Source organism: Streptococcus mitis subsp. hohhotensis (assembly GCF_000722775.1).
Taxonomy (GTDB): Bacteria; Bacillota; Bacilli; order Lactobacillales; family Streptococcaceae; genus Streptococcus; species Streptococcus carlssonii.
The window spans coordinates 57672-173014 of the sequence record NZ_JPFZ01000010.1; the positions used below are offsets into that span (position 1 = coordinate 57672).

A 115343-nucleotide genomic window follows, 5' to 3' on the forward strand; every position below is an offset into this window, starting at 1 on the left:
GGTCCGAAATAAAGACCTCCATCTTTTTTGACCTGACGAGTGATAATCAAACGAGGATAGCGTTCATTGGTGATTTTGATGAAAGGATAAGACTTATCATCCTTGAGCATGATATTGTACTTGGGCTTGTTTTCCTTAATCAGGTTGATTTCTAGGAGAAGTGCCTCAATATTGGACTCCGTAACAATAAATTCAAAATCCACAATTTCAGATACCAAGGCCTCTGTCTTGGTATCGTGACTCCCTCGGAAATAGGACCTCACGCGGTTACGCAGATTTTTAGCCTTTCCTACATAGATAATGGTGCCGTTTTTATCCTTGTGAATGTAGCAACCAGGGCTGGTCGGCAAGAGCTCTAGTTTTGATTTAATCAAGTTGTTCATAGTTCCATTATAGCAAAAAAGTAGGGAAAGATAATCCCCTACTCATTGGTCTCATATATTTTTCGAAGTCTTTCAACATCCTCTTCCTGGATACCATAAAATGAACCCGCAGGTTGCATGACAGACTTCTCATCTGTATGGTCCAAGCCAATCGCATGACCCAACTCATGTTCTGCAGTATGGACAATGCGCTCATAGGAATAGCCATAGTTAGGATTGGACAGATAATAGTGATTCAACCGTACCGTGACAGACAAGAATTGTCCTGTTAAGAGATTGGTCTGACTTTCCGCTTCTCCTGCCACAGGAGTGCCTCCGTCATTCATCTCCGTAGCCAAGATATCTGCCTTGCTGGACTCGGTGACAATTTCAAAGTTAAAAGCACCCGTTTGATTCCAATTCTGAATCGCTTCTACATAAGCTTCTTGAAAGTGTGAATCCATCTGGGGATCCAAGTAAATACGAGCAGAGGCCTGTGGCCACCTTCCTTCAGAGTGTTGATGACTATCTGTCTGGCTTAACTTAGGCAGTTGCCCTGTTCTTTCCCATTGGTCGATACTTTGTTGACCAATCTTTACTGACCGCTCTGCTTGCTTCAGCGCTCCTTGAAAATCCCCGTTCAGATACCAGAGAAATCCAAAAGCAAGAGTGCTTAAAAGCAAAACAATCCAAACCAGGCGCCAAAACAAACGCCACACAAAAGAAAAGAAAACCCCTATCAAACGAAAAAGCCAGCGCATGTCCCTCCACCTTTCTAGAAAATAAAGACTATTTTACTAAAACAAGCTGAAAGAAAACTAAATACTGGTTTTTTCATCTTAACGTCCTACTATTTTTTTGAGTAACTGAATAGCTTTGTATTTTAAAGGTGATGGATGGTAACGGAAAGTACCCGCTTTGCGTACAATATAGCCATTAAAATTTTGTTTAAAACGCAAAACACCATCACTACCATCAAAAATCCCTTGAATCCCTAGGAAGTTGTATTTAGGTATTCCACGTTTTATGCTTTCCAACATAATATATTTTTGAAGTAGCGCAGGGGCATAGAACTTATTAAATTCAGTGTAGGAACCACTAAAGAGGTAAGTCGTTTCCTGAGGCATATAAACAAACAAACTCCCGGCTAAAACAATATCTTCTTCTCCATATTTTTCAATCAAGTCTCTCGCTTCTGCTTTTCGAACTTCAAACGTTTCAAATTGACTAGAATATTCTCTCAGTTGATTTTGTTTTTTCTCAGAATGAGGATTTTTACTCAAATCAAGTCGCAACTTGTCCAAGACTTCTTCTAGTTTACTTTGTTCACCTTGCAATTTGCTCATATACTCCGAAAAATTTAAGCTTGCTATGAGAAACTCAGCTTGTTCTCCAAAAGCATCATAAAAATGCTCATAGTATTCTAAACTTTTATCACTATATTCTCTACGTTCAGAGGTTTCTTTTGTTATATTCTTAAAAATTGATAGCTCTTCACGTTTTAACTTTTTCAACCGAATGCCAAACGTTTCAGCCTTTTTCACCAAGGGTTTACCCTTTTTGCTAAAACTTTTAAGCAAATTCTTTTCAGTTAATTCAGTCAAATCTTTATAGTATAACCAATCTGGTTCTCCACCTGGATAACCTGTTGTCAAGCCATCAAATTGATAACCTAAATCAGTTAAACCTTGAATGATACTTTTTTTCTCAGTATCTATTGGATTACCTTCACTATCAAAAGTTTGATAAGTTTCATAAGGTTTTACAAGCAACTCTAATACACCATTTTGCTTGGCATATTCTTTTAACTCCGCATAAAAAACTGGAAGAGCATCTTGTTGGGTATAAATCGGCCCCGAATTGATCTCCATATGCAGACCACCCAGCATGGGCAAGCTATAAACCAGAGCTGCAACTTGAATTTCTCCTTCTTGTTTCAAAGCTAGATAAACAATTCGAGCCCCTCTTTTTTCTAACAAGTCCCCCATCTGAACAGATTGCATAAAGGAACGAGAAGAAACCTGATCAGAATAAGCCTGAAACTCTTCTTTCGTGAGTGTAATTAGTGCCATATACTTACTTTCTATGTTTTTTCTTAATGTTTTACGGAAATCAAGAGCAAGTCTTAACAGAGGATAGAGAGGATGGGTAGGCATTGTAAATTCTCCCAAATATTCTTCAATCGTTGGATTAAATTTTTCCTTAAAATGATAAAGTCCACCATTGAGAGAGTTTTCAACACCACCTAAATTTTGCCACAACATACCTCGCTCAAAGGCATAGCGAGCCGTTTCATACCAAGTTAAAATTGGTGCATTGTAACGTTTAAAATCATCATCCATACCAGCATATAGATTGACAGAGGTATTACCAAATTCCAAACTCAAAGTAGCCGCTAAGGGAATGTTTGATTTTCCCATATTCATATATCCCTGCAAGAAATCTATTTCCTCTACCAAACGCTCTTTTTCCTTCTTCTGTGCCTCTACTTTTGAAGTTCGAGTCGACTTAGTAATCGCCTCTTCCAACGCTTTGTTTTTAGCTAACTGTTCTTCTAATTCTCTTAAACGCTTAGAAACATCCAAACTCGTTAGCGTGATATAAGAATCTTCTTTGAAGTTATCTAATAATTTTTTATAATAGGCTTCGTTTCTTAAATGAATCTCTTTTCGCTTCTCAGTTTTTTTCATCAACTCCGAAAATGAATCTAATAGTTCCAGTCCACCATATTGAATCTCAAGCCCTTTGTTTCGTGCTGTTCGGATAGCTTGCCTCGTTGATTTAGAAAGTTTATCTTCTTCAAAATTTTCCTTGTATATTTTCGCCTGAATACGAGGCTGAATGGTGTCATCCATCTCGGTTGTCCGCCCAGACCATTTCACTCCTAATTGCCCTAAAATCTCAACAATAGCAAGATTTTCAGGATATTCTATCTTATCTTGATTGACCAAATATTGAGATAGACAAATACTTGGATCGAAAGTCACAAAAACCGCTCTCTTACTGCGAGCATAAGACTTAATAGACTGCAGGACAAACTTTAAAAGTTCTATATCCCTGTAATCCAATATAGGTCCTCTTGGAATATAAAACATTTTATAGCCTAAAGGCAGAGATTTTATGAGAATACTAGCCACAGCCAGTAACTTCCCCTCTTCATAGACACCAAATTTCTCATGATTCCAATCAGATTTCACTTTTTCCCAAGCACTGCTTTGTAATACATTAGCTAATTCATGTTCTTTGACAAACTGATCATATTCTAATGTGGGAATGCCAATTTGATAACGGTACATTTCCTACTCTCTTTCCTCCAGTATCTTATTACTATTCTACTACTTTCGTTTGAAAAGTCTAGTGAAAACAGACTTCCAGCATTGTTTTAAATCCAAGAATAACTATAAATAGTGGTTCATTTATAAAAAACTAACTCAATCTCTCTTCTAATTTGAAATCAATTGGCAGAGTTCCTAGAAACCGTTCCAATTGTTTTTCCCAATAGTACCATTCGTGAGTTCCAGCGCTATGGCTATAGGTCACATCAAATCCCAGCTTTTTGAGGTTTTTCACTGCGAGATTATTGGCTTCATACAAGAAATCCTGCTCACCACACCAAGCCCACAGCTTGGTCTTTTTGTCCGATTTTTTAGCCAGACTTTCAAGAGAATAGGGGCTAGCTGTCCAATCTTTAATCTCCCCAAACACACCTCTCCAGTAAGCTGGTGTCCCCAGATTTTGGCTTTCAGGAGAAAACTCTTGAAAGCTAAGGGCACCCGAAAAACTAGCTGCACGAGAGAAACGATTTGTAGCAAGAGCCAGTTTAAAACAGCCGTAACCTCCCATAGAGAGACCAGCGATAAAGGTCTTTTCACGCTTGCTAGTCATATTAGGGAAGAAGCGTTTTAAAACCTCTGGCAATTCCTCTGCCAGAGCTGTGTAATAATCAAAACCATACTGAGTATCAGTGTACCAACCATTGCTAGTATTGGGCATAACGACAATGAGATTAGTCCCCCGAAGTAAGCGTTCTACATTAGTCCGCTTGAGCCAACTATTATGATTGCCAGACATCCCGTGCAAGAGGTACAAGACAGGGATATCTTTACACTCTGGTTCTTCCACTCGATTGGCATCAGGGTAGAGGACATTCACCCCCCACTCCATATCCAAGACTTGTGAGTAATACTCGATTTTCATTACTGCCATAATTTTTCCTCTATTTTTCTATAAGAAAAAGCCGAAATTCGACTTTCTCTCCGTTTATTTCAACAATTATTTCGCTTCCATGACTACTGGTAAAATAGCTGGACGACGTTTGGTTTGGTCAAAGAGGTACTTGGTCAGATTATCACGAACCTTCCCTTTGAGATCTGCCCAGTCAAAGTCATCTCCTTGAAGATAGTCTTCTACCGTTTGGTTAATCAATTCTGAACTTTCACGGAGAATATCGCGACTCTTCTTGAGATAAACAAATCCGCGCGTATGAACACGAGCCTTGGCTACAATTTTCTTCTCACGACGGTTAACGGTAATTGCGACGATGAAAATACCATCCTCTGACAAAACCTTACGGTCACGAAGAACCACATTGCCAACATCACCAATGGCATTCCCGTCAATCAAGACATCCCCTGCCGAAACCGCTCCAGCTGGGACAAAGTCTCCATTCTCATAAGCCATGCTGGTTCCCTTTTTAGGAATGAAAATGCGTTCTGGCAACATCCCAACTGCCATAGCAGCCTTAGCGTGGGCATCCAACTCGCGGTATTCCCCTTGAATTGGGAAGAGATACTTAGGTTGCAAGAGATTAATCATCAACTGCAAGTCACGCGCATTCCCATGTCCTGACACACGCAAGCTTTGAGTGATCAGTTTGACCACTCCACCAGCTTGGTAAATCATATTTTCCACACGCGCCATGACCGCTTCTTTGGCGATAGATGGAGTCGTTACGATATAGACCAGGTCACCGTCCTTGATTTCCACATAACGATGGCGCCCAATCGACATCTTGCGAAGACCGTTGATAGGCTCACCCATACGACCTGTCTCAAGGATAATCAACTCATGGTCTTCAAAACGAGACATATCTTTTGGCTTAATCAAAAGACTCTCATTAGCTAGAGACAATTTCTTAAGGCGAATAGCAGTGCGGACGATATTTTCAATATCAAATCCTGTCAAGACCACACGACGACCTGTTGCATCCGCAGCGTCAAACACCTGCTGGATACGAGAGAGGTTGCTGGCTACTGCTGCAACAATGATACGACCATCCCAGTCCGAAATGGTTTGAGTGATCTCGTCCCCAACTTCACTTTCGCTAGCCACTTGGATATTGCTATCTGCATTGGCTGAATCGCTAAGAAGAGCTAGAACTCCATCACGACCGATTTCTGCCAAACGAGCGAAGTCTGTCGCATAAGATTCACTAGCTGTCTGGTCAAATTTGAAGTCACCTGTATAAACGATACTACCTTCAGCTGTCTTCAAGACAACACCCAGACTTTCTGGGATAGAGTGGGTCGTACGGAAGAAGGACACCACAGTTCCTCCAAAATCAATCTCCGTATCCTCATCGATAACATGGAAATCATTGAATTTCTTAACTGTGTCATTTCCTTTGACAAAGAGTTTGGCCAACTCAATGGTCAGCTCAGACCCAAATACAGGCACCTTAGCTTCAGCCAAGAGATAAGGCAGCGCACCAATGGCATCCGCATGGCCGTGGGTCAAGAAGACCCCTGCGATACGGTCGCTATTTTCAAAAAGGTAGTCCATATTAGGAATAACCACATCCACCCCTAGTTGTTCATTTTCAGGGTACTTTAGACCTGCATCCAAAACGAAAATAGACCCATCGATTTCAGCGATATACATATTTTTCCCATTTTCACGCACACCACCAAGTGTTGTTAAACTGATATTACTCATTTTTCCTCCGAAAGCTTAGTTTATCTTGATTATAGGGTTACTTGCCCTCTTATTCTAAAAGCACTATTACTTTTAGCCGAATCTTTTCCTACCATTATACCATTTTTTTGATGATTTTCAAAATGAAGATTTGTTTTCAAAAAAGAGCTAGTTGCCCAACTCTTTCCTATCTGCTATTCTTTTTCCATTAAAAAGTTATAAATTTCTTGCACGGTACCCAGCGCCATCATTTCTTGGTCTTTAACGGTTTGTTTGAGATTTTGGTAAATCTGACTTTCTCCGATCTCTCGCTTCGGTGCCTCTTTATTCACTGTCATGACACCATCTTTGATGGTCACAAAGCCTAGTTCTTCAAATACTTGAATCATCTTGACCAGCAAGATTTGTTGAATATTGAGATAAGCCGCCAAATCCTTCAGTTTGTAGCGAATATCAAACTCTGGGAACTTGTAGATGGTCTTGTACAATTTGGCAAACTGCTCTCTAGTCCCATAGCCTGTCAGATAGTAGGCCTTGTCAATATCATTTTTGAAATAGACAACAGAGAAATTCTGTTCCTGAAAAATGGTCTTCAGCTGAGTAATATCCTCAGGAACGTTTTTTACGATAACAGCTTCACTATCCGCCAGATTCGGCAATTCTCCAGCAAAATCCAAGACCGGAACTCCTTCTGGCAAGACTGCATTCTTCCCACGGATGTTAAAGAGTTGAACACCCTCTACACGCGCATCCACCATCATCAACTGGAGGGCAGTTTGACCATTCCATTGGTTGACAGACAATTTAACTGCCAACTCTAGATTCTTGGTTTGGGCAAATTCTGTTGCCAATCTGCCTTGACCGAAGGCTACCACTTCAAAACTCGCCTCACCTTTGGAAATTTTCAACTTGAGATGGGCATTGCCTGCCCCCATAGTACGGGCACTTTCGACCTGAAAATCCTTGATATAAAAGACAGGTTTCTGATTGTTCATTCCAAAGGGAGCTAAACGTTCAAAACTTTTGACCGTTTCCAAGCTAAGTGTCTCCAAGTCTAGCTCTTCATCTAAGTTTAACTTGTTCTTGCCAGCAGCATCTGTACCTTTTTCACGGACATAATCTTCCAAAACCTGAGATAAATCTGAGAGTTTCTCCACTTCCAGCGTCATTCCTGCTGCGCCAGCATGGCCACCAAAGGCTATGAAGAGGTCTCTATGAGGATCCAGAGCCTCAAAAATATCGACCGCTTCCACGCTACGAGCACTACCCTTGGCACGACCGTCCTCTATATTGAGAACGATGACTGTCTGCCCTAGTTCTTCCAACAAACGACCAGCCACGATACCTAGAACCCCAGGATTCCAGCCTTCCTTGGCCAAGACCTGGACCTTCTTCTCAGGATCCACCATGGTCTTAGCTTCTTCATAGATAGACTGGACGATTTCCTTGCGCTCTTCGTTTTTCTGATGAATCATAAGGGCAATCTCATGCGCCTCCTCGTCGTCAAATCCAGTCAGCAAATCAATGGCAGGATTAGGATCATCCAAGCGACCCAAGGCATTCAAACGAGGGGCAATCTGGAAACCAACTGTCTCTTCTGTCACTTCATTGGCAGCAATCCCAGCCATATCCATCATTTCTTGTAGACCAATGCGCTGAGTGTGTCCCAACATTTCCAACCCATACTGAACCAAGATACGGTTCTCATCTGTCAAACTCACCATATCAGCAATGGTACCAATAGCAACCAAATCAAGCAATTCCACTTGTACTTCTTCCAAAAGTGCACAAGCCAACTTGAAAGCAACTCCACAACCAGCCAAATATTTAAAAGGATAATCCGCATCAGGGTGTTCAGGGTGAACGATGGCATAGGCATCAGGCAGGGTTTCAGGCATAGAATGATGGTCGGTCACAATGACATCTACTCCCATAGACTGGGCCAATTCAATAGCCTCATGACCAGCAACCCCATTGTCAACCGTCACAATCAAGGAAATTCCTTCTTGCTCGATAAAGTATTTATAGACACTAGCATTTGGACCATAGCCATCAGTAAAACGATTGGGCAAGTAAACACGGCACTCAGCGCCAAGCTGTTCCAAACTTTCCTTCACAATAGAAGCCGAAGTCATTCCATCCGCATCGTAATCTCCATAAATGAGAATATTTTCCCCTTCTTCAATGGCCTGACGAATCCGTTCCACTGCCTTATCCATATCATGGAGTAGATAAGGATCGTGCAAGTCCTCCAAGGAAGGTTCTAAAAACTTCTTCAGACTTTCTTGGTCCTGAATTCCTCTTTCAAATAATAACCGAGCCACCTCAGGACCCAGTCCAGCCTTCTTGGCTATCTTTGTAAAATCCGCATCTTCTACCTGCGGGGCAAACTGCCATTCATAAGTAGGTGTTATCAAAAAGACATCCACTCTTTCTAAGAATTCTATTGCTTCATTATAACATGATTTAGACGTTTTCTCTATCCAGATTGCTTTTTTATAAAATTTTAGTGAATTTTTTCAGATATGATTTGACAAGGCAATTCTTTTGGTGTAGAATCGTGTTATAAAATCTAACACAAAGGAGATTCCTTATGGCTTTAGTAGAATTTGAACACGTCGAAAAATATTACGGAGACTACCACGCACTCCGCGACATCAATCTCCGTTTTGAAAAAGGACAAGTCGTTGTCCTACTCGGACCATCTGGTTCTGGTAAGTCCACTCTTATCCGCACCATCAATGGTTTGGAGGCTGTTGACAAGGGAAGTCTCCTAGTAAATGGTCACCAAGTTGCTGGTGCCAGCCAGAAAGATTTGGTACCTCTTCGCAAGGAAGTAGGCATGGTTTTCCAACATTTTAACCTCTATCCGCATAAAACAGTGTTAGAAAACGTAACACTAGCACCCATAAAAGTTCTAGGAATTGATAAAAAAGAAGCTGAAAAAACAGCCCAAAAATATCTGGAATTTGTAAATATGTGGGACAAGAAAGATTCTTATCCAGCCATGCTATCTGGTGGACAAAAACAACGGATTGCCATCGCACGTGGACTCGCTATGCATCCTGAACTCCTTCTCTTTGATGAGCCAACATCTGCTCTTGACCCTGAAACCATCGGCGATGTTCTAGCAGTTATGCAAAAATTGGCCCACGATGGTATGAATATGATTGTCGTGACCCATGAAATGGGCTTCGCCCGTGAAGTTGCTGACCGCATTATCTTTATGGCTGATGGAGAAGTTTTGGTGGATACGACAGATGTCGATGACTTTTTCGACAATCCAAGCGAACCTCGTGCCCAACAATTCCTCAGCAAAATCATCAACCACGAAAGTGACAAAGTCAAATAAGGAGGCGCCTATGAAAAAGAAATTCTTTTTATCCGCATTATTGATTAGCCTTTTCGGCCTTGCTGCTACAAAACCAGTACAGGCTGATACCAGTGTCGCAGATATTCAAAAAAGAGGCGAGCTAGTTGTCGGTGTCAAACAAGACGTTCCCAATTTCGGTTACAAGGATCCCAAGACAGGGACCTTTTCTGGTATCGAAACTGACCTGGCCAAGATGGTAGCTGATGAGCTCAAGGTCAAGGTTCGTTATGTGCCTGTTACAGCGCAAACTCGTGGACCGCTCCTAGACAATGAACAGGTCGATATGGATATCGCAACCTTCACCATTACAGACGAACGCAAAAAACTCTACAACTTTACCAGTCCCTACTACACGGACGCATCTGGATTTTTGGTCAATAAATCTGCCAAAATCAAAAAGATTGAGGACCTAAACGGCAAAACCATCGGAGTCGCCCAAGGTTCCATCACCCAACGCCTGATTACTGAACTGGGTAAAAAGAAAGGTCTGAAGTTTAAATTCGTCGAACTTGGTTCCTACCCAGAATTGATTACTTCCCTGCACGCTCATCGTATCGATGCCTTTTCCGTTGACCGCTCGATTCTGTCTGGCTACATCAGCAAACGCACAGTACTACTAGATGATAGTTTCAAGCCATCTGACTACGGTATCGTTACCAAGAAATCAAATACCGAGCTCAACGACTATCTTGATAACTTGGTTACTAAATGGAGCAAGGATGGTAGTTTGCAGAAACTTTATGACCGTTACAAGCTCAAACCATCTAGCCATACCGCAGATTAAGGAGGATACCCTATGACAGATTTATCATCTTGGACTGCCTATTTTCAGGATTTTGGACAATTTTTCAATGGTTTCCTCTTCACTCTTGCCCTAGCGATTGGATCCTTTATCCTAGCCATGGTTTTGGGTATCTTCTTCGGAGCTATGTCGACCAGTAAACGTCCAATTTTGAGAATTTTGGCTCGTATCTTTGTCGAATTTTACCAAAATACTCCCCTCTTGGTGCAGTTTGTTATCGTTTTTTATGGCCTACCTCTTATCAGTGACCATATCATCATGATTCCGATTTATTGGACAGCTGTACTCTGCGTAGGACTCTATCACGGCGCCTATATCGCTGAGGTGATTCGCTCAGGTATTCAGTCTATTCCTAGCGGTCAGATGGAAGCCGCCTTGTCTCAAGGTTTTACCTATATCAGCGCCATGCGCTTGATTATCTTACCTCAGGCTTTCCGTATCATCCTCCCTCCTTTGACCAACCAAATCGTCAACCTCATCAAGAATACCTCCACAGTCGCTATCATTTCTGGTGTAGACTTGATGTTTGTGACCAAGTCTTGGTCGGCTCTTAACGGAAACTATATCCCAGCCTTTCTAGGAGCTGCCCTTCTCTACTTTTCTCTTTGCTTTCCTGTTGCCCAGTTTGGTCGCAAGATGGAGCAAGCAAACAAAAAAGCCTATTCACTTTAGGAGGTTACTATGGAATCCATTTTAGAAGTTTTGACCCCAGATAACCTAGTCTTTATCTTTAAAGGATTTGGCTTGACCCTCTATATTTCTCTGATTGCTATCGTCCTCTCTACCCTTATCGGTACAGTGCTAGCCGTCATGAGAAATGGGAAAAATCCTGTCTTACGTATCATCTCCAGTATTTACATCGAGTTTGTGCGTAACGTTCCCAACCTCCTCTGGATTTTCACTATCTTTTTGGTGTTCAAAATGAAATCCACACCAGCAGGAATCACTGCCTTTACTCTCTTTACCTCAGCAGCCTTAGCTGAGATTATCCGTGGTGGCCTCAATGCCGTGGACAAGGGGCAGTACGAAGCAGGAATGTCACAAGGATTTACATCAGCCCAAATCCTCTACCACATCATTCTCCCACAAGCTATTCGCAAAATGCTGCCAGCTATCATTTCCCAGTTTGTAACTGTGATTAAGGATACCAGTCTTCTCTACTCTGTTATCGCCCTACAAGAACTCTTTGGAGCCAGCCAAATTCTCATGGGCCGTTATTTCGAACCAGAGCAGGTCTTCAGTCTGTACATCCTGATTGCCCTCATCTACTTCAGCTTCAACCTATCCATTTCTAGCCTGTCTCATATTCTAGCAAAACGTTGGCAACAAGCAGCAGAATAAACAGCCACTCTCCAGTTCGTTGGAGAGTTTTTTTGATGAGAGTAGATATTTATAGAACTCAATTTGACACCATACTTTTTCTATGATAAAATGTAACAAATTTATTTACAACAAATCAAAATCTAAATGAAATGGAATTTTCTATGAAATCAATCAAAGGACTACTCTTTATCATAGCTAGTTTTATCTTGACTATTTTGACTTGGATGAACACTTCTCCCCAATTCATGATTCCAGGACTAGCTTTTACAAGCTTATCTCTGACCTTTATCCTCGCCACTCGTCTCCCCCTACTAGAAAGCTGGTTTCACGGTTTGGAGAAAGTCTACACCGTCCACAAATTCACAGCCTTTCTCTCCATCATCCTACTAATCTTTCATAACTTTAGTATGGGCGGTTTGTGGGGCTCTCGTTTAGCTGCTCAGTTTGGCAATCTTGCCATCTATATCTTTATCAGTATTATCCTTGTCGCCTATTTAGGCAAATACATCCAATACGAAGCTTGGCGATGGATTCACCGCCTGGTTTACCTAGCCTATATTTTCGGACTGTTTCATGTCTACATGATGATGGGCAATCGCCTCCTCACATTTAATCTTCTAAGTTTTCTTGTTGGTAGCTATGCCCTTTTAGGCTTACTATCTGGTTTTTATATCATTTTTCTATATCAAAAGATTGGCTTCCCCTATCTAGGGAAAATTACCAATCTCAAACGCTTAAATCACGATACTAGAGAAATTCAAATCCATCTTAGCAGACCTTTCAACTATCAATCAGGACAATTTGCCTTCCTAAAGATTTTCCAAGAGGGCTTTGAAAGTGCTCCGCATCCCTTTTCTATCTCAGGAGGTCATGGTCAAACCCTTTACTTTACTGTTAAAAATTCAGGTGACCATACCAAGAATATCTATGACAATCTTCAAGTCGGCAGCAAAGTAAGCGTAGATAGAGCTTACGGACACATGATCATAGAAGAAGGACGAAAAAATCAGGTTTGGATTGCTGGAGGTATTGGGATCACCCCCTTCATCTCTTACATCCGTGAACATACTATTTTAGATAAACAGGTTCACTTCTACTATAGCTTCCGTGGAGAGGAAAATGCAGTTTATATAGATTTGCTCCTTGACTATGCTCAGAAAAATCCTAATCTTGAACTCCATCTAGTAGACAGTAGGAAAGATGGCTATCTTAATTTTGAACAAAAAGAAGTGCCCGAACATGCAAGCGTCTATATGTGTGGTCCTCTTTCTATGGTGAAGTCACTTGCCAAACAGATTAAGAAACAAAATCCAAAAACAGAGCTTATTTACGAAGGATTCAAGTTCAAATAACCACTTATACTCTCCTGAAATTTTCCAGGAGTTTTTTTCTACGCAATCGCTAAAAAACACTGCCAGATTTCTCTAGCAGTGTTTTGACATTTCATTTGCTTAGTAGACTGTTTTTTCAGTTTCTACATCGAAGAAGTGTGCTTTGTTCAAGTCAAATCCAAGTTCAACTGTTGCGCCTGTTTGCAAGTAGTCACGAGCATCAACTTTGGCAACAAATTCATCTTTACCAACTTGGCAGTAAAGGTGAGATTCTGAACCAAGCAATTCTGATACAGAGATAGTTGCTTTGACAACTGATTCTGGGAATGTTTCAAGGAAAGCAGGTTCTGCATTCACATCTTCTGGACGGATACCGAAGATCAATTCTTTACCTTCGTAGCCTTTTTCACGAAGAACTTTCAATGCTCCTTCTGGAACTTTCAAACGGAAACCGTCAGAAACAATTTCGCTACCAACCAATTGCACGTTGATGAAGTTCATAGCTGGGCTTCCGATGAATCCTGCTACGAATTTGTTAACTGGGTTTTTGTAAACTTCTTGAGGAGTACCGATTTGTTCCACACGTCCGATAGTACCTGTACCAGCAGGGTTCTTAGTTGCTGACATGATAACGATACGGTCTGCAAGTGTCATCGCTTCTGTTTGGTCGTGAGTTACGTAGATAGTTGTAGCTCCGATACGACGGTGGATTTTAGCGATTTCAGCACGCATTGATACACGAAGTTTGGCATCCAAGTTTGACAAAGGCTCGTCCATCAAGAACACTTTTGCATCACGGACGATGGCACGCCCCATGGCAACACGTTGACGTTGACCACCTGAAAGGTCAGCTGGTTTACGTTCCAAGAATTCTTTCAATCCAAGGATTTCAGCTGCTTCTTGCACACGTTTGTCGATGTCTTCCTTGCTGTATTTACGCAATTTCAAACCGAAAGCCATGTTATCATAAACAGTCATGTGTGGGTAAAGAGCGTAGTTTTGGAATACCATGGCGATGTCACGGTCTTTTGGAGCTACGTCGTTGACAACCACGCCATCGATAGATGCAGTACCTTCTGTGATGTCTTCAAGACCAGCAATCATACGAAGAGTTGTTGATTTACCACATCCTGAAGGACCTACGAAAACGATAAATTCTTTGTCTTTGATGTCCAAGTTGAAGTCTTCAACTGAGTAGTGTTCGCTGTTTGGATATTTTTTGTAAATATTTTTAAGATTCAATTCTACCATGAGGTGAACTCCTTTTGTCTTTTGATAGTTTTATTATAGATGAAAACGCTTTACATTTCTATGGCAAGGTGACCAAAAAAATAAAAAAGTTCTGTGCAACTTGCACAAAACTTTAGAGAATATCTGGTAAAATCAATTGATAACACAGGGTGAGATCTGTCAACTCCTTCAACTGTAGCCCTGTCAATTCTTCCCATTTATCAATCTTGTATTGGAGAGAATTGCGGTGCAGATAGAGTTGCTGGGCTGTTTTAGTTAAGACAGCACTATTTTCCCAAAGAGAAAGAATGATTTCCTGAATCTGATCCTGGTCCACAATCATCTGGTGTAGACATTCCTTGATTGCCTTCAAGTCCACGAGTCTTTCTCCCATACTCCAAAGATAGAGCTGAGAAAAAGTATGAACACCTTGGTGACCCTGACGCCACCAAGTCTTGAACAAATCGCGCTCAGCTTTGATCAAATCGGATAGGGCTTGGTGACCCGTCTGAGACCAAACCTGGCCTAACATGATAGAGAGACGCAGTCCAAAGTCATACTCAACCGCTTCAATCGTATCACTTAAAATAGCTCGTACAGAAGTGTATTTGTCTTGTTGAAGCACGAAAACATAATCCTGAGCTCCGACCTGAAGCACCGTCTGACAGTTGGGAAAAAGAGTCCGCATCATATCTAGCCAAGAAACTAGATTTTCCTGCTGAAAATAGGAAAGATGACAGTAAACCAGCTGAATCTTTTTAAAAGCTTGTGGTGCCTGTCCCTTCCCCTCAATCAAAAAAGAATACCAAGGATTGAGCGAACGAGCCTGCTCCTGCTGGGTCAAAAGAGAAATCAACTGCTTTTCACGCTCGCTGAGCCCAGCTTCCTCCAGCAAAATCCACTGCTGAGAAGCTAAAGGGAGAGTGAGATACCCCTCTTTCTCTACTGGTTGGTCTGAAATCTGAGCTTCAGGAAACCAGTCTTGTAATGCCTTTGCAATCATGTCCTAGTCCTCCACTTTTTGGATGCACCACAAAATCAAGCTCTCAAGACGTTCCAAATTTTCTGTCATATGGAGATAGCCCATCACGGCTTCAAAACCTGTGGACATACGGTAAGTCACCACATCAGCATTTTTGGCCTTGGTATGGCTATTGGTATTGCGACCACGTTTGTAGATTTCCTCTTCTTTTTCCGTCAGGACTTGCTCCTCTAACATAAGGGAAATCAGGCGGGCCTGAGCTTTGGCCGACACATACTTGGTCGCTTCTTGGTGGAGTTTATTGGGTTTTGTCATGCCTTTAAGAATGAGGTGGCGGCGAATATACATAGAATACACCGCGTCCCCCTCAAAAGCTAGCGCAATCCCGTTAATGAGATTGACATCAATCACGTGTCCACCTCACTCCATCCTTGGTGTCAAGGAGCTTAATCCCTTGAGCAGCCAATTGGTCACGGATTTGATCCGCTGTCGCAAAGTCACGATTAGCACGCGCTTCTTGACGTTTTTGAATCAAGACTTCAATCTCTGCATCCAAAACTTCCTCAACAAAGACAATTCCAAAGACTTCTAACATATCCGCAAGAGCTTGCTTAACACTTGCATCATAGTTGCCTGAGTTGATCCATTTGGCCATTTCAAAGACTACTGTGATTCCATTTGCCGCGTTAAAATCTTCATCCATAGCTGCTACAAACTTGTCTTTAAAAGCCTGTAACTCTTGAGCATCTACAGTTCCAGTAAATGGTTGTTCGTAAGTGTTCTTTAGATACTTGAGATTAGTCTCTGCATCACGCACTGCCTTTTCTGTAAAGTTGATAGGCTTGCGGTAGTGTTGAGTCGCAAAGAAGAAACGAAGTACTTGCCCATCAAGAGTTTTAAGGGCATCATGGACTGTGACAAAGTTGCCCAAGGACTTAGACATCTTGACATTGTCAATATTGACAAAACCATTGTGCATCCAGTAGTTAGCAAAAGTCTTGCCTGTTTTGGCTTCTGACTGGGCAATTTCATTGGTATGATGAGGAAACTCAAGGTCAGCTCCACCACCGTGGATATCAATAGTATCACCCAAAATCTCTGTCGACATGACTGAACACTCGATGTGCCAGCCTGGACGACCAGGTCCCCAAGGACTGTCCCAAGAAATCTCGCCTGGTTTAGCAGCTTTCCAGAGGGCAAAGTCTACAGGATTTTCCTTACGAGCCGTTTCTTCATCGGTACGACCTGAAGCACCCAGCTCCAAATCTTCCAAGGTTTTATTGGCCAACTTAGCATAGTTGTGGGATTTTTCCACACGGAAGTAAACATCCCCTTGACTCTCGTAAGCAAAGCCTTTTCCAATCAAGTCTTCCACAAAGCGGATGATGTCAGCCATAAACTCCACCACACGCGGATGGCGAGTCGCAGGTTTGACGCCCAAGGCCGTCACATCCTCACGAAAGGCATCGATGTACTTGTCCGCAACCTCCTGAGGCGTGATGCCTTCTTCCTTGGCACGGTTGATAATCTTATCATCCACATCCGTAAAATTGGAAATATAGGCAACCTCATACCCACGGTACTCAAAATAGCGACGAACCGTATCAAAAGCCACTGTTGAGCGGGCATTCCCCACGTGGATATAGTTGTACACGGTTGGCCCACAAACATACATCTTGACCTTGCCGTCCTCGATTGGGACAAATTCTCGCAAATCACGAGACATGGTGTCATAGATTTTAATCATAAAATAATAGTCAGGAAAACCAAAATCAAAGAACACTTAGTTTCATCACTAAGAGTTCAATTGAATTTCAGTCCGAATGTCTCTACACTTCGGAATCCCTTGCTCCTTTCTCATTCAGATAAACCACCTGAGTCTGTTTGACAAAGCCAATTTTTTCATACAAACGTTTGGCACCTACATTGCTATCTTCCACGGCAATCTGAAATTCCTTATCATTTTGCTCAATTAGTTGGTTGACAAGGGATTTTGCTAAATAGCTTCCATAGCCTTTTCCACGTTCAGGTTCCGATATTGCTAAACCGTAGAAGTAATTCGTATCGCTCGATAAATCAATCGTGCAAGTTCCAATAACCTGATCGTTTTTTAACAAAATATATAAGCGACTTTCTGGATCCTTCAGAGCTTCAGCGACATATCTATCCACAATCTCTCTAGACTCATGTTCCTCTGAAAATGCCTGAAATTTTAACTGACTAATTTGATCCTGATACGAACTATCTGCTAACAAAACTTCAAGATTAGAAACATTTGCTAACGGATAAGGTCTTCTATCCTTACCTAACCAAGTTTCTGTCTCTTCATCCTCGACCAATCCCCAGTTGCTAACAAAATCAGGATGGCGGTCTAGAAAAATACGTTCTGTCTGAAAAGTAACTGAACGAATAGGGAAAGAAGCCGTTTCTTTCTCAAAACTCATAAACAATGCACGCGCAATTCCCTGATGGCGATGATCCGGATGAACCAGTATCGTCACCTCTACATCTTGGTCATCTGCATAGACAGTTAATAAACCAACAAGTTCGCCTTTTTCATAATAAAGGAAAAAGGCGGGCATGTTTAGGTCAAAATTAAGCATGTTAGAGAGATAGGGATCACGATAGGTACTGTCATAGTTTTGGCAACAGTTAATTAGTTTTTTCGCCTCAGATAGCTCCTCTTGGCTTAACTTGTTTCTTGCTTGAATCATATAGGTACCCTCTACAACCCCGACGATCTGTGACTGGCTTCTTTAGCCTGCTCGAGTTTATTGACGTAGTACTCTCGTTTTTCTTCTACTTCGTGAATGACCGGCTCATCCTTTTTACCATGTACACGGACAATCTTAGCCGGAATACCGACAACTGTCACATCACTAGGTACGTCTGCCACGACAACTGCTGCAGCACCGACCTTAGCATTTTCACCAATTTCCACAGGTCCAATAACTTGGGCATGAGCGGATATCAGAGCCCCCTTTCGTACAGTCGGATGGCGTTTGCCAACATCCTTCCCTGTTCCACCAAGAGTCACCCCGTGATAAAGAAGAACACCTTTTTCAACGATCGCTGTTTCCCCAATCACCAGACCAGAACCATGGTCGATAAAGACCCCTGAATCGATCTGGGCACCTGGATGAATCTCAATCTGGGTCCAGAAGCGCCAAAACTGACTGTGCATACGAGCAAGAAGTTTGAAGCCGTGATTCCAGAGAAAATGCGAGAGACGGTGGGCCGCCAGTGCCTTGACACCTGGATAAGTCAGCAAAACCTCCAAAGTGGTGCGGGCCGCTGGATCATTTTCTTTTACGATATCAATGGTTTCGCGCCACCATCCCATACATTTCTCCTTTTCTTATTCTGAATCTTTTGGTGTTTCTGTAAATTCTTTCTTAGGTTTGTGGTCCTTGTGATGACGTGGGCGGTGAGGTCTCTCAGACTTTTCGCCTTTTTCATCACGTTCAGGTTTTGGAGGACGAGGAAGAAGGGCTTTCATAGAAGCATCCACACGTCCTTTTTCATCAATCTTGATAACCTTAACATCAACTTCATCCCCGATTGCTACCAAGTCTTCGACATTATTGGTACGCGTCCAAGCCATCTCAGAGATATGAACAAGGGCATCTGTCTTATCAAAGAGGTTGACAAAGGCACCAAATTTCTCGATACGAACGACTTTAGCACGGTAAACTTCGTCCACCTTAGCTTCACGGACCAAACCAGCAATAATTTCTTTAGCACGATTAATGGCATCTTGGTCGCTAGAGTAGATAGACACATTTCCTTCTTCGTCGATATCGATCTTAACGCCTGTTTCAGCGATGATTTTATCAATGGTTTCTCCACCCTTACCGATGACAATCTTGATCTTGTCCACATCAATCTTAATAGTATCAATTTTTGGAGCAGTTGGAGCCAATTCTGGACGAACTTCTGGAATGGTTGCTTCAATCACATCAAGGATTTCAAAACGCGCTTTCTTAGCTTGGGCAAGAGCCTCAGTCAAGATTTCTGCAGTAATCCCTTGGATTTTGATATCCATCTGAAGGGCTGTAATCCCGTCACGAGTACCTGCAACCTTAAAGTCCATGTCTCCAAAGTGGTCTTCCAAACCTTGGATATCTGTCAAGACTGTGTAGTTATTTCCATCTGAGATGAGACCCATGGCAATCCCTGCTACTGGCGCCTTGATTGGCACACCACCAGCCATAAGGGCAAGAGTTCCCGCACAGATAGAAGCCTGAGATGAAGAACCATTTGATTCCAAGACCTCAGCTACCAAGCGGATAGCATATGGGAATTCCTCCAAACTTGGCAATACTTGAGCAAGAGCACGCTCACCAAGAGCACCGTGACCAATTTCACGACGACCAGGTGCACCATAACGACCAGTTTCCCCAACAGAGTATTGTGGGAAGTTATAGTGGTGCATAAAGCGTTTCTTGTACTCTGGATCCAAACCATCAATGATTTGAGTTTCTCCCATCGGAGCCAAGGTCAAGACTGAAAGAGCCTGAGTTTGTCCACGAGTGAAGAGACCAGAACCGTGCACACGAGGAAGGAAGTCAACAACCGCATCCAAAGGACGGATTTCATCGACCTTACGACCGTCAGGACGCACCTTATCTTCTGTAATCAAACGGCGCACTTCAGCGTGTTCCATTTGTTCCAAAATTTCAGCCACATCACGCATGATACGGTCAAATTCTTCGTGGTCTGCATATTTTTCTTCGTAAACGGCAGTAACTTGGTCCTTAACTGCTTGAGTTGCAGCTTCACGAGCCAATTTTTCTTCTACTTGAACTGCCTTTTGGAGGTCACTGTTGTAGGCTGCGATGATTTCAGCCTGCAAGTCAGCGTCCACATGAAGCAATTCTACTTCTGCTTTTTCTTTACCAACTGCTGCAACGATTTCTTCTTGGAAGGCAATCAATTCTTTGACTGCTTCGTGCCCTTTAAGGAGCGCCTCCAACATGATTTCTTCTGACAATTCTTTAGCACCAGACTCTACCATGTTGATGGCGTGTTTGGTACCAGCTACTGTCAATTCAAGGAGAGACTGCTCCGCTTGTTCTTGCGTAGGGTTGATGATGATTTGACCATCCACATAACCCACTTGCACCCCAGCGATTGGTCCGTCAAATGGAATATCTGAAATGGAAAGTGCCAAGGATGAACCAAACATAGCTGCCATTGGAGCAGAGGCATTTTCATCATAAGAAAGCACTGTGTTGATAACTTGCACTTCATTACGGAAACCTTCCGCAAACATAGGACGGATTGGACGGTCAATCAAACGCGCTGTCAAAGTCGCATCTGTTGAAGGACGTCCTTCACGTTTCATAAAGCCACCAGGAAACTTCCCAGCTGCATACATTTTTTCTTCGTAGTTGACTTGAAGAGGGAAGAAATCTCCAGTTGCCATCTTCTTAGACATAACGGCAGCAGTCAAGACAGTTGACTCACCGTAACGTACGACAACTGCGCCATTCGCTTGCTTAGCAACCTGACCAGTCTCTACAATTAACTCACGACCCGCAAAAGTCGTTTGAAACACTTGTTTTGTCATTTTAATCCCCTTTGGATTGATGAAATTATACGCCTTGCCTACAAAAATCAGGATACAAAGGGCGTAAAGAATCCCGTATGAAAATAGGAGATTGACGCAGTGTGCGATGCACACCAGGAAATCTATCTTTTTCACTAGGGATTTAGCCCGTGTTCAACTATCTAAATACTTTGAAAAATTTAAAAATATTATTCTTTAGCATTTATACCCTCATCTTTGTATCAAGTACGTACAGAGTCTATTTTATCATATTTTTCTTAAAAAGTGCGGTCTTTACCATTAAAAAGGAACCATTCCCCTCACTTGAGAAGAATGGTTTGCTTTTTATTATCCTAGAGACTGGTGATTAAACAAGGCATGGGTTGCTTGGTGAATGTATTTCGCTGTTTCAGCATTGTTCATTGTGTAGAGATGCACACCTGCAACATCCTGAGTTACCAAGTCCACGATTTGGTCCACTGCATAGGCAAGTCCTGCTGCTCTGAGCGACTCAGGGTCATGCTCATACTTGTCTAAGATGGCTTTAAATTTGCGTGGAAGATGGATATTCTCACAGGTCTTCAAGAGACGGAGAGCCTGATTTCGATTCAGAATTGGCATAATCCCTGCATGAATAGGAACATCAATCCCAGCCAAGATGCACTTGTCTTGGAAATCATAGAAGCGCTCATTGTCAAAGAAAAGCTGAGTTACAAGGCTCGAACAGCCTGCATCCACTTTCTTCTTAAGATTTTGAATATCTGAAATCTGATTTGGTGAATCTGGATGACCTTCTGGATAACAAGCACCAACAATATCAAAGTGAGGAGCTTGCTCCTTGATGAACTCAATCAAGTCCGTTGCGTAGCGGAAATCCTTTTGTGGCTCCACATCTGGAATAATATCCCCACGAAGAGCCAAGATTTTCTGCACCCCAACCTTGTCCAAGTCTGCAATAGTTTCAGCAACCTTGTCCTTGGTCAAATAGATGGCTGGTAAGTGAGCAATAGTCGGAATCGCCAAGTCATTTTGGATAAAGTCAGCCAAACGAACCGTCGTTTCCTTGATATTAAATTTATTATTGCTGGCAGTTACACTGATAAAGTGGGGAGCCAACTCCTGCATATCTTGAAGAGCAGAAATAATGTTATCATTACCAACTGCTGGGTTTGGAGGGAACACTTCAAATGAGAGTGACGGTGTTTGGCGTGACATAGTCATTATCCTTTTCTAGTTGATTTTTTCGTTAGCTGGACTCCTAGAATCCGAGTGAAACAGGCAGATTGACTAAACAGCGCTTCTTGAGAAATCCTATCTTACAATTTCTCACGCGCAGCTTTAGCTGCTTCAACAAGGCGGATCAAGCTTTCTTTTGTTTCTGGAATACCACGTGTTTTCAAACCACAGTCAGGGTTGATCCAAACTTTCTTGCTTGGCACTTTAGCAAGGATGGCTTCGATTGTATTGTCGATTTCGCCTTCATTTGGCACACGAGGTGAGTGGATATCGTAAACCCCAGGTCCTACTTCTGTTTGGAAGTTTTTCGCTTTGAGTTCGTCCAAGATTTCAAGGTTTGAACGGCTAGCCTCAAATGAGATAACGTCCGCATCCAAGTTGTCAATAGCTGGGATGATATCTGTAAATTCTGAGTAACACATGTGAGTGTGGATTTGAGTATCTGGCGCTACTGTTGAGTGCACCAAGCGGAAGGCAGGAATTGCCCAGTCAAGGTAGTCTTCATACCAGTCGCTACGACGGAGTGGCAATTTTTCACGAAGAGCAGCCTCATCGATTTGGATGATTTTCACACCAGCAGCTTCAAGGTCAAGCACTTCATCCTTGATAGCAAGGGCGATTTGAAGAGTAGAATCCTTGATAGAGATGTCTTCACGTGGGAATGACCAGTTGAGAATAGTTACTGGTCCAGTCAACATACCTTTAACAGGTTTGTTTGTACGGCTTTGTGCATAGCTAGACCATTTAACAGTGATAGGGTTAAGACGAGTTACATCACCCCAGATGATTGGTGGTTTCACCCCACGCATACCGTATGATTGTACCCAACCATTTTTAGAGAAGAGGTAACCTGACAAGTTTTGACCGAAGTACTCAACCATGTCATTACGCTCGAACTCACCGTGAACAAGGACATCAAAGTCAATATCTTCTTGCCATTTGATCCATTCATCGATCGTTTCAGCAAGGAAAGCATCGTACTCTTCTTGAGACAATTCACCTTTACGGTAAGCCAAACGTTTAGCACGAACTTCTTTAGTTTGAGGGAATGAACCGATAGTTGTTGTTGGAAGAGCTGGAAGTTTGAAAGCTTCTTCTTGGATAGCTTCACGTTCTGCAAAGGCTGGCAAACGAGTGTAGTCTGCGTCTGTCAAGCCAGCGATACGCGCACGAAGTTCAGCATTTTCACCAACACGCTCAGTCGCAAAGAGTTCTTTGTTAGCTGCAAGTGCTTCTTCACCTTGACCATTGCGGATAGCATCCAAATCACGAATCTCATCCAATTTTTCAACTGCAAAGGCAAAGTGGTTCAAGATTGCTGGTTCAAATTCTTCATTAGCAGTTGTAAATGGCACATGAAGAAGTGAGCATGAGCTTGTCAAGACAATGTTTTCAGCTGGGATTTGCTCAAGAACAGCCAAGCTCTTTTCGTAGTTGTTGCGCCAGATGTTTTTACCATTGACAATACCTGCATAAAGAGTCTTGTCAGCTGGGAAGCCACCTTTAACGAGTTCAAGAGTTTTCTTACCTTCAACGAAGTCAAGACCGATGGCATCTACTGGCAAGTTCACAAGGTCAGCGTAGACGTCACGAACGTCTCCGAAGTAAGTTTGAAGCAAGACTTCAAGACCTTTTTTGTCAGCCAAAAGTTTGTTGTAGAGGTTCAAGAAGAGAGCTTTCTCTTCAGCTGTCAAGTCTTTTACAAGAGCCGCTTCGTCCAATTGGATACGAGTCGCACCAAGTTCTGCCAATTTAGCAAAAACTTCTTGGTAAGCAGCAACTAAACTGTCTACGAAGTCTTCTGCTTTTACACCTTCTTCAAAGTCTGACAATTGAAGGAAGGTGAATGGACCTACAAGAACAGGGCGAGTGTTCAATCCAAGTTCTTTTGCTTCTTGGAACTCATCGAAGATTTTGTGACCAGCCAATTTTACTTGAGTGTCTTTTTCAAACTTAGGAACGATGTAGTGGTAGTTGGTGTTGAACCATTTCTTCATTGGAAGGGCGCGAACATCCCCTTTTTCTCCTTGGTAACCACGTCCCAAAGCGAAGTAGCGCTCAAGGTCAGACAAGTCCAAGTTTTGAACTGAAGCAGGTACCACGTTGAAAAGGAAAGCTGCATCTAGGAAGTTGTCATAGTGAGAAAAGTCATTTGATGGAATTTCAGTGATGCCTTTTTCTTTGACGATATTCCAGTGTTTAGCACGCAATTCTTTTGCGGCTGCAAGGAGTTCTTCTTCTGAGATTTCTTTTCTAAAGTATTTTTCAGTTGTAAATTTTAATTCGCGGAATTCGCCCAAACGAGGGAAACCGATGATTGTAGTTGACATGATGTGTCCTCCAAAATTTGTTGTTGAAACTATCTTAACAGAAAAGAAAGCGTCTGTATAATTGTAAAAAATTAGGCTTTGATATAGTTTGAAACTATATCTCCGTTTTAGACAAAAGAAAAAGACTTGAGAAAAATGCCTCAAATCCTTTGTATAACTTGTTTTATAGCTTTATTTCAGTTAGACGGTTCAAACGCGTTATTAGTAATTCTTATAAGTGACTATGGCTTGTTATTAGAAAAGACTATAAGTTGATTCCCTTCTCTCGGAGATTGTCCAGACACTCCTCATAGTAGGCAGCATCGTGCTCCTTGTAAATAGGGCTCTTCAAAGTCTCCTCAGGTAAATCCTCATAAGAAGGACAAATCTTACCACGATAGTTTTTACCCAACCACTCTGGACTGACCTTATAGCCTCGGTTAGCCATCTCCTCCATGATCAAGCGATGATAGGCATAGAGACGATAGGGCGAGTGGGTAAAGACATAGTCCACCGTCGCATGCTTTCTGCCCCAGCCATTGCCACGCAGGGCGCAACACTCTCGATGTTGCCCCAAGAGTTGAGGACGAGGAAGCTGTGAAATCAAAGCCTCATGCCAAAGTCTCATGGGAGTCTTCTTTCAGTAAAGTCGAATGTTGCAAGTAGGTATTTGGATAGCGATTAAGCAAGTCTCGAGTCTTAGTGATCAAGTCTTCCTTAGAAGCCTGACCAAATCGGTAGCAATCCAACAAGAGCATATAGTCTTTGCGCTCAGTATCTGTCGCTTTCTTTTTAAAATAGCCCCAAATATGCTGAAAGGCATTGCAAACCTGACCTCTATGCTCAGGGATTTGACAGGCACGGTCAATCATCTCTTGAACCAGACTCACCTCCACCTCTTCATTCTTGAGATACTGACGAATCTCATTGTAAATATTGCTGGAATGACTCAAAACGAGGTATTTGTTTCTCGCCCAGAGTTGCTGGCAAAGGGCACGTTGGTTGTTATTTTCCATATTTCTCCTTACTTTCTACTAGTTCCCCGGAAATATGGAAACAAATTTATATCTTAAAAATGAGCGAATTATGAGCGAATTACGAGCGAATTATGAGCGAATTATGAGCGAATAAAGAGTGTTTTTTGTAGTTCCCGATTTTTCTAACAAACCTTGATTTACGAATATTTGGAGATAACGACGCATGGTTGCTGCACTCAAACCTGTTAGTTCTTGTGCAACTGCAGTTGTTATCTGATAATTCTCTACAAGATAAGACTCTATTTTTTCAAAAATAGCTAGCTCACGTGGTTTCAAAAGTAATTTAACCGACTTTTCCGTACTATCATTTTTTTGATGACTATAATCCAGCAAGGTTTCTAAAATCGCTTCAAGCATAAATTGGATGAATTTTGTAGAATCATTAGCCTCATTACTCTCTGTTAAAGCTTGATAATACCCTGACTGGTGTCGGTAAATAACAGACTCGACAGGAAGCCACTCAAATAAAGGATTCCATCTACTCAAAATTAGGCTCTGCCACATCCGCCCCATACGACCGTTCCCATCCTCAAAAGGGTGAATAATTTCTAGCTCAAAATGTACGATACAAGATTTGACAATATCAGATATCTGACTAGCTTTAGCCCAAGCAAATAAGTCCGATACCAGATTAGGAACAAATTGTGGTCTCGCTCCAAGATGAACAACTTTCCCTGTTCCATCAAAAACACCCACATCTCCTAATCGAAACTGACCTGGATGCTTAACCAAATCCTGGGTCAACAATCGATGAGCTAGCAAAAAATCATCTATACTATATGGATTCAATCGAAAGACCTTTTCATAAGCTTCATAAGCATTTTGGACTTCATGGATATCTTTAAGAGGGCCTAGAACTCTTTTCCCCTCTATGATATCAGTCACCTGCTCCAAAGAAAGGCTATTATTTTCAATGGCAAGAGAGGACTGAATAGAGCGAATCCGATTTTCCTTGCGTAGGTGTAATTCCCTCGTTTCGAAAGAAAGTTGAGTCGCCAACTCAGAAATCTTCTGCACGAGATTCAATATTTCTTCTGTTATTTTATAGTTGGGTGTCATCGTCTTCCTTTCTATGTAAATCTTCAAGTAAAATCTCCGCAACTTTTACATCGTAAGCATTCTGTAGATTGAGCCAGGTTTGCATGGAAACTCCGCTTAGCTTAGCTAACTTATGAGCCGTTTCTTTACTAATGGACTCCTCTGCATTAACTAGCTTGTTGACGGTCTTGGCGGAAACTCCTAAACGCTCCGCAAATTCTTTCTGCGTTAGGTTATAATCTTCAATCAACTCCTCAACATACTGACCTGGATGAAAAGCAATCAGGTCTTTGTATTCAACAATTTTATTAGTCATAGTGATTGCTAATCTCCTCTATTTTTAAGATTTCGATTTCTATAGGGATGGAAACAATCTTCCCCATCACCCTTCAAACTCTTTCAAAAACTCTTTAAGCTCAGCATCGGCTTCTGGTGTGGTTCCGTGTAGTTGACCGAGCATTTCGAGTAGGGAAGCGGTTTGGTTTTGGATTGCTTGATTTGTCGTGTTAATCTTGCTGACGATATCTGTCAGGGGCTCGACTTCTTCTTCCTCAAAGGTATCTACGTAGCGAGGGATATTGAGGTTATAGTCATTTTCGACGATTTCTTCATAGCTTGCTAGATGGGCAAACTTATCAATCTCCTCACGTGACTTGTAGGCTTCCAGAATCTTCTCGATATGAGCATTCGTCATGATATTCTGGTTTTTCCCCTTATCAAACTCCTTAGAAGCATCGATAAAGTAGACATCACGATTGATACGATTCTTTTTGAGAATGATAACCGTGGTCGGAATGCTGGTGTTAAAGAAGATATTAGCTGGTAAACCGATAACCGTATCAATAGCGCCTTCTTCTAACAAGGCCTTGCGAATGGTTCCTTCCGCATTGCCACGGAAAAGAACACCGTGGGGAAGAACGATAGCCATAACTCCATTATCCTGCTTGAGATGGTAGTAACCATGCAAAAGAAAGGCAAAATCAGCCTTGGACTGGGGTGCCAGTTTCCCAAAAGGAGAGAAACGAGGGTCCGCCATAAAGCCAGAGCTTGCAGACCACTTAGCAGAGTAGGGTGGGTTCATGAGAACACCGTCAAAGTTGGTCGGTTCCTGAGTCGGCCAGTCTTCGTCTAGTGTATCAGCATTGTGGAGGAATTGATTTTCAACAGGAACACCGTGTAGGATCATGTTCATCCGAGCTAGGTTATAGGTCGACGTATTGAGTTCCTGACCAAAGTAGACCACTGTCTGCGGTTTATGAGAGTATTTCTTGGCATTAAGCAAGAGAGAGCCAGAACCCATAGTCGCATCATAGATGGTAAAGCCTAGCTTATCCTCACGCCCCAAAAAGGCAATCTGAGTCATGAGTTTGGCAACAGGCTGAGGTGTATAGAACTCACCAGCCTTCTTACCCGAGTCAGTCGCAAACTGACCAATCAGATACTCATAAGCATCCCCCAGCATATCACCCGCATGACCAGCTACATCTAGCACAGCCAACTCTTTCATAACTGCCGCCACCGTTTGATTTTGCTTTTGCGGAGTCGCTCCTAGCTTTTTGGAATAGAGGTCAATATCTTCAAAGAGATTTTCATAGAGTTCATCACTCTGCTCAATATCTCGAAAACCCTGAGCCAAATCTTCCAACTGGAAAGACCTCTCATTGACACGTGCTACTAGAGCTGTAAAGGTCAACTCAGGCTTGATACTATAGTTGAGTTCGTCCTTCATAACTGCAAGAAGATCCTCGTGAGTGTCCGCATCCTCATAGTAGGAGCGATAGACCTCAAGGGCAGCCTCTAGACTCTCACTCCCCTCCTCCATAGTCTCCGCCACGAAAATGAGCATCTTGTCAGATAGGTACTTGTAAAAGACCATGCCCAAAAGATAGGACTTGTAGTCATTGGCATCCATCTTAGAGCGGAGAACATCCGCTGAGTTCCACAGAGCTTGGTAAAGCGACTGGGAAGTTTGTGTTGTTTCTTGTGTCATAGGTCACTTTCTAATTGTTTAGTCCAAATACTTAGGTTTGTATGTATCATCAATTTTTTCTTCAAAAATATAGCCTTCTCTTCTTAAAGTTTTCAATCTGGATTTAATTTTTCTAATAACAGTTTCCTTATAATCGATTAATTCACCATCAGACTCAGGATTATATCTTTGAATCCATACAATATAGTTTTTATTTTCTGGATAATAATCAAACTTGTTAAATATATTTTCCATTTGTTTTTCCCCAGAAATTATAGTCTGAAATATCCAAAAAGAAATAAACTGATGAGTATCTAGCAAGCTAATAGCTTGCCAGATAGTATCATTCCATTTTGGAAATTCCCTAGATAAGCCTTTACTATTAAGATAAGTTAATAAAATAAAATCTTTATGGCGAAACTCTGAAAATTTTTCATGGCTAATGTCTAATTCTGGGTATCTAATCCCTAATTCGTGAAAACTTAGAATGTGATGCTGTTGTAAAAATCGTATTTTTTCTGATAATTCCAAGTTCTCTTCATCTAAAATTTCATCCCAATTTGATACAATTTGCTGATTGTTTATTTCATCATTAGGATGCTCCTGATTATATTTTTGAATTATTTCATTTGTTCTTTCAATAATAATATAGCTCATTGAGGAGCTAATCGAAACTTTCATTGATTGATGGATAGCTAACGAAACTAAATAATTTTTACGTTCATTATCAAAATATTTATATTGGCTAGATAAATATTGAAAAAAGTCCGATGAATTAGTTGAATTACATAATTCATTAGTCAACTCATTACCTTTTTCATTAAAAATTTCCTCCAGCTCTTCTCCTCTTCTATTAGAAGAAGATTCATACAGATAATACCCTGTTCTATCCTGTGCAAAACAAATAGGATAATCTTGATTAGCGGTTGTTTGAATATTCTGTAAAAGTACTTTTATGAATCCCTGAACAAATCCTTTTTTAAATCCATCTCTTTCTTCGGATGAAACTTCAATTGTTCTAGCCTCCAAAAGCTCTTTATACAATTTTGAATGAAATAGATAAACATATATCACTATAAGTTGCTGCTCCGCTTGAACATATCCTAGTTTCCCTCGAGTAAAAAATTCTTGATTAACATAATCATTAAAATGCTCTCTATCTCTCAAATTTCTGTTTTCCCATTTTATACATTTTTTAAAATCATCAGAAAGATTTACATTAAACTTTTCTTCTAAAATTTTAAAATAAGTATCCCAAATATTGACTGGGTGCAAATCAAAAGGTAATTCAACTCTTCTGTCAATAATCTTAGATAGATAATTTTCTTTAACTACATGAATCAGGTCAATATCACCGACAAAAACAATAGGCAGGCGTCCTTTTAAAAGACTAAATAATTTATAGGCTTCTTCCTGTTGTTTTTCTGATAAGCGGTCAAAATCATCAATAACCAATATTGTGTTAGATAATGAAACATATTTATTAGTTAATAGCGAACTATAGAACCCATCTGTTTTGACTTTGAAAAATTGATAAACAGCAACAAATAGGGCTAAAATTCCAGCAAATTTAACTATCAAATTCGAAAAAATTTGACTCAAGCCAAGATTGACAACATTAGTCATCAAGATAGATATAGCAACTAGAAAGACCATTAAACATCTTATTCCCCAGTAGTAGTTAGGATGCAATTTAGCAAAGGCAATCTCTATTGTCGTTCGGCTATCATTCAATTTCCAGAAATCAACTATGACAAATTTCTTCTTTGTATATCGTTCAGCTTCTTTCAAAAACTCAGTTTTTCCTGACCCCCACTTTCCATTTAGAAAGTAAGTCTTATTCTCATCTAATAATTTCACAAAATTTTGCGAGGCCGCTGACGTCTCAATATGTTCTAACTTTATAAAATCGTTCTGTGACATTACAAATCTCCTATATAAACATATCCTGCAAGAGTTTCTTTTTCAGTGTTTCTAACTGAGAAATTTTTTCTTGGTAAGAGTTAATGAGGTTATCAAGGTTTGAGAAATAGGCGCCGATGGCTTGTTGTTCATCTTTTAAAGGAAAGTAAAACTTCATTCTTTTAAAGTTGCCTGTTGTAATTTGATTGATTGTTGAACCTAAGTTTCTATGTATTTCAGAGATAAACATTTTTGTGTCTAATAGAGCATTTATAAATTCAGGATTATCACATCTTACACCTGTCATAAATGCACCTATGACTGTATTTGGCATTTCTGATCTGATTAGTGCATGTTTACCAATCAAATCTCTTGAGCCATTCCTTACTACAACTACAATATCTCCAGATTTAACATTTTGGCAATTAACAATATTAGGATTAACAAATACATTGTCTATATATATTAATTCACCATCCCTTACATTAGATGACCGTAAAACTAGAGTACCACAAGAAAGTACATCACTTGGTTTATATGTTAATCCTGAGTAAAATTTCACAATATCACCTAATTCTTTCTCTTCCCACTCACCGTCAAATCCATTCAAACGAATCTCAGGAACTGTCTGTCCAGCTTTAGGAAACATCTTTGAGAGCATGGTCACCTTGAGAGATTGGTAGTTGGCGAGATTGTCCTTGTAGCTTGCCAGAAGGTCGTCAAGGGTGCGGAAGAGGGATCCGATAGCGGACTGTTCCTCTAATGATGTTGGCAAATAAACCTTGAGATTTGATAAAGATTTTTGACTAACTCCTTTTGCAGTTCCTCCACTAGATAAAGAAGTTAACTCATTAAATATTTTTGGACTACGCAATAAAGTTGCTAAAAAATCTTCTCGAATTGAATCACGTTTGACTTCAAAGGCAATCGTACGTTGGCTTAGAATATACAGAGCATCATTAGGAATTTGTGCAACATTTCCCATTGGTGCTTCCGTAGTAAAGACAACTTGCCCTTTATGAAGATGGTTATCTCCCATCCATCGATCATACAATTCTTGGTCTCCATAATTGGCATCAGCCTTGAAATCAATATAACCATTCTTTACATTTAAAGCTGATAAAGCTAAATAACCTGTACCGCTCCAACTTAGACCTAATTTTTTAGGTGTTCTCCCTCTATAATCTAATATTTTTTCTATATTAGATAACAAAGTTTTTTTAACCCAATCTTCCTTTCCTTCACTAAAAATAATTTTAGGTTTCATTCTTATCCTCGACTCTTATAACTCACTATCTAAAAATTGTTTTAACTTTTTACGCAATTCATTATCCAGAATTTCTTTTTGTATATCTTCATCAAAACTATTATATTTTTTATTCAAATCATATCTAAAAAGTAATGTAAAATAAATAGCTATTTGAATTGCAGATCCAATAAGTAATAGAAAAATAAAAAACAGGAACAGTATATAAATTTCACCTACCCAATTATAGATATTTTCATTTAAAAAAGAAAATATAACGATAATAAAACTAGATACAAATCCTCTATTAACTATTGAGACTAGTCTTTTATACTCTTTTAACTTAAGTTTTGATATAAGGGAATTTGTGTTTGAACTTAATAAAAACCCGTATAAAGAGAAATAAATACCGATAAAAACTGTTGAGATGGTCACTAAATTCGCATTATTTGTATAGGCATTTTTGTAAAACCAATCATATAACTCTAAATAATTTCCTAAAAAAAGAGACACTGCAACAATTAACACAATTATGATCGATAAACTCCACCAAAAATATTTGTCAATAAATTTAAGCATGACAACATCTCCTTTCTTGTTTTGGATTTTTATATGCTATTTTCAGTTACAATCTTAAATTCACTTTCATTAACAGATAACAAAGAACCAAATGAAGTATAGTAGAGATCTTTATTACTATTCTGGTCATCATAATAATGCTCTGTCATTAGATTAGCTAATTTATCAAAATTCTCGGTTTTTAAAGAAGTTTTTTCCAAAATATAAAAACCATCTTTCTTTAAATCCACTTCATCAAATCTATGTGTCTCTGGATTTAAAAATTCAACTTTTGCAGATATTAAATTTTTATCTGAAGAGTTTAATAACTTTAGTATGCCATCAACACGTTTTATATCCATTTCTCTTTTATACCGACTTTTCTTAAACACCACAGTAGTGGTATTTATATCTAATTCTTCAGATACTTCAATCATATTACCAAATAATTTTTCTAATAGTGTTTTGTTGCTATCGTTGATATTTGGAAACAAATTTGACAATTGAAAACCTTCATTTTTAATCTGAATCTCGATTGATTTGATACTCTCAGAAGCTTCTATCAAAGGTTTTAAACTATCTGTTTTCATAGGCTCAAATTTCACCGAATACTTTACATTAGGATCATTACTCTTTATAAAGCTTGATAAATACTCTCCTATTTGGTTAATTGAAGGTCCTAAAAACTTTCTCTCCATTAAAAAAAGATACGATGTAGGAATAATCAAACAAACACTAGGTTCGAAAAGGTCTCCATCAATTTGTTTAATTTCTTCTTCACCTATCTTTCCCTCATATGGTTTTTCACTTCGATACTTTCCAATCCAGACTGTCCTATTTCTAGGGAGATACTCTAAACCATCCAAAGAAGAACCATGTGTCCTACTACTTGAAGGGGTTCTACTATTATTCATAAACATAGTATGCTGACTCCCTAACTTTACAGTTCTTTCTACAGGAGAAGATACTCGAATTTTATCAATTAACTTAGATAAATCATAATTTGTCTTCTCACCATTACGACACAAAAAAGCATTGAAATATTGAATATTCATTATTATTCCTCCATTATCTTCTACTAAAATTATACCACGAAACCAAAAAAATCCCCCTTAGAAATCCGTTTCTAAGGGGTTGTCTTTATCCTGCTGCTTGGGCTGGTTCTGATGGTTTGGTCTTTTTATCTTTTTTGCTACTAGTGATGAGACGGCGTTTGCTATCTCGAATGCTATTGAGTTCCTTGAGGAGTTGAGTCAGGTGTTCCTTTTCAGGATAGGCTTCTGCACTGGCTGCGGTATAGCGCATAAAGAGGTCGTAGCTGGTTGAAAGTTCGGTACGGAGTTGTCTAGTCTTGCCAACTTCCTTGGCAGACTTAGAAGCACGCGCCTTACTATCCACTTGATCATATTCCTCTTGAGCGTTGATCACCGCCGTCAGCATGGGTGTCAGTCCTAGACTAGTAACTGCCTCATGATAAGGTGTTTCACTAAGCGTTTTGAGCAGGCTCTTGATTTCTGCCGTTTCCACATCATTGCTGTGCTTGGTGATGTCCTTATACTTAGCAAAGACTGGTTTCAAAGTCTCATGGGCTTCTTTGAGCTTGTCATCCTTAATCTTAGCAAATCCTCTATGAAGGGTAAAGAGACCGACCAAGGCACTATCACGATTGCGATCCACTTCTGTCAGATTACTAGACTCCTTCGTCTCCACCGCCGCAAGTTGAGCTTGAAAATCATCCAGCTTGGTCTTGAAGGGTTCCAAATGTTTGGCATACATAGCCTCATCCTTGTTTGCCTTAGAAAAAGTTGCCAAACTTTGATGAGTATCCATCATCAAGCTTTCAAACTCACGATTGGTAAAGTTGCTGTAACTAAGTGGGCGAATAGCGTATGTTTTTGTCATGATGATATCCTTTCTATTTAACGAATCATTTATTTTCTTCTTTATCAAACCAAGACTGGATTAGTTCTGGAAGATAGACCTGTTTTTGATCTGTTTTTACAATACTTCCGTGTCTAACAGGTTGAATCAAAGGTCTATCCATTCCTACATAAACTTGAAGCAATACGCAGAACAACAATGCAATTCCAATTACAAGAAGGGACCATAGTACACTCTCCTCATCATCTCTAACTTTCTTCATCAATTTTTCTCCTTTGAGTTGATACATCCATTCTAACAATTCTTCAATCCATTTCGACTCCCATCCGCTCAACTGTCATTATTTCCATCTAAAATGTACTTTTCAGGACAAATCAGACATTTCCAAAATAAAAAATCCCTATCTGACTGGAAATAAACTCCGTCCATCAGATAGAGACTCTTACTATTTTTAGATTTTAGCTTTTCTAGCTTTAGAATACATCTAAAATTTAGGAAAGACAACTATTCGAAAGCTCGAAAACCTCAAAACTTTCTCAGGTAGAGTATTCGAAGCTTAGAATACACATAAATTTATGTATTTCTTGTCATTCTAAGCTTAGAATACATATAAACTTTAGGATGTCTATCTCTTCGAAACTTCGAAGGACTATCTCCCCATTCTGAGTGGCTCAATGACTTCTTCGACAAGTTGCTTACAAGCTTCCTTGATTTGTTTTTTATAGAGGAGGGGATTGAGGGCATCTGCCACTTCTAGCTTATAGTCCTGATAGCGCTGGCTCTTGGTCAGCTGGCTCTCTCCCAGTTGTTTTTTGGCTCCCTTGCGGTAGTGCTCGACATAGTAACGGAGTTCATCCTCTCCGACATACCAACGTTTGCTAAAGACTTGGATATGTTGCTGGATGACCGCCTCTATCATCTGATCCAAGATATTTGCGATAGACTGACCACGATAGTTTTCTGGATTTGCTTGGACTTCTCTCCATAGTTCAGTGATGATCTGGGCAAGATTTGGATTGGTCTTCTCAAGACTCTGAATATAGTTATCCACGGCTTCCTTATCTTGGGCGCTTAGGTTCTTTTCTTGACTTTGACCTTGCTCGATCAGGCTTTGGATTAAGGTTAGGATATAGGCATAGTTGATCTCATCCACTTGGATAGACTCCAGTTCATAGTGAATATCAAGGGGCTCTCCACCGTCATCATCCTCTACTCGGCTTTTTAATTCTGCAAGGACATTGCGATAAAGGCCCAGATACCTTTCCAACTTTTCTCCATCAAGTCCTGTCTGACTGTAAACTTCTTCCTCATCATACTCTTTGTACACTCGGATAGAGGCTAGGTATTTATCAAGGGCTTGATAGGTTTTAGCTAGTTTCCTCAACTCAGGCGTAGAGACTTGCTCGAGTTGAAGACCTTCTATATAGTCATCAGTGGCAAGGTTTTTAAAATCACTGCAACTCCGCAAAAAGTTTCTCTTTTCCTCTTCCCAGCTCGGAGCTAGGACATCATTTTCACCACCATTTGAGTAAAGCTTGAGGGCATTATCCACCGCTTCCTTAAAGGCTAGAGGCTTTTGGAAGGTGATGATATGACCGTAGGTCTTACTGCTTTCAAAAATACGGTTGGTTCGGCTAAAAGCCTGAATCAAGTCCTGCGGTTGCATGGGCTTGCGGTCGATAAAAAGAGTTGACAGACAAGGGGCATCAAATCCCGTTAGGAGACGATTGACCACGATGACTAAGTCCAACTGTTCATTGCGATAGAGGTATTTGTCCTGCTTTCGAGCTAGGCGGTTATTGACATCCGTATTAAAGCCACGAAGATCCGCCATGGTAAAGTGGGTATCAAACTCTTGGTTATAGTCTTCTAAAACCTGCTTCATGTGGTCTTGATTAGCTCTTGACTCTTCTTCATTTTCAGTGACCGAGTAGGTGATGGTCGCCTTTGGAAAGTCTGGAAGAACCTGCTTAACCCTTTCCGATACCTTGACCCTCGTCTCCCCAGCCTTGACTCGTTTGAGGAGGTCATAGTAGGCTTGGGCTTGAGGGATGGATTTGACGGTTAGGATGGCATTGTAGGTCTTACCTACTCCCTTTTGGAAGCCTAACTGTTGACGGGATTTATTGATAATGGCATCCAAGACTTCCAGCATATGCTCCCCATTCTCATACACGGTATCTGGTATGTCATTTTCGGATTTATCCGTGATGAGGGTATTGCGATAATCCACCTTAAAGCCTAAAACAGCTCCATCATGGATGGCTTCCTTGACTGTATACTCATGGAGACGGTCACCATACTGTTGCTGGGTGGTTTGGGCTAGATCGCCGACTTGCTGGCGTTTATTTTCCTTAAAGATAGGTGTGCCTGTAAAACCATACCAGAGAGACTGGGGGAAAAAGACCTTAATGTCTTTTTGTGTTTGTGGCGTAACAGCGCGGTGGCATTCATCCACGACAACGGCCACTCGGAGACCCTTGATTTTGTCCGCATCTCGTTGGTAAAGACCTTGTTCAAACTTACGCATCATGGTGGTAATTTTCTGGATGGTCGTTACCACCACACGCTTATCATTACTTCCTAGTCGCTTGACCAAATCATGGGTATTATCCGTCTCATCAATATCAATGACATCATTGGTCGCATAAGAGAGAAAAGATGAAGTGGTCTGTTGGTCCAAGTCCCTGCGGTCAACGACAAAAATCGTCTTTTGGATGGATGGGATTTGAAGGAGATTTCTCGCCACCTTATAGGAGGTCAATGTCTTCCCTGAACCTGTCGTGTGCCAGACATAGCCAGACTCCTGACAACGAGAAGCTTCCTGAACAGCCTCAATAGCATGAATCTGGTAGGGACGCAGGAGGATAAGAGCCTTCTTGCTATCATCAAGGACAGAATACTGCATAACCATCTGGTGGGCACGAGGGATGGAAAGGACTTCGTGGGCAAAGCTGGTCAAGCTCGTTATGGGTTGGTTGTCTTTATCCACCCACTTGGTTAGAAATTGCTTGTTGAGTTTATTTTCCCTAGCTGCAGCAATATAGCGTGTGTCTACTTTATTGGTCACAACAAACATCTGTAAGCTAGAGTAAATACCACGGAACTTGCCTTCCCTATCATACTTCTTAATTTGATGAAAGGCATCTAGAAAAGCAACTCTGGGACTTTTAAGCTCGATCTGAATCATTGGAAGGCCATTGATCAAGAGGGTCACATCTAGCCTGCGGTCTTGATCCTGAGGATTTATCTTATCTCTCTCGACTTGGTTGACAACCTCATAACTAGACTTGCCAGCTGCGATATTGTCTCGCCAAATGACAGATAAACGGATAGTCCCCAAACTAGCATCTTCTCTCTGAACCTCAACCTTGGCAATGCCATTTTCGCCGACCAACCACTTGGCCGCATCATAGTAGCTAACAAAGTTCAGTTGATTCTTTATCTGGCGTTTTTCCTGTTCTGTCAGGGGATGATCTGCCAATAGAGCCACATTGTTCTGGGCTAACTTTTCAAAGAAGTTTTCCCATAATTGCTCTTCTGTTTTAAGGTCATCTCTGTAAGTCCATTGACTTTCCCCAGTTACCAGTTGGCTGATCAATTGTTTTTCTATCTCCAGTTCTGGTTTTACCTGTATCATACTCTCTCCTTTGCTACTTGTCTGCTCCCTTTATTATAGCATGTTTAGGCTCAAAATCCATCACTCTTACCTCATCAAAAACACTCATTCCCCCTTTCTCCTCCAAAATATGGTATAGTAGAAATATACTATCTATGAGGAGTTTACATGTCACAGGATAAACAAATGAAAGCTGTTTCTCCCCTTCTACAGCAAGTTATCAATATCTCATCAATTGTCGGTGGGATTGGGAGTTTGATTTTCTGTATTTGGGCTTATCAGGCTGGGATTTTACAGTCTAAGGAGACCCTCTCTGCCTTTATCCAGCAGGCAGGTATCTGGGGGCCACCTCTCTTTATTTTTTTACAGATTTTACAAACGGTCGTCCCTATCATTCCTGGGGCCTTGACCTCTGTGGCTGGCGTCTTTATCTACGGCCACATCATCGGTACGATCTACAACTATATCGGCATCGTGATTGGCTGTGCCATTATCTTTTATCTGGTGCGACTCTATGGAGCTGCCTTTGTCCAGTCTGTCGTCAGCAAGCGCACCTATGACAAGTATATCGGTTGGTTAGATAAGGGCAATCGTTTTGACCGTTTCTTTATCTTTATGATGATTTGGCCCATTAGTCCAGCTGACTTTCTCTGTATGCTGGCTGCCCTGACCAAGATGACCTTCAAACGCTATATGATTATCATCATTCTGACCAAGCCCTTTACCCTCGTGGTTTATACCTACGGTCTGACCTATATTATCGACTTCTTCTGGCAAATGCTTTGACACATAAAAAATCCGTTTGGTTTCCCAAGCGGATTTTGTGCTTTATTTTGAAACTTCTTTTGCAAGAACAAAGTTTCCAAGAGTAGCAGAACCATTTCCTGCTACCGCTGGCGTTACAATGTAATCACGCACATCTGGTACTGGTAGGTAACCATTGAGAAGAGATGTAAATTTCTCACGGACACGGTCCAGCATGTGTTGTTGAGCCATGACTCCTCCACCAAAGACAATCACGTCTGGGCGGAAAGTCACTGTCGCATTGACCGCAGCTTGAGCGATATAGTAGGCTTGGACATCCCAAACAGGGTTATTGAGTTCAATATTTTCCCCACGTACACCTGTACGAGCTTCCAAACTTGGACCAGCTGCATAGCCTTCCAAACATCCCTTATGGAAAGGACAAACACCCTTAAACTCTTTTTCAATATCCATTGGGTGTCTAGCCACATAGTAATGACCCATTTCAGGATGACCCACACCGCCGATAAACTCACCACGTTGGATAACACCTGCACCGATACCTGTACCGATTGTGTAGTAAACCAAGTTTTCGATACGACCACCAGCATTGTTACGGGCAACCACTTCACCGTAAGCAGAGCTGTTTACGTCTGTTGTGAAGTACATTGGCACGTTGAGGGCGCGACGAAGGGCACCAAGCAAGTCCACATTTGCCCAGTTTGGTTTTGGGGTCGTTGTGATAAAGCCATAAGTTTTTGAGTTTTTATCAATATCAATCGGACCAAATGAACCGACTGCAAGACCAGCAAGATTATCGAATTTTGAGAAGAACTCGATGGTTTTATCGATTGTTTCGATTGGAGTTGTTGTTGGAAATTGTGTTTTTTCTACAACGTTAAAGTTTTCATCACCGACAGCACAAACAAACTTTGTACCGCCCGCTTCCAAGCTTCCATATAATTTTGTCATGATAAACCTCTTGTTTTTATTTTCTTTATTATAGCATATTTCGAAAGGCTAAATTTCTCTATTTTTTAGATTTTCCTCTGTAAATCTTACCATTCAAGCAAAAACGAACAAACATGTCATTTGTTCGTTTTCATTTAGCTAGGAAAGATTAGGCTTTCACTTCGATAAGAGCATCCCCCTTCGCAACTGAACCTGTTGCGACTGGAGCTACTGAAGAGAAATCAGCTGTGTTTGTAACGATAACCATTGTTGTATCATCAAGACCAGCTGCAGCGATTTTGTTTGAATCAAATGTTCCAAGAACATCGCCAGCTTTTACCTTGTCACCTTGAGCAACTTTTGCTTCGAAACCTTCACCATTCATTGTTACAGTGTCGATACCAACGTGGATCAAGACTTCAGCACCATTAGTTGTTTTCAAACCAAAAGCGTGTCCTGTTGGAAATGCAATTGAAACTTCAGCATCAGCAGGTGCATAGACCACACCTTGACTTGGTTTCACAGCGATACCTTGTCCCATAGCACCACTTGAAAAAACAGGGTCATTAACATCAGCAAGAGCTACAACATCACCAACGATAGGAGTTACAAGTGTTTCATTTTGAAGAGCTGCTGGAATGTTACCAGTTGTTTCTTCTTGGACCAAACGTTCTGTCTCTACTTCAGTAGCAACTTCTTTTTCATCCTCATAACCAAACATGTAAGTAAGAGCAAAACCAAGTGCAAATGATACAGCTACCATAAGAAGGTATAGTGGAAGTTGTCCATTACCTGCATAAAGCATTGTACCAGGGATGATAGTGATACCACTACCAGTACCAGCAAGTCCAAGGATTGAAGCCAATCCACCACCGATTGCACCAGCAATCAATGAAAGGAAGAATGGTTTACGGAAACGCAAGTTCACCCCGAAGATAGCAGGCTCTGTAATACCGAGGAAGGCAGAAAGAGCAGCTGGGAAAGCAAGTGTTTTCAGTTTTGGATTTTTAGTTTTAACACCAACCGCAACAGTCGCAGCACCTTGGGCTGTCATAGCCGCAGTGATGATCGCGTTGAATGGATTAGCATGGTCAGCAGCAAGCAATTGCACTTCAAGCAAGTTGAAGATGTGGTGCACACCTGACACGACAATCAATTGGTGAACCCCACCAATCAAGAAACCACCAAGACCAAATGGCAAGCCAAGAATTGCTTTTGTACCAATAAGGATGTAGTTTTCAACAACGTGGAAAACTGGTCCGATAACAAAGAGTCCAAGGATAGACATGACCAAAAGTGTCACGAATGGTGTTACCAAGAGGTCAATGACATCTGGAACAACCTTGCGGACAGCTTTTTCAAATTTAGCTCCGACAACCCCGATGATGAAGGCTGGAAGAACAGAACCTTGCAAACCAACAACAGGGATGAAACCAAAGAAGTTCATAGCTGTTACTTCACCACCTGAAGCGACTGCCCAAGCGTTTGGAAGTGAGCCAGAAACAAGCATCATACCAAGAACGATACCAACGGCAGGATTTCCACCAAATACACGGAAGGTTGACCACACAACCAAACCTGGCAAGATGATAAAGGCTGTATCTGTCAAGATTTGAGTGTAAGTTGCAAAGTCACCTGGAAGTGGCATTTCAAGAGCGTTGAAAAGACCACGCACACCCATAAAGAGACCTGTCGCTACGATAACTGGGATGATTGGAACAAAAACGTCACCGAAAGTACGGATAGCACGTTGGAACCAGTTCCCTTGTTTCGCAGCTTCTGCTTTCATGTCATCTTTAGATGATGTTGGCAAACCAAGCGCAACAACTTCATCGTACATTTTGTTTACTGTACCAGTACCAAAGATGATTTGGTATTGACCTGAGTTAAAGAAAGCACCTTGAACTTTTTCCAAGTTCTCAATCACTTCTTTATTGATTTTTCCTTCATCTTTGACCATGACACGAAGACGAGTCGCACAGTGAGCTACACTGTTGACATTTTCACGTCCGCCCAAGGCATCGATGACTTTTTTTGCAATTTCCTGATTGTTCATTTGCAAAAATCTCCTTATATAAAATTTTGTTATTGTTTGAAAGCGATTTTATTCGCCCTACGACTATTATTTTATCATGTTTTAGAAATATGTCAAGCGTTTTGCAGAAAAAATATTCTATCCACTTAGTAAGCTCGCTTTAGATTGATTGATTTTGACTGTTTTAGCAGGAATTCCTTAAAAAACAAGTTTGAAATCTTAGTTAAAAGGCTTTTGTTTCATTATCTTTCATATTTTCTTGAAAAGTTGATTAATTTCCTGCTTTAAATTTATGATAAACGTTTAACAGTTTTTTCTCTTTTTTAACATAAAAGGCTTGCATTTTTTATCGAAAACGGTTACTATTAAATGTGATAAGATTTTTGGAGGAATGAATGAATGGAATGGACTACTGAGCGTCGTTACAGACTTTATCAAGATTGGACGCAAGAAGAAATTCAAAATATAAAAGAAAATATGGCACAATCTCCATGGCATACTCATTACCATGTTGAGCCAAAAACAGGACTTCTCAACGACCCAAATGGCTTTTCTTACTTTGATGGCAAGTGGATCCTCTTTTACCAGAATTTTCCTTTTGGTGCAGCCCACGGTTTGAAATCTTGGGCACAGCTAGAAAGTGATGATTTGATTCACTTTAGAGAAACTGGAATCAAAGTTTTACCAGATACTCCATTAGATAGCCATGGTGCCTACTCTGGTTCTGCCATGCAGTTTGGCGATAACTTGTTCCTATTTTATACAGGAAATGTTCGTAATGAAAACTGGATCCGTCACCCATACCAGATTGGGGCTTTGATGGACAAGGATGGCAAGATTACAAAGATTGACAAGATTTTGATTGACCAACCAGCAGACTCTACTGACCACTTCCGCGACCCGCAAATTTTTAACTTTAAGGGGCAATATTATGCTATCGTTGGTGGACAGGACTTGAAGAAAAAAGGCTTCGTCCGTCTCTACAAGGCTGTTGACAACGACTACACAAACTGGCAAGCTGTTGGCGATCTTGACTTTGCTAACGACCGCACTGCCTACATGATGGAATGCCCAAATCTGGTCTTTGTAGGGGAACAACCTGTCCTTCTCTACTGCCCACAAGGATTGGATAAGAAGGTTCTAGACTACGATAATATCTTTCCAAATATGTATAAGATTGGGGCTTCCTTTGACCCTGAAAATGCTAAAATGGTAGATGTATCTCAACTTCAAAACATGGACTATGGTTTCGAAGCCTATGCAACTCAAGCCTTCAACGCTCCTGATGGACGTGCTCTAGCTGTTAGCTGGCTTGGCTTGCCTGATGTTTCATATCCATCTGACCGTTTTGACCACCAAGGAACCTTCTCTTTGGTCAAGGAACTCACTATCAAAGACGGCAAACTTTATCAATACCCAGTCGCAGCTATCAAGGACCTTCGTGCTACTGAAGAAGCCTTCTCAAACCGTGCCCAAACCAAGAACACTTACGAACTCGAACTCAACTTGGAAGCCAATAGCCAGAGCGAGATTGTCTTACTTGCTAACAAAGAAGGGAAGGGACTTTCAATCAACTTTGACCTTGTAAATGGTCAAGTAACAGTGGATCGTAGTCAGGCTGGAGAACAGTATGCCCAAGAATTTGGAACTACACGTTCTTGCCCTATCGACAATCAAGCTACTACTGCTACAATCTTCATCGATAACTCTGTCTTTGAAATTTTCATCAATAAAGGAGAAAAAGTATTTTCTGGTCGTGTCTTCCCACATGCGGACCAAAATGGGATCCTCATCAAATCTGGAAACCCAACTGGAACTTACTATGAATTAGATTATGGTCGCAAAACTAACTGATGTCGCCAAACTTGCAGGCGTCAGCCCTACTACCGTTTCTCGGGTTATCAACAAAAAAGGGTATTTATCAGAGAAAACCATTCAAAAGGTTAATGAAGCCATGCGAGAATTGGGCTATAAACCCAACAACCTAGCTCGTAGTCTGCAAGGAAAATCAGCTAAGTTAATCGGCTTGATTTTCCCAAATATTTCCAACGTTTTCTATGCAGAATTGATTGATAAATTGGAACACCAACTCTTCAAAAATGGTTACAAGACCATCATCTGCAACAGTGAACATGATTCTGAGAAGGAACGTGAATACATTGAAATGTTGGAAGCCAATCAGGTGGACGGCATCATTTCTGGTAGTCACAACCTAGGAATTGAAGACTACAATCGCGTGACAGCGCCGATTATTTCCTTTGACCGAAACTTGTCACCAGACATTCCTGTCGTTTCCTCTGACAACTATGCTGGTGGTATTCTGGCTGCCCAGACCTTGGTTAAGACAGGCGCCCAGTCTATCATCATGATTACAGGGAATGACAATTCTAACTCGCCAACTGGACTACGCCACGCTGGTTTTGCTTCCATACTCCCAAAAGCTCCTATTATCAATGTTTCAAGCGACTTTTCTCCTGTCAGAAAAGAAATGGAAATCAAGAATATCTTGACTCGTCAAAAACCAGATGCCATTTTTGCTTCAGATGATTTGACTGCTATTCTAGTCATTAAAATTGCTCAAGAACTGGGAATCTCTGTCCCAGAAGATCTCAAAGTCATCGGCTATGATGGGACTTACTTTATCGAGAATTACTACCCTCATTTAACAACGATTAAGCAACCTATGCAAGAGATTGCTCAACTCACTGTTGACCTCCTATTACAAAAGATCGAAGGCAAGGAAGTCGCAACAACCGGTTACTTCTTACCAGTCACCCTATTACCAGGAAAAAGTATTTAATACTCTTCGAAAATCTCTTCAAACCACGTCAGCGTCGCCTTACCGTAGATATGGTTACTGACTTCGTCAGTTCTATCCACAACCTCAAAACAGTGTTTTGAGCTGGCTTCGTCAGTCTTATCTACAACCTCAAAGCAGTGCTTTGAGCAACTTGCGGCTAGCTTCTTAGTTTGCTCTTTGATTTTCATTGAGTATAAGCACAAGAAAACTCAGACAGAATTCGTCTGAGTTTTTTATAATCTTAAATTTTCGAGATAGCGCTGGGCTGTCTCTAGGTTAAAGGTTTTATCTGCGATAAGTTGCTCGACTAGGGGAGCGACTTCAGACTCACTGGCACCTGCTAGGAGTGCTAAGGATTTGGCCTGCAATTTCATGTGCCCTTGCTGAATCCCTGTGCTCACCAAGGCTTTGAGGGCAGCAAAATTTTGGGCAAGACCGATAGACACGATAATCTGGGCTAATTCTTTGGCAGAAGGATTTCCCAGTAATTCATGACTGAGCGCTACACGGGGGTTGAGGCCGATAGAGCCACCCTTGGTCGCTACAGGCATAGGAAGAGTCATTTGACCAACCAATTCTTCTGTCTCCAAGTCTAGACGCCAAGAGCTAAGACCTTGGTAATGTCCATCTCGACTGGCAAAGGCATGGGCCCCTGCCTCAATGGCACGCCAGTCATTACCAGTGGCTATTAAAATGGCATCTATACCATTAAAAATCCCTTTATTATGAGTAGCAGCTCGATAAGGATCAGCCTTCGCAAACTGACTAGCCAAGGCTATCTTCTCTGCAATTTCTCGTCCTTGATCCTTTTGGCGGCTCAAGTAACGAAAGGCGATGCGACAGTTTGCAGTCACTAGAGAATCGGTCGCGTAATTAGACAGAATTCCCATGAGACTCTGTCCCTGGCTGAGTTCTTCTAAGACTGGTTTCAAGGCTTCCAGCATGGTGTTGAGCATATTGGCTCCCATGGCTTCCTGGGTATCGACATGAAGATAAACGACTAGAAAGTCTGTTTCGTTTTTGAGCTGTTCTACATGTAAATCACGCGCCCCGCCTCCACGTTTGACGATAGAAGGATAGGCTTGATTGGCAAGTTCCAAGAGTTCGGCTTTCTTGCTGGCAATTTTCTCTTGCGCTTGTTTAGGATTAGCAACTTGATAAAGAGCTACCTGCCCAATCATCTGGCGCTCATGGACTTGAGCAGTAAAACCGCCTGCACGCTTGATGATTTTACTTGCATAGCTGGCCGCAGCAACCACAGAGGGTTCTTCCGTCACATAGGGAACTGTGTATTCCTGACCGTTAACGAGAACCTCTGGGACCAGCGAATAAGGCAGAGAAAAAGTCCCCACTACATTCTCACTCAGCTGGTCTGCAACAGTCACACTCATCTGTTCATCCTTCTCCAGACTCGCTTGCCTCTCAGGACTAAGGAGCGCCTGAGTTTGCAACAACTCAAGGCGCTCTTGGTATGATTTTTTAGAAAATCCATTCCAACTTATCTTCATTATTTTTCAACCTTGCTATAACGGCGTTGGTGGTCGATAATTTCAACCAAGGCAAAATCTTGATTTTCATAGCCAGCAAACTGGGCAGAGTTTGTTTCATCCAAGTCAACTTCTTCAAAGAAAACTTTTTCATAGTCTGCAACAGACAAGGCAGTCCGTTGGTTGAGCTTGTTCAAACGGTCTTTATCCAGATAAGCTTCATATCCTTCAACCAATTCACCACTGAAGAACTCAGCCACAGCCCCGCTTCCATAACTATAAAGGGCGATTTTATCCCCAGCTTTCAAGCTATCTGTATTTTCCAAGAGAGACAAAAGTCCAAGGAAAAGCGAACCTGTGTAGATATTCCCCACCTTTTGACTGTAGAGAATAGACTGATCAAAATGCTTTTGCAAGAGGTCTTTTTTCTCCTGAGGCAAGTTCTTATCCATGATTTTTTTCAAGCCTTTTAGCGCTAATTTAGGATAAGGCAAGTGGAAGCAAACCGCCGCAAAATCATCCAAAGTAAGCTGGTAGCGTTTTTGGTATTCAAGCCAAGTCGTTTTCAAACTATCCAAGTATTGCTGGGTAGAATAAACACCATTTACATAAGGGGTTGTTGAGTAATTTGGTCGCCAGAAATCCATGATGTCACGGGTCTGAGCCACATTGTCATTATTAAAGGCCATCATGCGCGGATTTTGTGTAATCAACATGGCCACACTGCCGGCACCTTGAGTGGGTTCTCCTGGAGTTTCAATACCATATTTGGCAATATCACTGGCAATGACCAAGACCTTGGACTCTGGAGAATTTTCCACATGCAATTTGGCATAATGAAGGGCAGCTGTCGCTCCATAGCAGGCTTCTTTAATCTCGAAACTACGAGCAAAGGGCTGAACGCCCAGCAAACCATGTACAAAGACGGCTGCAGCCTTACTTTGGTCAATTCCTGACTCAGTCGCCACAATGACCATATCAATCTCTGCTCTTTCTTGCTCAGTTAAAATAGAATCACTTGCACTGGCTGCCAAGGTCACGATATCCTCAGTTAGAGGCGCAATACTCAATTCCTTGAGTAAGAGTCCTTTGCTTAATTTTTCAGGGTCAATTCCCCTCGCTTCTGCTAAGTCTTGTAATTTCAAGACATATTGACTGGTCGCAAAACCAATCTTATCAATACCGATTGTCATATTTACCTCTGTTTTATCATTCATGTAAAAAATCGTTCTATACTATTTTATCACAAATGGCAGTAAAAGAGAGAAAAAAGACTTGATTCACCAAATCAAGTCCCTTATGAATCTAACTTTTATACTGTTTTCGTAAGTGAGAATACAGTCTGAGAATCACTGTTCCACTAGCCATTCCAATGGAAATCACCAAAGCCAACATAACAACCAAGGTTGCACTAGCAATGGCATGACTGTAATCTCCCGTCACAAAAAAGGCAGTTGTCCGATAGGAGAGATAACCCGGAACCAGAGGTGCCAAAATGGCCAAGATAAAGACCACAGCAGGTGTCTTATAAAGAATACTTAAAATCTGGCTGACACAAGAACCGATAATGGCGGCAATAAAAGTAGCCACAATAACATTGGTCGGTTCTTTGAGCAAAAGATAGATTAGCCAGACAGCCATGCCCAAAATCCCTCCAGGTAAGAGCATAGAGCGTTGCACATTGAGTACGATTAGAAAGGTAATAATAGCAAGAAGACTTGCTATTGCTTGTAATAAAAAGGTTGTTAGTGTCATATTAATTCATCAATACCAAGGCGACAGAAGTTCCCGCCCCTAAAGCAAGGGTAATGAGCAGGGATTCAAACATCTTGCTCATACCAGAGTTTATGTGGTTAGTCATAATATCACGGACCGCATTGGTCAAGGCAATTCCTGGTACAAACGGCATGACCGCACCAGCTATAATCAAATCTGCTGTCGAAGGAAAGCCTGTGTAGCGAGCCCAAAACTGAGCAATCATCCCAAAGACGAAGGCCCCAGCAAAGGCTGTTACAAAAGGAATTCGGATAAACTTTTCCACATAGAGGGAAAAAGCAAAACCAAATAAGGTAGCCACTCCTGCCCCGAGTGCGTCGTAGATATTTCCACTAAACATAACCGAAAAGAAAGGAGCACTAAAGGTCGCAGCCAGAGTCACCTGCAACTTGGTATAAGGAAGGGGTTGGGCTTGCAAAGCAGTCAATTGCTTGAAGGCTGTTTCTAAATCAATCTGCCCCCCAACCAGCTGACGAGAAATCTGGTTGACATCGCAGACTTTTTCGATGTTATAAGAAGAGGAGGTCACGCGTTTCATTCGCGAAATATTGGTATTTTCAATGGAAAAAAAGATGGCAGCAGGCATGGCAAGAACATTGCAATCCACAATCCCCTGCGAATGCGCAATACGAATCATGGTATCTTCTACGCGATGAATCTCTGAACCACTTTTGAGAAGAATGGTTCCTGCTAGCATAATCACATCAATAACGGCATTTAATTCTTTTGATTCTTCCATGCTTGCCTCCTTTTATCAACTCCCTCTATTCTATCACAAATCCGGACTCAAAAAAATCTTTGCCATGAAATCATGACAAAGATTCGTTTAATCACGAGAATTTTCGTGGTTCCCTTCACTACTTGATTGAGTCGTAGCAGGTGCATTCCCTCGTTGATTTCCTTGTTGGTTCCCCTGACTTGGTGTCGTAGTAGAACCTTGGTTTCCACGTTGGGCTGGTGCTGATGATGACGTTGACGGTGGTGTTTTTGGTTTGTAGATTGAAATCTTGACACGCGTCTTAGTCAAATCAACCTTTTCGCCTGCTTTTGGACTTTGCTCTACAACAGTCCCATCAGCAGTTCCATCAGGAGCTGTCGACACTTCTACAACTTCAATATTGGCTTCCTTAATCCCAACAATTTGAACAAGATTATTTTTAGTAAATTCAAGACTAGATCCTTTATAACTTGGCATAGAAACGCTGGTTACTTTCTTAGCAACGGTTAAGGTAATCGTTGAGGCCTTGCTCAAATCATAGGTTGTTCCAGCAGCTGGACTCTGTCTGAGAACAGTTCCTGCTTCGCTCTCACTTGATTCCTCTTCCTCAATTTTAATGAGATTTTCAGGAACCTTCTTCTGCTTGAGTTCTGCTATAACATCTGTCGATTTACGGCCGATATAGTTACTCAATTGGAAAGATTGCTTGCCTGATGAAACAACCAAATTGATTTTCGAACCTTCTTTTCGAGTCTTTCCAGCTTCAGGATCTGTACGGATAATCCGCCCTTCTTCCACCTTTTCACTAGCCTCTGATTTCTCCTCGCCAATCTCAAAATTGGCTTTCTTGAGCGTTTCCTTGGCCTCCGCAACTGTCTGACCTGCCACATCTGGAATGGCAATGGTTGCAGGAGTTCTGGATAGTATCCAAATAAGAGAAGCTGCCACCAATACAATGCTGGCCAACAAAATCATATAACGAACTCTAAATTTCCGTTTCTTAACAGGCTTGCTTGCGTAATTGTCTTCTGAAACCTGCTGACTCGGTTTCGCAGTCTGTGGCTTCGGACTTTGTGTTTGCACCTTAGGAATCGAAGTCAAGGTACTCTGGGATACTTTTGGTAGAGTCTTGGTGTCCGCCTTAGTAGTATCATTAAATACCAGTTTAGGTTCATTACGACGATTGTAAGACAAGCTACTAGACAAGTCCACATACATCTCTGCAACTGACTGATAACGATCTGTCAATTTCTTGGCAGTTGCCTTGATAACAACATTCTCCAAAGCCTGAGGCACAGATGGATTTTCATCAATAACTGACGGCAGTGGTTTCTGGAAATGCTGAAGAGCGATGGTCACCGCGCTATCCCCGTCATAAGGGATATGGCCTGTCAACATCTCATAGAAAATAATCCCCATGGCATAGATATCACTCTGTACAGTCGCCTTAGAACCACGCGCCTGCTCTGGTGACAAGTAATGAACCGAACCCAGCATAGAGTTAGTCTGAGTCAGACTTGTCTCTGCAAAAGCGACCGCAATCCCAAAGTCTGTGACCTTGGCAGTCCCATCTGGTGTCAAAAGGATATTTTGAGGTTTCAAGTCCCTGTGAACAATTCCTCGAGTATGGGCCAAACGCATAGCTAGGAGGATTTGTCCCATAATACGGACTGCTTCTTCATTAGAAAGAGGATAGTGTTCCTTGATATAGCGTTTGAGGTCTAGTCCAGCAACATACTCCATTGCAAGATACTGTTGACCGTCTTCCTCACCAATATCTGTTATCCGAACGATATGAGGATGGTCTAGATCTGCCATAGCTCTCGCTTCACGCTGAAAACGAGCTACAGCTATCGGGTCCGTCTGGTAGTTGGTCCTCAGGACCTTCACTGCCACTTCTTCTCCGTCTAGAATTAAATCCTTGGCCAAATAGACATCTGCCATGCCTCCTCGGCCAATCTGTTTCACAATCCGATAGCGTCCGGCAAAAATCTTGCCGATTTGGATCATTCTGCATCCTCCTCGTTCATAGAAACAAGGGCAACCGTAATGTTGTCTAAACCTCCTGCATTGTTAGCAAAACGCACAAGCGTCGCTGTTTTATCTGCCAAAGGAATATCACTGGTTACAATATCACAAATCTCACTGCCTGAGATCATGTTGGTCAAACCATCACTATTGAGCAAGAGATAGTCACCTGGCTCAAGGGTAATCATTCCAAAATCAGGTTGAACTTCATCTTTTTGACCGATTGACTGGGTAATAATATTTTTCTGTGGATGGCTAGCAGCTTCTTCAGGTGTCAATTGACCAGCCTTGAGCAATTCATTGACCAAGGAATGGTCGCTCGTCAACTGGTGGTACTCTTCTCCACGAATCAAACCGATACGAGAATCTCCAATATGAGCATAGATAGCCTGATTGCCAATAATAGCAACAGCTTCTAGAGTTGTTCCCATTCCTTTATAGGCATCATCTTGTCCAAGTTGATGAATCTTTTGATTTTCAATTTCTAGGTAATTGGCGAACCATTCACGCACTTCATTGACTGTATCGATCTGGGTATCAACCCAAGCTATACCTAGGTCTGTTACCGCCATTTCACTAGCGATATTCCCTGCGCGATGACCTCCCATCCCATCAGCTAAAATAATCATAGTACGTCCAGCTCTATTGACATAGTGGTTGACATAGTCTTGATTATTTGTTCGTTTCTGACCAACATCTGTTAATAATGAAATTTCCATGTGTCAGTTCCTTCCTAATCCGATATCTTGCGAAATTGACTGATGAAGAATCCATCACTTCCATACAATTCAGGTGTAATGAGGATACAGCCGTCTTTCATGATATCCTTACATTCATGTTCTAGTTTTACCTGCTCGAACTCAGGATGACTTTCTAAAAACGCCTCAACGACTTGAAAATTCTCCTCTGAGACAATAGTACAGGTACTATAAGTTATTATACCACCTTTGCGTAGTGTTTGACAAACACTACCTAATATTTCTAGCTGAATTTCCTGTAAGGGCGCGAAATCTGCCGTTTCTTTATTGTATTTGATGTCTGGTTTTCGTCGCAGAAGACCGATTCCTGAACAGGGAGCATCCACCAAAATCTTATCAAAAGAATCCTGACCAAAAAACTCATGCACCTTTCTGGCATCTAATTTTTGCCTTTGAATCCGATCTGCAACCCCTAGACGTTGGGCGTTTTCTTGGATTAAATCCAACTTGTGATCGTACAAGTCCAAAGCCGTAACCTGACCTGTCGTGAGATAAGAGGCTATATGGGCGGTTTTCCCACCCGGAGCCGCACAGGCATCTAGAACCTGCTCATCACCTTGTAAATCAAGCGTCGGAGCAACCAGCTGACTGGACTCGTCTTGGATGGTAATGGCTCCATCTGCAAACAAATCATGGCCTGCAAAATGCCCCTGCTCCTTAACCAGACCAGAAACAGACAAGGACGAATCACTAGCCTCCAACAAGGCTTTGATTTCCTCTTTTCGACTTAAATCAGTCACTCGAATGCTGGCCTTGTTTCGCACCAAAAGGCTTTCAAAAATAGCTTGCGCTCGCTCTTCTCCGTATTCTTCCTTGAGCTTGGCAACTAGCCAAACCGGAAGGGAATAGGCTATGGAGTCACGCTTGTTTTTTCGTTTGATGCTGGCAATATCTGGCCAGCCTTCACGCAAGATACGGCGAAGGACAGCGTTGACCAATTTTTCACTGCCTTTTTTACGGACTTTGGCCAATTCTACTGCTTCATTGACCACAGCATGGTCTGGAATTTTATCCAAATAGCGGAGTTGGTAGGCACTCATGAGAAGAAGGACATAGAGCCAACTGTCTAACTGGTCTCTGTCTTCGATAAAGTGTGATAGGTACCATTCCAGAGTCAGTTTACGGGCTACTGTTCCATAGACTAGCTCGGTCACCAAGCCCTTGTCTGCTGCCGAAAGTTGACTTCCCTTGAGGTGTTTATTTAAGGCGATATTTGAGTATGCTTGATTGATAAAGACATCTTCTAATACCGCTAGGGCTAAACTTCTAGCCGTTTCTACTTTAGTCACCAAATCGTTCTCCTACAGTCAATGTACGTCCAACTCCGTTGAGGAAGGAAGCAATGTCCATCTTAGGTTTACCAGCCGGCTGCACTTGTTTGAGGGATAGAGCCCCTTCTGCCGTTGCGACAATCAATTCTTTCTTGCCGATAGAGAGGATTTCTCCTGGATTTCCCTGACCTTCTACAGCTAGAGCTTCATAAATCTTAAAGCGGTCGCCCTTAAGGAAAGTATGGGCAACAGGCCACGGGTTCATCCCACGGATCTGGTTAAAGAGTTGACGATTGCTTTTGTTCCAGTCCAGTTTTTCTTCTTCTGGCTTGATATTTGGCGAGAAAGTAACCTGACTTGGATCCTGTGGTTCAGGTTTGATGTCACCAGCAATGTAGGCAGGCAAAGTGTCCAAAAGCAAATCGCGACCAACAAGAGCTAATTTCTCAAACAAGGTGCCAACATTGTCCTCATCCGTGATTGGAATACTACGACGAGAAATCATATCCCCTGCATCCATTTCCTTAACCATTTCCATAATGGTTACACCAGCTTCCTCATCCCCTTGAATCAAGGCATAATGGATTGGCGCGCCACCACGATGTTTAGGAAGAAGAGAAGCGTGAACATTGACCGCAAAGTCCATGCTATCAAGGAGTTTACTTGGGAGAAACTGCCCAAATGCAGCAGTCACAATTCCATCTGCTCCTAGCTGCATAATAGTTTCCATCTCTGGACTTCCAGATAGTTTTTCAGGTTGGTAGATAGGAAGTCCTGCTTCCTTGGCAGCCTGCTTGACTGGGGTTTCTTGGATAACTTTTTTGCGTCCGACAGCACGGTCTGGCTGGGTCACAACGGCTAGAATTTCGTAACGCTCATCTGTCAAAATCCCTTTTAAAACTGTTGCTGAAAAGTCGGGTGTCCCCATAAAGATTAATTTTGTCATATCTTCTCCTTCTTATAAAAATTGCTGTGGCTCATGGTCAATGCTGAGACGGAGCTCACTATTTTCCCGTTCTTGAGTCAAGGCCAAGACCTGGTTGAGAGTCGGCCCCAACTCATCTTCTAAACGGTATTTAATTAAAATCTGGTAATGATAGAGGTTGTGGGTACGGGCAATGGGTTTGGGCGTTGGCCCCAGAATGTGACTGGTCTCTGACAAGCCTGATCGCAAAATGTTCATAACTTCATAGGCACGTTTGACAACCTCTTCTTCTTTCTTGTGAGAAAGGGTAATGCCAATGGTGAAATAGTAAGGTGGATAGCCAAGTTGTCGTCTGATTCCCATTTCATAAGCGTAAAAGCCTTCGTAGTCCTGATCCTTGGCAAATCGAATAGCGTAGTGCTGAGGATTGTAAGACTGAATCAAGACCTGCCCAGCTTTTTCAGCTCGGCCTGCCCGGCCTGCAACCTGAGTCAAGAGCTGGAAGGTTCTCTCAGAAGAACGGAAATCAGGCAGATTCAAGGCCGTATCCGCATTTAGAACTCCGACTAGAGTTACATTGGGAAAATCCAATCCCTTGGCAATCATCTGAGTACCTAGTAAAATATCCGCTTCCCCTTGTCCAAACTGGTCAAGCAGAGCTTGGTGACTACCTTTCTTGCGCGTTGTATCCACATCCATGCGCAAAATACGTGCCTGAGGAAAGAGTTCTGCCAGCTCGTCATAAGCCTTCTGTGTTCCCGTCCCATAGTAACGAATACTGCGACTCTTACAGTTGGGGCAAACATGAGGAATATCCTTCGAAAAACCACAATAATGGCAGTTCATGGTCTTAGTATCCATGTGCAAGGTCAGGGAAATGTCACAGTTAGGACAAGTATCCACCGTCCCACACTCCCGACACATGACAAAGCTAGAATAACCACGGCGATTGAGCATAAGAACCACCTGCTCTTTTTTAGCCAGACGGTCTTGAATGGATTCTAGCAAAGGGGGCGTAAAGTTTGACGTCTCATTTTGTCCGATATAGTCCCGAAAATCAATCACTTGAACCTCAGGGATCCTAGCTAAGGGATTAGCCCGTTGGGTCAGACGTAAATGTTGATAGACGCCTTTTCCAGCTCGAGCACGGCTTTCTAGACTAGGAGTTGCTGAACCAAGTACCAGAGCTGCTTGATTATACTGAGACCGTAAAATAGCAACCTCTCTGGCATGGTAACGGGGATTGCTGTCCTGCTTATAAGTCACTTCATGCTCTTCATCAATAATCATGACACCCAGATTTTTCAGCGGAGCAAAGATGGCGGATCTGGCACCCACAACAACTTGAGCATCGCCACGCTCCACCTTGCGCCATTCATCATACTTTTCACCATTGGATAGGCCTGAGTGAAGAATGGCCACTTTCTCACCAAAACGAGCTATAAAACGCTCCGTCATCTGCGGAGTCAAAGAAATCTCAGGCACCAGTAAAATAGCTGTCTTGCCCTTGTCCAAGGCCCCTTGGATAATCTGCAAGTAAACCTCGGTCTTCCCACTTCCTGTAATCCCTTGAAGGAGGAAGGGAGGCTGATGACTGCCAATCGCACTGACAACCGCATCACGCGCCTGTCTTTGCTCTGGATTCAACTCCAAAGGTCTACTTGCTTCAATTCCTTCAAAATAAGCAGCCGAGCGTTGCACTTCCTTTTGGACTATGGTAACAGCACCTTGTTCCACAAAGAAATTTACTTGCTCTCGCGAATAGGACTCTAACAAACTAGCCAAGGAAGCACTCTCAGGATGAGAAAGCAAATAGTCTCTCAGTTCTAACTTTTTCTTGGCGCGTGCAGATATTTCAACACCTTCTAATTGAGCAAGATTCACCTCATACCAAGACTGGGTCTTGACCTTCTTTTGATCGACAGCCTGATATTCCAGACCAAGCAGGCCTTTTCTAGTCAAACGCATCATTTCAGCTTGCTTACCTAAATCTAGAGAAGAAAAGGCAAGTGAATCTTCTGAACCAAACAAGCGCTCTCGGTCTTCCTGACTTAGGCCTTCCAGAGGATAGAGAATCTTGTCATAGCTGGAGTTTAGAAATCCCGGTAACATAGCCTTGAGGATAGAGATTTTATAGGAAAAGACGGACTTGCGGAGCTCTTCAGCTAGCCAGAGTTGTTCTTGGATGAGAACAGGTGAAAAATCCAACACCTCGGCAACATCTTTTAAATCTTGCTCCATCTCTTCTTCATCTGGTTGGGACTCCAAACCAAGAACAATCCCTTGAATCAGGCGATTGCCCTTACCAAAAGGCACATGAACCCGCATCCCAACTTCCAGCATTCCCTCGAATTCCTTAGGAATCCTGTAACTATAGGGCTGGTCTGTCTGCATTAAGGGCACATCTACGATAATCTTGGCTATAGCCATCTTCTCACCTCCTCCTTTTAAGTCCATTCTTGCAATAGAAAAAATAAGATTGAGTCCCCCCAACCTTAAATTTTTTCACCATCTTCTTTTTCTTTAGCGATTTGCTCTTTGATTTTCTTTTCTTCTTCTTCTTTGCGGCGTTTTTCTTCTTCAATACGGCGACGCACTGCTTCACGTTTCCCTTCTGGGTCTGGATGAATTGTAACGTTTCCTGATTCGATTTCTTCTAAAGCGCGAAGAGTTGATTTTTCAGACTTGAAACCTTGAGTTGCTGGCGCACCTGCTTCCAATTCGTGGGCACGTTTTGCTTCCAAGATTACGAGTGAATATTTTGATGGAACCTTGTCGAGCAAGGTATCAATAGAGGGTTTTAACATCATTTGCTTATACCTATTTTCTAAATTTTATCGAGTAGTTGGAGATTTTGGTAACATCTCCTGATAGTGACCAATGACACGATCCACACGGAAGTGCTCTGCTTCGATCACACGTTTGACACGCTCAGCAGCTAGGGGCACCTGATCGTTGACAATCGCATAATCATACTCACGCATGAGGGCAATTTCTTCCTTGGCTTTTTCGATTCGTTGGGCAATCACTTCTGCACTGTCTGTTCCACGTCCTACCAAACGATCTTGCAATTCATCCAAATCTGGTGGTGTCAGGAAGATAAAGACAGCATCTGGAACCTTTTTCTTGACCTGAAGAGCGCCCTGAACCTCAATTTCAAGGAAAACATCGATTCCCTTGTCCAAGGTTTCATTGACATAGGTCAGAGGAGTTCCATAGTAGTTGCCGACATATTCTGCGTATTCCAACATCTGTCCTTGACGAATCAGCTCTTCAAACTCTTCACGAGTGCGGAAGAAATAGTCAACACCGTCCACTTCTCCAGGACGTTGTGCGCGTGTCGTCATCGATACAGAGTATTGAAATTGGTTTTCAGAACTCTCAAAAATCTCTCTTCTAACCGTTCCTTTGCCAACCCCTGAAGGACCAGAAAAAACGATTAGTAAGCCTCGGTCTGCCATTGTGTCTCCTTTTAGTCAGTCTGTGAAATAACATTTCTCTAGAATAATGGCAAAAAGCCAAATTATCCTTTACAGTCTTTCTATCTAGTGTAACAAAAAAGCAGTAATTTTTCAACTGCTCTTTCTTATTTATTTAGCATAATCTACTGCACGAAGCTCGCGAATCACGGTTACCTTGATATTTCCTGGGTAATCGAGATTGTTTTCAATTTTCTCGCGAACTTTGTGAGCCAAGATTGTGACTTTGTCGTCCTTGATTTGTCCTGGATTGACCATGATACGGATTTCACGTCCTGCTTGAAGGGCAAAGCTAGTTTGTACTCCTTCAAAGCCGTTAGCAATTTCTTCCAAATCATGAAGACGCTTGATGTAGCTTTCAAGAGACTCACTACGAGCACCTGGACGGGCTGCACTCAAGGCATCTGCTGCAGCAACGATAACTGCAATGACGCTCTCAGCTTCAACATCTCCGTGGTGACTAGCAATCGTATTGACCACAACTGGATGTTCCTTGTACTTACGGGCCAATTCCATACCGATTTCAACGTGGCTACCTTCAACCTCGCGGTCAATAGCTTTCCCGATATCGTGAAGGAATCCAGCACGACGGGCAAGAGCCGCATTTTCACCAAGCTCGCTCGCCATAATACCAGCTAACTTAGCAACCTCAATCGAATGACGCAAGACATTTTGTCCATAAGAAGTACGGAATTGCAAACGTCCCATAATCTTCATCAAGTCAGGGTGAAGGTTTGGCGCACCAATCTCATAGGCTGCGGCCTCACCGTATTCACGGATCTTATTGTCAATCTCTTGACGGTTTTTCTCAACCAACTCTTCGATACGAGCTGGGTGGATACGACCATCCTTGAGCAACATTTCCATAGTCATACGAGCAATCTCACGACGAATCGGGTCAAAACCTGACAAGGTCACCACTTCTGGTGTATCGTCGATAATCACATCAACCCCTGTCAAACTTTCAAAGGTACGAATATTACGACCTTCACGACCAATAATGCGTCCCTTCATAGTATCGTCTGGCAGATGAACCGTTGAGTTTGTTGACTCCGCTACATATTCACCAGCGATACGTTGCATAGCTTGAACCAAGATGTCCTTGGCCATTTTATCAGAACGTTCCTTGACCTCTTGCTCAGCTTCACGAATACGGCTGGCAATCTCCTTGGTCAAGTTTTCCTCTGTCTGAGCCAAGATAATATCTCGTGCTTCTGCCTGAGACAGAGCACCAATACGCTCTAGCTCTGCTTCTTTTTGTCTTTCGACTTCCTCTAATTGCTCTTCACGCGCATCAAGGTTTTTCGCTCTATCAGAAATACTTTGTTCTTTTTGTTCAAGTGTTTGTTCTTTACTCGTCAAATTGTCGTCCTTACGGTCGAGGCTAGTAGCTCTCTCTGTCAAACGACTTTCGATTTGTTTGAGTTCTTGACGTTCTGATTTGAATTCAGCGTCCACTTCTTCACGGTATTTTCTGGCTTCTTCTTTGGCCTCCAATAGTGCTTCTTTTTTAAGAGACTTGCTTTCACGCTTGGCTTCATTAACAAGTAAATCTGCTTCACGCTCAGCTTGTCCACGTAAATTAGTTGCTTCTTGTTCAGCATTTAAAAGCATCAACTCCGCAGCTTCCTGAGATGATTTCATCTTGGCTGAGATGCTGACATATCCAATGACTAAACCAATGATGACGGCAAAAACAGCAATCGCAATCGACATGATTTCCATGTTTTTACCTCATTTTATTGTTATTCCGAATGACATACATTCTTTTACATTCTACCATAAAAAAGTGATTTTCACAAACCTAAAATAGAATATGTTTTGGGGAATTTTAGGACTACAGTTTCTTGAATTTTTGAGGAGATAATTCATTGTCACTATCAAAAAGTTCCGCAGAATCTCTACAGCTATGGATTATCTGGTGCCGTGCCGAATAGTGTTCCGCTAGATTTAAACATTTTTACTTTCAAATCTTTGAAAACTCACTTTGAGAAATCACAGCGTATCTTCAAGGTCAAATTTGTCACAACTTAACAATTTTTACTTAGTTGTATCAATTTATTTCTTAAATATTAGTTTGTCCTCTTCTAGAGCTTTTAAAATATACTCATTAATCAATTTATTATCTTCTTCATTTTTTGAAAAATAAGTTTTAATATTATTGGGAGTTCTATGTTCTAATAGACGATGGATAACATCATCACTTCTATCATGGAACCAGGTCCAATCTACTTCAGGATAAAGACCTAGAATATCTTCTTCAATATCTTTTAAAATCTTAAAATCAGAAAAATATCCTTTTCTACTTAAGTTATATAAATCTGATACAGATTTTTCTCTTGGGTCTGGGAAAGTTTTAACCCCCTCATCTCTTTTATCATTAATTCTTTTAATCAAATGATGGTAGATTTTATTTTGTATCTGAGGAAAATCATAGACATTCGAACTCATCAGATCAATTACTTTGTGGTAAATAATGTTCTCTGATTGTTCATAGACTTTTAGAATATCCAGAATATCATCTTTAACATCCTCTTCAAAATACTTAAAAAAGTGGCATATCAAATCAGAATATTCTACAATTCTTTTTACATCATCATTTTTATATTTTATTCTTAAAATATCTGTATTAAATTTTTCGAGTACTATTATTGCAGTTTCCTGTTCAGTTGAGCAATATTCTAGTAACCGTGAATAGAGTGGGTACACTGAATTATATAAAGAAAAATTTTTCTCCAATATTTCATTTAAATGTTTATTTACAGTCCCAATTATCTTAGATTTCAATGAATCTTTATCAATAGCATCCATATTAGCGAGGACATTTTTAATAAGTCCCTTAACTTCCTCGCTCCAATTATAATACAGTGTCTGAGTATTTAAAATATCTATTACTCTTTCTATGTCAATATCATCAACAAGAGGAAGAAAAGTTAGTATATTTTTAAGTTCTCGAAGTTTTTCATCCTCAGTAATTTTAAGACTTTCTTGCAGATGAGTAATTCGATTCAACAAATATTCTTTTGCTTCCTCAGTAACTTTTATTTTGCCAAATGAATAGTTTCTAAAATATAAATTTACAACCTTAAAATCTATACTCGGCAGAATTAATTGGACATCATCCAAATCAAGATTTTTAAGCCAAGAGGCTGTTCTATCAAAAACACTTGCCTCAGGTTTGATATATGAATTATCATAACTGAGTAATAATATTTCTAAATATCTATTAATGATTGATTTATAAATCTTATAATGTTCAACACATAAACAATTTAATTTTAAAAAGTTATAAAGATTTTTTACTGTAAACTCCGCATTAAAGAGATGATTATTTTCAGACCACCCTCCTCTTCTATAGTTTTCATGCTCTTCACGAATTTCATCAAATAATTCATTAATAGTTTCTAATTTTTTATATAAAAAATTGAGACTAAGGATTGAATCTCTAAAAAATTCTATAATCTTTTTCTCATCTCCAGTAACCGAGTTAATAATTTGTTCTGTTAATTCGTTTAATTCTCCATCATAAAGTGGCTCTGCATAACTAGGTGTTTTTTCGTATCTATCAATTATTTGAATTTGCTGAAAATTAAATTCACAAACTAAAAAATTAAAATAGTCTTTCTGACGAAATGCTATATTAGCTAGTTCTCTAAATTTTGCTTTTGCTAAGGAATATTGTTTTTCTTCATACAACTTAAAAGCCTTACTTAAGAATCGATTACCCTTTAAATCTCTAGGCTCACCAATCTCCATATCTAGAAAGCGGTTTAATAAAGATTTTTTAGATACCATAATTCGTAATTCTTCATGACCATCAATTTCAAATCTTGATTGATCATTTCCAAACCAGCAATACTCATCATCCCAGTTTAAAGCCCTTTTCTTTAAATCAGAATATCTAGAAAAATCTTTCGCATCAATAAAACTAAGTCTATCTAAAAAAGCCAGTTGATTCCATAAATCATCAGCATTATTTACATCTTGACTTCGGTTTTCTGATAGAACCTCTAAAAAATATTTTGTCCTGCAATACAATTTGTTCTGTTTTTCTGATGTCTCCTGACCTAGATTCTCTTCATTAGAGATAATGAAAATTCCTTGCTTCTTATAATACTCTCGAATGATCATAGACGGTTCCTCGGGAGTATAAAAATAAGCATTTTTAGCATCCAATTTAAATGTATTTTGAATCATTCTAAAAATTGAATTAAAAGTCGAATCACTTAGAGAATACCCCACAAACAATAGAGTATGATTCATTATCAATGACTGGATTAAAGTAGAAATCATTGGGAAGTTCAAATGATAGTCTGAATAATCATCTTCTTTCAAAACAATATTTTTCTTACTGAAGTCACCATGCATTTTAATCAAGTATCTTTCCGAACTCGTATAGGGGATGTCTTTATCTTCAGCTACTACATTGTACTTTAACAAGCCACTTTCAAATTGACTCTCCAGAAGTGAATCATAGTTTGTCGTAATAATATGTTTTGGTGCAATTTTTTCTATTAATTTATGTAACTCATTTGGTTTACTCAATCCCTTCTTAAAGAAAATTTCTTCTATCTTCTTTGTGTACTGATTTTTCCCAAAAGTATCATAATAATACTGAGCAATTCTCAGTGGACTATCTGTTCTTTCTTCTGGTATGTCCAATTCTTTTTTTAATGATTGAATCAATTCTCCCCAAGTTGGTAGATTAGAATTAGCTGATATTCCTGCACCAACAAACAAAACTAAGGAATTTTCTTTAATAGAATTCTTTATTTGAGTTATAGATAAATTATAATTTTCTTCCATATTTGAACCATCCTATCATTAGTTTGTATGACATAAATACAAATTATCCTTCGAAATTTTCTTCTTTTCTGTTATATAATCATAAATAAGAGTTTATCATTGTTTATAAATATAAAAATTTGTTTGTCTTTTATATTCAATTATGATTTTTAATATTAACAATTCTCTTCATTATACCACAAGATAAGAGCTATAAAGCGGATTCAAGGGACAAGAACCTAGTTATTATACTAAAATTTTTCACTGGCTTTTTAACTTATGAAATCTGTCATTTTCCAATCAACTTTATCTTTAATTTATTAGCTAAAATTTAAAAATAAAAAGCCCACCTTTCAGTAGACTTAGTAATGATCTTTGAAAGACAAGAAAGCCACGCTATCTCCATCCATCATATAAATCAAGCGATTTTCTGCGTCAATACGACGTGACCAGGCTCCTTGGTAGTCATACTTGAGTGGTTCTGGCTTACCTATTCCTGTAAATGGATCGCGTTGAATATCCTTGATTAGCATGTTGATTCTTTTTAGGGTTTTCTTATCCTGAGTTTGCCAGTAGCAATAATCTGCCCAGGCATCTTCTGTAAACTTGAGCAGCATTTCTTACTCCTCAATAACATGGACCTGAGTACTTCCAGCACGAACTTGAGTCATTCCTCGCAAAACCTTGTCTGATAACTCCTTATTTTGAGCGATTCTCAGGGTTTCTTGAATACTATCCCACTCACTCTTTGAAAGGACTACAATGTCCTCATCTGGATTTTTATTGACCACCGTCAAAGGTTCAAACTCATCGTTTACCTTCTTCATGTAGTCTTTTAAATGATTTCGGAATGTTGAGTAAAGAACTGCTTCCATAACCATACCTCATTTTACCTCTTTTCCACTATTATACACGAAAAGAAAGAAATTGTCAGGAACTTGTACAAGATTTTCTTTTCTATCTATTTATTCGTAAAAAATCTCAAAAAGCCTACTTTGCAGTAGACTTAGTTCTTTTCTATTCTAACCGGCACTCTGCCAAAATTCTGCTCTTCTATACTTGGCTTTCCTAGTTGGTAAATCTGGTCTGCCTTTTGAGTCATGGCATCCCAGGGTTCTTTGCCAATTCGGCTGACTAGATTGACCTGCCCTTTCAGAGACTTAAGATGCTGCCTGCCTTTTTCGGTAAATCCAAGGACATGAATCCCTTCTGGCAAATCACTTTCTCTTGCCTGTACTAAGATATAGGTCAAGAGGCGTCTGACACGCGCCTTGGTGTAACGTTTGGTCGCAACCGCTTCTACCAATTCTTCCACAGACTGGGCTGTCTTGATGGCATCCTTGATGCGCACTGCCATTTCTTGATTGACCTGATAAATGGTGGTTAGTTCTGGATTTGACAAGATTTGGTATCGGAGCAAGGGAAAATAGTCATCCCAGCTCACCTTACTAGCCTGCTCAAAAAGGGCAACAGAAGGCATAAAGCATTCTAAGAAATCTTGGTCATTCTGGTGCTGACGAAGGGCTGTCGCCGAGGCAAAGTCCACATCCTTGTCCACAGAATGGTAACCAGCACCCTGACGCTGAATCGGATGCAACTTGATGTTTCGTCCAGCAACTGCTTTGACATATGCAAGAGCAAGAACATGGTTGGGCGTATTGCCTGAAAAATCAAGACCAGCAAATTCCTTCCACATAGCTTGGGTTTTCTGGGGATAGGAAAGAGAATCAGGCAGATTTTCCACAAATTTCTCCATCTCAACACCTTGCTCTGTGTATAAATCAGCAGTTTTTTGATAATCCAGAACTTCCTCTGTACCAAAAGCTAGAGTATCAATGCCCAAACGCGCCAAGATATCCACAGCCCCTTGGGCGAAAAAATCCGCCGCCTGAACACTGACTAAAAAGGGCAATTCCACCACCAGATCCGCTCCATTTTCTAGCGCCATCTGGGCCCGTGTCCACTTATCCACAATTGCAGGCTCGCCTCTCTGCATGAAATTCCCAGACATGGCAACGATTTTCAGTCCCTCAGCCTGCTCCAGTAGGTATTTATGCCCATTATGAAAAGGATTGAACTCCGCGATAATACCTGTAATGGTCATGGTAATCTCCTACTTCTGAGCGACAAAAAACCAACGGGTGCTAGTTTCTGTTGGCTCCTTGTCCTCAAAGTCGGCATAGAGTTTGAAGGATTTGAAACCAGCCTGTTCCAGCAAAATATCATAGGTCAGGACCTCATAAGTCCGCTCCTCATGCACTTCATCGTGGCGACTAAAGGAGCCGTCAGCCTCCTTGATAAAGAAAGTCAGCTCATGGACGATGGAGTGAGGTGCTGCATCCTCATAGGTATCCCAAAGCATAGCGAAGTCTTCTGCATTTTCATGGTAGGAATAGCCTGGAAAAACTTCGTCTGTCTGGTAGGTCGAATGCACATCAAAGATGAAGATGCCATCTTCGTTGAGAGCATTATAGACTTCTTTAAAAACGTCCCCGACTTCCACCTCATCCTGCATGTAGCAGATTGAGTCCGAATAACAGGTGACAAAATCATATTTACCCACCTTAGACAAATCCAGCATATTGCCTTCCATAAAATCAATCTTTTGTTTGGCTGAAGAAGCTCTCTTCTCGGCAATCTTCAACATATCAGCACTCAAGTCCAGGCCAGTCACATCAAAACCAGCTTGAGAAAAGCGAACAGACTGGATACCTGTCCCACAAGCCAATTCCAAGAGTTTCTTTCTCTCCTTAGTTTTTGGCAAGTGACGCAGAGAAAAATCCGTCCATTTATCGTATAAACTATCGTCCATGACTTCATCATAGACCGCCGCAAAGGTTTCATAAGTTGCCATAATCATGATACCAAGAGCCTCCATGGCAAACACCACTCGCTCTTTACCTTTCTATCAATTTTTTCTAAAATAAGCAAATAAAACCCAGTTGACTACAACTGAGTTCATCTTCTAAGCAAGAGCTTCTGAAATATCTACTGAATTCGCCTCATGCCATAGTTTTTCTAGGTTATAGTGGGCACGCATTTCTTCTGAGAAGATATGCACAACGACAGCGCCTAGGTCCAGCAAGACCCAACCTCCAGCTGCATCACCTTCGACATGGCTACCTTTAAAGCCTGCTTGGGCTACTTTTTCACGGATATTATCAGCGATAGCATCCAACTGACGGCTATTCATTGAGCTAGTGATAACAAAGTAGTCCGTCACGCTGGTCAATTCTTGTACGTCAAGTGCGAGGATATCCTCCGCACGTTTCTCATCAGCCGCTTTCACGACTAGTTCTAGTAATTCTTTTTCGTTCATTTAGTCCTCTTTCTAGAAAATATGTTTGTAATCTAGGACATCTGCAAAGCGCCCCTCCCAAATGCCCTCATAAAATTCATTTATCGTTTCTGCTGGAATGTCATCCCCATCAAAGGTTGTGACAGCACCTTCTGGAATAATCAGCTTATAGCCATATTCAAAGGCAACCTTGACAGAGGTATCCACACAATATTCTGTCTGCATACCACATAAAACTAATTTGTCAATCCCCTGTTTATCCAAGTATTCTTTTAAGCCAGTTTCTTTGAAAATACTGTTATACTTCTTCTGAAAGACCTTTTCATCAGTTTTTCGATTTAAAAGCGCAGATAACTGCCAATCTTCTGATGTTTGAGCTTCAGAGTTCTCAATATGTTGAACATAGATAATTTCAATATTCTTGCTTCTAGCCTGGTTTTGTAAATAAGAAATTTTTTCCAATAGACTTTTTGTCTGGAACCCAGTTTCTACTAAAACATTCTGAACATCAATGATTATAAAAGCCGTCTTCATTTAGTCCTCTTTCAAATAGTGCACAAAGGCGTTATAGGTTTCAAGGGTTTGGGGATAGATAGGGAATCCCTGATGAGCTAGATGCTCCACAGTGCGAGCTGTCTCATAAGCTACTGCCTTATTAAGTGACAAACTTGCAATCTCACGTGCCACATCCACTCCTGGAAAGGCACGATTGTGTTCAATATAGTCTGCGACATAGACAACCTTATCTAAGTCTGTCATCTGGTCAGCCCCGACTGTATGGATTTCAATAGCTCGCAGGATTTCCGGATCATGCAAATCCAAGTCTTCTTGAATCTTGTAAATTCCAACCATACCATGCCAGACATTATTACCCCAGTTTTTGAGGTCAGGGTCTAGCTGATATCGGTCAATCAAGTCTAGAAATTCCTGATCTGACAACTTCTTAGCATAGTCATGAAGAAGGCCTGCTAGACCTGCTTTCTCGACATCAACTCCAAATCGTTGGGCTAGTTCAATGGCTGCACGCTCCACACCCAAGCAATGGGTTAAGCGCTTTTCAGGAAGAAGCTCTGCCATTTTTTTCAACAAAGCCTCACGAGAGCAGTTGATATAGTCTTGATAGGCCATCAGTAAAGCCCCTCCTTCTCGATATAGGCTAGCACCGGCTGAGGTAGGAGAAAGTTGGGTTTTCGTCCTTGGGCAAGGAAGTCACGCACCATGCTGGATGAGATATCCATGAGAGGCACATCCACCCAGATAACGGGATAGGAAGTTCCAGCCTTGTAGCGTGGACGCTGAACCCCCACAAACTGAACCATGTCGACCAGTTCATCAATTCGGTACCACTTGGGCAGATAGTCCACCATGTCGGCACCGATGATAAAATAATAATCTGTATCTGGATTCTTCTCAGTTAGAAGCTTCATGGTGTCGTAGGTGTAAGAAATGCCCTTGCGCTCCAACTCAATGGTTTCAATGGCTAGTCCTTCAATCCCCTCAATCGCCAATTCAAGCATCTTGAGACGATGGTGCTCAGGGATGGTTTCCTTTTTATCTACGTGAGGAGGTTGGTACTCAGGCATGAGCAGAACCTGATCCAGTCCCAACTGTTGCCGCACTTGGTCCGCAACGATCAGATGGGCATTGTGAACAGGGTTAAAATTCCCCCCTAAAATCCCGACTTGTTTGCGTTTTTTCTCCTTGATTTCTGGCTCCAACTCTACCTTGGTAAAGGGAGTCAATAATTCGATTGCCATAGGCTAGTCTCCTTTATTTCTCTGTAAAAACAGTTATTTGGAGTAGTTTTTTAGATTTCTTTGACTTTTTTAGAAATCTTGCGATTTTCTTTCTTACTGGATTGTTTAAACAAAATCAAGATGCGTCCGATTTTTTGGACTGTATCCACACCGATTTCTTCTTCCAAGATTTCAGCTACTTCGTGGATGTTTTCATCAGTGTTTTGTAAGAGCGTTACTTTAATCAATTCGCGGGCGTCAAGAGCTTGACGGACGCTGGTTTTGATTTGGTCGTTAAGGCCATTTTTCCCGATTTGGATGATGGGTTTGAGGGTGTGTGCCTGGCTGTTGAGGAAGGCACGTTGTTTTGATGTTAGTGACATAATTTCTTTAAAAGAGTTTCTTTTTATACTTTTCTGAAGTGGTGACGGACGTCAGCAAAGTCCTTCGGACTTTCATGACTAAAATTTGAGCCTAAGGTCTCAAATTTTCCGCAGTTGGTACAATCACTTGTACCAACTGACACCACAGCGAAAAGTATTCGTTATGGGCTCGCAAGGCTCGCCCGAATTCAGATAACCCTTTCCTTTCTGTGTTTAAATAATCGCTTTTCGTGTGACGACGGCGACGCCTTCTGGTGCCCAGACGGCGACTTTTGCGGTGCCTGTTACGCGGATCCAGCCTAGGCCTGAGATGACTAGGTCTGTCTTGTCCTTGATGTTAAATACATGTTGGACCAATTTGGGAAAATCTTCTTTTTCCTTGCTATTTGGCGGTGTTAGAAGAGTTCCAACGTGCTTATCATAAAATGCACTAGCGCCTTCAAGCTTGGTACGATGGAGTTTGAGTTCATTATCAAAGAAGGCTGTGAAACCTTGCTTCTCACCTGCAATGAAGTCAAAGCGTCCCAAACCACCTAAAAACAGGGTTTGTTCAGGATTGAGCTGATAGGTCTTAGGCTTGATCTCCTTTTTAGGGCTAACATACTTGAGGTTTTTGGCCGTCAAGTAGTGGGCCATCTGGTGGCGGTGGATGATTCCTGGCGTATCGTAGATATAAGAACCATCATCAAGCGGAATCTCGATTTTGTCCAAGGTCGTCCCTGGGAAGCGTGACGTCGTAATGACATTCTGGTCACCCGTGATTTCTTGGATAATAGCATTGATGAGGGTTGATTTTCCAACGTTGGTTACACCAACCACATAGACATCACGACCCTTACGGTAGTGTTCAATCTTGTCAATGACTTCCTTAATGGCATGTTTGTTTTGTGCTGAAGTTAGGACGACATCGACTGGACGAAGTCCTTCTTCGTGGGCACGTTCCATGAGCCACTGGCTAATCTTGCCTGGTTTAACAGACTTGGGCAGGATATCTTTTTTATTTCCCACCAAGAGGACATCATTGCCCGAGACAAAACGTGGTAAGCCTGGGATGACAGAGCCATTAAAGTCAAAGATATCAATAACATTAACCACTAAGGCATCACTGTCTCCTACCTCGTGCAAGAGCTTGAGGAAATCATCGTCCGTCAACTGGACATCCGTGATTTCATTGTAGTGACGGAGACGGAAACAGCGTTGGCAATAGACTTCGCCAGTCTCCAAACCTTTTTCAAGTGCCGACTGGGGAGTAAATCCAAGACCAGCCTTGTCTGTCGTCTGAATGGTTGCTCCACAACCAATACAGAGAATTTCTTCCATAGTTAAATTCCTTTTTTATATGTAATCGGTCCGTACTTTTCAGTGATTTTTCGCATCACACGACGCTCACGAGCTCGGTTAATCTGCGTTTTGATCGAGTCATGTTGGACCAAGGGTTTGACTAAAATCGAGCGAATGCCTGCACGGTGGGCTGCTCGTATATCTGTCATGAGCTGGTCACCAACCATGACCACTTCGCTTTTCTCATAGTGGAATTCCTTCATGGCACGATCAATCCCAAATGTGAAGGGCTTCAGAGCCCAATAAACGTAATCAATTCCAAACTTCTCAACTGCTCGTTGGACGCGTTTCTTAGTGTTATTTGAGACCACGATAATGCGAATGCCCGCGTCCCGAAGATCATGTAGCCATTGCTTCATCTCTGGCGTCCCGTCAGGATTGTTCCAAGCTATGAGGGTATTGTCCAAATCGACCAAAACAGCCTTGATTCCCTGCGCCTGCAGGCTTGGGACTGTCAGATCATAGACTGCTTCCACAGCAAAATCTGGCATGTAATTTTCAATCGCCATTCTGGCTCCTTTTCTTAACTTTTTTTCGCAATTTTCCTTAGCAACAACGACAGGACAATCCACAACCCAGCACTAGCCAAACTGATGTAGAGCCAAGCATGGGGCTCATCTGTTAAAGGTAGGGGAACATTCATTCCGAAAAAGCCTGTCACTACTGCCAAAACCGCTAGCAAGACTGAAATGATGGTCAAGGTTGTCAAATTATCATTCAGATTATTGTTTAGGATGTTGTTGTAAGATGCTGATAGTTGTTGGAGGACTTGAGAAATCAAGTCTGTCATGGATACCAGCTGATGAGCCTCAATCATGGCATCATCAAACTGTTCTCTCTCAATCTCGTTAAAACTGCGATAGAGGGCATGCCCTTGGATATGTTCCAGCAACATGCGATTTTGCTTGGCAGCCGCAGTAAGATAAACCATACCAGTTTCCAAGTCGGAAAGTGCAAAGAGGTTTTTCTTAGTCGTCCGCTGGCGCAAGAGGCCATTGACCTCATCCTTACTCTTGTCCATCTGCTCGATGACAGGGTAGTAGGCATTGCTGATGATTTCCAGACTGGCAAAGAGAAACTTGTAAATCGAAAGCGTGTCATGACTCTCCAGATAACGGGTCATCTGTTCAATGACATAGGCGTTCTTGGTATTACTAATGGTAATCAGGCGACGATGTTCCACGATAAAGGTCATGGGAAAGGCTTCGTAGTAGGCCTTATCCTTTTTCAAGTTCAAGACATTGTAGATAAAGGTCACAGTCCCATTTTCGCGGTGATAATCCATGTGGGCACGCTCATTCCTATCCAGTGCGTACTCAATGGTTTCCTTGTCCAAACCGTAGATTTCAGAAAGGTCCTCTAGTTTTTTCAACTTGTCCAAATCTAGGTTAATCCAGGTACAACCATTGCCCAACTGTTTTTCTAAAAACATCTTCTCTCCTTTACCAAACTCTTTCTATTGTACCATAAATCTGCTAAAATTTCAGGCCTGGTCTGTCCGAGAGAAATTGCTGACGACGGTGATATTCCGATTGGGAACGAAGTGCAGAACCTGATCTTCTCCTCTGAGTTGCGTTGTTCGAATGCCGACGCTGACGACCTTGCCCGATACAGTAATAGGACCATTTGTCAAAACAACCTCATCTCCCACATCCAGTTGACGTTCAAAGAGGATGAAAAAGCCATTGATGACATCAGACAGAAAACCTTGGGCTCCCATCCCAATAGCCACCCCAGCAATCCCAGCACCTGCCAGCAAACTAGAAACTGGCAAACCTAAAATCGACAAAATGCAGTAAAGTAAAAAGAAATAAAGGGTATAATTAAACACATTTTCTAACAGACGTGAGATGGTTTTCTGACGCCCGACATCATGACGAGACATTTTTAGAGAAGGTTTAACAATTCTCTGCACCATGGTATGAAGTAGCTTTTTAGCTATATAAAAGAGTAAAAATAAGAATAAAAGAGAAAGTAGCTTGGTTAAGATATTCTCGATAATCGTTGTTATATCAAGCTTATTGAGATAGGTTTGAATAAATTCTTGCATAGAAAACTCCTTTCATTTATTATACCATACTTTCATAAAGTGTCATTCTCCATAAATATTCAAAAATAATTTCAAAAATAGACAGAAAATTCTTGATTTTAGTTCATATTTATACTATAATCATAAACATTACACAACAAAGGAGATTGTTATGAAAAAATTCATTCATGCTTGGAATAAGGCAAGCCTAATCAAACGTATCTTGATTGGCATGCTTATTGGAGGAACCCTAGGACTGACACTTCCTAACATTTCAGGAATTGGCCTGCTAGGAGATCTCTTTGTTGGTGGCCTTAAAGCCATCGCACCGATTCTGGTCTTTGCCCTCGTTGCCAATGCCCTTTCCCAACATCAAAAGGGACAAGATAGCAATATGAAAACCGTTATCTTCCTTTACTTGGTGGGAACCTTTGCCGCTGCCCTTATCGCTGTACTAGCAAGTTTCATCGTCCCTGTTGAAATTACCCTAAATAGCGCTAATACCGATATTGCTCCACCAGATGGGATTGGACAAGTCCTCAGCAACCTCTTGCTCAAACTGGTTGACAATCCAGTTAATGCCCTTGTCACAGCCAACTACATTGGTATCCTATCATGGGCAGTTGTTTTCGGGATTGCCATGAGAGAAGCCAGCAAAAATAGTAAAGAATTGCTGAAAACCATGGCTGATGTGACTTCTAAGATTGTCGAATGGATCATTAACCTAGCTCCATTTGGTATCCTTGGTCTTGTCTTCAAAACCATCTCTGATAAGGGAATCGGAAGCCTAGCCAACTACGGAATCTTACTTGCCCTCTTGGTGACAACCATGTTCTTTGTGGCCTTAGTAGTCAATCCATTGATTGCTTTCCTCTTTATGAAGAGAAACCCTTATCCCCTCGTTTGGAAATGTTTGCGTGTCAGCGGTGTGACAGCCTTCTTTACTCGTAGTTCTGCTGCCAACATCCCTGTCAACATGAAACTTTGCCACGACCTTGGACTGGATCCAGATACCTATTCTGTTTCTATCCCACTTGGTTCTACTATCAACATGGCCGGGGCAGCGATTACTATTAACGTTTTGACCCTTGCTGCAGTAAATACTTTGGGAATCCCTGTTGACTTTGCCACAGCCTTTGTCCTCAGTGTGGTAGCAGCTATCTCAGCCTGTGGTGCTTCTGGTATTGCCGGAGGATCCCTCCTTCTTATCCCAGTTGCTTGTAGCCTTTTCGGTATTTCTAACGATATTGCCATGCAAGTTGTCGGTGTTGGATTTGTGATTGGTGTCATCCAAGACTCATGTGAAACAGCCCTTAACTCTTCTACAGACGTCCTCTTTACTGCTGTTGCCGAATACGCAGCAGCCCGTAAAAAATAGCGCATAAAGACAAGCCTGCTCAGGTCTTGTCTTTTACGCTTTTATTCTAACTTACCAGGAAATTCTTATGTCTATTAGCCAACGTACGGCCAAGCTCATCTTAGCTACCTGTCTTGCCTGCCTTCTTGCTTATTTTCTCAATCTTTCCTCAGCTGTCTCGGCTGGAATCATCGCCCTCTTGAGCCTATCTGATACACGTAGAAGTACTTTAAAACTGGCCCGCAATCGGCTCTTTTCCATGCTTCTGGCTCTGGTTATCGGAGTTTTGGCTTTTCACTTGAGCGGATTTCATATCTGGAGCCTTGGCCTCTATCTTGCATTCTACGTTCCTCTAGCCTATATGATGGGCTGGGAAATTGGCATCACACCAAGCACGGTTTTGGTTAGCCATCTCTTGGTTCAAGAGTCAATCTCTCCAGACCTTCTAGTCAATGAATTTCTTCTCTTTGCAATCGGTACTGGATTTGCCTTGCTTGTTAATCTCTATATGCCTTCACGAGAAGAGGAAATCCAGCACTACCACACACTGGTGGAAGAAAAGTTAAAAGATATCCTCCTACGCTTCAAATATTATTTATCCAGAGGGGATGGACGTAACCGAGCACAGCTTGTGGAAGAATTAGACACTCTTTTGGAAGAAGCCCTCAGACTGGTCTATTTGGATCACTCAGACCACCTCTTTCACCAGACTGATTACCATATTCACTACTTTGAGATGAGACAGCGACAAAGTCGTATCCTGCGAAATATGGCCCAGCAAATCAACACCTGTCGCCTAGCTGCCAGTGAGAGCCTGATTTTGGCCCAACTCTTTTCAAAAATTGCAGGTCAACTGAGCCAGACAAATCCTGCTTCTGATTTGCTAGATGAAATTGAACGTTATTTGGAAATCTTCCGTAGCCGCAGTCTCCCCAAGACAAGAGAAGAATTTGAAACTCGCGCCACCCTTCTTCAACTCCTACGTGAAGCCAAAACCTTCATCCAAGTAAAAGTTGACTTTTATCAAAAATATGGACAGTAAAACTCTTCGAAAATCTCCTCAAACCACGTCAGCTTCACCTTGCCGTAGGTATGGTTACTGACTTCGTCAGTCTTATCTACAACCTCAAAACAGTGTTTTGAGCTGACTTCGTCACTTCTATCCACAAACTCAAAACAGTGTTTTGAGCAGCATCCGGCTAGCTTCCTAGTTTGCTCTTTGATTTTCATTGAGTATAAAAAAGAAAACTTCAGACCAATCACAAAAGGTGAATATCTGAAGTTTTCTTTTATTTGTAAGTTATCACCATGAAGGTTAATAGTAAAACGAATAGGGCCAAACTCACTAATAAAGTGAGAACCTTTACTAAGGTGTTGCTCTGCCAGTAACTTGGTTTACCAATATTACTAGTCGCATCCATGGAAAATAGTTGATTTTGACGGGGTTGTATAGTTACCAATACAATCAAAGCAAGAGATAGGATAATAGCTAAAACAATCAGTATTTCAATCATAGGTCTACCTCAAAATTCCCAGCAAAGTGAAGAGCAAACCAATCAGAATCATCAAACCCAGTAAGAGTGAAAAAGTTTTACTAATCTTTTCCCCTCGGGTTTCTTTTTCCTTCTTGATAGGTTTTTGTTTCAACTCTTCCATGCGACCTTCAACGTCTTTGTAAAATAAATCTTCGTCTGACATGTTAGCCTCCTAAAACAGTTTGCATGGTTTCCTGATATCGCACCAAGTCAACATAGTTTGCATGTTGGCCTTGTTTGCCAAGTGCCCGACGCATTTGATCAACATCTGAAAGGGTCAGTTTAATGGTCTCAACCAAAGCAGAAACCTCACTACTTTCAAATAGATGGTCTGGAGCGATATAAAGTCTATTGTGGACCGTTTGATTGAAGCCCAGAATCAAGAGATTGTGCTCAAAGGCCTGACGCACTGCCTGTAGCAACTCATTGCTGTGGTTTATATCCAAGTAAATATCCGACAATTGATACAGTTCCTGAATCTTCTGTGGACTAGCGTTCTGGTAAAGAACCACATTAGGATAACGAAGCATGTCTAAGAGCTTAGAAGACATCTCTGTCACCGCTGCGATACGGAAAGTGACATCAGGCAAGGCTTCTACTATCGCTTCTACTTGCTCAATCTGATCTGAATTGGTCAAGATTAAGGCATCTCGTCTTAGGAAATTATCGCGTTTGAACTGGTAATGATAACCCAAGTGCACAAACTGATTATGATATTTCTCGTCAGTCAACTCTAAAGCGCGCTCATAAGTCGCCTTGTTGGGAATGATGATTTTCTTAGTACGCACATCATCACTTTCCAAAATCAACTGCATATTGCCTGGAATAGCATCATAGAGAGGTTCCTGCCAAACTAGGATATCTGAGCCAGACTTATCTGGATGATGGAAGGAAACCAAGAAAGGAGTCGCTAAGGTATTAAAGATAAGCTGAGTTGTATCTATTTCCAAATCTTGCAAAAAGAAGGTGATAAATTCAACCTTATTTGCAAAGTAACGCATGGGCTGACCTGGCAAAGTCAATAAGATATCACCCGTCACATGGTTTTCCAGCAAGACTTCCTTACCATTGACATCTTGGTAAACCGTCATAATCCGCTCACCATCTGCACTGTAGGTCGTTGTAGCAAAGCAAGCTCCGAAGCGATTGTAGTGGTCAACCTGGCGTCCTCGACCTTCTAGGTCTTTCCAGTCTACCTGTTTAACCAAGCGAGCCTGCAAACCATCAGCATAATGAATGACAGCTCTCTCCTGTGTCATATCTTCAATACGAGCAGACTGATTATTTCCTGAAATTTCCCAAAAAGCTGGAACAGGAACTTGATTAAAATAAAGAGGTTTTCCATCCTCGTAACCTAGATAATAGGTAAAAGGAGAGACCAGACCATCAGGCAGAAAACCGTCTGCATCGATGATCACTCCAAGTTGGGAAAGACCAGTAGCGACTAGACTTTCATGTAAATCTCGACTTTCCTGACTATAACGATCATAAAGTTCAATCATGGAGCACCTCCTCTACTGTTTTCTTCCACTTTTCTAAAATTTCTTCGGTTAAGAAACCTTCTGCAATTTGGTAAGAATGGGCACGCATATCCGCCAAACGATTTTCTTGATACAGTTGGCAAATCTTAGCTGCATAAGCTTGCTTGATTTGGTCTTCTACATGGTCAGATGAACTTGGAATCAAATAACCATTTTGCCCATCCTCTATAAAAGTCTGATTACCATAAGGCACATCAAAACCGATTAGGGGTAGACCTGAACCAATTGCTTCCATCAAGGTCAAACCAAATCCTTCGCTGGTAGAAGCCGTCAAGTAAACCTCATACTGGCTATAAATCTGCGAAAGTTCGGCATGCCCCTTGAGCTGGATATAATCCTCAGCCTGATGATTTGCAATAATTTCTCTGAGCAAAGATTCTTCTCCACCACTACCATAAATATCAAAGGTCAATTCAGGGATTTCCTTACGAGCCTCAATGACCGCCTTGACCAACCAGTCAATGTGTTTTTCTTTGGCAAGACGCGAAGCCGTAATCAATGAAAATGGCTTACGTCCCTGACTTGACTCAGTTAATGCATCAATACTTCCTACAGGGATAGTAACAATCTTTGGACGATGCTGAGTATATTTGGCAAATTGCTCTTGCAGAACTTCTCTCTGTCTATCAGTGGATACGATAAAGAAATCAACCTTATCTGCATTGGTAAACTGATAGTCATAATAGTTATTCCAAAGGATGTAATCCTCATTTGTAGCATTTTCACTATAATGCTCCGCATGAACAACTACAGCTAAATGCGCTGCTTGTGCTTCCTCAAAAACAACCTGTCCAATGCCTGTCTCCCTATCGAGAATGACCAGATCAGACTTGTTCAAATTCAAGGATTTCATAAAGGCACGCATAAAGGCTTGCTTCCCATAGAAAATCTTATCCTTGAAACGATAAATTTCTTCCTTACCTTGATTCATCAAAATATCATAGGCTGGAGTTCCGTCCTCATTATAAAAAGTTCGTTGATATAGGACTGCAACATTGTCCTTGGGAGCAAAGTATTCGCTACAATAACGAGTGTAAGAAAAATAATCCTTTCGAATCAATTTTCCTTTAAAGACATACTCTACATGTTGAACAAGATCCTTTTTCTCATCTACTAAATAACAAGTGATAAACTTGTCTTGGTCAGAAAAGAAAAGACGTAAGACCTTGCCATTTTTTTCCCTTCGTTCCTCTATACCTTCAAAATAAGCCAAAACATCATCCACTGTCACTCTAGTCGGTGCAATCTTGATATCTGTGAAATGATTATAAAGCCAGATAACTTGATCATCATCAAAACCAATATTGGCTGTTAAGTGCTGAATATTATCGGCTAAAATCATATCTGTAAAGATAAACTTAGAGGACAGATTTAATTTTCGAAAAACACCAGCACGATAGGCTTGTGCGTATTCAACACCGCTACTAGCCCATCCAAGTCCTAAATTTATATTGTAAATTGTCATATTTTCCTCTTTTTATGGGAAATGAGTCATAATCTCACCCTTAGGAGTGACTTCAACCAAGCCCATCAGGAGATTACGCACCATATCCGCACGAATTTGTTCTTTCATGGTTTCAAAGCCTGCATAGGCTTCTTGATAGTACTCTACGATTGGATTTTTCTGACTATTAGATTGACCACCGATAGCCATAGATAACTGTTGTAGATAGTCTACCTGCTCTACCCAGTTGTCATCAATAGCCTTGAGCATAGAAAGTCGTAAAAACTGTTCATACAAACCATGTTGCTCAAGCAATTCTTTCTTTTCAGAAAGTTCTCTATCAATCACCTGCTTCATAAAGCTACGAACTGCAGTTTTGTCAGTCACATCTATATTATCTGGAACCTCTTTAATATGAAAACTAATATTGGTAACGATAAAGTGGAAGAGTAACTCTCGGTTTTCATATTCTGAAGAAGTCACTTGCTCTATGTAGCTAGCAATGATTTTCTCAACAACATCCTCTAAGTCACGAGAACCATCTATTAGACGATTTCTTTCTTTATAGATCATATCCCGTTGAATATTCATACTCTCAGCATATTCTAGAGTCTGACGACGTGCCGAACGTCCAGCACTATCACTGGCATGCTGAGCCTTTTCGACTAGCCTTCGGTATTTACGACCTTTCAATACTTCCGGTTGAGTCATATCTTGAACTTGATAATCTTTATACTTCTTGTGAACCCAAGATGGACCAAATTTCTTGATAACATCGTCCTCCAAGGATACAAAAAACTTACTCATACCAGGATCTCCCTGACGGCCAGAACGGCCACGAATTTGCAGGTCGATCCGCTGACTTTCCATCCGCTCAGTTCCAATAACAATTAAGCCACCGAGTTCTGCGACTCCCTTACCAAGTTTGATATCCGTACCACGTCCTGCCATAGAAGTTGCCACTGTAACAGCTCCCATTTGACCTGACTCGGAGATAATCTGAGCCTCACGCGCCGCGTTATTAGCATTTAAAACATTATGGGCAATTCCCTCTCTGAGCAAGAGTGACGAATAAAGTTGAGACATTTCAACTGAACCTACAAAAACGAGTAAGGGATTCCCCTTAGCATGGTATTCCTTGATGTACTCCAAAGAAGCATACACTTTTTCAGGTAAAGTGACGTATAGATTATCTGGATAGTCAATCCGTTGTCTAGGACGGTTGGTTGGAATCCGCACTACCGACATATTATAAGTTTCCAGAAGCTCTTTTTCTGCAACCTTACCTGTCCCTGTCATACCAGATATCTTATTAAACATCTTAAAAAGGCTCTGATAGGTGATAGAGGCCATGGCCCGTGTTTCTGGAGATAATTTGACATGTTCCTTTGCCTCAATAGCCTGATGGAGACCTCCCTGCAGTTTGGTCATTTCCATTAAACGTCCTGTGCCCTTATCCACCAGTACCATCTCATTCCCACGAATAACATAGTCCTTATCTTTTGTATAGAGCTTATGGGCTCGAATCGCATAAACTAAATGACGAGCAAAGGTTGCATTCTCCTCCTGATAAAAATGGTCAATCCCTAAAAAACTTTCAGCAGCTTTAGCACCTTTAGTGGTCAACCAAACTTCATCTTTTTCCTCTTTAAAAATATAATCCTCACCTTCAACCAAAGTCGTTACAAGTGTGTCAATAATACCGTAGTGATTAGACTGAACCCGAGGAGCGCCTGCAATGATAAGAGGTGTCTGAGAGCTGTCTAATAGAATATCATCAATCTCGTCAATAATGACATAATCAAAGGGGCGTAAAAATTTATCTTTCTCATTTGAGGCTAGATTATCATTTAAATAATCAAATCCTAAATTACTATTAGTTGTATAGATGATATCTGATGCATAAATTCTTTTTTTCTCTTCTGACGTCAATTCCTCTTTTGGATCATCTGTAAAAGGTACCCCAATTGTCAATCCTAAGAAACGGTATACTTGTCCCATCTCCTCAGCATCGCGTTTAGCTAGATAGTCATTGGTAGTAATCAGCATGGTACCTTTACCTGTCAAGGCATTGAGATAAATAGGCATAGTAGCTGTCAAGGTTTTTCCCTCACCAGTATTCATCTCAGCAACATTTCCCTGATGAATAACGATTCCTCCCATGACTTGGACATCATAAGGGAACATCCCCAATACGCGTCTATCCGCTTCACGAACAACAGCAAAAGCTTCCACTAGAAGATCATCTACCGTCTCTCCTTTAGCAAGACGTTGACGAAACTCCACCGTTTTTGCCGCTAGTTCTTGGTCTGAGAGAGACTCCATCTTTTCTTTAAGATCATTAATCTTTTTTAGAATCTTTTTAACTTTTCTAAGTTGAAAATCTTGATAAAAACCTTTAAACACGATTCGTCTCCTTAATAGAAAAAGAATAAAAATCCAAGGACTCAAAACCAGCACTTAGAAGGGAGACTTGATAGGTATAGGTATCATCAGGATAGGTAAAATCAAAGATCTTCATCTTTTCAATTTTCTCTTCGATCACATCCCCATATCTATCAAAAAAGACAATCTTTATATAGACTCCATTTGTAGGATGACATTCAAAATCCATACATAATTGATAATCCTGTTTTCTTTTAAGTAAGGGAAGACTGGGTTGAGTTCTAAAGGCTTGATAGTTCACACTGGAAAACCATGTTTTTAAGATTTCTCCTGATGGCACCAAGGGATTATATAGACTAATATGTTTATCTTCGTAATATGTCACCTTACTACCATACATAAATGTTCCCATTACCTCTCCCCAAGTGATATTTTCTCTTTGATTGATAATCATTTGTCACCTCTTCCAAACTCCGCTCCCAATACCATACTATAAAAATGCAAAAACCAAGCCACATTTGTAGCAGTATCATCATTGTGTCGACCAGATGTTCCCTTGGAAAGAATCTTTGCACCAGTATTACACAGATACGTTACTAATTGTTCGTAGGCATGGCTATCCATTTCCTCATCTTTCATATAAGATAGACCAAAAGTTGTTTTTGAAAAATCAGCTTGTTTAAAGACTTTCCAAAAACGTTGATCTAATTCCAACATATGGTCAGATGTCACTCCATTTGTATGATGGATTAACACATCAAATGCCAAATTGGAGACAGCTGGTGCATCTAAGCGACCTCTACGAGCAATTGTTCCAAGATTAGCCAGAGGTTTTCCTACAATAACAGCTCTAGGTTCAAAGAAAGCACCATAGTAAAGAGCTGGGAAAGTCCCCATGGAAAGACCAGATAAAATTAAATCTTTATGAGTAAGACCTAAATACTGTAGATAGTAACGAATAGTATCTTTTATCTTCTCTTCTAGTTCCTCGCTACCAAGGTAAAAGGCTCCACCCTCAAGACGAGGATCTGAGAATAAAAGAAAAGGACATCCTAAATTTTTCATCATCCAATATCCCTCGAATCCCTCGGCAGGACGATACCCAGCAAAGTAGACCGCCAAAGGTGGTTTGAAATCACCCGGATGAAAGAAGTAGTTAATTTCGTCACGAATTTTATCATGTAGAATATTTCCCCCGAGGAAAAATTTACCAAACTGTCTGCGACTCCAACGTTGGTGCAAATTCCCTAGCGTCAAACTTCCGCTACCACGAGCTTCGATTGATACAGACAAAAAGATATCAATCTCTTCGTTATCTACCACTATAGCCCTTTTTAATTCACATTCATTATAGATTTTTTCTTCAAAAAAATCATCAACACCACCAGACCATATCTTACGGATAACAAAACGAAATTCACAGTTTCCTTGCTTTTCAAATTCCAACCATAATTCTATAGGGAAGTTTTTAGAAACTATAAAATTATATGGCCAGTAAGCTATTTGTTGGAAATCATCTCCAAAATTCCCTTCCAAACTGACATAATCAAGTCCCTGATAAGAGATAGCCCCTCGAAAATTTGAACGAATTTGTATCGTTGATGGAAATAATTTATCACCGTAACCTCCACCAAAAAGAGATGTGGATAAATCATTCACTAATCGCTGAGGATCTGAGAAGTCTATAGCTTGAGCACATCGCTTTTTTAAGCAATCAAGAATGACTGAGTCTGTCGTTTTAAAATCTTGATTATAAAGTAAAGTATAGGGTTCTATATGGTGAATAAATGGTAACAAATCCCTTATATACTGACCATCCTCTACCAAAATTGCATGAAAATTTGTGATGCTATCCATTTCCATCATTTTACGAAGAGCTAGCGGTGAGTTGGGACAGAAATAGTACCAATCCATATTTTCAGGAATATCGTAATGATGAGCCCAATTATCAATCCCTATCTGTAGGATTTTATAGTCCTTTGACATTAGTAACCTCCTCAATCCAGTGATGTAATTTATCTAAGAAACGGTGACCAGTATGTTCCTTGATTTTATCAATAGAGTAAATCAAGGCCTGGTTCCATTCTTTCAATCTATCTATATAGTAATGTGCAGCCGTTGAAAACTCTGTCACATCTGAAAGTAAATAGCCATTTTTCAAATGTTCTACATAAACGGTTTCAACCCGATTAATCTGAGGAATTCCTGCACTAATACCTGCTATTTGAGTATAGAGATGAGGTTGTTTATTAAGATCCACAATCAAACGAACAAACTCTAATGTCTTAATCAAATCCAACTCATCATTCATATTGACAAATTGAAAACGTAGTTCCTGCTCTTGATTTTCTTCTAAAGGATTTTCCGCATCTCCATAGTCTATTCCTTTTTCTAAACTATCAGTATGAATTTTCTCTTGAATAATTTCATAAACAAGAGCCTCCACATCATCCATCTGTTCCTGACTAGCAGAAAAGGCTCCAAAAATGACCTCTGTATTTTTAGTTTCTGAAATAAATAACAAAACTTGAGTCAATGCTTCCCTATCAATTTCTTCGTTGAAATCAAGTTGATAGTAAATGATTGATTCCTTTCGAGTTTGACTTCGTCCCAGACGTAAGCGTGTATCAAAAGGAGAAAGATGGTAAAATTTATTAGAAAGTTCAGGATATAGTTCCTGCAAAAGTTGTAAACTATCCTCTCTATCCACTAACACTAAACTAGCTCGATCAACCGATACTGATAACTCTCTAAAGGTATTCTGTGAATTACGATTGATAAAGAGACTCAAAATTTTAGGATTAGTACTTGGAATATGATCAAAGATAAACTGATCATGATAAGGATGTGACGGAATGATAAAAATATCCTGCTTCTTTTGATTTTTTTTCAAATATTTATCAAAAAATTCTGCTACCAAATGCTCCATATTTCGATAGTTAAGTAATTTAAATCGATAGGCAAAAATCGGATTGATCTCAATTCTACCTTCCTCTTGAATATATTCCCTAAATCTCCAAATTCCTTTAGGATCCAGATAGTCCTGATACATAGCTTGTCCATCCTCAAAATAGATTACACTAGATACAAATCCTCTATCATCCATGATATAGCGCTTGCTAATCTGACCATTTGAATCAAAATACCTAATCTCACTAATAAAACCCTCTACTCCATGCTCTATCTGAGCATATTTCTTACCTTTTTTTTGCACGATAATAGCAAAGGGACTATAAAGAAATTGGCAATCACTATCCCACTCTATATCTCTAATGTGAAGAACCTGAGTATGCAGTCCATAGAAATCTTGCATATCATCAAAAACAGAGTAGACATCTGTCTCTAAAACACCATGTATATGTAAAAAATAACGTAAGTGTGGTTGATAAGCTAATACTAATAAGCGAGATGATATGCCTTGTCTTTGAAAGAGACGAATTTGATTAAAGGTATCATCAAACTCAAAACGAAATTGTGAATGGTACCAAGGAATCACATCCGCATGCCACTGACGTTCTGAACCATACCAAGCTGGAATAAAATAATACATGACACCCTCCTAAATCAATGGTTTATAAGTTTCGTTTAATCTCAGAGCTTTCACTTCATCTCTGACTGTAAAAATCATACCTCCGAACATCATAAACAAACCAGGAATCATTGCCACTCTAAGTAGTTTCTCATCAACTAATACAAATAGTAGAGGCCCTCCAGCCATTACTACATTAAATACAGCACCAATAATAGAAAACCTAAAAACCAATCGATTGATAAAACGACTCGTTTCTTCACCCGGATAGACTCCATAAATATATTCTCCTGATTTTTTCATTCGATCTGAAATTTGTTCCCCACTCATATTTACAAAAGCAAAGGCTATACTAAAAATAAAAAGAATAATCATATACATATAAATCCATAATGGTTTACCCATTGTATACTGAGATGAAATTTCAGTAAAAAGTAGATTGCCCGGAAAAATCGTCTGTAACAACAACAATACATACGTTGGTAAACTCAAAAAAGTCATGACATACATAAAAGGCATCCCTCCGGCAGGATTAAGCATAATCTCAAAATATGAATATCTCTTAAAACGATTATGTAGGCCAATCTTATGAACTGCTATACGATAACGAGCACGATAAAGCAGAGCTACCAGATAAGTAAAGACAATCCCCATAATAATCAAACCGATTAAAACAAAAAGAGGTATGGGAACAGTTCTAAATGTTTCAATCAAATCTTGAGGAATGTTTAAAACCATTCCAATCAATAAAATAATCATAGAACCCCCGATACCTACAGTTGCATTGATGTCTGATAACCACACCAAGAAAAAAGCACCCGCTATCAATAGGCAGGTATTGAGGACGATAACTAACATCTTAGGCACACTGGACTGAATTGGGAGATTTAACGAAATAGCTAATGCCTGAATCAAAGCAATAAACAAGGTTAAGTACATCTGTCTTCTATTTTGTATTTCAATAGCTCCAGATGTCAGATTTAATTTTTTTGAAAAAGAAAGCATCTGCCATAAAATCATCGAAGACATCCATGGAGATAATCCTACTGAAAACAAGGATAAACTTCTCAAATTTCCACCTGTCATTGCTGTGGAAAAAGCTAAGTAGGCAGCAGTTCCTCCTAAAAATTCCCTATTATTCATATCTACAAAAGGGAGGGTCAATCTACTTCCTGCTATAAATATGAATATAAAAAACAATGTTGCTAGCCCTTTTTTAACTGTGATGGATGAAAAAATATTTTTCATGTTTAATCCTACTCTCTAAAACTCGTTTCTAGTCTATTTCTACTGAGTAATTTATAATCAATATACCATCAGATATTTTGAGATTTTTTATTGATTTTTCACGTTACCATTATAACAAAAAAAGCAGAAAAAATCTGCCTCTAACTCCCTCAGGGAAATAATGAAAAAGAGCTATATTAGTGAATCAAATAGATTATTTTTATCCACTATCAGTTCATTGGACCCCCTTAATTCTTTTATTTATTATCTATAAGGTTCAATATTTCTGTATATCTCCTAAAAATTTCAGTGTCTTGCAAACCAGCTTCTTTTGCTGCTTCCCACCCCTGTCTTATGTACCCCAAAGTGTTTTCCTTTTCGTCAAAACTATTCCATCCCTTTATGGTATAGATAGCTAAACGTTCTAAGACACACTCTAACTTATCGATTAAGAGCTTTTCAGTTACTGTATTAATAATGCTTCCTTCTCTACCTATCCTATATATATATACAAAGATTTATTAATATAAGTACTGCAAGATGATTTCGCAAATAATTTATAATTTGTTCGACCGTCTTCTATAAGTTTACCTTTTGGAAACTGAATATTATCAAATAAGCTTCGATTAAAAAGAATCCCCCAACTCGTTACAAAAGAATAATCACGTCGTTCCAACAAAGGGAGTCGATTAATTAACTCTTTCCTTTCATATGTTTCCTCATAATAGTCATCCCATACATGAACTAAATAATGGTTTTCTTTAACGTCAAATTGTGTATAGTTTGAAACAACGATTTCAGAATCATTTTTTAAAGCAGCTTGATACATATCATCAATATATGTTGGTTCAACCCAATCATCTGAATCTATAAAGGTTAGATACTTACCATTTGATCTTTCAATACCATAATTTCGTGCATCAGATAGTCCTCCATTTTCCTTTTCAAAATAGTGAAATCTACTATCTCTAGCAACATATTCTTGGCAAATCTCTCCAGATGAATCTGGTGAACCATCATTTATCAATAAAACTTCTATATTTGAATAGGTTTGGTTTTCAATACTATCTAAACACATTCGAAGATAGTTCTCGACATTATAGATTGGAACTATAATACTAACTAATTCTGACATTTTCATTCCTTTGCTGTAATTCTAATGAGTTCTATACTATTTAACTTTCATCCACTAATGATAATATTTCCGTATATCTCCTAAAAATTTCAGTATCCTGCAGACCATTTTCTTTAGCCGATTCCCATCCCTGTCTTATGTTACTTAAGGTGTTCTCCTTTTCGTCGAAACTATTCCATCCCTTTATGGTATAGATAGCTAAACGTTCTAATACACACTCTAACTTATCTATTAATAGCTTCTCAGTTACTGTATTAACAATGCTTCCTTCTCTACCTATCCTATATATATATAAAGATTTATGAATATAAGTACTACGAGATGATTTCGCAAATAATTTATAATTTGTTCGACTGTCTTCTGTAAGTTTACCTTTGGGAAACCTAATATTATCAAATAAACTTCGACTAAAAAGAATTCCCCAACTCGTTACAAAAGAGTAATCACGTGGTTCCAACAAAGGGAGTTTATTAATTAACTCCTCCCCTTCATAGGTTTCTTCATAGTAGTCATCCCATACATGGATTAAATAATGGTTTTCTTTAACGTCAAATTGTGCATAGTTTGAAATAACAATTTCAGAATCATTTTTTAAAGCAGCTTGATACATATCTTCAATATATGTCGCTTCAACCCAATCATCTGAATCTATGAAAGTAAGAAATTTTCCTTTTGCACGAGCCACACCATAATTTCGTGCGTCAGATAATCCCCCATTTCCCTTTTCAAAATAGCGGAATCTACTATCTCTAGCAACATATTCTTGGCAAATCTCTCCAGATGAATCTGGTGAACCGTCATTTATCAATAAAACTTCTATATTTGAATAAGTTTGATGTTCAATACTATCTAAACACATTCGAAGGTAGTTTTCGACATTATAAATTGGCACTATGATACTAATCAAAGACTGAGAATACATTACACTGTCTGACATTACAGAAATAAAAGACTCATAAGATTTTAACACTTGAGAATCTGGAAATTGACTCAATCTAAAATATAAAATAATCTTAAATTTTTCTATATAGCGATTATTCGGAATATGTAATTCCGTAATTTTTTTAATATCTTCTCATATATTCTAATTTCAGAAATGGCATGTGATTCTAAGCAATTATTCGAAGCACTCCTTTGATGTTGCCTATAAATATAAGTTGGTTGATTCACGTAATAAACGGAGGACACTTTTAAATACAACTTAAAAAAGAAATCTAAATCCTCCCCATAATTAACCGACTCATCAAACAATAGATTCTTTACCACATCCGCCTTGAACAATTTAGATACAGCACAATTAAAATCATGATTTAATGAAGATAGTTCTGGAAAAAGTTCTAAAAACTCATCTCTAGATACTTTTCCAATATCCAAAGTATGTAATTGTTCTTCCGAATAGGATGGTAAGTAATACAGATTATCATCCATATTAAAGTAGTTATGAGCTGAAATGGAAATATCTACCTCATTTTCTTTAAGAGCATTATACAGTACTTCTAAATAATTTTCTTCAACCCAATCATCTGAATCTACAAAAGTAATATAATTACCTTTTACATTTTTCAAACCTAAGTTACGTGCTGAAGATACTCCACCATTCTCTTTTTCAAAATAGCGTATTCGAGAATCTTTTTCTGCAAATTCTTTACAGATCATTGCAGAATCGTCAACTGATCCATCATTAATAAGAAGCACTTCAAAATTTTTATAACTTTGATTAATGATACTACCCAAACACTGACGTAAATAGCAATCAGTATTATAAATAGGAACGATAATACTAATTAATTCCCTTGAATCTCCCATATTTTTTTCCTTTAACTATTTTTATACACTCAAACTTACACTCTTCTCAACTCAGTTCTTAGTTCAAATCTTTTTCTTCGATTACGATAAACTTGTACCATATTCTGAAAAGTTTTAAACTTAACATTAAAATTCTCAACTTCTATACATATTGCATCCCTTTCTCTATTACATTGCTTTTTCATAAACAGTTTTCATAACTATTGTATAGCATAGTTATGAACTATATGGTTCCCAAATAAGTCTATTATTAACTTGAAGATACATCTTTATATGACTAATACTATACTATTTAACTTTCATCTACTAATGATAATATTTCCGTATATCTCCTAAAAATTTCTGTATTCTGCAATCCATTTTCTTTTGCTTGTTGATATCGTAATCTCAAACACCCCAAGACATTATTCTTTTCATCGGAATAATTCCATCCTTTTATAGTATAAATTGCTAATCTTTCTAACAAGCATTCTAAAACATCTGTTAAAAGTCTCTCATTTACACCACTTCCGATGCTTTCTATTCCTTCTCGATGGTAGTAGATTTCTTTATGAATATATGCAACTTTGTTTGATCTAAAAAACAATTTATAATTTGTTCGAGAGTCTTCTATCACTTTACCTTTAGGAAATCTAATATTATTAAACAATTCCTTCTTAAACAAAATTCCCCAACTAGTTATATATACATATCCGTTTAATTCCAACGATGGGAGTTCCAATACCAGTTCTTCTCCAGTATAATTCTTTTCATAGTAATCATCCCAAATATGAACATAATAATTTCTATCACTCTCATTATAGATAGTATAATGTGAGACAACAGTATCTGCATCATTTCGAATAGCTGCTTGATATAAATCTTCCACATAAGTTAAACTCAACCAATCGTCCGAATCAACAAAGGTTAGATACATACCATTTGATCTTTCAATACCATAATTTCGTGCATCAGATAGTCCTCCATTTTCCTTTTCAAAATAGTGAAATCTGCTATCTCTAGCAACATATTCTTGGCATATCTCTCCAGATGAATCTGGTGAGCCATCATTTATCAGCAAAACTTCGATATTTGAATAAGTTTGATGTTCAATACTATCCAAACACATTCGGAGGTAGTTTTCGACATTATAAATTGGAACTATAATACTAATTAGTTCCCCACCATTTTCTACTTCAATCTCTTTAACTTCATCTGACAAAAATGGATATTGTCCTTGTTCAGCCAACTCTAATTTTTTACGTACTTCCTTTGCCTCATCAATATAATCATGTTCTTCTAATTGCCCTAATATTCTCTGTAACACATAGCGATACATATTAAAGGAATTCTGAATCTCTATACCTTCAATATCTTTTGTATCTTTTATTCTCTCTTCAAGAGCATCAATATAATCTAAATGCTTGAGAGTGAAAATATTAGACAATCCTGAAGGATTCATACGATAAACATAGGAAGCTCCATTAAAAACATAAATTTTATCAGCTTTCATATACAATCTCCAGATTAAAAATTGATCCTCTGCGTATTTCCCGTAGGGAAAGCGGAGCTCACTGAATAACTCTCGTTTAAATAATTTTCCCCAAGCGGTAGAAAAGGTTATAAATGTAACATCAAGCATTGAATCTAGATATTGAATAGCTTGAAAATCTTTAAATGCTACCAATGAATCACTCTTAAAACGATCATTATAGAAGTAAAAATTCGAGTCACCAAATCGACAATACCCTCCTATTGTGATATCTGAGTCACTTAACCGACTAGCGTAGTATAAATTCTCTAAATAATCTTCAAAGAGAAAATCATCCGAATCTAGAAAAGTGATATAATGTCCCTTAGCTCTATCAAGTCCATAGTTTCTAGCATCAGACAATCCCCCATTTTCCTTTTCAAAATAGTGGAAGCGGCTGTCACGTTCTACAAAATCTTGACAGATAGCTCCTGAGCCATCTGTTGAGCCATCATTTACCATCAGAACTTCAAAATCCTTATAAGTTTGTGATAGGACACTATCCAAACACGATCTTAGATAATTCTCTACATTATATACTGGTATTATGATGCTTACCTGAGTTTCTCTCATATTATTCCCTCTCATTATCTAGTTCTCATCCTGAGAAATCAATAATAAATTTTCCTTAATATGGCGATATGTTTCTGTATCTTCCATACCCCAAATCATTCTCATGTTATATTCTGTAATTTTCAAGAAGGTTATGTAACGATCAAAATGCCTCGTCACATCATATCCCATAATAGATAAAAGAGCTAAACGTTCTGCTATATGATTTAGTTGAGCAGTGACTAAAGGATAAATCTTGCTCTTAGTTATTCCAGAATCATTTTCTCTATAAATATAAGTGTCTTTGTGAGCATATACAATTTTGTCTACTTGAGTGTAAATTTTATATATTAATGCAACATCTTCACCTATAACACCTTTGGGGAAGCGTAAAAATGAAAATACACTCCTCTTGTACAATTTTCCCCATATAGTAGAAAACGACAAATCATTTCTTTCAAGAATAGCTAAATTATCTAATAATTCTTCTGAACTATAATTTTTTTCATAGTACTCTCCAAATGTATGAAGATAGAAAGTAGCAGTAGAGGTCTGATAATTAGCATAGTTTACGATAGAGATGTCTACATTATTGCTTACTAATGCAGTATACAGAACATTCAGATGCATTTTATCTAAAAAATCATCCGAATCAACAAATGTAAGGTATTCTCCCTGCGCCTGTTCAATTCCATAATTCCGAGCATCCGAAAGACCTCCATTTTCTTTTTCAAAATAACGAATACGTGAATCTTTTTTAGCGTATTCTTGACAAATTAAACCTGAGTTATCTGTCGAACCATCATTTACCAAGATAACTTCATAATCGCTAAACGTCTGCTCTAAAATGCTATCCAAACATTGTTTAAGATACTCTTCAACGTTATAAACCGGCACAATAATACTAATTAATTGATTTTCCATATCTTACTCTCTAATATTTTTTAAAAATAGGTACTCCCCTTTATCAGCATATTCCACTTTTTCTCGTAATTCCGCTTCTTCTTTAATAAAACCTTTCCCTTCCAACATAGAAAGATTTCTCTTCAAAGCAAATTTATACTGATTAAATGCCAATTCCATAGGATAATCTAATTCTGGCATCTTCATTAAGGTATGAATACGCTCCTCAATCGCTTCAATAAAATCCAAGTGAGATAGATTATAATTTTGCGTCAATCCCTTGTAATTTACTCTATATGCATAGACATCTGACTGATAGCGAACAATCACATCACTTGCAAGATATAATCTCCACATAATAAATTGATCTTCCGCATATTTCCCTTTAGGAAAACGAATGGTTTCAAACAAATTCTTTTTAAACAACTTACCCCATACAGCCGAATAGCGAAGGAATGGGTAATCTTCCATACTATCCATACCTTCAATAGCCTCTTTTGCTGATATACGAGATAACATTTCCCCATCTTTATCTGGATTATACAAATAAAACATCCCTTCTTTAAAGTGGCAAAATGATCCTACTACCATATCAGCATTTGTCAAAATACTAGCATAGTATAAATTCTCGATACTTTTTTCAAACATAAAATCATCTGGATCACAGAAAAAGATATAGTCTCCACTAGCACAATCTAAACCTACATTACGTGCATCCGACTGTCCACCATTTTCCTTATCAATATAGATAAAACGCGGATCATCTTTTGTCAACTCTTTTGCAATCTTTATACTGTCATCTGGACTACCATCATTCACAATAATAATTTCCAAATTACTATAAGTCTGCGATAAAATATTATGAATACAATGTTCTATGTATGCTTCAACATTATAGACAGGGATAATAATTGATATTAATGGAAAATTCATATATTTACACCTTTCTACTTAGACAAATCTACAACAATTTGACTATTATAATCTTCATCCTCTACAAATTCAATTCCCTGATCAAAATTAAATTCTGCTGTATGCTTATATTTTAGTTGTACCTTTGTCTCTGCTCCCATTTTCATCCATTCATACTCTGGATCAATATGTCCAAGATCTAAGGTACGATACCCTAATTGAGATAAGCGATAAGCCAATATTTTAGCTGTTGGCCCAAGCATTAGTAAAATTAGTCGTCCTTTCGCATGATCTAAAATGGCTTGCTGAATAGCATCCACTTTAGAAAAAGCATGGTGGGAAGGGCAAATAATGCGTTTTATGGAGAGAGCTTTGTTAAACAAGTCATTACCAACTCCTGATCGCGTAGTTGCTCCCTCAACAATGAGTATATCTTTATACTCAAATAAAGATTTGAGCTTTTCAAATTGAGTAACAGCATGACTCTTATCTTTATTATCAATATAGAGTCTTGAAATCCAGGTCGAACCATATCCCTTTGTCTGACAAGTCTCTTGGAAAAATCTGCCATAATCATCCAAAACTTGTTTCCAAAATTTTTCTGAATCTTCATTTTGGAGAAAATGTCCCTTAAATATCTCAAAAATCTCCGGTAAACAAATTAATACTTTATTTTCTATATCGCCTGCATGTAACAATATTTCTCTCATTTCTTGAGCTAAATCTTCTTGATACTCCTGATATGCGATACTTTTTCCATTTATCAGGTTGAACTCACCATCCCCAAATCGAACCAAAGACTTCTCCGTTTTCATCAGTTCATCCAAGGTTTCATCTATGGACATGACTGAAATATCAAATAATTCTTCTTGTTTAAATACTTGACTAAATCTATCTACTCCAACTTCAGAAAGTAAACGAATAGCATCGTCAAGTTTTTCAATTTCTTTTCTCAGAAATAAATACTGATCTACCTTTCCCTTATGCGTAGCATAGAATGAAAAAATAGGTTTCTTCAGTTGCTCCATTCTTGTAAAAATAGCTTCATCTATATCCCCATAATTAATATTCAGATAAGCATCAATATCCTTAAATAATTCTTCCAAGGTAGCTGTAGTGCACTCTGGATGCAAATAGATATTATCTAACTGTCCTAAACCATTCAGATATGAACCTACTGGAGTGTAAGCAGCTATATGGAAGCGATGTTCTGGAAAGCTACTTGCTAAATGTTCAATTCCTTCAAGCTCTTCTGTACCAGTTAATGTAAGAAAATCTAATCCTTGCTTTTCTTTTTTTAAAGAAAATTCACCTAGATGATGGGCTAATACCTGAGAAAGCTCTAAATTATAAAATTCCCACCATTTTTCACGAAATCTGTAAGAAACCGAACTATTCCATGGTTTTCTATTAGTTGTATAATGAATCACAAGTGGTTCATCATCTAGATTAAAATGTTCTGTCCAATGATTATAAAAAGCAACTAAATCATAACCTACCTGAACATTAAATCGCTTATCCAACTCCAACCAATTATCTTGAAAAACAGAGTTCAATATCGTCTGATCTCCATTAAAATGTTCTAATTCCCAATGTTCACTTTTCTCACCTTCAGATAATTCTAAGCATTTATCTGAAACTGATAATTCCTTCCATTGTAGATTATCAATGAGCATAACACCAGCATTAAAACTACCATCCACATCACGTACAGCAGCTACTGGAAAGCCTTTTAAATCTGTTAAGAAAAAAGAGTTTAAGCTGCCATTAACAATAACATCTGTATCTAGATAAAGCACTCTCTCCCTATCAATAAAGCGAGGAATAAAATACTTAGCATAGGCAATCGGACTAATGTGATTTTGTGTTCTCCACTCAGCTGAAATCAATCCCATATCAAAGGGAATATTGTGAATTTCCCCTCCCAAATTTCTCACTATACGTCTCATTTTTCTAAACCAGTCTGGCATAATACCTTGATTAATGATATAAAAATCGACTGATTTATTGTGATACATGATGGATTTCATGGTCACAGTCAATTGTTCTGTATAAGCTTGATCAGCAATCAAAACGATTGCAATTCTATCTGATGTCATTTCTCCTCCGAAATCCCATGATTAATACTATTCTGCACTCAAGTCTACAACAACCTGACTCAAATATGCTTCATCATCTGCTAATTCTATTTCTGTATCTAGATTAAACTCTGCAGTATGTTTATTGTGTAATAAAATCTTAGTCTCAGCTCCCATCTGCATCCACTCATACTCAGAATCAACATGTCCAATATCAATTGCCTGCACACCCTTGGTAGCAAGTTGATAGGCTAAAACCTTAGCTGTAGGACCTAGCATTAACAAAACTAAACGTCCATCAGCATGGTTCATTATTGCTTCCATTATCTCATTTTTCTTATCATAGGCATGTCGAGATGGGCAAATAATTCGCTTAATACTCTTAGCACCATCAAATAAATCATTTCCTACCCCAGATCTAGACGCATAGCCTTCTACGATAAGGATATCTCTTCCTTCCCATAGTTTTTTCAACTTTTCAAATTGAGATTTTGCTTTTGATTTATCTAAAAAATCAATATAAGGTCTGGAAATAAAAGTTGAGCCGTACCAAGAATTTTTACAATACTCTAGATAAAATTCCTCATAATCCTCTAAATATTGTCTCCAAAATGCTAAGGCGTCCGGAACAAAAGAGAAACGATTTTTTAACCCCTCTTGTAAACCAATGACTAATGTAGGACTACTTTCTTGATTAAAAATAAATTTCAATTCTTCTGCAAGTTTAGGGTCATATTTCTGGTAATTAATAGATTGGCCTAGCATGATTGCAGCCTCGCCATCACCAAATCGAGCTATTGAAGATTGATGCTCCAGAATATAATCAAGTGTTTCATCTATGGTCTGCACTTCAAAATCAAATGGTTTATTGGGCAACTGTTTTGTTTCAGCATAATTCCTAATTGCAGTTACCATAGCATCAACATTTCTGATAGAAAAGAGATACTGTCCTTTTTCCCCATTTTGTGTTTTATAAAAGGCAAAACTAGGAATAGATTTGTCTGACAGGAGGTTAAAAACCCCATCTACTTCCCCACCATAGTTAATATCCAAATAGAGATCAGTCTTGTCTAATAGTTCCTCAATTTTTTCTGAATCTGAAGCTGGATATAGGTAAACATTTTCTTTCTCAGCCAAGTTTGTCAATCGTGGTCCCATAAGAGTTCTAGCAGCAATGTTAAAATCACACTCAGGAAGCTGTTCTACTAGATATTCAATTTGTTCTAAATCCTGACTATTTGTAACTGTCAATAGTCGAATACCTCGTGATTGTTGATTGTTACTAATCCCTAGTTCAAAAACTGCTTGCAATAAAAATTGTTTTGCAAAAAAACCTTGACTTAGTAAAAAGGAAAAATAACGCACTCTACTACACATTTGAAGATAGGCTTCCTCTGATAATTGTTCCACCAAAAGGTTGGCTTCCTCTAAGTTATCAACTACAAATCCCAATCCTTGCTCTACTATAAAGTCCGAATTAGATAAGGTAGCAGGGATAATGACAGGAATGCCTGCCGCTAAGTAAGTACTCAATTTATAAGAAACATTCATACTGTAATAATCGATATTTTGTTCCTCATTTTGATGTGTAGTCCAAACCAGCCCAAATCCACCTTTTGATAACCCTAAGAGCATTTCCTCATCAGTTTTCCAGCCCGCAATATGAACTTGATTCGACAAAGAAAGCTGTTCTTCATTTGAAAATACAGTTAGCGGAACTGTCCCCTCCCAAGTTTTTAATTCTGGGAAACGACTTAAATTTCCTGCAAAATAAACTTCTTTTTTAAATATAGGTTCATGTAAGTCCAAATCATGAGGATGATCCCACATTCTTTGAAAAATGACTTTTTTAACATTCAATCCTTGTTGAAGTAGTTTCTCTTTCATAGCTTCTGATGGTAAGATGATACTATCTGCCATGTTGTAAAGATTGATATAATCCTGCATCAAAAATTCATTTGCTTTAAACATCAGAGGAATCACATCATGAACAAATACTATGATTTTCACATTGAGAAGTTTCAACTTACTTAAAAATTCTCTTTCAAACTCTAGACCATTCCAAGTAGGTGTTTGAAAAATGACCACATCTCCCATTGAAACACTGGCTAGAATCCCATCTAATCTTCTACTTCTCTCTTCTACAGTTTCAGCGGATGCATGGTAAAAATAAATCCCTAACTCTCTAAATCCTAGTTGAGTAGCAATTTTTTGAACAGCATTTTGAGCAATGGTTGCTGTACTTTCTCTAGCCATTCCATATAGATTGGTAATATGGATTTTCATATTTCTAATTGATTCCTTTCGTTGTGTTTAAAGTGCAACACTAATGTAGAAAGTGTTTTAGTGTTTTAATTTAAAATGAAAGCAAAAACTATCTTCACTACCACAAACAACTTTAAGTAGTCAAGCAACAAACTTAACTTTCTAGGTATCATTACTTAATAAAGTATAATAAACCTCGACTGTAATCATCTAAGTATATAAACTCATAATATACTGTAGAATAAAAAATAATTAAACTAGAATTTTTTAAAATTTCTTACATTTCAATATAAATTATCAATAATTGAAAGCTTTTTGCTTTATATAAATGGTTTAGATACATAAGCAAAATAGACTTTTTCTCAGTTCATTCGCTCTACTCAGTACCCTTAAATAAAAACAATATCTCCTCAATCCATCTATAAGTTTCATCTGATTCTTGGTTACTATTTTTTAATTCCTCTAGACTAATTTCTAAGTGAATAAGTAAATTCTCTATATAACCTCGTATATTTCTACCATTAGTAGCTAAAATAGAAATAAAACTTAACCGTTGTTGGATATCACTATACTTGTTCTTCGCATCAATATGTTTCAAACTAGCGTTTCCATACTTCCTATAATTATAAGTATCTTTGTTTATATATATTATTTTATTTGAAACAAGATATAATTTATACCAAAATTCCATATCTTCACATAAAGCGGTATACTCATTAAACCTAATTATTCCCAAAGCCTTTTTTGATATTATTTTCCCAAACGTTATTCCATAAGATTGGTCATACCGCTCCAAAACAGGTAATTCTTCAATCAACTGATATTTTTCAAAAATTCGTTTTTCATATCCTCTTTGATAAGAATGCACATAATAACAATTATCATCCATATTAAATTGTTTATAAGTAGAGACAGCTATATCTGCTCCTTCTTCTAAAAGAGTCGTATATAAAACTTCTAAATAATCAGAATCTACCCAATCATCCGAATCAATAAAAGTAATATACTCTCCTTTAGAATGTTCAATACCTAGGTTACGTGCTGAGGAAACTCCACCATTTTCTTTTTCGAAATAACGAAAACGAGAATCTTTAGAAACATACTCTCTACAAATATCAGCAGAGTTATCTGGCGAACCATCATTTATTAGTAAACACTCAAAATTTTGATATGTTTGAGCAACAATACTATCCAAGCATTGTCTCAAATAATTTTCTACATTGTAGATTGGAATTACAATGCTGATTAATTCATTTTCCAACATTTTATGATTCACTTCTCCCTTCTAGCAAAAACATAACCTCATGAAGCCACCTTACAGTCTCAGATGCATCATATACAGGTAACTCCTTTAGTTTCTCAACTCGATATTTAATTACAGATAAACAACTATTTACATATTTTGATATATCTATACCTCTAATCGCAAGAAATGCTATAAAATTCAATCGCTGTTGAATATCACTACGAATTTTTTCTGCTCCAAAGTGTCTATTAATATTATCGACACGATAAATATAACTATCTCTATTGACATATACAACTTTGTTAGAAATAAGATATAGTTTTAACCAATATTCCATATCTTCCCCAAGAGTTGTCATTTCATTAAAAGCAATATTATCTGATAGATCTTTGCGAACTAATTTCCCACACACAAAACCATACGAATGGTCAAATGTGTTTAAATCTATAAATTCATCAATTAATTCTTGATTTGTAAATACTCTTTTTTCATATCCCCTCTGAGAAGAATGAAAATACCAACAATTATCCCCCATATGAAACCTTTTATAAGTAGATACTGATATATCTGCATTCTCATCTATAAGTGCATTGTAAAGGACTTCTAAATAATCAGAATCTACCCAATCATCTGCATCAATAAAAGTAATGTACGCCCCCCCCGAACATTCAATACCTAAATTTCTAGCCGATGATACTCCACCATTTTCTTTCTCAAAATAACGAAAACGAGAATCTTTAGAAACATACTCTCTACAAATATCTTCTGAATTATCTGACGAACCATCATTTATTAATAAACACTCAAAATTTCGATATGTTTGATTCATAATGCTATCCAAACACTGTCTCAAATAATTCTCAACATTATAAATTGGGACTATAATACTAATTAATTCATTCATTACCTGTACCTCTACTCTCCTAAAAACTACTGAATGACCTTTATCTTTTTCTCTGGGTCTTCTAAAGAAAATATACGACTTCTATTAGTCTTAAAAGTGAAAAATTTTAAATTTCTATTTAGAAGCAGATAGACTGGGGAATCGTCTCTAACTTATCACGATAATTATTATTTACTCCTAAAAATTGATTTTTCATTTGATTACCCTATAAATTTCTAAGTGTTTCTTGATACATGTGTAAGGCATTTGAATTTTCTATCTCTACCTTTTCCTTCCCGTTTATCCTATATTGAATGAAGGATTTCAGATTTGAAATATATGGTGATGCATCAATCCCTCTCACTATGAGATAAGGCAACCGTCCTACTCGAATCTCTATATCATCCATCAACTGTCTCTCTGTCAAAGCTTTTCCTAACATTGACTCTGAATGTACTCTATAATTATAGAGTGCCTTATGAATATATAAGCAACTAGACATGGTTAAATACAATTTAAAACTGCACTCGAAATCTTCTCCAAATTTCCGTTGCTCATTAAATAATATCTCATCAAATAAGGAACGTTTAAATAGTTTTCCCCAAGAAACTGTGTAAGAACCATCATAATTTTCAAGGTTTGGCAGCTGAGTTAGCAATTCCTGACTAGTCCATATTTTTTCATAATAATCCTGATCCCAAATGTGAAGATAAAAACAATATTCATCCATATCAAATTTATTATAAGATGAAATGACAAAATCTGTATTATATTCCTTTATTTTTGAATACAATACTTCTAAATAATCCAATTCAATCCAATCATCCGAATCAATAAAAGTAATAAATTGTCCTTTTGATTGTTTAATTCCCAAATTACGCGCTGATGCGAGACCGCCGTTTGCTTTCTCAAAATAATGGAAACGAGCATCTTTATCAACATATTCTTTACAGATATCTGCTGAATTATCTGGAGATCCATCATTTATTAGCAAACATTCGAAATGTTCATACGTCTGATCTAGAATACTATCCAAACACTGCCGTAAATAATTTTCTACATTGTAAATCGGTACGATGATACTGATTAATTCATTCCTCATATATTTATCACCTTAAATATTTATTTTTCTTAATTACGCTCTCTTATAATAAGATTTCTATCTTGATAAACCACACTATTTGCTGGAACATCATTGCGAATAAGACAGCCTGCTCCGATAATGGTATTATCCCCAATCGTCACTCCTTTTAAAATCGTGACATTACTTCCTATCCAACAATCTCTTCCAACTCTAATTGGTGCTGTAGTCCACTGCCATTTTTCGATTTTTTCAGCGGTATAGATATGGTCGTGATCATAGAAACGAACACCTTCTCCCATCATGGTACCTGCCCCAATTTCAATTCTTTCTATACAGTTAAAACTACAAGAGTTGTTGATAAAGACACCATCATGCAGTATTACCTTACCAGAAGAGACATGGAAATTTTCAAAATTTCTACAAATAACATTAGTGCCTACAAGCAAGTCAGCCCTATCATCTATTTGAAATACATTCCAATTTCCATCTTGGATGATATTTTCTTGATAATTGATGCCTACCCTGACTTCATTCAGATACTCTCTCACTCTAGAAACCAATTTATCTGGTGTACTTGATAAAAAAACTTCCTGTCCTTGATTTTCATGGACTGTATTGTCAAAAGCCAAGACCATTTTACCAGCCTGCACAAATTTGGAAACAATAGAATCAACTTCCTGAAAATGATTGATATCTAATAGGATGTCGCAGATGTTCACTAGAAAGTCAATTTGCTGATCAGTTGTAACTGTCATGAGACGGACATTATATTTAGACTCCAGTGCTCTTATCTTTTTAGAAAACTGTACAGGAGCGGCAATATGAAAACAAATATCTGGCAAGTTTTCTAGGAGATAATCTAACTGCTCAATCTGATCACTTACAGTTAAGATTAGTGCATCACCTCGCACAATGTTTTTTCTCATCTATTTAACTCTCTTATTCTCTTTATCATTTCTGAAACTTGATCAGTCTGATATATCTCTTGGTTCGCTTCATAAGATTTAGTATTCTCAAAGGCTAAAATTGGTTTATTTTGGGAAATAAATTGCTCTAATATTTCTGTTTCCTTCTCACCATAGTTTATATCTAAAAGAAGCTGACAAGTTTCTACCAATTCTCTATCCAATTCCTCCAAAGATACTGTTCCAGAATAGACAGTAACGTTTGGATACACAACGAGTCTAGAAAGATTCTCATTAACGATTACTCTTGCTGCAATCTTAAATTGTACTTCTGGTAAAGCCACTATTAGTGTTTCCAACTGCTCAATTTGATCTGAAGCTGTATAAATCAAACAAGAAAATGGAACTTTTAGAGGATAAAGATGCAATTTTTTAAGAGAATGTAAATGATAATTTTTTCCCAACTCTGTCCATTCCATATCATGGTAATACCACCAAACATCACGATAGGTTTGTTCAGCGTGTGTATGCCAAGGCTTTCTCTCTGATAAATAGTGGATAATTCCTGGATATTCCTGCCCATCTGGAAAATTATAGTTTGCGAAACGTTCATGAATGACAATATGATTATTATCAAAGTCCAATTCCAACCATCTGTTTTCAAAAAGCATATTCAAAATGCTTTGATCAGCCTGATCCACCTTATTATGCCATTCATTGGTCAAATCAATCAACTTTTGAGTTATATTCTCTTGCTTCCAAAGAGCATTATTAACCAAGAGAACACCTGCATTAAAGATTTCTCGGCTGAAATAGGCTCTGCCTCCAAAATCTCGAATAGCAGCCAAAGGATAGTTCTGTAAATCTGTAGCAAACAAGTCATCTAGATTTTTCGTTACGACTAAATCGCAGTCCAAATAAAGAGCTTTGTCTTCTTTCACGAAGTCAGCCACAAAATAACGCAAAAAAACAGTGTAACTAATATCCGTTTTATAACGCAAAATTTGCTCAGATGTCACCCTGCAATTGATAATTTCTGAATCAAACTTTTCTAATCGCTTATTCAATTGTTTCAACCATTCGTTGGGAAAATCATTATTAATCAGATAAAAACGAATTGAGCGATTGTGATAGCAAATGGACTTAATAGTCGTCATGACCTGCTCGACATAGGCATAATTCGCTGCCAAAACAATTGCTTTCTTTTCCTTTTGCTCTTGTATAGATAAGTGATTTAAAAGAGTTCTTTTCATTTCAAACTCTTTATACGTTGCTGTGTCAGATAAACCACTAGCTTGACCGTTTGCGAGGCTGACCTTCAACATCTGACGATAAACTGCCAAGTGTTTCTCAAGTGGATAACCCAAATTAGCTAGTAGAGTAATACGCTCAGACATAGCATCAACTAAGGCGTGCATCCACTTTTCTGTCCAAATTCTGGAACTACTTCCTTCTCTTTGGCGATAGGCATATAATCCTTTATTCAAATAAATAGTCTTCTCAGCAAGTAAATAAATCTTTTGATTGAGATAACCATCTTCTCCTAACCGACCTATATCAAAACGTAATTGTTTAAACAAATCTGCCTTATAAAGTTTTCCCCAAACAGATATCAAAGCGAAACTCTTCATTTCTTGAGACTCATACAAGTTTTCAAAGATAGAAACATTGTCATAGACTTTCTCATAATAGGAGTCTCCAAATATATGGAAGTAGTACATTCCTTCAGATTCATTAAAAGAATAATAATTTCCAACCGTAATATCAGCTTGATACTCCGTTATTTTTTTGTAAAGGATTTCTACATAATCTAACTCGACCCAATCATCCGAGTCAACAAAGGTCACATAAGATCCAGTCATTCGATCTAAGCCCATATTTCTTGCTTCCGATTGACCACCATTGTCTTTTTCAATATAGACAATTCGATTATCTTTTTGTGCATACTCTTGACAAATTTCACCCGAATTATCTGTAGAACCATCATTAATTACAATTATCTCAAGATTTTTATAAGTTTGATTAATTAAACTATCCAAACATTTTTCTAGGTAATTTTCAACATTATAAACTGGTACAATTACCGTAATTTTTTCAGTCATGTAGTCGTTCTCCTTTCCTACTATTATAACATTTTTTATGCTATTTTCTATCTCCCTTAACTTTTAAAACGCAAAAAATCCCCTGGATGATTTTTCATCCAAGGGATTCTTCATAAATCGAAACAATAATACTTTCTATGTATTTTTAATCCGATTATTCTTCATCATCACGTTTACGGCGTTTCGCAAACAGACCTAAACCAGTCACAGCTGCCAAAGCTCCAAGGAGTACAGATGATTTGGAAGCTTCTGTACCTGTATTTGGCAATTGCTGTCTTGACTTACCTGTTGATTCTGATGGTGTTTCAGAAGATAATGTGTCTGCTGATGTAGATGCAAGTGTTGATTCTGACTCAGAAGGTGCTGTGCTTGGTTTCATTACATCTTCTTCTGTCTTAGTCAAATCTGCACCTGGAATCACCGCTGTCTTACCTGATGGTGTTGTGACGGTTGCGTTACCCTTGTCATCTACCACTACTGTAGAACCTGGGTTAACGGCTTTGACCTTGTCTTCGATCACTTTCTTCTCTTCTGGAGTTAAAGCATCTGGATTAGATACAACTGTCTTATCGGCTGGTGTAACGATGTCATTGCCTTCATTTGGTCTAGTTGTAATGTCTCCTGACTTAGTCAAGTCTACACCTGGAATAACGGCTGTCTTACCTGATGGTGTTGTGACGGTAGTAGTACCATTGTTAGTTACCACTACTATAGAGCCTGGGTTGACTGCTTTGACCTTATCTTCAATAACTTTCTTCTCTTCTGGAGTTAAAGCGTTTGGATCAGATACAACTGTCTTATCGGCTGGTTTAACGATGTCATTGCCTGCATTTGGTGTCGGTACAGATTTCTCTGTCTTAGTCAAGTCTACACCTGGGATAACCGCTGTCTTACCTGACGGTGTTGTGACGGTAGTAGTACCATTGTTAGTTACTACTACTGTAGAGCCTGGGTTAACAGCTTTGACCTTATCTTCGATCACTTTCTTCTCTTCTGGAGTTAAAGCGTTTGGATCAGATACAACTGTCTTATCGGCTGGTTTAACGATGTCATTGCCTGCATTTGGTGTCGGTACAGATTTCTCTGTCTTAGTCAAGTCTACACCTGGGATAACCGCTGTCTTACCTGATGGTGTTGTGACGGTAGTAGTACCATTGTTTGCTACTACTACTGTAGAACCTGGGTTAACAGCTTTGACCTTGTCTTCGATCACTTTCTTCTCTTCTGGAGTTAAAGCGTTTGGATCAGATACGACTGTCTTATCGGCTGGTTTAACGATATCATTTCCAGCATTTGGTGTCGGTACAGATTTCTCTGTCTTAGTCAAGTCTACACCTGGGATAACCGCTGTCTTACCTGACGGTGTTGTGACGGTAGTAGTACCATTGTTAGTTACTACTACTGTAGAGCCTGGGTTAACAGCTTTGACCTTGTCTTCGATCACTTTCTTCTCTTCTGGAGTTAAAGCGTTTGGATCAGATACGACTGTCTTATCAGCTGGTGTGTTTATTGAAGTACTTGTACTTGTTGAAATTGATGTACTTACACCTATTGAAGTTGACGTACTTGTTGATGCTGATGTAGATGCTACAGCGCTTGTGCTTGCTGATGTAGACGCTACGGCACTTGTTGACGCTGATGTAGAGGCTACCGCGCTAGTACTTGCTGATGTAGAGGCTACCGCACTTGTTGATGCTGATGTAGAGGCTACCGCACTTGTTGATGCTGATGTAGATGCTACCGCACTGGTTGATGCTGAGGTAGAGGCTACTGCACTTGTTGACGCTGATGTAGAAGCTACCGCACTTGTGCTTGCTGATGTAGAGGCTACCGCGCTAGTGCTTGCTGATGTAGAGGCTACCGCACTTGTTGACGCTGATGTAGAGGCTACAGCGCTTGTGCTTGCTGATGTAGATGCTACAGCGCTTGTGCTTGCTGATGTAGAGGCTACCGCGCTAGTACTTGCTGATGTAGAGGCTACAGCGCTAGTGCTTGCTGATGTAGACGCTACGGCACTTGTTGACGCTGATGTAGAGGCTACCGCGCTAGTACTTGCTGATGTAGAGGCTACCGCACTTGTGCTTGCTGATGTAGAGGCTACCGCACTTGTTGATGCTGATGTAGAGGCTACAGCGCTTGTTGATGCTGATGTAGATGCTACAGCGCTTGTGCTTGCTGATGTAGACGCTACTGCACTTGTTGACGCTGATGTAGAGGCTACGGCGCTTGTGCTTGCTGATGTAGAGGCTACAGCGCTTGTGCTTGCTGATGTAGAGGCTACAGCGCTTGTGCTTGCTGATGTAGAGGCTACTGCACTTGTTGACGCTGATGTAGAGGCTACCGCACTTGTTGATGCTGATGTAGAGGCTACTGCGCTTGTGCTTGCTGATGTAGACGCTACGGCACTTGTTGACGCTGATGTAGAGGCTACCGCGCTAGTACTTGCTGATGTAGAGGCTACAGCGCTAGTGCTTGCTGATGTAGAGGCTACTGCGCTTGTGCTTGCTGATGTAGATGCTACAGCGCTTGTGCTTGCTGATGTAGACGCTACGGCACTTGTTGATGCTGATGTAGAGGCTACCGCGCTAGTACTTGCTGATGTAGACGCTACGGCACTTGTTGATGCTGATGTAGAGGCTACCGCACTTGTTGATGCTGATGTAGAGGCTACTGCGCTTGTGCTTGCTGATGTAGATGCTACAGCGCTTGTGCTTGCTGATGTAGATGCTACAGCGCTTGTGCTTGCTGATGTAGAGGCTACCGCGCTAGTACTTGCTGATGTAGAGGCTACTGCGCTTGTGCTTGCTGATGTAGACGCTACGGCACTTGTTGATGCTGATGTAGAGGCTACTGCACTTGTTGACGCTGATGTAGAGGCTACCGCACTTGTTGATGCTGATGTAGAGGCTACTGCGCTTGTGCTTGCTGATGTAGACGCTACGGCACTTGTTGACGCTGATGTAGAGGCTACCGCGCTAGTACTTGCTGATGTAGAGGCTACCGCACTTGTTGATGCTGATGTAGAGGCTACTGCGCTTGTGCTTGCTGATGTAGATGCTACAGCGCTTGTGCTTGCTGATGTAGACGCTACGGCACTTGTTGATGCTGAAGTAGAGGCTACCGCGCTAGTACTTGCTGATGTAGAGGCTACCGCGCTAGTACTTGCTGATGTAGACGCTACGGCACTTGTTGATGCTGATGTAGAGGCTACCGCACTTGTTGATGCTGATGTAGAGGCTACCGCGCTAGTACTTGCTGATGTAGAGGCTACCGCACTTGTTGACGCTGAGGTAGAGGCTACCGCACTTGTTGATGCTGAGGTAGAGGCTACCGCACTTGTTGACGCTGAAGTAGAGGCTACCGCACTTGTTGATGCTGAAGTAGAGGCTACCGCACTTGTTGATGCTGATGTAGAGGCTACTGCGCTTGTGCTTGCTGATGTAGAGGCTACCGCACTTGTTGATGCTGATGTAGACGCTACTGCACTTGTTGATGCTGATGTAGAGGCTACTGCACTTGTTGACGCTGATGTAGAGGCTACCGCACTTGTTGATGCTGATGTAGAGGCTACTGCGCTTGTGCTTGCTGATGTAGATGCTACAGCGCTTGTGCTTGCTGATGTAGAGGCTACTGCGCTTGTGCTTGCTGATGTAGAGGCTACAGCGCTAGTGCTTGCTGATGTAGAGGCTACCGCACTTGTTGATGCTGATGTAGATGCTACAGCGCTTGTGCTTGCTGATGTAGACGCTACTGCACTTGTTGATGCTGATGTAGAGGCTACTGCACTTGTTGACGCTGATGTAGAGGCTACCGCACTTGTTGATGCTGATGTAGATGCTACTGCGCTTGTGCTTGCTGATGTAGACGCTACGGCACTTGTTGATGCTGATGTAGAGGCTACGGCACTTGTGCTTGCTGAGGTAGACGCTACGGCACTTGTTGATGCTGATGTAGAGGCTACGGCACTTGTTGACGCTGACGTAGACGCTACGGCACTTGTTGACGCTGAGGTAGACGCTACGGCACTTGTTGACGCTGAGGTAGACGCTACGGCGCTTGTTGAGGCTGAGGTAGATGCTACAGCACTTGTACTTGCTGACGTAGACGCTACCGCACTTGTGCTTGCTGACGTAGACGCTACCGCACTTGTGCTTGCTGACGTAGACGCTACCGCACTGGTTGACGCTGACGTAGACGCTACTGCACTTGTTGAGGCTGAGGTAGACGCTACTGCGCTTGTACTTGCTGACGTAGAGGCTACTGCGCTTGTACTTGCTGACGTAGACGCTACTGCACTTGTTGACGCTGAGGTAGACGCTACTGCACTTGTTGACGCTGATGTAGATGCTACTGCGCTTGTGCTTGCTGACGTAGACGCTACGGCACTTGTTGACGCTGATGTAGAGGCTACCGCGCTAGTACTTGCTGATGTAGAGGCTACCGCACTTGTTGATGCTGATGTAGAGGCTACTGCGCTTGTGCTTGCTGATGTAGATGCTACAGCGCTTGTGCTTGCTGATGTAGACGCTACGGCACTTGTTGATGCTGAAGTAGAGGCTACCGCGCTAGTACTTGCTGATGTAGACGCTACAGCGCTTGTGCTTGCTGATGTAGATGCTACGGCACTTGTTGACGCTGATGTAGAGGCTACCGCGCTAGTACTTGCTGATGTAGAGGCTACCGCACTTGTTGACGCTGAGGTAGAGGCTACCGCACTTGTTGATGCTGAGGTAGAGGCTACCGCACTTGTTGACGCTGAAGTAGAGGCTACCGCACTTGTTGATGCTGAAGTAGAGGCTACCGCACTTGTTGATGCTGATGTAGACGCTACAGCGCTTGTGCTTGCTGATGTAGACGCTACTGCACTTGTTGACGCTGATGTAGAGGCTACCGCACTTGTTGATGCTGATGTAGACGCTACTGCACTTGTTGATGCTGATGTAGAGGCTACTGCACTTGTTGACGCTGATGTAGAGGCTACCGCACTTGTTGATGCTGATGTAGAGGCTACTGCGCTTGTGCTTGCTGATGTAGATGCTACGGCACTTGTTGACGCTGATGTAGAGGCTACCGCGCTAGTACTTGCTGACGTAGATGCTACTGCGCTTGTACTTGCTGACGTAGATGCTACAGCGCTTGTGCTTGCTGATGTAGACGCTACTGCACTTGTTTGCTGATGTAGAAGCTACCGCACTTGTTGACGCTGAGGTAGATGCTACTGCGCTTGTACTTGCTGACGTAGACGCTACAGCGCTTGTTGACGCTGAGGTAGACGCTACGGCACTTGTTGATGCTGAGGTAGATGCTACAGCGCTAGTGCTTGCTGAGGTAGACGCTACGGCGCTTGTGCTTGCTGAGGTAGACGCTACGGCACTTGTTGATGCTGATGTAGACGCTACGGCGCTTGTGCTTGCTGAGGTAGACGCTACAGCGCTTGTTGATGCTGACGTAGATGCTACTGCACTTGTTGATGCTGAGGTAGATGCTACTGCACTTGTTGATGCTGAGGTAGAGGCTACTGCGCTTGTGCTTGCTGAAGTAGATGCTACCGCACTTGTTGATGCTGATGTAGACGCTACCGCACTTGTTGACGCTGACGTAGACGCTACGGCACTTGTTGAGGCTGAGGTAGATGCTACTGCGCTTGTTGACGCTGAGGTAGACGCTACCGCACTGGTTGACGCTGACGTAGACGCTACCGCACTTGTGCTTGCTGAGGTAGACGCTACCGCACTGGTTGATGCTGAAGTAGACGCTACCGCACTGGTTGACGCTGACGTAGACGCTACAGCGCTTGTGCTGGCTGACGTAGACGCTACCGCACTGGTTGACGCTGAAGTAGACGCTACGGCACTTGTTGACGCCGACGTAGACGCTACCGCACTTGTTGATGCTGACGTAGACGCTACTGCACTTGTTGATGCTGACGTAGACGCTACGGCGCTTGTACTTGCTGACGTAGATGCTACCGCGCTAGTTGATGCTGAGGTAGACGCTACCGCACTTGTTGACGCTGAGGTAGACGCTACCGCACTTGTGCTGGCTGACGTAGAGGCTACTGCACTTGTTGACGCTGAGGTAGACGCTACTGCGCTTGTACTTGCTGACGTAGAGGCTACTGCGCTTGTTGACGCTGAGGTAGACGCTACCGCACTTGTTGACGCTGAGGTAGACGCTACGGCACTTGTGCTTGCTGATGTAGATGCTACGGCACTGGTTGACGCTGAGGTAGATGCTACCGCACTTGTTGATGCTGACGTAGACGCTACTGCGCTTGTACTTGCTGACGTAGATGCTACGGCACTTGTTGACGCTGAGGTAGATGCTACCGCACTTGTTGATGCTGACGTAGACGCTACGGCGCTTGTGCTTGCTGAGGTAGACGCTACAGCACTTGTGCTTGCTGACGTAGATGCTACCGCGCTAGTACTTGCTGACGTAGACGCTACGGCACTGGTTGACGCTGATGTAGATGCTACAGCGCTTGTGCTTGCTGACGTAGACGCTACGGCACTTGTTGATGCTGATGTAGAGGCTACGGCACTTGTGCTTGCTGAGGTAGACGCTACGGCACTTGTTGATGCTGATGTAGACGCTACGGCACTTGTTGACGCTGACGTAGACGCTACGGCACTTGTTGACGCTGAGGTAGACGCTACGGCACTTGTTGACGCTGAGGTAGACGCTACGGCACTTGTTGATGCTGAGGTAGAGGCTACTGCACTTGTTGACGCTGAAGTAGAGGCTACTGCGCTAGTACTTGCTGATGTAGATGCTACAGCACTTGTGCTTGCTGACGTAGACGCTACCGCACTTGTGCTTGCTGAGGTAGAGGCTACCGCACTTGTTGACGCTGAGGTAGAGGCTACTGCGCTTGTGCTTGCTGACGTAGACGCTACCGCACTTGTGCTTGCTGAGGTAGAGGCTACCGCACTTGTTGACGCTGAGGTAGACGCTACTGCGCTTGTGCTTGCTGATGTAGACGCTACCGCACTTGTGCTTGCTGATGTAGACGCTACGGCACTTGTTGATGCTGAGGTAGACGCTACAGCACTTGTTGACGCTGAAGTAGATGCTACTGCGCTTGTGCTTGCTGAGGTAGAGGCTACCGCACTTGTTGACGCTGAGGTAGACGCTACGGCGCTTGTTGATGCTGATGTAGATGCTACAGCGCTTGTGCTTGCTGAGGTAGACGCTACAGCACTTGTTGACGCTGAGGTAGACGCTACAGCGCTTGTTGAGGCTGAGGTAGAAGCTACCGCACTTGTGCTTGCTGAGGTAGACGCTACAGCGCTTGTGCTTGCTGAGGTAGACGCTACGGCACTTGTTGATGCTGAGGTAGACGCTACGGCGCTTGTGCTTGCTGATGTAGAGGCTACGGCGCTTGTGCTTGCTGAGGTAGATGCTACGGCACTTGTTGATGATGATGTAGAGGCTACGGCGCTTGTGCTTGCTGAGGTAGATGCTACGGCACTTGTTGATGCTGACGTAGACGCTACCGCACTTGTTGATGCTGAGGTAGATGCTACAGCACTTGTGCTTGCTGATGTAGAGGCTACCGCACTTGTTGACGCTGATTGAGAGGCTTGTTCTGACTTATAATCAGAATCCGATACTGGTACCTCTACTTCATTCGATGTACCATCTTTATAGGTAATGACGACTGTAACTTTACCCTTTGATACAGCTCCACCGTTTTTAAATTCATATTTACTAATACGATTTGCTTTTTCCGGATTTGAACCCTTCACCGCTGCAAGAATCTTTTCTTTATCATCTGCTGATGGAGTTGTCGCATTAGTTACTTGAACTGTCGCTGGCACTTTACCTGGGAATTTTTTACTTAATTTTCCTTGTGCTACTACTGTCAGAGTACGAGCTTCATTATCAGATAAATCGACAGCTTTAACCCCACGGTTCCATCTGTTACCATCTGCATATTGCTTGTTTTCATCATAAGTTGCTGTATACTCTCGAATAGCAGGATTTGTTGTTGAGGCTTCCGTTGGAGTATCCTTGAAGCCAGGTGCAGAATCGTCTGATGAATAGTCTTTTTGGAAGATTCTATCTATATCTGAAGTTCCATCATGCAATTTCAGAGTTTTAATCTTACCACTGTTATCCTTGCCGCTTATGACGATTTTAATTTTATCACCTGCGAAGATTTCATATCCTCTTGCACCTGGGCGAACAGTATCCTGGATGGATTGTTTTTCCCACTGTTTTGTCTTATCATTCTGGATATAGAGATCAAAGGTTGGTTCTGGTGCTTCTGTTTCCTTAGTGATTCCTTGTTCTTTAACCGTAGTGTCTGACTCTAATGGATTAGTTTGGCTCGTCGTCGGATTTGGAAGCGCTTGTTTAACCGTTACTCTACCCGTTGGAAGTAAACCGTTATTAGCATTGTAAGCTTTTTCAAGATTTGTTGGCGTGAAGCTTAGTCTTGTTTCGTTAGGTCCAGCTACCTTAGTAAATGTTTTATCACCGATTGTCAAGGTTACTGTCGCACCTGGTGTAACATTAGTTACCTCGATACTACGATTTGGTAAACCACCTTTTTCAGTCAATTGATCATCTGAAATTTGCGGCGCTTGTGGTTTCACTGTAACATTTACAGGAACTTCTTTGGAAATTCGAGTACCATTTGCATCTAGCGGAAGTGTCACTTTAACTTTTTTCTCAACAATTCCTGGTGTAGCAGTAGATGGCGCACCACCTACCCACTCAAATTTTGTTCCTGCCGGGAATGCTTCATTTGGCGTCCCGTTTGCCAAAGTTTGTTTAGTATTATTTTTTAGAACATTCTCAGCCGAAGCAACATTTGTTTCTCCCTGAACATAGGTCAAATCAGCTTTTTTAACAGGGTCTACAACGATTTGTCTGACCGTTACGTCCTTGCTAAGTTTAGTCGTGCTATTATCAAATCGTCCCTTTGGATAGGTAACTTTCAGGCGATACTCGTGCGTTCCTGCAACGTTTTTCTCAGGAATTGGCGAAGTATTTCCAACCACTTTTCCGTTCGCATCATACCAAGCCCCATCAGTTCCAGGCGGTATATTGTCATTACCACTTTGTTTTAAATATGGTGCGCGCTCTCGTCCATAGCGTGGTGCTTCTCCAGCCCAATCATAAATTGGTGCCTTAGCATCATAAGTAGACATTGTACTATAGGTTACTGGGACTCGCTTAACTGTTCCATCCCTATAAGTCACTTTTACTACGGCTTGTTTGTTGTTTCCTGAGTTTGTCACATCTGGTGCTTGTTCCCATGTTACATCAGCATCACTTGGAATAGTGCCGCCATTAACAGCTTTAATGACATCTTTTGGACGAATGGTGTCACCTTCCCCAACATAAGTGTAGAATACACTACTTGCAGCTTCAACACCATAGTCCAAATTAGGAGTGATTGTCTTTGAAGTTCCATCTTTAAATGTAATAGTCACATCACCATTTGGTCGGACGTCATAAGTACGAATGCGAGATGTATCAGACGGATTCGATTTCTCGACTTCTGATTTAATTTTTTCCTTCTCAGCAGGAGTCAAATTTAACTTATCAGCAACGGCAATGACAGGCGGTTTTGTCAATTTAATCTTATCCGCCAAGCGTCCTTGTACAACACCAAACCATGGGCTTTCTCCCGTATTTCCATTTGGGTCAACCGCTGTAATAACACGAGAGAAGATATTACCAGATTTCCAAGTCATATCGCTATTTGCAACCGCATTAACCGTCTTTGTGGTTTGATTAGTACTTGTCAGTGTCGTGATATTCTCGACTGGACCACGCCCCCACTCAGTGAATTTCCCTTCAAAGAAGTCATTCAAATCATCCTTTGCATTACGCATTTTCAACGTGGTAAGCTTACCACTATTGTCCCTACCGGTATAAGTAATTTGAATCGTATCTCCAGCATAAAAAATATAGCGGCCCGAACTATCTATCTCAGGGGTCTCTCCATTAACCTTAACAGTAAGATCAACTGTTGGCGGTATATTTTCCTTACTAATGTTAACAGTACTTACATCTGAGTTCAACGTTTCATTTTGACCTGTTACTGGATTATCAAATGCCTTGCTTTGTTTAACAGTTACGTTTCCTATTGGGAGAAGACCATTGCTATCTGCAACATCGGTAGAAGGGAAGGTTACATTTCCATTACCATCTGCTTGTTTAGTAAGAGTCTTACCGCCGATTGTCAAGGTGACCTGCGCATTTGGCAATGCATTCGTTACGGTAATTCCTTTATTTGGAAGTCCACCTGTATTCGTTACCTGATCTGTTGAGATTTGTGGTGGGTTTGGTCTAACTTTGATAGTTACAGGAACATTTGTACTATTTCTTGGTTTATCCGTTGAACCTTGTGGTAAAGTAACTGTGACTTCTTTCTTATAGATCCCTGGAGTGCTTACTGTGCTAGCATTTGGTGCCGAATCTCTCCAGCTGTAATCGGTTCTAGTTGCCACAGTCGGACCATTAGGTATTGCAACTCTATCATCAGAGTTCTTAATCGCCTTATCCGGGTTAGCAATGATATCATTTAGTGGTGCTGTATTTCCAACCGTTGTAACATACTCTTGCTTGGCTACCGGATCAACTACTGTATAATTAAAGCTCACTGTACTTGTGAGAGCAGGATTTGAAGTTGTTACATCACCAAGGCGTCCTTTAGGATAAGTTGCTATTGCTTTATAGGTGGTGCTGTGAGTTGTAGCCAAATCAGCAGTTGTATGCCATACGCTACTAAAGGCTGGAGAGCCATCTTGTTTACGTACAGGTGTTGAGCGATTATCATTCAGCTGATATTCATAAGCAAATGTAGTCCCTGAAGGAAGAGACTCGTTATTAATATAGAATTTTGAATATCCGCCTATATTATTAGCATAGCTATTTCCAACAGTTCTTTCTGTCCCCGGTACTGCTTTAAAGGCATAGAACTTACCTGGAACTCCATTGTTAGTTTTAGTCTCAATTTTTTGATAAACTGTGTACTTGTATGTTAAATCTGTAGTAGTTTTATCTGGGTGAGTTACCGTTAAGGTTGCAGTCCGAGGGTTCACGCCGTCTTTCATCGCTTCCATTGTAGGAGCTTGACCTTGTTTCCATGCAAACTTTGTCCCACTAGGGAAGTCAGATGCTCCGCCAACTGTGCGCACAAGACTTCTTGGATTTATATTAGATAGAGGCTCGCCGCTAACTGCATAGAAGTGCTCCGTTGTTTTCTCTACACCATACTTAACATTGTTTGTGACTGTATCCGTGGTTCTATCACGATAAGTAATAGTAACATCTCCATTATTAGCTACACTGATAGAACCTTCTTCAGATCCTTTTTTGTAATCTGTACTTGAGAGAACGTTTGCATTGGCTGCTTTAAAGTTAGCCAACACTTGGTCTTTTTCCGCCTGACTCAGATTTGTCGCATTATTAACTGCGACAGTCGCACCGCTTATAGGAGATTGACGCTCATTAAATCCGTGAATACGAACAGTCATCGTAGTCATTGTTTTTTGTCCGGCAGTATCATCAGCGCCATACGAAATATTGTAATCCCCAGGAGTCATTGGTTTCCAGCCATTTTCCCGACCAATCGTACCATAAATCTCGGTTGTCCACTGCTTATGTTCATAAACATAGGCTGTATTGAGTCCTGTTTTAGGATCTCGTTTAAGAGTCGCAAAGTTGATTTGTCCAGGGAAATTTTTACCTTGTAAACCTGTAATAACAGGATTATTTCCCGTATAGAACAATCTCAAAGCCTTATCATCTCTAAACACCATATTGATATTTACAGAATCATCATTGAAAACTTCAAGTAATTTTGGCAATTCAACAGTAGGAGGATTATCTGTTGCACGTCCCTGATTTCTCACAGCATCATTTTGATTCCCTGCTCTACCTGTATGGACATAAGAGGTCATCAAATTCGTGTAATTACCAGAAACATTCGTACTTGTAAATGGTTGACTACTTGTAGCAACTCGGGCATCCAATCTGGCATTGCTTGATTTTTCATTTACAGTGGCATGAACTTCAATCGTTGCCTCTAAATTTCTATTTAAATCATGACGTTTGCTAAACACGTACTCATTGCCAGAACCACCACGCTTCTCCATCGGTTGACCATTAAAAGTAACACGGGTAATAGTCGTATTTGGATCCACATTGGCAAGTAAACCAGCATAATTCAGGGCATTATCTGAGTGCATATTGATACGCCAGATTACTTCATGAGTATTCTTATTGTACTGACCTGATTCAAGCGAAGCCGATGTTCTATTGCTAGCAAACGTGTTCGTGATTAACGAAGTAGGCAAAGCTCTAGGATGTACCCCACTGCCCATACCTTGACCATTTCGTGCATCACGCGCACCTGAATTGACTCTCAACACAGCATTAGCAATCGAGTTACGAGCAGAGGTCGCTAGTTTTACAGTTTCGGTCAAATCTGCCTTAGGATTAGCAAGAGCTGTCTCGATAGCAGTCACCGCAGCATTCACTTTTGCTATAGCTGCATCACTATTAGGTAGACCAACCGCTTTTGCCAGGTACTCACCCATTTCAGCTGAAAGTTTGGTTAACTTCTTACGATTTTCATCCTGTTGTTTAGCTGAAACTTCCGATGTTGCTATGGCACCAGCAGTCACTCCTGCCAAACTACTTATTTCTGCATTCGTATCAACCAAACCTTTTTCCAATTTAGCTGATTCCAATACAGGAGCACCTAGCTTAGAGGCAGATAACCCTTCTTTAGCCAACTGACTTTCTTTTGACACAGACTCTGCTTTTCCAGAAGTCTCAGAAGCAGTAGTAGAATGTACACTATTGTCTGAAGCCACCATCGACTGACTAGAACTTACAGAGGTACTTGCTGAGACGCTAGCTGAAGTTGATGCGCTTTCTGAGGCACTTGTTGACATACTGGCAGAAGAACTAACGCTAGCTGATAGACTAGTGGATATTGATTCTGAGCTAGATACACTCTCGCTTACTGAATGAGACAGACTTGCCGAATTCTCCGCATCCACTTTTGCAGTTGTACCAAGGACAACTGTATCATGCGTTGCTAAAGCATCTGAACTATCTAACGTTTTTTCAAGGGCTACCGCTTCGTTTGCAAAAACTTTTGTCTGAGTAGCAACAGTCCCGCCTAATACGGCACCTGTTGCTGCAATACCTCTTATAATATCAAGACCTGTAATCGTTTGATTAGTTTGGTTTTCTACTACTTCGGTCATAACCTGAGTAGTATCCACACCACCACGTAAAACCTTGAATAAGCCAAAAAGAGAGGTTGAGGCTCTCAACCAATGCTTACCGGATTTTACCAGTTTGTATCGAGTCACACGATCAGTTTCGCGATATTGACCCTTTTGACGTCTGAAAAACATTTATTTTTTTCCTCCAAAAAAAGTACTATAGTAGTTATCTTAATGCAATCGTTTCCTATTATACACAAATCACTATGTTAAGTCAACTTATTTTTTAGTATTCTTGCTAAAAAAAAAAGCATTTTCTGATTTGTTTTGTATGAATTCTTCATTGATAAACAAAATTAATATACTAGATAACTGAATCCCTTATTGACTGGTCTATAAAAAAGAAAAATCCATTATTTTTACCGATGAATACGTCATACTTATCCAAAATTAAAAAGAGCATCATTTTCCTTCGCATAGCCATATATATTGTATGTTATTCAAGGAACTCTTCGCTGTTTTCATTAGAATTAAGAGATAGTAAATTTCAAAGTATAAAGTATATAGTTTAACTACGATATTTCTTGAGCAAGCTGAGAACCAAAAAGGTTGCACTTTAGTAATGCAAATAGCTCGACCTACTAACTCTTACAAAAAAGCCCACAATACCACAAGGAAAAAGCCCATGAATATAGCATTCCTGGACTTCTCTTATCAGAATATTTAGATCAACCAACATAAAGGTTAGCGATTGTTAGATTACGACGCTGAGTTTTACGAATCGATACCATTCGTGGAATTTGCCTAGTGAAGCGTTTAGGTAAACCGATTGTTACACCACGACACGGAGTTTGGCAAATCGATTCCATTTACAAAACGTAGTTAGTAAAGCAGTTAGCTAGTTCGCTTCCTTACCATTACGACGGAAAAATCCACCAATCGATAATATTCGTGGATTTTTCCTAGTGAAGCGTTTAGGTAGACCGCCATAGAGGTTACCTATTATTAGATTACGACACTGAGTTTTATAAATCGATTTCATTTGCCAAACGTAGTTAGCAAAGCAGTTAGCTAGACTGCTCACTACCAGTTACGACGTAAAGTTTTACGAATCGACATTATTCGTAAAACTTTACTAGTGGAGCGCCTAGCCAAGTTCCATAGAAACTTGGCGTTAGTTACTTAGATTGTTACACAATCAAGTAAATTTACTGAACTACGACACGGAGTTTAGCAAATCGATCATATGTGCTAAACGTAGTTAGTGAGGCCGTTAGCTAGACCACTCACTACCCCTTACGACGGAAAAATCCACGAATCGATACCATTCGTGGATTTTTCCTAGTGAAGCGTTTAGGTAAGCCGCCATAGCGGTTACCGTCAAATGACAGCAACTTTATGTTGCTAGTCATTTGTAACGATTTACATCTTCTCTTCCAACTCTACGTCTGGATACTTATCCGCAAACCAGCGGAGCGCAAAGTCATTTTCAAAGAGGAAGACTGGTTGGTCAAAACGGTCTTTAGCCAAGATATT

General features: G+C 40.2%; 94 protein-coding genes and 4 pseudogenes (2 of these 98 cut by a window edge). 10 read left to right on the forward strand and 88 right to left on the reverse strand.

The window, feature by feature from the left end:
• The 7 genes and pseudogenes from uvrC to recJ all read right to left on the reverse strand — a co-directional run.
• Window positions 1-383, reverse strand: the start of a protein-coding gene (uvrC, locus tag SK608_RS07650) for an excinuclease ABC subunit UvrC (protein ID WP_033677937.1). 1465 nt of this gene lie to the left of the window's left edge; only the first 383 of its 1848 coding nucleotides appear in the window; it begins with the start codon at window positions 381-383; its stop codon lies off the left edge, out of view.
• A gap of 38 nt (window positions 384-421) precedes the next feature.
• Entirely contained in the window at window positions 422-1123 is a 702-nt protein-coding gene (locus SK608_RS07655) for a M57 family metalloprotease (protein ID WP_033677939.1), read from the reverse strand.
• A gap of 78 nt (window positions 1124-1201) precedes the next feature.
• Window positions 1202-2434 (reverse strand): peptidoglycan bridge formation alanyltransferase MurN, encoded by a 1233-nt coding sequence (murN, locus tag SK608_RS11765; RefSeq protein ID WP_033678068.1) that lies wholly within the window; start codon window positions 2432-2434, stop codon window positions 1202-1204.
• Between the two features lie 18 nt (window positions 2435-2452).
• Window positions 2453-3658: pseudogene (locus SK608_RS11770) on the reverse strand (aminoacyltransferase); the annotation flags it as partial.
• A gap of 130 nt (window positions 3659-3788) precedes the next feature.
• Window positions 3789-4568 (reverse strand): alpha/beta hydrolase, encoded by a 780-nt coding sequence (locus SK608_RS07670; RefSeq protein ID WP_023943640.1) that lies wholly within the window; start codon window positions 4566-4568, stop codon window positions 3789-3791.
• A 66-nt stretch (window positions 4569-4634) separates the two neighbouring features.
• The gene (locus SK608_RS07675; protein ID WP_000065614.1) at window positions 4635-6296 is read right to left on the reverse strand and encodes a ribonuclease J; all 1662 of its coding nucleotides are present in this window, start codon (window positions 6294-6296) and stop codon (window positions 4635-4637) included.
• A gap of 173 nt (window positions 6297-6469) precedes the next feature.
• Window positions 6470-8692, reverse strand: coding sequence for a single-stranded-DNA-specific exonuclease RecJ (recJ, locus tag SK608_RS07680; protein ID WP_033678072.1), 2223 nt, complete (start codon window positions 8690-8692; stop codon window positions 6470-6472).
• 176 nt (window positions 8693-8868) lie between these two features.
• On the opposite strand from recJ, the gene SK608_RS07685 reads away from it, so the two are divergent.
• The 5 genes from SK608_RS07685 to SK608_RS07705 all read left to right on the forward strand — a co-directional run bounded on the left by SK608_RS07685 (window position 8869) and on the right by SK608_RS07705 (window position 13125).
• Window positions 8869-9627, forward strand: coding sequence for an amino acid ABC transporter ATP-binding protein (locus SK608_RS07685; protein WP_001229569.1), 759 nt, complete (start codon window positions 8869-8871; stop codon window positions 9625-9627).
• A gap of 10 nt (window positions 9628-9637) precedes the next feature.
• Window positions 9638-10432, forward strand: coding sequence for a transporter substrate-binding domain-containing protein (locus SK608_RS07690; RefSeq protein WP_082242470.1), 795 nt, complete (start codon window positions 9638-9640; stop codon window positions 10430-10432).
• 12 nt (window positions 10433-10444) lie between these two features.
• Window positions 10445-11122, forward strand: a complete 678-nt coding sequence (locus SK608_RS07695) for an amino acid ABC transporter permease (RefSeq protein WP_000131137.1) — start codon at window positions 10445-10447, stop codon at window positions 11120-11122.
• Between the two features lie 9 nt (window positions 11123-11131).
• On the forward strand, window positions 11132-11791 hold the full coding sequence (locus SK608_RS07700; protein ID WP_033677943.1) for an amino acid ABC transporter permease: 660 nt from the start codon (window positions 11132-11134) through the stop codon (window positions 11789-11791).
• Between the two features lie 143 nt (window positions 11792-11934).
• Complete coding sequence (locus tag SK608_RS07705) at window positions 11935-13125, forward strand: ferredoxin reductase family protein (protein ID WP_033677945.1); 1191 nt, start codon at window positions 11935-11937, stop codon at window positions 13123-13125.
• A 99-nt stretch (window positions 13126-13224) separates the two neighbouring features.
• Here SK608_RS07705 and SK608_RS07710 read toward each other — a convergent pair whose 3' ends face one another.
• The 21 genes and pseudogenes from SK608_RS07710 to SK608_RS07810 all read right to left on the reverse strand — a co-directional run bounded on the left by SK608_RS07710 (window position 13225) and on the right by SK608_RS07810 (window position 37683).
• Window positions 13225-14355: an ABC transporter ATP-binding protein gene (locus SK608_RS07710; RefSeq protein ID WP_033677947.1), complete on the reverse strand. Its 1131-nt coding sequence runs from the start codon at window positions 14353-14355 to the stop codon at window positions 13225-13227.
• A 112-nt stretch (window positions 14356-14467) separates the two neighbouring features.
• Entirely contained in the window at window positions 14468-15337 is an 870-nt protein-coding gene (locus SK608_RS07715) for a helix-turn-helix domain-containing protein (RefSeq protein ID WP_033677949.1), read from the reverse strand.
• Window positions 15338-15340: 3 nt separating this feature from the next.
• Complete coding sequence (locus SK608_RS07720; RefSeq protein ID WP_033677951.1) at window positions 15341-15727, reverse strand: Mini-ribonuclease 3; 387 nt, start codon at window positions 15725-15727, stop codon at window positions 15341-15343.
• On the reverse strand, window positions 15720-17063 hold the full coding sequence (gene cysS / locus SK608_RS07725) for a cysteine--tRNA ligase (RefSeq protein ID WP_033678076.1): 1344 nt from the start codon (window positions 17061-17063) through the stop codon (window positions 15720-15722). Before cysS ends, SK608_RS07720 begins: the two co-directional genes overlap by 8 nt.
• 82 nt (window positions 17064-17145) lie before the next feature.
• On the reverse strand, window positions 17146-18030 hold the full coding sequence (locus SK608_RS07730) for a GNAT family N-acetyltransferase (protein WP_033677954.1): 885 nt from the start codon (window positions 18028-18030) through the stop codon (window positions 17146-17148).
• An 11-nt stretch (window positions 18031-18041) separates the two neighbouring features.
• On the reverse strand, window positions 18042-18659 hold the full coding sequence (gene cysE, locus SK608_RS07735) for a serine O-acetyltransferase (protein ID WP_033677955.1): 618 nt from the start codon (window positions 18657-18659) through the stop codon (window positions 18042-18044).
• A gap of 15 nt (window positions 18660-18674) precedes the next feature.
• Entirely contained in the window at window positions 18675-20888 is a 2214-nt protein-coding gene (pnp, locus tag SK608_RS07740) for a polyribonucleotide nucleotidyltransferase (RefSeq protein WP_033677957.1), read from the reverse strand.
• A gap of 327 nt (window positions 20889-21215) precedes the next feature.
• Window positions 21216-22082, reverse strand: coding sequence for a methylenetetrahydrofolate reductase [NAD(P)H] (metF, locus tag SK608_RS07745; protein ID WP_000089967.1), 867 nt, complete (start codon window positions 22080-22082; stop codon window positions 21216-21218).
• 101 nt (window positions 22083-22183) lie between these two features.
• On the reverse strand, window positions 22184-24433 hold the full coding sequence (gene metE, locus SK608_RS07750) for a 5-methyltetrahydropteroyltriglutamate--homocysteine S-methyltransferase (protein WP_033677961.1): 2250 nt from the start codon (window positions 24431-24433) through the stop codon (window positions 22184-22186).
• A gap of 244 nt (window positions 24434-24677) precedes the next feature.
• Window positions 24678-25040 (reverse strand): TIGR02328 family protein, encoded by a 363-nt coding sequence (locus SK608_RS07755; protein WP_033677963.1) that lies wholly within the window; start codon window positions 25038-25040, stop codon window positions 24678-24680.
• Window positions 25024-25428: a YbgA family protein gene (locus SK608_RS07760; RefSeq protein ID WP_033677965.1), complete on the reverse strand. Its 405-nt coding sequence runs from the start codon at window positions 25426-25428 to the stop codon at window positions 25024-25026. Before SK608_RS07760 ends, SK608_RS07755 begins: the two co-directional genes overlap by 17 nt.
• A 90-nt stretch (window positions 25429-25518) precedes the next feature.
• On the reverse strand, window positions 25519-26508 hold the full coding sequence (locus SK608_RS07765) for a Fic family protein (RefSeq protein WP_033677967.1): 990 nt from the start codon (window positions 26506-26508) through the stop codon (window positions 25519-25521).
• Between the two features lie 28 nt (window positions 26509-26536).
• A pseudogene (locus tag SK608_RS07770) lies at window positions 26537-26803 on the reverse strand (HigA family addiction module antitoxin); the annotation flags it as partial.
• A gap of 66 nt (window positions 26804-26869) precedes the next feature.
• Entirely contained in the window at window positions 26870-28477 is a 1608-nt protein-coding gene (locus SK608_RS07775; RefSeq protein ID WP_033677971.1) for a type I restriction-modification system subunit M, read from the reverse strand.
• 18 nt (window positions 28478-28495) lie between these two features.
• Window positions 28496-30379, reverse strand: a complete 1884-nt coding sequence (locus SK608_RS07780; protein ID WP_033677974.1) for a P-loop NTPase fold protein — start codon at window positions 30377-30379, stop codon at window positions 28496-28498.
• A gap of 10 nt (window positions 30380-30389) precedes the next feature.
• Complete coding sequence (locus SK608_RS07785) at window positions 30390-31625, reverse strand: restriction endonuclease subunit S (protein WP_033677977.1); 1236 nt, start codon at window positions 31623-31625, stop codon at window positions 30390-30392.
• A gap of 15 nt (window positions 31626-31640) precedes the next feature.
• Window positions 31641-32183, reverse strand: coding sequence for a hypothetical protein (locus tag SK608_RS07790; RefSeq protein ID WP_033677978.1), 543 nt, complete (start codon window positions 32181-32183; stop codon window positions 31641-31643).
• Between the two features lie 29 nt (window positions 32184-32212).
• Window positions 32213-33217: a DUF6731 family protein gene (locus SK608_RS07795; protein WP_033677979.1), complete on the reverse strand. Its 1005-nt coding sequence runs from the start codon at window positions 33215-33217 to the stop codon at window positions 32213-32215.
• 85 nt (window positions 33218-33302) lie between these two features.
• Window positions 33303-34064 (reverse strand): DUF6261 family protein, encoded by a 762-nt coding sequence (locus SK608_RS11500; protein WP_033677980.1) that lies wholly within the window; start codon window positions 34062-34064, stop codon window positions 33303-33305.
• 25 nt (window positions 34065-34089) lie between these two features.
• Window positions 34090-34305 carry a hypothetical protein gene (locus tag SK608_RS07805; RefSeq protein ID WP_033677981.1) on the reverse strand — a complete coding sequence of 72 codons (216 nt, stop codon included), beginning with the start codon at window positions 34303-34305 and terminating at the stop codon, window positions 34090-34092.
• 387 nt (window positions 34306-34692) lie between these two features.
• Window positions 34693-37683 (reverse strand): type I restriction endonuclease subunit R, encoded by a 2991-nt coding sequence (locus SK608_RS07810; RefSeq protein WP_033677983.1) that lies wholly within the window; start codon window positions 37681-37683, stop codon window positions 34693-34695.
• Between the two features lie 147 nt (window positions 37684-37830).
• Between SK608_RS07810 and SK608_RS07815 the strand changes: the two genes are divergently transcribed.
• Complete coding sequence (locus SK608_RS07815; protein WP_033677985.1) at window positions 37831-38448, forward strand: TVP38/TMEM64 family protein; 618 nt, start codon at window positions 37831-37833, stop codon at window positions 38446-38448.
• Between the two features lie 42 nt (window positions 38449-38490).
• Here the strand turns inward: SK608_RS07815 and scrK are convergent, their stop codons facing one another.
• Window positions 38491-39378, reverse strand: coding sequence for a fructokinase ScrK (gene scrK / locus SK608_RS07820; RefSeq protein WP_000164310.1), 888 nt, complete (start codon window positions 39376-39378; stop codon window positions 38491-38493).
• A gap of 148 nt (window positions 39379-39526) precedes the next feature.
• A complete protein-coding gene (locus SK608_RS07825; RefSeq protein WP_033677987.1) occupies window positions 39527-41413 on the reverse strand; it encodes a sucrose-specific PTS transporter subunit IIBC in 1887 nt (628 codons plus the stop codon).
• Window positions 41414-41791: 378 nt separating this feature from the next.
• Here SK608_RS07825 and SK608_RS07830 point away from each other — a divergent pair, with 378 nt between their 5' ends.
• Both SK608_RS07830 and SK608_RS07835 read left to right on the forward strand, forming a co-directional pair.
• On the forward strand, window positions 41792-43246 hold the full coding sequence (locus SK608_RS07830; RefSeq protein ID WP_033677989.1) for a sucrose-6-phosphate hydrolase: 1455 nt from the start codon (window positions 41792-41794) through the stop codon (window positions 43244-43246).
• A complete protein-coding gene (locus tag SK608_RS07835; protein WP_033677991.1) occupies window positions 43227-44192 on the forward strand; it encodes a LacI family DNA-binding transcriptional regulator in 966 nt (321 codons plus the stop codon). Before SK608_RS07830 ends, SK608_RS07835 begins: the two co-directional genes overlap by 20 nt.
• On the opposite strand, the gene SK608_RS11775 is transcribed toward SK608_RS07835, so the two are convergent.
• The 27 genes from SK608_RS11775 to SK608_RS07970 form a co-directional block, all read right to left on the reverse strand.
• Window positions 44189-44380 (reverse strand): hypothetical protein, encoded by a 192-nt coding sequence (locus SK608_RS11775; RefSeq protein ID WP_033677993.1) that lies wholly within the window; start codon window positions 44378-44380, stop codon window positions 44189-44191. The two genes, SK608_RS07835 and SK608_RS11775, sit on opposite strands and share 4 nt — an antisense overlap.
• 45 nt (window positions 44381-44425) lie before the next feature.
• Complete coding sequence (locus tag SK608_RS07845; protein ID WP_033677994.1) at window positions 44426-45700, reverse strand: hydroxymethylglutaryl-CoA reductase, degradative; 1275 nt, start codon at window positions 45698-45700, stop codon at window positions 44426-44428.
• The gene (locus SK608_RS07850; RefSeq protein ID WP_033677995.1) at window positions 45700-46872 is read right to left on the reverse strand and encodes a hydroxymethylglutaryl-CoA synthase; all 1173 of its coding nucleotides are present in this window, start codon (window positions 46870-46872) and stop codon (window positions 45700-45702) included. Before SK608_RS07850 ends, SK608_RS07845 begins: the two co-directional genes overlap by 1 nt.
• A gap of 112 nt (window positions 46873-46984) precedes the next feature.
• Complete coding sequence (locus SK608_RS07855) at window positions 46985-47434, reverse strand: threonine/serine exporter family protein (protein WP_033677998.1); 450 nt, start codon at window positions 47432-47434, stop codon at window positions 46985-46987.
• A 1-nt stretch (window position 47435) separates the two neighbouring features.
• The gene (locus SK608_RS07860) at window positions 47436-48194 is read right to left on the reverse strand and encodes a threonine/serine exporter family protein (RefSeq protein WP_033677999.1); all 759 of its coding nucleotides are present in this window, start codon (window positions 48192-48194) and stop codon (window positions 47436-47438) included.
• An 87-nt stretch (window positions 48195-48281) separates the two neighbouring features.
• Window positions 48282-50183, reverse strand: coding sequence for a Stk1 family PASTA domain-containing Ser/Thr kinase (gene pknB, locus SK608_RS07865; RefSeq protein ID WP_033678001.1), 1902 nt, complete (start codon window positions 50181-50183; stop codon window positions 48282-48284).
• Complete coding sequence (locus SK608_RS07870; protein WP_000406242.1) at window positions 50180-50920, reverse strand: Stp1/IreP family PP2C-type Ser/Thr phosphatase; 741 nt, start codon at window positions 50918-50920, stop codon at window positions 50180-50182. Before SK608_RS07870 ends, pknB begins: the two co-directional genes overlap by 4 nt.
• Before the next feature lie 14 nt (window positions 50921-50934).
• Window positions 50935-52248 carry a 16S rRNA (cytosine(967)-C(5))-methyltransferase RsmB gene (gene rsmB, locus SK608_RS07875; protein ID WP_033678079.1) on the reverse strand — a complete coding sequence of 438 codons (1314 nt, stop codon included), beginning with the start codon at window positions 52246-52248 and terminating at the stop codon, window positions 50935-50937.
• Window positions 52241-53176: a methionyl-tRNA formyltransferase gene (gene fmt / locus SK608_RS07880; protein ID WP_033678002.1), complete on the reverse strand. Its 936-nt coding sequence runs from the start codon at window positions 53174-53176 to the stop codon at window positions 52241-52243. The genes rsmB and fmt overlap by 8 nt, the downstream gene beginning before the upstream one ends.
• Window positions 53177-53188: 12 nt before the next feature.
• A complete protein-coding gene (locus SK608_RS07885; protein WP_033678003.1) occupies window positions 53189-55585 on the reverse strand; it encodes a primosomal protein N' in 2397 nt (798 codons plus the stop codon).
• 65 nt (window positions 55586-55650) lie between these two features.
• The gene (gene rpoZ, locus SK608_RS07890; RefSeq protein ID WP_000979235.1) at window positions 55651-55965 is read right to left on the reverse strand and encodes a DNA-directed RNA polymerase subunit omega; all 315 of its coding nucleotides are present in this window, start codon (window positions 55963-55965) and stop codon (window positions 55651-55653) included.
• A gap of 24 nt (window positions 55966-55989) precedes the next feature.
• Complete coding sequence (gene gmk / locus SK608_RS07895; RefSeq protein ID WP_000775041.1) at window positions 55990-56616, reverse strand: guanylate kinase; 627 nt, start codon at window positions 56614-56616, stop codon at window positions 55990-55992.
• A 129-nt stretch (window positions 56617-56745) separates the two neighbouring features.
• Window positions 56746-58359, reverse strand: a complete 1614-nt coding sequence (locus SK608_RS07900) for a ribonuclease Y (RefSeq protein ID WP_033678004.1) — start codon at window positions 58357-58359, stop codon at window positions 56746-56748.
• Window positions 58360-58692: 333 nt separating this feature from the next.
• Window positions 58693-61440: an SIR2 family protein gene (locus tag SK608_RS07905; protein ID WP_033678006.1), complete on the reverse strand. Its 2748-nt coding sequence runs from the start codon at window positions 61438-61440 to the stop codon at window positions 58693-58695.
• Between the two features lie 341 nt (window positions 61441-61781).
• Entirely contained in the window at window positions 61782-62036 is a 255-nt protein-coding gene (locus SK608_RS07910) for a Txe/YoeB family addiction module toxin (protein ID WP_000924733.1), read from the reverse strand.
• 3 nt (window positions 62037-62039) lie between these two features.
• Entirely contained in the window at window positions 62040-62294 is a 255-nt protein-coding gene (locus SK608_RS07915; protein ID WP_000388574.1) for a type II toxin-antitoxin system Phd/YefM family antitoxin, read from the reverse strand.
• Between the two features lie 131 nt (window positions 62295-62425).
• Window positions 62426-63523: a nucleotidyltransferase gene (locus SK608_RS07920; protein ID WP_000156370.1), complete on the reverse strand. Its 1098-nt coding sequence runs from the start codon at window positions 63521-63523 to the stop codon at window positions 62426-62428.
• A gap of 9 nt (window positions 63524-63532) precedes the next feature.
• Window positions 63533-64273: a class I SAM-dependent DNA methyltransferase gene (locus tag SK608_RS07925; protein ID WP_033678081.1), complete on the reverse strand. Its 741-nt coding sequence runs from the start codon at window positions 64271-64273 to the stop codon at window positions 63533-63535.
• A 111-nt stretch (window positions 64274-64384) separates the two neighbouring features.
• Window positions 64385-64738, reverse strand: a complete 354-nt coding sequence (gene rsfS / locus SK608_RS07930; RefSeq protein WP_001003029.1) for a ribosome silencing factor — start codon at window positions 64736-64738, stop codon at window positions 64385-64387.
• A 12-nt stretch (window positions 64739-64750) separates the two neighbouring features.
• Window positions 64751-65251 carry a cysteine hydrolase family protein gene (locus SK608_RS07935; RefSeq protein ID WP_033678011.1) on the reverse strand — a complete coding sequence of 167 codons (501 nt, stop codon included), beginning with the start codon at window positions 65249-65251 and terminating at the stop codon, window positions 64751-64753.
• Window positions 65252-65845 (reverse strand): bis(5'-nucleosyl)-tetraphosphatase (symmetrical) YqeK, encoded by a 594-nt coding sequence (gene yqeK, locus SK608_RS07940; protein ID WP_033678015.1) that lies wholly within the window; start codon window positions 65843-65845, stop codon window positions 65252-65254.
• The gene (locus SK608_RS07945) at window positions 65845-66474 is read right to left on the reverse strand and encodes a nicotinate-nucleotide adenylyltransferase (protein ID WP_033678017.1); all 630 of its coding nucleotides are present in this window, start codon (window positions 66472-66474) and stop codon (window positions 65845-65847) included. The genes yqeK and SK608_RS07945 overlap by 1 nt, the downstream gene beginning before the upstream one ends.
• 50 nt (window positions 66475-66524) lie before the next feature.
• Entirely contained in the window at window positions 66525-66836 is a 312-nt protein-coding gene (gene yhbY, locus SK608_RS07950; RefSeq protein ID WP_000060169.1) for a ribosome assembly RNA-binding protein YhbY, read from the reverse strand.
• 213 nt (window positions 66837-67049) lie between these two features.
• Entirely contained in the window at window positions 67050-68156 is a 1107-nt protein-coding gene (gene yqeH / locus SK608_RS07955) for a ribosome biogenesis GTPase YqeH (RefSeq protein WP_033678020.1), read from the reverse strand.
• A 2-nt stretch (window positions 68157-68158) separates the two neighbouring features.
• On the reverse strand, window positions 68159-68686 hold the full coding sequence (locus SK608_RS07960; protein ID WP_000963748.1) for a YqeG family HAD IIIA-type phosphatase: 528 nt from the start codon (window positions 68684-68686) through the stop codon (window positions 68159-68161).
• A 14-nt stretch (window positions 68687-68700) separates the two neighbouring features.
• Complete coding sequence (locus SK608_RS07965; RefSeq protein ID WP_033678022.1) at window positions 68701-69609, reverse strand: magnesium transporter CorA family protein; 909 nt, start codon at window positions 69607-69609, stop codon at window positions 68701-68703.
• 51 nt (window positions 69610-69660) lie between these two features.
• Entirely contained in the window at window positions 69661-70227 is a 567-nt protein-coding gene (locus SK608_RS07970; RefSeq protein ID WP_033678024.1) for a mechanosensitive ion channel family protein, read from the reverse strand.
• Window positions 70228-70378: 151 nt separating this feature from the next.
• On the opposite strand from SK608_RS07970, the gene sstT reads away from it, so the two are divergent.
• Window positions 70379-71584 (forward strand): serine/threonine transporter SstT, encoded by a 1206-nt coding sequence (sstT, locus tag SK608_RS07975; protein ID WP_033678026.1) that lies wholly within the window; start codon window positions 70379-70381, stop codon window positions 71582-71584.
• 67 nt (window positions 71585-71651) lie between these two features.
• A complete protein-coding gene (locus SK608_RS07980) occupies window positions 71652-72605 on the forward strand; it encodes an aromatic acid exporter family protein (protein ID WP_033678028.1) in 954 nt (317 codons plus the stop codon).
• Here the strand turns inward: SK608_RS07980 and SK608_RS11780 are convergent.
• The 31 genes and pseudogenes from SK608_RS11780 to SK608_RS08125 form a co-directional block, all read right to left on the reverse strand.
• Window positions 72587-72793: a hypothetical protein gene (locus SK608_RS11780; protein WP_023943574.1), complete on the reverse strand. Its 207-nt coding sequence runs from the start codon at window positions 72791-72793 to the stop codon at window positions 72587-72589. The genes SK608_RS07980 and SK608_RS11780 overlap by 19 nt on opposite strands.
• Before the next feature lie 59 nt (window positions 72794-72852).
• Window positions 72853-73077: an accessory Sec system protein Asp5 gene (asp5, locus tag SK608_RS07990; protein WP_000569970.1), complete on the reverse strand. Its 225-nt coding sequence runs from the start codon at window positions 73075-73077 to the stop codon at window positions 72853-72855.
• Window positions 73078-73081: 4 nt separating this feature from the next.
• A complete protein-coding gene (gene asp4 / locus SK608_RS07995) occupies window positions 73082-73261 on the reverse strand; it encodes an accessory Sec system protein Asp4 (RefSeq protein WP_001278708.1) in 180 nt (59 codons plus the stop codon).
• A gap of 1 nt (window position 73262) precedes the next feature.
• Complete coding sequence (gtfB, locus tag SK608_RS08000) at window positions 73263-74600, reverse strand: accessory Sec system glycosylation chaperone GtfB (protein WP_033678031.1); 1338 nt, start codon at window positions 74598-74600, stop codon at window positions 73263-73265.
• Window positions 74593-76104 carry an accessory Sec system glycosyltransferase GtfA gene (gene gtfA / locus SK608_RS08005; protein ID WP_033678033.1) on the reverse strand — a complete coding sequence of 504 codons (1512 nt, stop codon included), beginning with the start codon at window positions 76102-76104 and terminating at the stop codon, window positions 74593-74595. The genes gtfB and gtfA overlap by 8 nt, the downstream gene beginning before the upstream one ends.
• 12 nt (window positions 76105-76116) lie before the next feature.
• Window positions 76117-78489, reverse strand: a complete 2373-nt coding sequence (gene secA2, locus SK608_RS08010; RefSeq protein WP_033678035.1) for an accessory Sec system translocase SecA2 — start codon at window positions 78487-78489, stop codon at window positions 76117-76119.
• Complete coding sequence (asp3, locus tag SK608_RS08015; protein ID WP_033678037.1) at window positions 78482-78922, reverse strand: accessory Sec system protein Asp3; 441 nt, start codon at window positions 78920-78922, stop codon at window positions 78482-78484. The genes secA2 and asp3 overlap by 8 nt, the downstream gene beginning before the upstream one ends.
• Window positions 78919-80454: an accessory Sec system protein Asp2 gene (asp2, locus tag SK608_RS08020; protein WP_033678039.1), complete on the reverse strand. Its 1536-nt coding sequence runs from the start codon at window positions 80452-80454 to the stop codon at window positions 78919-78921. Before asp2 ends, asp3 begins: the two co-directional genes overlap by 4 nt.
• Complete coding sequence (gene asp1, locus SK608_RS08025) at window positions 80438-82018, reverse strand: accessory Sec system protein Asp1 (protein ID WP_033678041.1); 1581 nt, start codon at window positions 82016-82018, stop codon at window positions 80438-80440. Before asp1 ends, asp2 begins: the two co-directional genes overlap by 17 nt.
• A 9-nt stretch (window positions 82019-82027) precedes the next feature.
• Window positions 82028-83245: an accessory Sec system protein translocase subunit SecY2 gene (gene secY2 / locus SK608_RS08030; protein WP_033678043.1), complete on the reverse strand. Its 1218-nt coding sequence runs from the start codon at window positions 83243-83245 to the stop codon at window positions 82028-82030.
• 472 nt (window positions 83246-83717) lie between these two features.
• Window positions 83718-84359, reverse strand: coding sequence for a glycosyltransferase family 2 protein (locus SK608_RS08035; RefSeq protein WP_050489926.1), 642 nt, complete (start codon window positions 84357-84359; stop codon window positions 83718-83720).
• Window positions 84360-84399: 40 nt separating this feature from the next.
• Window positions 84400-85218: a glycosyltransferase family 2 protein gene (locus SK608_RS08040; protein WP_235202161.1), complete on the reverse strand. Its 819-nt coding sequence runs from the start codon at window positions 85216-85218 to the stop codon at window positions 84400-84402.
• A gap of 164 nt (window positions 85219-85382) precedes the next feature.
• Window positions 85383-86165 carry a glycosyltransferase family 2 protein gene (locus SK608_RS08045; RefSeq protein ID WP_050489928.1) on the reverse strand — a complete coding sequence of 261 codons (783 nt, stop codon included), beginning with the start codon at window positions 86163-86165 and terminating at the stop codon, window positions 85383-85385.
• 35 nt (window positions 86166-86200) lie between these two features.
• Window positions 86201-86344 (reverse strand): annotated as a pseudogene (locus tag SK608_RS11505) (IS5/IS1182 family transposase); the annotation flags it as partial.
• A gap of 113 nt (window positions 86345-86457) precedes the next feature.
• Window positions 86458-88248 (reverse strand): glycosyltransferase family 2 protein, encoded by a 1791-nt coding sequence (locus tag SK608_RS11785; protein WP_235202162.1) that lies wholly within the window; start codon window positions 88246-88248, stop codon window positions 86458-86460.
• Between the two features lie 18 nt (window positions 88249-88266).
• A complete protein-coding gene (locus tag SK608_RS08060) occupies window positions 88267-89151 on the reverse strand; it encodes a glycosyltransferase family 2 protein (protein ID WP_033678045.1) in 885 nt (294 codons plus the stop codon).
• A 3-nt stretch (window positions 89152-89154) separates the two neighbouring features.
• Entirely contained in the window at window positions 89155-90063 is a 909-nt protein-coding gene (locus SK608_RS08065; protein WP_050489929.1) for a glycosyltransferase family 2 protein, read from the reverse strand.
• Between the two features lie 14 nt (window positions 90064-90077).
• Window positions 90078-92141, reverse strand: a complete 2064-nt coding sequence (locus SK608_RS08070; protein WP_033678047.1) for an SP_1767 family glycosyltransferase — start codon at window positions 92139-92141, stop codon at window positions 90078-90080.
• Between the two features lie 27 nt (window positions 92142-92168).
• The gene (locus tag SK608_RS11790) at window positions 92169-93278 is read right to left on the reverse strand and encodes an SP_1767 family glycosyltransferase (RefSeq protein ID WP_350353733.1); all 1110 of its coding nucleotides are present in this window, start codon (window positions 93276-93278) and stop codon (window positions 92169-92171) included.
• 132 nt (window positions 93279-93410) lie between these two features.
• Window positions 93411-94406: pseudogene (locus SK608_RS11795) on the reverse strand (sugar transferase); the annotation flags it as partial.
• Between the two features lie 355 nt (window positions 94407-94761).
• Window positions 94762-95661: a glycosyltransferase family 2 protein gene (locus tag SK608_RS08085; RefSeq protein ID WP_235202163.1), complete on the reverse strand. Its 900-nt coding sequence runs from the start codon at window positions 95659-95661 to the stop codon at window positions 94762-94764.
• Window positions 95651-96535, reverse strand: coding sequence for a glycosyltransferase family 2 protein (locus SK608_RS08090; RefSeq protein ID WP_033678050.1), 885 nt, complete (start codon window positions 96533-96535; stop codon window positions 95651-95653). Before SK608_RS08090 ends, SK608_RS08085 begins: the two co-directional genes overlap by 11 nt.
• A 205-nt stretch (window positions 96536-96740) precedes the next feature.
• Window positions 96741-97616: a glycosyltransferase family 2 protein gene (locus SK608_RS08095; protein WP_033678052.1), complete on the reverse strand. Its 876-nt coding sequence runs from the start codon at window positions 97614-97616 to the stop codon at window positions 96741-96743.
• Window positions 97617-97645: 29 nt separating this feature from the next.
• Window positions 97646-98524 (reverse strand): DapH/DapD/GlmU-related protein, encoded by an 879-nt coding sequence (locus SK608_RS08100; protein WP_033678054.1) that lies wholly within the window; start codon window positions 98522-98524, stop codon window positions 97646-97648.
• Window positions 98521-100605: a glycosyltransferase gene (locus SK608_RS08105; RefSeq protein ID WP_023943544.1), complete on the reverse strand. Its 2085-nt coding sequence runs from the start codon at window positions 100603-100605 to the stop codon at window positions 98521-98523. Before SK608_RS08105 ends, SK608_RS08100 begins: the two co-directional genes overlap by 4 nt.
• 154 nt (window positions 100606-100759) lie before the next feature.
• A complete protein-coding gene (locus SK608_RS11340) occupies window positions 100760-102157 on the reverse strand; it encodes a MiiA motif-containing surface protein (protein ID WP_350353734.1) in 1398 nt (465 codons plus the stop codon).
• A gap of 3523 nt (window positions 102158-105680) precedes the next feature.
• Window positions 105681-113999, reverse strand: coding sequence for an accessory Sec-dependent serine-rich glycoprotein adhesin (locus SK608_RS11960; protein ID WP_160165261.1), 8319 nt, complete (start codon window positions 113997-113999; stop codon window positions 105681-105683).
• Window positions 114000-114535: 536 nt separating this feature from the next.
• On the reverse strand, window positions 114536-114676 hold the full coding sequence (locus SK608_RS11350) for a hypothetical protein (RefSeq protein WP_157768881.1): 141 nt from the start codon (window positions 114674-114676) through the stop codon (window positions 114536-114538).
• 29 nt (window positions 114677-114705) lie between these two features.
• Window positions 114706-114849: a hypothetical protein gene (locus SK608_RS11355; protein WP_160165262.1), complete on the reverse strand. Its 144-nt coding sequence runs from the start codon at window positions 114847-114849 to the stop codon at window positions 114706-114708.
• 247 nt (window positions 114850-115096) lie between these two features.
• A complete protein-coding gene (locus SK608_RS11930) occupies window positions 115097-115219 on the reverse strand; it encodes a hypothetical protein (RefSeq protein WP_261055044.1) in 123 nt (40 codons plus the stop codon).
• Window positions 115220-115229: 10 nt separating this feature from the next.
• A protein-coding gene (locus SK608_RS08125) for a peptide chain release factor 3 (RefSeq protein ID WP_001025436.1) crosses the window boundary here: on the reverse strand, window positions 115230-115343 show its end. The gene runs 1431 nt beyond the window's last position; only the last 114 of its 1545 coding nucleotides appear in the window; its start codon lies beyond the right edge, outside the window; its stop codon occupies window positions 115230-115232.

Coding starts and splice junctions, on each gene's coding strand:
- SK608_RS07655 (WP_033677939.1), bottom strand. CDS start 1,123: ATGCGCTGGCTTTTTCGTTTGATAGGGGTTTTCTTTTCTTTTGTGTGG.
- murN (WP_033678068.1), bottom strand. CDS start 2,434: ATGGCACTAATTACACTCACGAAAGAAGAGTTTCAGGCTTATTCTGAT.
- SK608_RS07670 (WP_023943640.1), bottom strand. CDS start 4,568: ATGGCAGTAATGAAAATCGAGTATTACTCACAAGTCTTGGATATGGAG.
- SK608_RS07675 (WP_000065614.1), bottom strand. CDS start 6,296: ATGAGTAATATCAGTTTAACAACACTTGGTGGTGTGCGTGAAAATGGG.
- SK608_RS07685 (WP_001229569.1), top strand. CDS start 8,869: ATGGCTTTAGTAGAATTTGAACACGTCGAAAAATATTACGGAGACTAC.
- SK608_RS07690 (WP_082242470.1), top strand. CDS start 9,638: ATGAAAAAGAAATTCTTTTTATCCGCATTATTGATTAGCCTTTTCGGC.
- SK608_RS07695 (WP_000131137.1), top strand. CDS start 10,445: ATGACAGATTTATCATCTTGGACTGCCTATTTTCAGGATTTTGGACAA.
- SK608_RS07700 (WP_033677943.1), top strand. CDS start 11,132: ATGGAATCCATTTTAGAAGTTTTGACCCCAGATAACCTAGTCTTTATC.
- SK608_RS07705 (WP_033677945.1), top strand. CDS start 11,935: ATGAAATCAATCAAAGGACTACTCTTTATCATAGCTAGTTTTATCTTG.
- SK608_RS07710 (WP_033677947.1), bottom strand. CDS start 14,355: ATGGTAGAATTGAATCTTAAAAATATTTACAAAAAATATCCAAACAGC.
- SK608_RS07715 (WP_033677949.1), bottom strand. CDS start 15,337: ATGATTGCAAAGGCATTACAAGACTGGTTTCCTGAAGCTCAGATTTCA.
- cysS (WP_033678076.1), bottom strand. CDS start 17,063: ATGATTAAAATCTATGACACCATGTCTCGTGATTTGCGAGAATTTGTC.
- SK608_RS07730 (WP_033677954.1), bottom strand. CDS start 18,030: ATGATTCAAGCAAGAAACAAGTTAAGCCAAGAGGAGCTATCTGAGGCG.
- cysE (WP_033677955.1), bottom strand. CDS start 18,659: ATGGGATGGTGGCGCGAAACCATTGATATCGTAAAAGAAAATGATCCA.
- pnp (WP_033677957.1), bottom strand. CDS start 20,888: ATGACAAAACAAGTGTTTCAAACGACTTTTGCGGGTCGTGAGTTAATT.
- metF (WP_000089967.1), bottom strand. CDS start 22,082: ATGTCACGCCAAACACCGTCACTCTCATTTGAAGTGTTCCCTCCAAAC.
- metE (WP_033677961.1), bottom strand. CDS start 24,433: ATGTCAACTACAATCATCGGTTTCCCTCGTTTGGGCGAATTCCGCGAA.
- SK608_RS07755 (WP_033677963.1), bottom strand. CDS start 25,040: ATGAGACTTTGGCATGAGGCTTTGATTTCACAGCTTCCTCGTCCTCAA.
- SK608_RS07760 (WP_033677965.1), bottom strand. CDS start 25,428: ATGGAAAATAACAACCAACGTGCCCTTTGCCAGCAACTCTGGGCGAGA.
- SK608_RS07765 (WP_033677967.1), bottom strand. CDS start 26,508: ATGACACCCAACTATAAAATAACAGAAGAAATATTGAATCTCGTGCAG.
- SK608_RS07775 (WP_033677971.1), bottom strand. CDS start 28,477: ATGACACAAGAAACAACACAAACTTCCCAGTCGCTTTACCAAGCTCTG.
- SK608_RS07780 (WP_033677974.1), bottom strand. CDS start 30,379: ATGTCACAGAACGATTTTATAAAGTTAGAACATATTGAGACGTCAGCG.
- SK608_RS07785 (WP_033677977.1), bottom strand. CDS start 31,625: ATGAAACCTAAAATTATTTTTAGTGAAGGAAAGGAAGATTGGGTTAAA.
- SK608_RS07790 (WP_033677978.1), bottom strand. CDS start 32,183: ATGCTTAAATTTATTGACAAATATTTTTGGTGGAGTTTATCGATCATA.
- SK608_RS07795 (WP_033677979.1), bottom strand. CDS start 33,217: ATGAATATTCAATATTTCAATGCTTTTTTGTGTCGTAATGGTGAGAAG.
- SK608_RS11500 (WP_033677980.1), bottom strand. CDS start 34,064: ATGACAAAAACATACGCTATTCGCCCACTTAGTTACAGCAACTTTACC.
- SK608_RS07805 (WP_033677981.1), bottom strand. CDS start 34,305: ATGAAGAAAGTTAGAGATGATGAGGAGAGTGTACTATGGTCCCTTCTT.
- SK608_RS07810 (WP_033677983.1), bottom strand. CDS start 37,683: ATGATACAGGTAAAACCAGAACTGGAGATAGAAAAACAATTGATCAGC.
- SK608_RS07815 (WP_033677985.1), top strand. CDS start 37,831: ATGTCACAGGATAAACAAATGAAAGCTGTTTCTCCCCTTCTACAGCAA.
- scrK (WP_000164310.1), bottom strand. CDS start 39,378: ATGACAAAATTATATGGAAGCTTGGAAGCGGGCGGTACAAAGTTTGTT.
- SK608_RS07825 (WP_033677987.1), bottom strand. CDS start 41,413: ATGAACAATCAGGAAATTGCAAAAAAAGTCATCGATGCCTTGGGCGGA.
- SK608_RS07830 (WP_033677989.1), top strand. CDS start 41,792: ATGGAATGGACTACTGAGCGTCGTTACAGACTTTATCAAGATTGGACG.
- SK608_RS07835 (WP_033677991.1), top strand. CDS start 43,227: ATGGTCGCAAAACTAACTGATGTCGCCAAACTTGCAGGCGTCAGCCCT.
- SK608_RS11775 (WP_033677993.1), bottom strand. CDS start 44,380: ATGAAAATCAAAGAGCAAACTAAGAAGCTAGCCGCAAGTTGCTCAAAG.
- SK608_RS07845 (WP_033677994.1), bottom strand. CDS start 45,700: ATGAAGATAAGTTGGAATGGATTTTCTAAAAAATCATACCAAGAGCGC.
- SK608_RS07850 (WP_033677995.1), bottom strand. CDS start 46,872: ATGACAATCGGTATTGATAAGATTGGTTTTGCGACCAGTCAATATGTC.
- SK608_RS07855 (WP_033677998.1), bottom strand. CDS start 47,434: ATGACACTAACAACCTTTTTATTACAAGCAATAGCAAGTCTTCTTGCT.
- SK608_RS07860 (WP_033677999.1), bottom strand. CDS start 48,194: ATGGAAGAATCAAAAGAATTAAATGCCGTTATTGATGTGATTATGCTA.
- pknB (WP_033678001.1), bottom strand. CDS start 50,183: ATGATCCAAATCGGCAAGATTTTTGCCGGACGCTATCGGATTGTGAAA.
- SK608_RS07870 (WP_000406242.1), bottom strand. CDS start 50,920: ATGGAAATTTCATTATTAACAGATGTTGGTCAGAAACGAACAAATAAT.
- fmt (WP_033678002.1), bottom strand. CDS start 53,176: ATGACAAAATTAATCTTTATGGGGACACCCGACTTTTCAGCAACAGTT.
- SK608_RS07885 (WP_033678003.1), bottom strand. CDS start 55,585: ATGGCTATAGCCAAGATTATCGTAGATGTGCCCTTAATGCAGACAGAC.
- rpoZ (WP_000979235.1), bottom strand. CDS start 55,965: ATGATGTTAAAACCCTCTATTGATACCTTGCTCGACAAGGTTCCATCA.
- gmk (WP_000775041.1), bottom strand. CDS start 56,616: ATGGCAGACCGAGGCTTACTAATCGTTTTTTCTGGTCCTTCAGGGGTT.
- SK608_RS07900 (WP_033678004.1), bottom strand. CDS start 58,359: ATGGAAATCATGTCGATTGCGATTGCTGTTTTTGCCGTCATCATTGGT.
- SK608_RS07905 (WP_033678006.1), bottom strand. CDS start 61,440: ATGGAAGAAAATTATAATTTATCTATAACTCAAATAAAGAATTCTATT.
- SK608_RS07910 (WP_000924733.1), bottom strand. CDS start 62,036: ATGCTGCTCAAGTTTACAGAAGATGCCTGGGCAGATTATTGCTACTGG.
- SK608_RS07915 (WP_000388574.1), bottom strand. CDS start 62,294: ATGGAAGCAGTTCTTTACTCAACATTCCGAAATCATTTAAAAGACTAC.
- SK608_RS07920 (WP_000156370.1), bottom strand. CDS start 63,523: ATGACCATTACAGGTATTATCGCGGAGTTCAATCCTTTTCATAATGGG.
- SK608_RS07925 (WP_033678081.1), bottom strand. CDS start 64,273: ATGGCAACTTATGAAACCTTTGCGGCGGTCTATGATGAAGTCATGGAC.
- rsfS (WP_001003029.1), bottom strand. CDS start 64,738: ATGAACGAAAAAGAATTACTAGAACTAGTCGTGAAAGCGGCTGATGAG.
- SK608_RS07935 (WP_033678011.1), bottom strand. CDS start 65,251: ATGAAGACGGCTTTTATAATCATTGATGTTCAGAATGTTTTAGTAGAA.
- yqeK (WP_033678015.1), bottom strand. CDS start 65,845: ATGGCCTATCAAGACTATATCAACTGCTCTCGTGAGGCTTTGTTGAAA.
- SK608_RS07945 (WP_033678017.1), bottom strand. CDS start 66,474: ATGGCAATCGAATTATTGACTCCCTTTACCAAGGTAGAGTTGGAGCCA.
- yhbY (WP_000060169.1), bottom strand. CDS start 66,836: ATGTCACTAACATCAAAACAACGTGCCTTCCTCAACAGCCAGGCACAC.
- yqeH (WP_033678020.1), bottom strand. CDS start 68,156: ATGGAAGAAATTCTCTGTATTGGTTGTGGAGCAACCATTCAGACGACA.
- SK608_RS07960 (WP_000963748.1), bottom strand. CDS start 68,686: ATGGCGATTGAAAATTACATGCCAGATTTTGCTGTGGAAGCAGTCTAT.
- SK608_RS07965 (WP_033678022.1), bottom strand. CDS start 69,609: ATGTTTTTAGAAAAACAGTTGGGCAATGGTTGTACCTGGATTAACCTA.
- SK608_RS07970 (WP_033678024.1), bottom strand. CDS start 70,227: ATGCAAGAATTTATTCAAACCTATCTCAATAAGCTTGATATAACAACG.
- sstT (WP_033678026.1), top strand. CDS start 70,379: ATGAAAAAATTCATTCATGCTTGGAATAAGGCAAGCCTAATCAAACGT.
- SK608_RS07980 (WP_033678028.1), top strand. CDS start 71,652: ATGTCTATTAGCCAACGTACGGCCAAGCTCATCTTAGCTACCTGTCTT.
- SK608_RS11780 (WP_023943574.1), bottom strand. CDS start 72,793: ATGAAAATCAAAGAGCAAACTAGGAAGCTAGCCGGATGCTGCTCAAAA.
- asp5 (WP_000569970.1), bottom strand. CDS start 73,077: ATGATTGAAATACTGATTGTTTTAGCTATTATCCTATCTCTTGCTTTG.
- asp4 (WP_001278708.1), bottom strand. CDS start 73,261: ATGTCAGACGAAGATTTATTTTACAAAGACGTTGAAGGTCGCATGGAA.
- gtfB (WP_033678031.1), bottom strand. CDS start 74,600: ATGATTGAACTTTATGATCGTTATAGTCAGGAAAGTCGAGATTTACAT.
- gtfA (WP_033678033.1), bottom strand. CDS start 76,104: ATGACAATTTACAATATAAATTTAGGACTTGGATGGGCTAGTAGCGGT.
- asp3 (WP_033678037.1), bottom strand. CDS start 78,922: ATGATTATCAATCAAAGAGAAAATATCACTTGGGGAGAGGTAATGGGA.
- asp2 (WP_033678039.1), bottom strand. CDS start 80,454: ATGTCAAAGGACTATAAAATCCTACAGATAGGGATTGATAATTGGGCT.
- asp1 (WP_033678041.1), bottom strand. CDS start 82,018: ATGTATTATTTTATTCCAGCTTGGTATGGTTCAGAACGTCAGTGGCAT.
- secY2 (WP_033678043.1), bottom strand. CDS start 83,245: ATGAAAAATATTTTTTCATCCATCACAGTTAAAAAAGGGCTAGCAACA.
- SK608_RS08035 (WP_050489926.1), bottom strand. CDS start 84,359: ATGTCAGAATTAGTTAGTATTATAGTTCCAATCTATAATGTCGAGAAC.
- SK608_RS08040 (WP_235202161.1), bottom strand. CDS start 85,218: ATGTGTTTAGATAGTATTGAACATCAAACTTATTCAAATATAGAAGTT.
- SK608_RS08045 (WP_050489928.1), bottom strand. CDS start 86,165: ATGGGAGATTCAAGGGAATTAATTAGTATTATCGTTCCTATTTATAAT.
- SK608_RS11785 (WP_235202162.1), bottom strand. CDS start 88,248: ATGAGAGAAACTCAGGTAAGCATCATAATACCAGTATATAATGTAGAG.
- SK608_RS08060 (WP_033678045.1), bottom strand. CDS start 89,151: ATGGAAAATCAATTAATTAGTATTATTGTGCCGGTTTATAACGTTGAA.
- SK608_RS08065 (WP_050489929.1), bottom strand. CDS start 90,063: ATGAATTTTCCATTAATATCAATTATTATCCCTGTCTATAATGTTGAA.
- SK608_RS08070 (WP_033678047.1), bottom strand. CDS start 92,141: ATGACATCAGATAGAATTGCAATCGTTTTGATTGCTGATCAAGCTTAT.
- SK608_RS11790 (WP_350353733.1), bottom strand. CDS start 93,278: ATGGGACCACGATTGACAAACTTGGCTGAGAAAGAAAATGTTTACCTA.
- SK608_RS08090 (WP_033678050.1), bottom strand. CDS start 96,535: ATGAATGAATTAATTAGTATTATAGTCCCAATTTATAATGTTGAGAAT.
- SK608_RS08095 (WP_033678052.1), bottom strand. CDS start 97,616: ATGAGGAATGAATTAATCAGTATCATCGTACCGATTTACAATGTAGAA.
- SK608_RS08100 (WP_033678054.1), bottom strand. CDS start 98,524: ATGAGAAAAAACATTGTGCGAGGTGATGCACTAATCTTAACTGTAAGT.
- SK608_RS08105 (WP_023943544.1), bottom strand. CDS start 100,605: ATGACTGAAAAAATTACGGTAATTGTACCAGTTTATAATGTTGAAAAT.
- SK608_RS11960 (WP_160165261.1), bottom strand. CDS start 113,999: ATGTTTTTCAGACGTCAAAAGGGTCAATATCGCGAAACTGATCGTGTG.
- SK608_RS11350 (WP_157768881.1), bottom strand. CDS start 114,676: ATGGAATCGATTTGCCAAACTCCGTGTCGTGGTGTAACAATCGGTTTA.
- SK608_RS11355 (WP_160165262.1), bottom strand. CDS start 114,849: ATGAAATCGATTTATAAAACTCAGTGTCGTAATCTAATAATAGGTAAC.
- SK608_RS11930 (WP_261055044.1), bottom strand. CDS start 115,219: ATGACTAGCAACATAAAGTTGCTGTCATTTGACGGTAACCGCTATGGC.